General features: G+C 71.2%; 77 protein-coding genes, 5 tRNA genes and 1 pseudogene. 30 read left to right on the plus strand and 53 right to left on the minus strand.

The features are described 5' to 3' along the window. Window positions 1-185 precede the first annotated feature (185 nt). Window positions 186-1,661 carry a transcriptional repressor NsdA gene (gene nsdA, locus ACZ43N_RS28930; protein ID WP_468101643.1) on the minus strand — a complete coding sequence of 492 codons (1,476 nt, stop codon included), beginning with the start codon at window positions 1,659-1,661 and terminating at the stop codon, window positions 186-188. 427 nt (window positions 1,662-2,088) lie between these two features. On the opposite strand from nsdA, the gene ACZ43N_RS28935 reads away from it, so the two are divergent. After that, window positions 2,089-2,739, plus strand: a complete 651-nt coding sequence (locus ACZ43N_RS28935) for a bifunctional DNA primase/polymerase (protein ID WP_468101645.1) — start codon at window positions 2,089-2,091, stop codon at window positions 2,737-2,739. 109 nt (window positions 2,740-2,848) lie between these two features. Here ACZ43N_RS28935 and ftsY read toward each other — a convergent pair whose 3' ends face one another. Next, entirely contained in the window at window positions 2,849-4,057 is a 1,209-nt protein-coding gene (ftsY, locus tag ACZ43N_RS28940) for a signal recognition particle-docking protein FtsY (RefSeq protein WP_468101646.1), read from the minus strand. 136 nt (window positions 4,058-4,193) lie between these two features. On the opposite strand from ftsY, the gene ACZ43N_RS28945 reads away from it, so the two are divergent. Beyond that, window positions 4,194-5,165, plus strand: a complete 972-nt coding sequence (locus ACZ43N_RS28945; RefSeq protein WP_468101648.1) for an LLM class flavin-dependent oxidoreductase — start codon at window positions 4,194-4,196, stop codon at window positions 5,163-5,165. Window positions 5,166-5,291: 126 nt separating this feature from the next. Here ACZ43N_RS28945 and ACZ43N_RS28950 read toward each other — a convergent pair whose 3' ends face one another. The 4 genes from ACZ43N_RS28950 to ACZ43N_RS28965 all read right to left on the minus strand — a co-directional run bounded on the left by ACZ43N_RS28950 (window position 5,292) and on the right by ACZ43N_RS28965 (window position 11,658). Further along, window positions 5,292-6,710 carry a sugar porter family MFS transporter gene (locus ACZ43N_RS28950; RefSeq protein WP_468101650.1) on the minus strand — a complete coding sequence of 473 codons (1,419 nt, stop codon included), beginning with the start codon at window positions 6,708-6,710 and terminating at the stop codon, window positions 5,292-5,294. A gap of 225 nt (window positions 6,711-6,935) precedes the next feature. Continuing rightward, a complete protein-coding gene (gene smc, locus ACZ43N_RS28955) occupies window positions 6,936-10,550 on the minus strand; it encodes a chromosome segregation protein SMC (RefSeq protein WP_468101652.1) in 3,615 nt (1,204 codons plus the stop codon). A gap of 223 nt (window positions 10,551-10,773) precedes the next feature. Further along, window positions 10,774-10,977 (minus strand): hypothetical protein, encoded by a 204-nt coding sequence (locus ACZ43N_RS28960; RefSeq protein ID WP_009327638.1) that lies wholly within the window; start codon window positions 10,975-10,977, stop codon window positions 10,774-10,776. A gap of 399 nt (window positions 10,978-11,376) precedes the next feature. Then, a complete protein-coding gene (locus ACZ43N_RS28965) occupies window positions 11,377-11,658 on the minus strand; it encodes an acylphosphatase (RefSeq protein ID WP_055512588.1) in 282 nt (93 codons plus the stop codon). Between the two features lie 191 nt (window positions 11,659-11,849). Between ACZ43N_RS28965 and ACZ43N_RS28970 the strand changes: the two genes are divergently transcribed. Beyond that, window positions 11,850-12,815, plus strand: a complete 966-nt coding sequence (locus tag ACZ43N_RS28970) for a CAP domain-containing protein (RefSeq protein ID WP_468101655.1) — start codon at window positions 11,850-11,852, stop codon at window positions 12,813-12,815. Window positions 12,816-12,907: 92 nt separating this feature from the next. Then, window positions 12,908-13,378, plus strand: coding sequence for a winged helix-turn-helix transcriptional regulator (locus tag ACZ43N_RS28975; RefSeq protein WP_468101658.1), 471 nt, complete (start codon window positions 12,908-12,910; stop codon window positions 13,376-13,378). On the opposite strand, the gene mutM is transcribed toward ACZ43N_RS28975, so the two are convergent. From mutM to recG, 8 genes and pseudogenes are all read right to left on the minus strand, one after another. Beyond that, window positions 13,351-14,211 carry a bifunctional DNA-formamidopyrimidine glycosylase/DNA-(apurinic or apyrimidinic site) lyase gene (mutM, locus tag ACZ43N_RS28980; protein WP_468101660.1) on the minus strand — a complete coding sequence of 287 codons (861 nt, stop codon included), beginning with the start codon at window positions 14,209-14,211 and terminating at the stop codon, window positions 13,351-13,353. The two genes, ACZ43N_RS28975 and mutM, sit on opposite strands and share 28 nt — an antisense overlap. 250 nt (window positions 14,212-14,461) lie before the next feature. Beyond that, window positions 14,462-15,304, minus strand: coding sequence for a ribonuclease III (gene rnc / locus ACZ43N_RS28985; protein ID WP_468101662.1), 843 nt, complete (start codon window positions 15,302-15,304; stop codon window positions 14,462-14,464). Window positions 15,305-15,323: 19 nt separating this feature from the next. After that, the gene (gene rpmF / locus ACZ43N_RS28990; RefSeq protein ID WP_003951102.1) at window positions 15,324-15,497 is read right to left on the minus strand and encodes a 50S ribosomal protein L32; all 174 of its coding nucleotides are present in this window, start codon (window positions 15,495-15,497) and stop codon (window positions 15,324-15,326) included. Window positions 15,498-15,499: 2 nt separating this feature from the next. Beyond that, a complete protein-coding gene (locus ACZ43N_RS28995; protein WP_468101663.1) occupies window positions 15,500-16,153 on the minus strand; it encodes a YceD family protein in 654 nt (217 codons plus the stop codon). A gap of 148 nt (window positions 16,154-16,301) precedes the next feature. Continuing rightward, on the minus strand, window positions 16,302-17,378 hold the full coding sequence (locus ACZ43N_RS29000) for a DivIVA domain-containing protein (RefSeq protein ID WP_468101760.1): 1,077 nt from the start codon (window positions 17,376-17,378) through the stop codon (window positions 16,302-16,304). Window positions 17,379-17,813: 435 nt separating this feature from the next. Beyond that, window positions 17,814-18,281: pseudogene (gene coaD / locus ACZ43N_RS29005) on the minus strand (pantetheine-phosphate adenylyltransferase); the annotation flags it as partial. After that, complete coding sequence (gene rsmD, locus ACZ43N_RS29010; protein ID WP_468101665.1) at window positions 18,278-18,865, minus strand: 16S rRNA (guanine(966)-N(2))-methyltransferase RsmD; 588 nt, start codon at window positions 18,863-18,865, stop codon at window positions 18,278-18,280. The gene rsmD and the pseudogene coaD, both read right to left, overlap by 4 nt. A gap of 219 nt (window positions 18,866-19,084) precedes the next feature. Beyond that, window positions 19,085-21,298 (minus strand): ATP-dependent DNA helicase RecG, encoded by a 2,214-nt coding sequence (recG, locus tag ACZ43N_RS29015; RefSeq protein ID WP_468101667.1) that lies wholly within the window; start codon window positions 21,296-21,298, stop codon window positions 19,085-19,087. Window positions 21,299-21,499: 201 nt separating this feature from the next. Between recG and ACZ43N_RS29020 the strand changes: the two genes are divergently transcribed. Both ACZ43N_RS29020 and ACZ43N_RS29025 read left to right on the plus strand, forming a co-directional pair. Beyond that, window positions 21,500-23,344: an HSP90 family protein gene (locus tag ACZ43N_RS29020; protein ID WP_468101669.1), complete on the plus strand. Its 1,845-nt coding sequence runs from the start codon at window positions 21,500-21,502 to the stop codon at window positions 23,342-23,344. Window positions 23,345-23,352: 8 nt separating this feature from the next. Then, window positions 23,353-26,280, plus strand: a complete 2,928-nt coding sequence (locus ACZ43N_RS29025; protein ID WP_468101762.1) for a tetratricopeptide repeat protein — start codon at window positions 23,353-23,355, stop codon at window positions 26,278-26,280. A 347-nt stretch (window positions 26,281-26,627) separates the two neighbouring features. Here the strand turns inward: ACZ43N_RS29025 and ACZ43N_RS29030 are convergent, their stop codons facing one another. Further along, entirely contained in the window at window positions 26,628-28,376 is a 1,749-nt protein-coding gene (locus ACZ43N_RS29030; protein WP_468101764.1) for a DAK2 domain-containing protein, read from the minus strand. A 298-nt stretch (window positions 28,377-28,674) separates the two neighbouring features. On the opposite strand from ACZ43N_RS29030, the gene rpmB reads away from it, so the two are divergent. Continuing rightward, window positions 28,675-28,860, plus strand: a complete 186-nt coding sequence (gene rpmB / locus ACZ43N_RS29035; protein WP_003993230.1) for a 50S ribosomal protein L28 — start codon at window positions 28,675-28,677, stop codon at window positions 28,858-28,860. A gap of 7 nt (window positions 28,861-28,867) precedes the next feature. On the opposite strand, the gene ACZ43N_RS29040 is transcribed toward rpmB, so the two are convergent. The 3 genes from ACZ43N_RS29040 to ACZ43N_RS29050 are packed head-to-tail and all read right to left on the minus strand — an operon-like array spanning window position 28,868 to window position 31,160. Beyond that, a complete protein-coding gene (locus tag ACZ43N_RS29040; RefSeq protein WP_468101671.1) occupies window positions 28,868-29,413 on the minus strand; it encodes a hypothetical protein in 546 nt (181 codons plus the stop codon). Next, the gene (gene thiD, locus ACZ43N_RS29045) at window positions 29,380-30,198 is read right to left on the minus strand and encodes a bifunctional hydroxymethylpyrimidine kinase/phosphomethylpyrimidine kinase (RefSeq protein ID WP_468101673.1); all 819 of its coding nucleotides are present in this window, start codon (window positions 30,196-30,198) and stop codon (window positions 29,380-29,382) included. Before thiD ends, ACZ43N_RS29040 begins: the two co-directional genes overlap by 34 nt. Beyond that, on the minus strand, window positions 30,195-31,160 hold the full coding sequence (locus ACZ43N_RS29050; protein WP_055512562.1) for a thiamine-phosphate kinase: 966 nt from the start codon (window positions 31,158-31,160) through the stop codon (window positions 30,195-30,197). The genes thiD and ACZ43N_RS29050 overlap by 4 nt, the downstream gene beginning before the upstream one ends. Window positions 31,161-31,378: 218 nt before the next feature. Here ACZ43N_RS29050 and ACZ43N_RS29055 point away from each other — a divergent pair, with 218 nt between their 5' ends. Further along, the gene (locus ACZ43N_RS29055) at window positions 31,379-31,612 is read left to right on the plus strand and encodes an Lrp/AsnC family transcriptional regulator (RefSeq protein ID WP_468101675.1); all 234 of its coding nucleotides are present in this window, start codon (window positions 31,379-31,381) and stop codon (window positions 31,610-31,612) included. Between the two features lie 74 nt (window positions 31,613-31,686). Next, on the plus strand, window positions 31,687-31,977 hold the full coding sequence (locus tag ACZ43N_RS29060; protein WP_468101766.1) for a DUF3515 family protein: 291 nt from the start codon (window positions 31,687-31,689) through the stop codon (window positions 31,975-31,977). A gap of 80 nt (window positions 31,978-32,057) precedes the next feature. Here ACZ43N_RS29060 and ACZ43N_RS29065 read toward each other — a convergent pair whose 3' ends face one another. Genes ACZ43N_RS29065 through ACZ43N_RS29075 form a run of 3 tightly spaced genes read right to left on the minus strand, consistent with a single transcriptional unit; the run spans window position 32,058 to window position 35,094 of the window. Continuing rightward, the gene (locus tag ACZ43N_RS29065) at window positions 32,058-33,215 is read right to left on the minus strand and encodes a D-alanine--D-alanine ligase family protein (protein ID WP_468101677.1); all 1,158 of its coding nucleotides are present in this window, start codon (window positions 33,213-33,215) and stop codon (window positions 32,058-32,060) included. Window positions 33,216-33,274: 59 nt separating this feature from the next. Then, on the minus strand, window positions 33,275-34,285 hold the full coding sequence (locus ACZ43N_RS29070; protein ID WP_468101679.1) for an NAD(P)H-dependent glycerol-3-phosphate dehydrogenase: 1,011 nt from the start codon (window positions 34,283-34,285) through the stop codon (window positions 33,275-33,277). After that, complete coding sequence (locus ACZ43N_RS29075) at window positions 34,282-35,094, minus strand: lysophospholipid acyltransferase family protein (protein ID WP_468101682.1); 813 nt, start codon at window positions 35,092-35,094, stop codon at window positions 34,282-34,284. Before ACZ43N_RS29075 ends, ACZ43N_RS29070 begins: the two co-directional genes overlap by 4 nt. Before the next feature lie 170 nt (window positions 35,095-35,264). On the opposite strand from ACZ43N_RS29075, the gene cofC reads away from it, so the two are divergent. Further along, on the plus strand, window positions 35,265-35,915 hold the full coding sequence (gene cofC, locus ACZ43N_RS29080; RefSeq protein WP_468101683.1) for a 2-phospho-L-lactate guanylyltransferase: 651 nt from the start codon (window positions 35,265-35,267) through the stop codon (window positions 35,913-35,915). Window positions 35,916-35,924: 9 nt separating this feature from the next. Further along, window positions 35,925-36,128, plus strand: coding sequence for a hypothetical protein (locus ACZ43N_RS29085; RefSeq protein WP_468101685.1), 204 nt, complete (start codon window positions 35,925-35,927; stop codon window positions 36,126-36,128). 138 nt (window positions 36,129-36,266) lie between these two features. Here ACZ43N_RS29085 and ACZ43N_RS29090 read toward each other — a convergent pair whose 3' ends face one another. The 4 genes from ACZ43N_RS29090 to leuC all read right to left on the minus strand — a co-directional run bounded on the left by ACZ43N_RS29090 (window position 36,267) and on the right by leuC (window position 39,593). Next, window positions 36,267-36,914, minus strand: a complete 648-nt coding sequence (locus tag ACZ43N_RS29090) for an HU family DNA-binding protein (RefSeq protein ID WP_159773391.1) — start codon at window positions 36,912-36,914, stop codon at window positions 36,267-36,269. A 137-nt stretch (window positions 36,915-37,051) separates the two neighbouring features. After that, on the minus strand, window positions 37,052-37,282 hold the full coding sequence (locus ACZ43N_RS29095; RefSeq protein WP_055512544.1) for an SCO5555 family protein: 231 nt from the start codon (window positions 37,280-37,282) through the stop codon (window positions 37,052-37,054). 287 nt (window positions 37,283-37,569) lie between these two features. Next, window positions 37,570-38,163, minus strand: coding sequence for a 3-isopropylmalate dehydratase small subunit (gene leuD, locus ACZ43N_RS29100; protein ID WP_468101687.1), 594 nt, complete (start codon window positions 38,161-38,163; stop codon window positions 37,570-37,572). 5 nt (window positions 38,164-38,168) lie between these two features. Beyond that, window positions 38,169-39,593, minus strand: a complete 1,425-nt coding sequence (gene leuC / locus ACZ43N_RS29105) for a 3-isopropylmalate dehydratase large subunit (protein ID WP_468101688.1) — start codon at window positions 39,591-39,593, stop codon at window positions 38,169-38,171. Window positions 39,594-39,793: 200 nt separating this feature from the next. Between leuC and ndgR the strand changes: the two genes are divergently transcribed. Then, the gene (ndgR, locus tag ACZ43N_RS29110) at window positions 39,794-40,510 is read left to right on the plus strand and encodes an IclR family transcriptional regulator NdgR (RefSeq protein WP_009320373.1); all 717 of its coding nucleotides are present in this window, start codon (window positions 39,794-39,796) and stop codon (window positions 40,508-40,510) included. A 111-nt stretch (window positions 40,511-40,621) separates the two neighbouring features. On the opposite strand, the gene ACZ43N_RS29115 is transcribed toward ndgR, so the two are convergent. Then, the gene (locus tag ACZ43N_RS29115; protein WP_468101690.1) at window positions 40,622-41,128 is read right to left on the minus strand and encodes a DUF4188 domain-containing protein; all 507 of its coding nucleotides are present in this window, start codon (window positions 41,126-41,128) and stop codon (window positions 40,622-40,624) included. Window positions 41,129-41,209: 81 nt separating this feature from the next. Between ACZ43N_RS29115 and ACZ43N_RS29120 the strand changes: the two genes are divergently transcribed. Next, the gene (locus ACZ43N_RS29120; RefSeq protein ID WP_468101691.1) at window positions 41,210-41,854 is read left to right on the plus strand and encodes a MerR family transcriptional regulator; all 645 of its coding nucleotides are present in this window, start codon (window positions 41,210-41,212) and stop codon (window positions 41,852-41,854) included. Between the two features lie 99 nt (window positions 41,855-41,953). Here ACZ43N_RS29120 and ACZ43N_RS29125 read toward each other — a convergent pair. From ACZ43N_RS29125 to ACZ43N_RS29165, 9 genes are all read right to left on the minus strand, one after another. After that, window positions 41,954-42,026, minus strand: a tRNA-Glu gene (locus tag ACZ43N_RS29125). A 28-nt stretch (window positions 42,027-42,054) separates the two neighbouring features. Next, window positions 42,055-42,126, minus strand: a tRNA-Gln gene (locus ACZ43N_RS29130). Window positions 42,127-42,146: 20 nt separating this feature from the next. Beyond that, a tRNA-Glu gene (locus ACZ43N_RS29135) sits at window positions 42,147-42,219 on the minus strand. A gap of 62 nt (window positions 42,220-42,281) precedes the next feature. Further along, window positions 42,282-42,354, minus strand: a tRNA-Glu gene (locus tag ACZ43N_RS29140). A gap of 39 nt (window positions 42,355-42,393) precedes the next feature. Continuing rightward, window positions 42,394-42,465, minus strand: a tRNA-Gln gene (locus ACZ43N_RS29145). Between the two features lie 90 nt (window positions 42,466-42,555). Next, entirely contained in the window at window positions 42,556-43,284 is a 729-nt protein-coding gene (locus ACZ43N_RS29150; RefSeq protein ID WP_468101692.1) for an HAD family hydrolase, read from the minus strand. A gap of 93 nt (window positions 43,285-43,377) precedes the next feature. Then, window positions 43,378-44,853, minus strand: coding sequence for a glutamate--tRNA ligase (gltX, locus tag ACZ43N_RS29155; RefSeq protein WP_468101694.1), 1,476 nt, complete (start codon window positions 44,851-44,853; stop codon window positions 43,378-43,380). Beyond that, a complete protein-coding gene (locus ACZ43N_RS29160) occupies window positions 44,846-45,622 on the minus strand; it encodes a fumarylacetoacetate hydrolase family protein (RefSeq protein ID WP_468101696.1) in 777 nt (258 codons plus the stop codon). Before ACZ43N_RS29160 ends, gltX begins: the two co-directional genes overlap by 8 nt. A gap of 233 nt (window positions 45,623-45,855) precedes the next feature. Next, on the minus strand, window positions 45,856-46,035 hold the full coding sequence (locus ACZ43N_RS29165; protein WP_468101697.1) for a hypothetical protein: 180 nt from the start codon (window positions 46,033-46,035) through the stop codon (window positions 45,856-45,858). A 603-nt stretch (window positions 46,036-46,638) separates the two neighbouring features. On the opposite strand from ACZ43N_RS29165, the gene ACZ43N_RS29170 reads away from it, so the two are divergent. The 8 genes from ACZ43N_RS29170 to ACZ43N_RS29205 all read left to right on the plus strand — a co-directional run bounded on the left by ACZ43N_RS29170 (window position 46,639) and on the right by ACZ43N_RS29205 (window position 57,247). Then, the gene (locus ACZ43N_RS29170; RefSeq protein WP_468101699.1) at window positions 46,639-50,490 is read left to right on the plus strand and encodes a sensor histidine kinase; all 3,852 of its coding nucleotides are present in this window, start codon (window positions 46,639-46,641) and stop codon (window positions 50,488-50,490) included. A gap of 9 nt (window positions 50,491-50,499) precedes the next feature. Then, the gene (locus tag ACZ43N_RS29175; protein ID WP_037654657.1) at window positions 50,500-50,913 is read left to right on the plus strand and encodes a roadblock/LC7 domain-containing protein; all 414 of its coding nucleotides are present in this window, start codon (window positions 50,500-50,502) and stop codon (window positions 50,911-50,913) included. A 111-nt stretch (window positions 50,914-51,024) separates the two neighbouring features. After that, a complete protein-coding gene (locus tag ACZ43N_RS29180; protein ID WP_009314205.1) occupies window positions 51,025-51,423 on the plus strand; it encodes a DUF742 domain-containing protein in 399 nt (132 codons plus the stop codon). Continuing rightward, window positions 51,404-51,979: a GTP-binding protein gene (locus ACZ43N_RS29185; protein WP_055714096.1), complete on the plus strand. Its 576-nt coding sequence runs from the start codon at window positions 51,404-51,406 to the stop codon at window positions 51,977-51,979. Before ACZ43N_RS29180 ends, ACZ43N_RS29185 begins: the two co-directional genes overlap by 20 nt. A gap of 397 nt (window positions 51,980-52,376) precedes the next feature. After that, window positions 52,377-55,592, plus strand: a complete 3,216-nt coding sequence (locus tag ACZ43N_RS29190) for a sensor histidine kinase (RefSeq protein WP_468101701.1) — start codon at window positions 52,377-52,379, stop codon at window positions 55,590-55,592. A gap of 10 nt (window positions 55,593-55,602) precedes the next feature. Further along, window positions 55,603-56,016, plus strand: a complete 414-nt coding sequence (locus tag ACZ43N_RS29195; RefSeq protein WP_004983065.1) for a roadblock/LC7 domain-containing protein — start codon at window positions 55,603-55,605, stop codon at window positions 56,014-56,016. A 99-nt stretch (window positions 56,017-56,115) separates the two neighbouring features. Further along, on the plus strand, window positions 56,116-56,685 hold the full coding sequence (locus ACZ43N_RS29200) for a DUF742 domain-containing protein (RefSeq protein WP_141568630.1): 570 nt from the start codon (window positions 56,116-56,118) through the stop codon (window positions 56,683-56,685). Continuing rightward, window positions 56,666-57,247 (plus strand): GTP-binding protein, encoded by a 582-nt coding sequence (locus tag ACZ43N_RS29205; RefSeq protein WP_009314218.1) that lies wholly within the window; start codon window positions 56,666-56,668, stop codon window positions 57,245-57,247. The genes ACZ43N_RS29200 and ACZ43N_RS29205 overlap by 20 nt, the downstream gene beginning before the upstream one ends. Before the next feature lie 91 nt (window positions 57,248-57,338). Here the strand turns inward: ACZ43N_RS29205 and ACZ43N_RS29210 are convergent, their stop codons facing one another. The 4 genes from ACZ43N_RS29210 to ACZ43N_RS29225 all read right to left on the minus strand — a co-directional run bounded on the left by ACZ43N_RS29210 (window position 57,339) and on the right by ACZ43N_RS29225 (window position 62,421). Next, window positions 57,339-57,905 (minus strand): hypothetical protein, encoded by a 567-nt coding sequence (locus tag ACZ43N_RS29210; protein WP_468101702.1) that lies wholly within the window; start codon window positions 57,903-57,905, stop codon window positions 57,339-57,341. A 107-nt stretch (window positions 57,906-58,012) separates the two neighbouring features. After that, window positions 58,013-58,204: an acyl-CoA carboxylase epsilon subunit gene (locus ACZ43N_RS29215; RefSeq protein WP_468101703.1), complete on the minus strand. Its 192-nt coding sequence runs from the start codon at window positions 58,202-58,204 to the stop codon at window positions 58,013-58,015. 57 nt (window positions 58,205-58,261) lie between these two features. Next, window positions 58,262-59,845, minus strand: coding sequence for an acyl-CoA carboxylase subunit beta (locus tag ACZ43N_RS29220; protein WP_468101705.1), 1,584 nt, complete (start codon window positions 59,843-59,845; stop codon window positions 58,262-58,264). Window positions 59,846-60,009: 164 nt separating this feature from the next. Next, window positions 60,010-62,421, minus strand: a complete 2,412-nt coding sequence (locus tag ACZ43N_RS29225; protein WP_468101707.1) for a polysaccharide lyase 8 family protein — start codon at window positions 62,419-62,421, stop codon at window positions 60,010-60,012. A gap of 146 nt (window positions 62,422-62,567) precedes the next feature. On the opposite strand from ACZ43N_RS29225, the gene ACZ43N_RS29230 reads away from it, so the two are divergent. After that, entirely contained in the window at window positions 62,568-63,188 is a 621-nt protein-coding gene (locus ACZ43N_RS29230) for a YceI family protein (RefSeq protein WP_468101708.1), read from the plus strand. A 49-nt stretch (window positions 63,189-63,237) separates the two neighbouring features. Here ACZ43N_RS29230 and ACZ43N_RS29235 read toward each other — a convergent pair whose 3' ends face one another. After that, a complete protein-coding gene (locus ACZ43N_RS29235) occupies window positions 63,238-63,843 on the minus strand; it encodes a YdeI/OmpD-associated family protein (protein ID WP_468101710.1) in 606 nt (201 codons plus the stop codon). A 242-nt stretch (window positions 63,844-64,085) separates the two neighbouring features. Here ACZ43N_RS29235 and ACZ43N_RS29240 point away from each other — a divergent pair, with 242 nt between their 5' ends. Then, window positions 64,086-64,871 carry a S1 family peptidase gene (locus tag ACZ43N_RS29240; RefSeq protein ID WP_468101712.1) on the plus strand — a complete coding sequence of 262 codons (786 nt, stop codon included), beginning with the start codon at window positions 64,086-64,088 and terminating at the stop codon, window positions 64,869-64,871. A 97-nt stretch (window positions 64,872-64,968) separates the two neighbouring features. On the opposite strand, the gene ACZ43N_RS29245 is transcribed toward ACZ43N_RS29240, so the two are convergent. The 9 genes from ACZ43N_RS29245 to ACZ43N_RS29285 form a co-directional block, all read right to left on the minus strand. Continuing rightward, window positions 64,969-66,348 (minus strand): hypothetical protein, encoded by a 1,380-nt coding sequence (locus tag ACZ43N_RS29245; protein WP_468101714.1) that lies wholly within the window; start codon window positions 66,346-66,348, stop codon window positions 64,969-64,971. A 673-nt stretch (window positions 66,349-67,021) separates the two neighbouring features. After that, window positions 67,022-68,626 (minus strand): citramalate synthase, encoded by a 1,605-nt coding sequence (gene cimA / locus ACZ43N_RS29250; RefSeq protein WP_468101715.1) that lies wholly within the window; start codon window positions 68,624-68,626, stop codon window positions 67,022-67,024. 326 nt (window positions 68,627-68,952) lie between these two features. Continuing rightward, window positions 68,953-69,543 carry a TetR/AcrR family transcriptional regulator gene (locus tag ACZ43N_RS29255; RefSeq protein ID WP_468101717.1) on the minus strand — a complete coding sequence of 197 codons (591 nt, stop codon included), beginning with the start codon at window positions 69,541-69,543 and terminating at the stop codon, window positions 68,953-68,955. Then, window positions 69,540-70,058, minus strand: coding sequence for a hypothetical protein (locus tag ACZ43N_RS29260; protein WP_468101719.1), 519 nt, complete (start codon window positions 70,056-70,058; stop codon window positions 69,540-69,542). Before ACZ43N_RS29260 ends, ACZ43N_RS29255 begins: the two co-directional genes overlap by 4 nt. Before the next feature lie 10 nt (window positions 70,059-70,068). Further along, complete coding sequence (locus tag ACZ43N_RS29265) at window positions 70,069-71,115, minus strand: agmatine deiminase family protein (RefSeq protein ID WP_468101720.1); 1,047 nt, start codon at window positions 71,113-71,115, stop codon at window positions 70,069-70,071. Between the two features lie 11 nt (window positions 71,116-71,126). Then, window positions 71,127-72,833 (minus strand): urease subunit alpha, encoded by a 1,707-nt coding sequence (locus ACZ43N_RS29270; RefSeq protein ID WP_468101722.1) that lies wholly within the window; start codon window positions 72,831-72,833, stop codon window positions 71,127-71,129. A gap of 8 nt (window positions 72,834-72,841) precedes the next feature. Beyond that, window positions 72,842-73,522 (minus strand): urease subunit gamma, encoded by a 681-nt coding sequence (gene ureA, locus ACZ43N_RS29275; protein WP_468101724.1) that lies wholly within the window; start codon window positions 73,520-73,522, stop codon window positions 72,842-72,844. 193 nt (window positions 73,523-73,715) lie between these two features. Beyond that, a complete protein-coding gene (locus ACZ43N_RS29280) occupies window positions 73,716-74,804 on the minus strand; it encodes a branched-chain amino acid aminotransferase (RefSeq protein WP_468101725.1) in 1,089 nt (362 codons plus the stop codon). Window positions 74,805-75,121: 317 nt separating this feature from the next. Then, the gene (locus tag ACZ43N_RS29285; protein WP_468101727.1) at window positions 75,122-76,165 is read right to left on the minus strand and encodes a 3-isopropylmalate dehydrogenase; all 1,044 of its coding nucleotides are present in this window, start codon (window positions 76,163-76,165) and stop codon (window positions 75,122-75,124) included. A gap of 144 nt (window positions 76,166-76,309) precedes the next feature. Between ACZ43N_RS29285 and ACZ43N_RS29290 the strand changes: the two genes are divergently transcribed. Continuing rightward, window positions 76,310-77,911 carry a purple acid phosphatase family protein gene (locus tag ACZ43N_RS29290; protein WP_468101729.1) on the plus strand — a complete coding sequence of 534 codons (1,602 nt, stop codon included), beginning with the start codon at window positions 76,310-76,312 and terminating at the stop codon, window positions 77,909-77,911. A gap of 61 nt (window positions 77,912-77,972) precedes the next feature. On the opposite strand, the gene ACZ43N_RS29295 is transcribed toward ACZ43N_RS29290, so the two are convergent. From ACZ43N_RS29295 to ACZ43N_RS29305, 3 genes are all read right to left on the minus strand, one after another. After that, window positions 77,973-78,104 (minus strand): hypothetical protein, encoded by a 132-nt coding sequence (locus ACZ43N_RS29295; RefSeq protein ID WP_468101731.1) that lies wholly within the window; start codon window positions 78,102-78,104, stop codon window positions 77,973-77,975. 353 nt (window positions 78,105-78,457) lie between these two features. After that, window positions 78,458-80,089: an L-glutamate gamma-semialdehyde dehydrogenase gene (pruA, locus tag ACZ43N_RS29300; protein ID WP_468101733.1), complete on the minus strand. Its 1,632-nt coding sequence runs from the start codon at window positions 80,087-80,089 to the stop codon at window positions 78,458-78,460. A gap of 130 nt (window positions 80,090-80,219) precedes the next feature. Then, on the minus strand, window positions 80,220-81,146 hold the full coding sequence (locus tag ACZ43N_RS29305; RefSeq protein WP_468101735.1) for a proline dehydrogenase family protein: 927 nt from the start codon (window positions 81,144-81,146) through the stop codon (window positions 80,220-80,222). Window positions 81,147-81,274: 128 nt separating this feature from the next. Between ACZ43N_RS29305 and ACZ43N_RS29310 the strand changes: the two genes are divergently transcribed. The 5 genes from ACZ43N_RS29310 (at window position 81,275) to ACZ43N_RS29330 (ending at window position 87,808) form a co-directional block, all read left to right on the plus strand. Further along, window positions 81,275-82,477 carry a PucR family transcriptional regulator gene (locus ACZ43N_RS29310; protein ID WP_468101737.1) on the plus strand — a complete coding sequence of 401 codons (1,203 nt, stop codon included), beginning with the start codon at window positions 81,275-81,277 and terminating at the stop codon, window positions 82,475-82,477. A gap of 157 nt (window positions 82,478-82,634) precedes the next feature. Further along, the gene (locus ACZ43N_RS29315) at window positions 82,635-84,122 is read left to right on the plus strand and encodes an ABC transporter substrate-binding protein (RefSeq protein ID WP_468101738.1); all 1,488 of its coding nucleotides are present in this window, start codon (window positions 82,635-82,637) and stop codon (window positions 84,120-84,122) included. Beyond that, entirely contained in the window at window positions 84,119-85,909 is a 1,791-nt protein-coding gene (locus ACZ43N_RS29320) for an ABC transporter permease subunit (RefSeq protein WP_468101739.1), read from the plus strand. The genes ACZ43N_RS29315 and ACZ43N_RS29320 overlap by 4 nt, the downstream gene beginning before the upstream one ends. Next, window positions 85,902-86,984 (plus strand): ABC transporter ATP-binding protein, encoded by a 1,083-nt coding sequence (locus tag ACZ43N_RS29325; protein ID WP_468101741.1) that lies wholly within the window; start codon window positions 85,902-85,904, stop codon window positions 86,982-86,984. Before ACZ43N_RS29320 ends, ACZ43N_RS29325 begins: the two co-directional genes overlap by 8 nt. Before the next feature lie 110 nt (window positions 86,985-87,094). Next, window positions 87,095-87,808, plus strand: coding sequence for an ATP-binding cassette domain-containing protein (locus ACZ43N_RS29330; RefSeq protein WP_468101769.1), 714 nt, complete (start codon window positions 87,095-87,097; stop codon window positions 87,806-87,808). Window positions 87,809-87,811: 3 nt separating this feature from the next. On the opposite strand, the gene ACZ43N_RS29335 is transcribed toward ACZ43N_RS29330, so the two are convergent. Beyond that, window positions 87,812-88,396, minus strand: a complete 585-nt coding sequence (locus ACZ43N_RS29335) for a TetR/AcrR family transcriptional regulator (protein ID WP_468101744.1) — start codon at window positions 88,394-88,396, stop codon at window positions 87,812-87,814. Window positions 88,397-88,546: 150 nt separating this feature from the next. Between ACZ43N_RS29335 and ACZ43N_RS29340 the strand changes: the two genes are divergently transcribed. Further along, window positions 88,547-90,130, plus strand: coding sequence for an MFS transporter (locus ACZ43N_RS29340; RefSeq protein WP_468101746.1), 1,584 nt, complete (start codon window positions 88,547-88,549; stop codon window positions 90,128-90,130). The last annotated feature ends 103 nt before the right edge of the window (window positions 90,131-90,233 follow it).

Genomic DNA, 90,233 nt, shown 5'->3' on the forward strand with positions numbered 1-90,233 from the left:
GTTGACACGGGCACGCCACGTTACCAAGGGAGATCGAAGTCGTTACAGTGCACCGGCTTTGCAAATGTCACGCAAAGGACCGGCCGCGGCGGCCATCCGATGACCTGGCATGGGGGAGCCGAGTCGGGCAGTAGGGATGGCCGGCCGCGGCCGGAGTCGGGGGCCCTCGGGGTCGGCGGGCTGGGTCAGACCGCTTCGGCCGTCTCCGGGAGGTGGAGGGCGAGCTGGTCGGTGAGCTCGACGACCTCGGCGAGGTCACCGAAATCGCGTACGGCCGTGTCGACGGTCTTGCGGATCCGTGTGTTGAGGCGCTCCGAGCGGACCTTCTTGGCGACGGTCATCGCCTGCTGGGCCATGGCGGCGCCCTGCTCGGGCTCGCGCTGGAGAAGATGGACCGTGGCCATGCCGATCAGATTCAGCGCGTACGACCGCTGGTGATCGGTGTCCGTCGCGAAGAGCTCGACAGCGCGGCGCATCACGGGCTCGGCCAGGGAGGCGTACGTGGGGCTCCGGCCGGCCACATAGGCGAGGTCGCGGTAGGAGTGGGAGTTCTCGCCGTGCAGTTCCGCCTCGTTGAAGAAGCGGATCCAGTCGGGGTCCGGATCGTCCCATTCCTCGGCGTCGGCGAAGGTGTCCTCGGCCATCCGGACGGCCCTCTTGCACTTGGCGGGCTGTCCCATGTTGGCGTAGGCGCGGGCCTCCATCGCATACAGCATCGCCTGGGTGCGCGGGCTCGCGCAGTCACGGCTGCCGTACTGGGCGAGGTGGATCAGTTCGAGTGCGTCGTCGGGCCGGCCGAGGTGGATCATCTGGCGGCTCATGCTGGAGAGGACATAGGAGCCGAGGGGCTTGTCTCCCGCTTCCTTCGCCGCGTGGAGGGCGAGGACGAAGTACTTCTGGGCGGTGGGCTGGAGGCCGATGTCGTAGCTCATCCAGCCGGCCAGCTCCGCCAGCTCCGCGGCGACCTTGAACAGTCGCCGGTTGGTCTCTTCGGGCTGGGGCTCCTGGAGGAGGTCGGTCACCTCGTGCAGCTGGCCGACGACCGCCTTGCGGCGCAGGCCGCCGCCGCACTGGGCGTCCCACTGCCGGAACATCACCGTCGTGGACTCCAGGAGGTCCAGCTCGGGTTTGGAGAGACGGCCGCCGCGGCGCGTGGCGGCGGACGGCTCGGACTCCGAGCGTGGGGCGGGCAGCGTAGGGACGAGCCAGCGCTGCATCGGCTCGATGAGGGCCGGGCCCGCGGCCAGGGCCAGCGAGTTCCCGAGGAAGCCGCGCCGCGCCAGCATCAGGTCACTGCGCGAGAACTCACTGATCAGCGCCACGGTCTGCGGGCCCGTCCAGGGCAGATCGACACCGGACACGGACGGTGCCTGGTGCGCGGCGCGCAGTCCCAGGTCCTCGACGGCGACCACACAGCCGAACCGCTCGGAGAACAGCTCGGACAGGATCCGCGGGATCGGCTCGCGCGGGTTCTCCCCGTCGAGCCAGCGCCGTACGCGCGAGGTGTCGGTGGAGATGTGATGGGCCCCGAGCTGGCGGGCCCGGCGGTTCACCTGACGGGCGAGTTCACCCTTGGACCAGCCGCTGCGGACGAACCACGAGCCCAGCAGTTCGTTCGGGCGCTTCTCAGCGTTCGTGCCGCTTCCGCCGTTGCCGCCCACTGGAACGCCCCCATCCCTGAAACCACTTGTGCGCTGTGTGCGCCAAGCCCTACCAGGATGCCGGTTACCGCGCCGTACGTCCGCCCGCTCTCACCCGTCGAACGGAAAGACGACTTGCCTCCGGCATACCCACGAGCGCGTGCATCCCCAGGATCTTGTGCACTCAAAGTAATCCCACGATCACGCGTCCGGCCATGGCGATTCCAGAAACGCCACCATTCGCCACCCCTTCGAATGAACTAACGGTCGCCCGCACGCGATTCACTTGACACATGACGGCCGGGGGTCGGCGGAGCGATGCATTCAAGGGCGCACGCCACGACCTCACCACCCGGGGGTGCCGTAGTGCGCCGCCCCGGCGGAAACAGAGCGTCACAGCGCGCCTCCGTGACGTAACCATCGGCGTGCTGGACCCGTTGGAGGGGGCATGGGCTTCACGATCGGCGGCATTCGCGAGTTGCGATCTGGGCGGCGCGGCCGTTCTTCGGACTGCACGGCGGTGGCCGAGTTCACCGGCCTCTGGGGGTGGGACGTCGTCCCCGGCGCACGGGCGGCCTCGGGCGCGTGCTCATGCGGCAGGACGACCTGTGAGGCGCCCGGCGCGCACCCCCTCGGCTTCGCTCCCCCGCTCCGCGCCGGCGCCACGCTCGACGAGGTGACCGAGGCCTGGGCCGAACACCCCGGCGCCTCGATCATGCTGCCGGTCGGCCGCTCCTTCGACGTGATCGAGGTGGCCGAATCCGCCGGGCGGCACGCGCTCGTCCGGCTCGAACGCATGGGCCTGCCACTCGGCCCGGTGATCGCCACCCCCCAGGGTCGCGCCCACTTCCTCGTAGCCCCCGGCGCCGCCGCCGAGTTGCCGGAGCTGCTGTACCGCATGGGCTGGGACGACCCGTCCGCCCTCGACCTGCACGGCCTCGGCCCGGGCGCCCACATCACCGCCCCGCCCTCCGACCGCGGCGGCCTCGGCCCGGTCCGCTGGCTCCGCTCCCCCGCCCTCGACTCGGCGACGAGGCCCCCGGCCGCGCGACTGCTGCTGGGCACCCTGGCGTATGTGGCGCACCGCTCGCGAGCGTAGCGGCCCCGGCTCCCGGACCCCGTACACGGCGAAGCGCCCGTCCCCCTCCGCATCGCGGGGGCGGGCGCTTTCGTCATGAGCGCCTACGGACGTCCGTAAGTGCTCATGATCAGTCACCGATGAGGGCGTCGACGAACGCCTCCGGCTCGAACGGCGCCAGGTCGTCGGCACCCTCTCCCAGGCCGACGAGCTTGACGGGGACGCCCAGCTCCCGCTGGACCGCGATGACGATGCCGCCCTTCGCGGTGCCGTCCAGCTTGGTGAGGACGATGCCGGTGATGTCGACGACCTCGGCGAAGACACGTGCCTGGACCAGACCGTTCTGGCCGGTGGTGGCGTCGAGGACGAGCAGCACCTCGTCGAGCGGGGCGTGCTTCTCGACGACCCGCTTCACCTTGCCGAGCTCGTCCATGAGGCCGGTCTTGGTGTGCAGCCGGCCGGCGGTGTCGATGAGGACGACGTCGGCGCCCTCCTCGATGCCCTCCTTGACGGCGTCGAAGGCGATGGAGGCCGGGTCGCCGCCCTCCGGACCGCGCACCGTACGGGCGCCGACGCGCTCGCCCCAGGTCTGGAGCTGGTCGGCGGCGGCGGCGCGGAAGGTGTCGGCGGCGCCGAGGACGACGTTCTTGCCGTCGGCGACGAGGACCCGGGCCAGCTTGCCGGTGGTGGTGGTCTTGCCGGTGCCGTTGACGCCGACGACCATCACGATGCCCGGGGTGTCGAGCGGCGAGTCGGTGTTGACCGCGCGGTCGAACTCGGGGACGAGGATCTTGAGCAGCTCCTCGCGCAACAGGGCGCGCAGCTCGGCCGGGGTCCGGGTGCCGAGTACCCTGACGCGCTCCCGCAGGCGCTCCACGAGTTCCTGGGTGGGCTGCACGCCGACGTCGGCGGTGAGGAGGGTGTCCTCGACCTCCTCCCAGGTCTCGTCGTCGAGGTGCTCACGCGACAGCAGGGTGAGCAGCCCCTTGCCGAGCGCGTTCTGCGAGCGGGAGAGCCGGGCGCGCAGCCGTACCAGACGGCCGGCGGTCGGTTCCGGGATCTCGATCGCGGGGGCCTCGACGACCGGGGGTTCCTCGACGGCGACGGGCGCCGTCGCCGTGGCGTCCGGGAGGTCCACCTCCTCGATCGTTCGGCGCGGTTCGTCGCGCGGGGTCTCGGCCTCGTCGCCTACGTGGGGCTCGGCCGGAGGTGCGGTGATGTCGGGTGCCGTGGGGGGCGGCGGGGGCAGCGACTTCTTCCTGCGGCTGCCGACGACGAGCCCGCCCAGCACGCCGAGCACGACCACGGCGATGACTAGAGCAAGGATGAGGATTTCCATAACGGGACCAGTATGCGCGACCACCCCCCGGCACGTTCGATCGCCGTACGGGGCCACACCGGCCTTCCACACCCCTGGATACCTGACGATGCGTCAGCTAACGTCCCCCTCCACATCCGCCCGAAGGGGGTCCCCCATGCCCGTCACGGTCGTCCGATTCAACCTGGTCGAGCCCGGCGCCACGCCCGCTTCACTGGGCGCCCGCTACCGGGCGGCCGTGGAGATGGCGGCGTACGCCGACGAGCGCGGCATCAGCACCGTGCAGACGGAGGAGCACCACGGGGTCGAGAACAACTGGCTGCCGGCGCCGTTCGTGTTCGCGGGCGCGGTGTTCGGAGCGACGCGGCGGATCGCGGTGACCGTGTCGGCGGCGATCGGGCCGCTCCACGACCCTCTGCGGCTGGCGGAGGAGATCGCCGTCCTCGACCTGGTGAGCGGCGGGCGGCTGGTGACGGTGGCGGGGATCGGGTACCGGCCGGAGGAGTACGCCCAGTTCGACGTGGACTGGAAGAGCAGGGGGAGACTGCAGGACGAGGTGCTGGAGACCCTGCTGCAGGCATGGACGGGCGAGCCCTTCACCCATCGGGGCCGCAGGGTCCGTGTCACCCCGCGGCCGGCTACCGAGCCGCATCCGTTGCTGCTGGTCGGCGGCTCGTCGAAGGCGGCGGCCCGACGGGCGGCACGACTCGGGCTGCCCTTCTTCCCGAGCGCCCACCTGCCGGAGCTGGAGGCGTACTACAAGGAGCGGCTCGTGGAGTACGGCACCGAGGGCTGGACGATGATGCCCGCGGCCGAGACCCCGCTGCTGCATGTGGCGGAGGATCCGGACCGGGCGTGGGCCGAGTACGGCGGGCACTTCCTGCACGAGGCCCGGACGTACGCCTCCTGGCAGTCGGCCGGGATCAGGTCGGCCGTGCGGTCGGCGGCGACGACGGTGGACGAGCTGCGCGCGGAGGGCGTGTACCGGATCGTCACGCCGGACGAGTGCGTGGAGCTGGGCCTCGACAACTACGTCCTGCATCCGCTGGCGGGTGGGATGCCGGTGGAGGAGGGGTGGCGGGGGCTGCGGCTGTTCGCCGAAAGGGTGCTGCCCCGGCTGGACGGCTGACCGTCCCCGTCCGGAGCGGGCACACCGCCGCCCCGGTCCGCTCAGTGGTCGGACCGGGGCGGCGGCGGGGTACGAGGAGCGGGGCAGCGGGGACTTGGCCCTGCTCCTCGAGTTCGGGGGGCCGGGTCAGCCCATCTCCTCCAGGGCCTTGCCCTTCGTCTCCTGCACGAACTTCAGGACGAACGGGATGGAGAGCGCGGCGAAGACCGTGTAGATCACATAGGTCACGGAGAGGTTCCAGTCGGCCAGGGACGGGAAGCTCGCCGTGATGGCCCAGTTGGCGATCCACTGCGCGGAGGCGGCCACCCCCAGGGCGGCGGCGCGGATCTTGTTCGGGAACATCTCGCCGAGCATGACCCAGACGACCACGCCCCAGGAGAGGGCGAAGAACAGGACGAAGAAATGGGCGGCGATCAGGGCGACCCAGCCCTGGGTCGCCGGGAGCTTGCCGTCGACCAGGTCGGACGAGAAGGCCCAGGCCTCCAGGGCGAGACCGAGTGCCATGCCGACGGAGCCGATGAGGGCGAGCGGCTTGCGGCCGACGCGGTCCACGAAGATCATCGCGATGACCGTGCCGACGATGTTGATGATCGACGTCGTGAACGAGTAGAAGAACGACTCGGTCGGGTCGACTCCCACCGACTGCCACAGGGTCGCGGAGTAGTAGAAGGCGACGTTGATGCCGACGAACTGCTGGAACACCGACAGGCCGATACCGATCCAGACGATCGGCTTGAACAGCAGGCTGCCGCCGAGCAGGTCCTTGAAGGACGACTTGTGCTCGCTGCGCATCGCCGACTCGATCTCGGCGACCCGGGCGTCCAGGCCGGTGCCCTCGCCCTCGACCTCGGCGAGCACCTCACGGGCGCGCTCGTGCCTGCCCACGGAGATCAGAAAGCGGGGGGACTCGGGGATCGCGAAGGAGAGCAGGCCATAGAGGACGGCCGGGACGACCATGACGCCGAGCATGACCTGCCAGGCCTCCAGGCCCAGCAGCCGGCCGCGCTGGTCGCCGTCGGCCGCGTTGAGGATCCCCCAGTTGACCAGCTGTGACACGGCGATGCCGACGACGATCGCGGCCTGCTGGAACGAGCCTAGCCGCCCCCGGTAGGCCGCGGGGGCGACCTCGGCGATGTAGGCGGGGCCGATGACCGAGGCCATGCCGATGGCGAAGCCGCCGACGACGCGCCAGAGGGCGAGGTCCCACAGTGCGAAGGGCAGTGCGGAGCCGACGGCGCTGACCGTGAACAGGACCGCCGCGATCTGCATGCAGCGGATACGGCCGATGCGGTCGGCTATGCGGCCGGCGGTGGCCGCGCCGACGGCACACCCGATCAGCGCGATGGCGATCACCTGGGCCAGGGCTGTGGAGCCGATGTCGTAGCGGTCCCTGATGGCTTCGACGGCGCCGTTGATCACGGCGCTGTCATAGCCGAAGAGGAAACCGCCCATCGCGGCCGCCGCCGCGATGAAGATCACGTGCGAGAGATGCTCGGGATGGGCTGCCCGGGCTCCTGTCGGGGATGCCTGCGCTGTACTGGTCACGTGGGGGGACCTTCCGCTCTGAAGGTAAAAGCAACTTTGCAGAGACTATGCCTTCAAGTTTCGAAGTCAAGAGGAGGTCGACTGAAAGCGATTGCTGGCTACTGCGGGAGCGAGTGGGGGAATTGAGTTCAAGTATTGAAGAAATCGCGCCTACGGACGGCACCACAGTTAGGGGCCCGGGGCAACCACGCGCCCGGACCCCCGTCTACCCCGACCCGAAAACCGTTAACGCAGTCGCTGGCTGATGACCTTCGACACACCGTCGCCCTGCATCGACACGCCGTACAGCGCGTCGGCGACCTCCATCGTCCGCTTCTGGTGCGTGATCACGATCAGCTGGGACGCCTCCTGCAGCTCCTGCATGATCCGGATCAGCCGCTGGAGGTTGGTGTCGTCGAGCGCCGCCTCGACCTCATCCATCACATAGAACGGGCTGGGGCGCGCCTTGAAGATCGACACCAGCATCGCGACGGCGGTCAGCGAGCGCTCGCCGCCGGAGAGCAGCGACAGCCGCTTGACCTTCTTGCCCGGCGGGCGGGCCTCGACGTCGACGCCGCTGGTGAGCATGTTGTCGGGGTCGGTGAGCACCAGCCGTCCCTCACCACCCGGGAAGAGCCGGCTGAAGACCCCCTCGAACTCCCGCGCGGTGTCCCAGTAGGCCTCGGTGAAGACCTGCTCGACCCGCTCGTCGACCTCCTTCACCACCTGGAGCAGATCGGCCCGGGTCTTCTTCAGGTCGTCCAGCTGCTCGCTGAGGAACTTGTGCCGTTCCTCCAGCGCCGCGAACTCCTCCAGCGCCAGCGGATTGACCTTGCCGAGCTGCTGGTACGCCCGCTCGGCCGCCCTCAGCCGCTTCTCCTGCTCGGCGCGGTGGAACGTCCTGGGCTGGTTGCGGGGATGCTCCGGGTCCTCCGGGAGCACCTCGCCCTCGGCGGGCGGTGACGGCGGTACCAGCTGGTCGGGGCCGTACTCCGCGACCAGGCCCTCCGGTTCGACGCCCAGCTCCTCCAGCGCCTTGGTCTCCAGTTGCTCTATCCGCAGTCGCTTCTCGGCGCCGAGCACCTCGCCGCGGTGCACCGAGTCGGTCAGCTTGTCCAGCTCGGCCTTGAGATCGCGCCCCTCGGTCCGCGCCTGCGCCAGCTCCTGCTCCCTGCGTGCCTTGGCGGCGCCGGCGGCGGCCCGTTCCTCCTCGGCCCGGACCAGGGAGACCTCGACGTGGGCGAGGAGCTGCCGGGCACCGGAGGCGACGGCCTCGGCCACGGCCGCCTCGTGCCGCAGCCGCGCCCTGCGCTGCTCGGCCCTGGCCCGCGCCTCCCGCTCGGCGCGCGCGGCCCGGTCGAGCGAGTCGGCGCGCCCGGCGAGCCCCTTGACCCGCTCCTCGTGCGTGCGCACCTGGAGCCGCGCCTCCATCTCGGTCTGCCGGGCGTTGGCCCCGTCCGCCGCGAGCCGGTCCCGTACGGAGGTGTCGGGCTCCTCCTCGACGGGCATCTCCTCGGCCACGGCCAGCCGTTCGGCCAGCTCCTCGGCCTCCTCGACGGCCCTGTCGAGCGCCTCCTGGGCCCGGGCGGCCGCGGCGGTGGACCGCTCTGCCTCCCCCGCGGCACCCCGCGCCTGCCCGGCGAGCCGCCCGAGCTGCTGGGCCACCGCCGACTTCTCCCGCTCCGCCGCCCGGCGCCGCTCCCCCAGCTCCTCCACGAGCGCGGCCCGCTCCCGGCGCAGTTCGACCGCGGCCTGCTGGGCCTCGGCCAGTTCCTCGCACCGTACGGCCAGCTCCTCCAGCTCCGCCGCCGCCTCGTCCACGGAGGCCTGCACCTCCAGAAGGCTGGGCGCGCCCGCGGAGCCGCCGTGCGCGAAGTGCGCGCCGAGCAGGTCGCCCTCGGCGGTGACGGCGGTGAGGTCGGGGCGCGCGTAGACGAGGTCCTCGGCGTCCTCGAGGGTGCCGACCACGACGATGCCGTGGAGCAACCGGCGTACGGCGGGCATGAGGTCAGCGGGCCCTCGGACGAGGTCGGCGGCGAAGTGGCCGGAGGGCGGTGCCGCGAGGGCTCGGCCTCCGTCCGCGGGTTCCTGGTGGCCGGTCACGCGGTGTCCCGCGTCCCTCGGAGACCCGGAGCCTTCCGGTGCTCCCGCCAGCAGCAGGGCCGCGCGGCCCGCGTCCTGCTTGCGGAGCAGCCGGATGGCCTCGGCGGCGGAGGCGGGGCTGGTCACGGCGATCGCGTCGGCCGCCGCGCCGAACGCTGCCGCCAGCGCGACCTCATGGCCGGGAGTGACCGTCAGCAGTTCCGCGGCCGGGCCCAGCAGTCCGCCGAGCCGGTCCTTCGCGGCAAGCAGGGCGCCCGTGCCGTCCTTGCGGCGCAGGCCCAGGGCGAGGGCCTCGTGGCGGGCCTGGGTGGCGGCCCGGCGGCGCTCGGCGGTGGTGGTCGCCTCACGGGCGGCGCTGAGAGCGGACTCCGCCTCGGTGAGCGCGCGCTTGGCGGACTCGTGCTGTGCGGCGAGTTCGGTGTCGCCGGCGTCGAGGCCGTCGACCTCCGCCTTCAGCGCCTCGTACTCCTCCTGGGCGGCGACGGCACGTTCCTGCGCCTCGTCGCGGGCGGCGGCGAGACGGTCGATCTCGGCGCGGGCCGAGGCGGCGCGGGAACGGGCGGCGTTCACCTGACCGCCCAGGCGGGCGAGGCTCTCACGGCGGTCGGCGATGGACCGGGCGACGTCCTTCAGTCGCCGTTCCTCCGCGGCCAGCTCGCGCTCCAGATCGGCCCGGTGGGCAACCGTGTCCTCCAGGGCGCGCTCGGCGGCTTCGAGGGCGGCTTCGAGCTCGGCCTCCTGCTCGCGGATACGGGCGGCCTCACGCTCCATGTCCTCGGGGTCACGGCCGCGCCGCTCCTCGGGCGGCGCGGAGGTGGCGCTCTTGACGCGGGCGTCGGCGAGGGAGATCGTGCCGCGCACCCGCTCGGCGAGCTGCGACAGCTCGTACCAGGTCTCCTGGGCCCGCTGGAGGCGCGGGGCGAGCCGTCGTACCTCGTCCTCCAGGAGCGCCTCCCGCTGGAGCGCCTTCTTCAGCTCGGCCTCGGCGGCCTCCTTGCGCTGCTTGAGCGCGGCCTCGTCGGCGATCTCGTTGCTGAGCGCCTGGCGCAGCCGTACGAGGTCGTCGGCGAGGAGCCGGAGGCGGGCGTCGCGGAGGTCGGCCTGGATGACGGCGGCGCGGCGGGCGACGGCGGCCTGGCGGCCGAGGGGCTTGAGCTGGCGACGCAGCTCGTCGGTGAGGTCCTGGACGCGGGCCAGGTTGGCCTGCATGGCGTCCAGCTTCCGGAGCGCCTTCTCCTTGCGTTTGCGGTGCTTGAGGACGCCGGCGGCCTCTTCGATGAAGGCGCGGCGGCCCATGGGGTCGGCGTGCAGCACGGAGTCCAGCTGACCCTGGCCGACGATGACGTGCATCTCGCGGCCGATGCCGGAGTCGGACAGCAGTTCCTGGATGTCGAGGAGGCGGCAGGTGTCGCCGTTGATCTGGTACTCGCTGCCGCCGTTGCGGAACATGATCCGCGTGATGGTGACCTCGGAGTACTCGATGGGGAGGGCCCCGTCGGAGTTGTCGATGGTCAGGGACACCTCGGCGCGGCCGAGCGGCGGCCGCCCGGTGGTACCGGCGAAGATGACGTCCTCCATCTTGCCGCCGCGCAGCGACTTCGCGCCCTGCTCGCCCATGACCCAGCTGAGCGCGTCCACGACGTTGGACTTGCCCGAGCCGTTCGGTCCGACGACGCACGTGATGCCCGGCTCGAACCGGAGCGTGGTGGCCGAGGCGAACGATTTGAACCCTCGGAGGGTCAGGGCCTTGAGGTGCACGGCGCTGGACTTTACCTCTCGGCCTTGTCTCACTCCATGAGCGCACGGTTTCACCCATGAACGTGCAGGGCACATCAGACGTTAGGAGTGTGGGGAAACACTGAAGCGCGGGGGAAGAAAGAAGGGACGCCTCAGGAAGGCGTCCCTTGCAGATCTGACAACTTAGCGGTTGATACGGGCAGCCCAACCTCTGCTGTCGTAGTGGTGCGATGCGATGCAGCGATCAGGTGAGCGCAGGCTCCGCCTGGTGTGCGTCGATGCTCTCCATTAGCGAGTCGTGAGAAGCGGCAGCCGTCAGCGCGTCGTTCTCCGCCTGAATCCGTACGAGTTCGGATTCCAGGTCCTGGACGCGCTGCTGGAGCCGTCGCATCTCGGCGAGGAGTCGCGGGTCGGAGCCGCCGACGTAACCGAGAAGCGCCTTTGCCATGATGGATGGTCCTCCACACTGAGTGACCGACCGAAGCGGTGTGGGTCGTGAGGGAATCGCACCCGTGGTGCTTGGCACTGTTGAGTTTTTGCTGCCGTTCTCCATGCCAAACAGCTAAGGTGCGCGGGGCTTTCAGCGTCTCACCAAAAAGTTTGACGGTCAACACGATCACGCCCCGTATTGGCGGGCATCCCGGCGGCGCGCGGCCCCGAACGGGCGGCGCTGCGGCGATTCCGGGGCCCCTCCTGACCGGCGGGGCGAGGGGATGATCCTTGCCGCGGAGCTTGCCACGGCCACGCTTACTTGGCAACCACCTGCACATTTCTGTTCTGTACATGCACTTGGCATATGCCTGTGGCGCACCTCACCCCCGTCCCGCGGCGCGCTTCACGGTCGGCGTCAGCGGATGGCGAAGCCGTCGTAGCCGCCCCGGGGTGTGTCCCAGATCTCGGTGACACCGTCCACGCGCCCGGGCGTGTCGTCACTCTGAAGCCACTCCAGCAGCCCTTGACACGCCCCACGAGAGCCCTCCGCGACCACCTGCACCCGTCCGTCGGCCAAATTGAGAGCAAAACCACTCAGGCCACCGATCTCCAGGGCCCTGGCCCGGGTGAACCAGCGGAAACCCACACCTTGCACCCGTCCACGCACCCAGGCGACCAGCCGTACATCCTCGCTCATGGGTGCACGCTAACGGGCCAATGTCTCTCGGGTCTCTCCCTCCCCTGGCACCATGCTGTACCGTCCCCACCCAATGAATCTCATATGAAACTCACTCCTTCGTGTGAGATTCGTGAAGACGACGATCACAACGTTGACAGCACCCACCAACGTTGTCGCAGGGACACCGCAAGGACGAGGAAGGCCAGGACATGGGACGCCACCGACGCTCCGCCGCCGGCCGCGCCGCCAGGGGCCGCGCCACCGAGGTCACGAACACGGGTTTCGGCACCGAGGAGCCGCACTACGGTCCGGAGAACCTCTACGGGTTCGCCGCGTTCCTGGAGGCCGACGCCCAGGCCGCATCGCGCGGGGGCGGCTCGCGTCGTCGTAAGAAGAAGGCCGCGACCCCTGTGAAGACGGGCCTGCTCGGCGTCTCCGCCGCCGTCGCGATCGGCACCGCCGCGGTGGCCACCGGGGTCCTGCCGGGCGGCGACAAGTACACGGTCAGCGGCGGCAGCAGCCCCGACGCCGTGGTGCCCGCCGGCTCGCCCACGGGCGCGCCCGCCCAGCAGGGCGGTGCGGACGGCGCCGCGCAGCAGCAGCGCGAGGACCAGTCCACCAGTCGCGACGCCGAGCGCGAGGCCACACCGTCGGCGCCGTCCCCGTCCAAGACGCCGTCCGAGAAGCCCGAGAAGGAACCGGAGAAGGACTCGGGCTCGAAGAAGACCAAGGAACCGTCCGCCAAGCCCCCCAAGGACAAGGAGGAGAAGAACACTCCTCCGGGGCAGATCTCCGCGGAGGCCCAGGCCGAGGCAGCTGTCCTCCAGCTGGTCAACCAGGAGCGGGCCAAGGCGGGCTGCAACCCGGTCGCGGCGGACAGCTCGCTGGCGAAGCTGGCCGAGGTGTTCAGCGAGGACATGGCCCTGCGAAGCTTCTTCGACCACACCGACCCCGACGGCAAGGACCCCTGGGACCGTGCCGCCACCCTCGGGATCACCGGCCTCGGCGGCGAGAACATAGCCCGCGGCCAGGCAACCGCCGAGGCGGTCATGGAGGCCTGGATGAACAGCCCGGGCCACCGCGCGAACATACTGAACTGCGACTTCAAGACGCTGGGCGTGGGTGTGCACCTGGGCGACGGCGGCCCGTGGTGGACGCAGGACTTCGGATACTGAGCCGCACCGTGCGCTCTGTCGGATCCAGCGGCGCGCTAACCATGAGTTAGTGCAACCTTATGGTTAGCGCTGTTTCGGAGTATTCTCGGCGTATGGAATCAGCCGCGCAGACCGCCGTGACGCCCGCGCAGACCGCCGTGACGCCCGCGCAGGCCTCCGCGGACGCGGACGGCCGGGACGTCGAGGACTTCGACGCCCTGGCTTTCGACGTGTTCGCGAGGAACTGTCCCTCCCGGGGCACCCTGGAGCACGTCACCGGCCGCTGGGGGGCGCTCACGCTGGGCGCGCTGCACGAGGGCTCGCTGCGCTTCAACGAGCTGCGGCGACGCGTCGACGGTGTCAGCGAGAAGATGCTCTCCCAGACCCTGCACGCGCTGGAGCGTGACGGACTGGTGCACCGCGAGGCCCAGCCCACCAACCCGCCCCGCGTCGACTACACGCTCACTCCGCTCGGCCATGAGGTCTCCGAGCGGCTGCTCTCCCTCATCGTCTGTGTGGAGGAGCGCATGGAGGACGTGCTGCAGGCCCGGGCGCGCTACGACGAGGCCCGCGGGGCCCGCTGACACGTCGGGCAGAAGTAGCTGGAGCGGTTCATCCAGGGCCGCCGTCGCATCGGTGTGGCACAGCGGCGGCAGGGCAGCCCCTCACGCCCGTACGCGTCCAGGGAGCGGTCGAAGTACCCGGACTCGCCGTTGACGTTGACGTAGAGGCTGTCGAAGCTCGTGCCGCCCACCGCCAGGGCGGCGTTCATCACGTCCCGGACGTGGCCGAGGAGTTCGGTGGTGCGGGGGCGGGTGAAGCCGGCGGTAGGGCGCTCGTAGTGGATCCGCGCGCGCCAAAGCGCCTCGTCCGCGTAGATGTTGCCGACACCGCTGATCAACGACTGGTCGAGCAGGGCCCGTTTGATGGTCGTACGCTTCCGGCGCAGCGCCTGATGGAAGGCCTCGGCGTCGAACAGCGGGTCCAGTGGATCGCGGGCGATGTGTGCGATGACGTCCGGCAGACCGTCGGCGGCGGTGTCGTGCAACGACAGGCCGCCGAAGGTGCGTTGGTCCACGAAGCGGAGTTCGGTGCCCAGGTCGTCCGCGAACCGCACGCGGATCCTGAGGTGCTTCTCGTCGGCCGCGTCGTGCGGCTGCACGAGCAGTTGGCCGCTCATGCCGAGGTGGGCCAGGACGGCGGTCCCGGTGTCCGCCACGGGCAGCCACAGATACTTGCCGCGCCGGCTCGGCTCACCGATGCGGTGCCCCTTGAGGCGGTGCGCGAAGTCCTCGGGGCCGGCCAGATGCCGCCGGATCGCCCGCGGGTGCAGCACCTCGACGTCGGCCACGGTCCGGTGGGCCACCCACCGCTGCAGTCCCCGCCGGACGACCTCGACCTCGGGCAGTTCTGGCACGGGGTCCTCCGGAGGTTCGCCGAGGGGGTCGGGGGTGGTGAATGTGGTAGGGCGGCTGCGGGTGCGTTGTCGTTGCTCGCCCAGTTCCCCGCGCCCCTGAAAAACCAGGGGGCACCCGGTGCTTTCAGGGGCGCGGGGAACTGCGCGAGCAGCCCAAAGACGGGTCGCGCCCGACGACGGACGGAAGCCGCCCCCTCACCCCCGGCAGGGGTACGGGGGCGGCAGCCCCCAGGATGGGGGCACCGAACTGTCAGGCCGACGCGGCGTCCGACGGCGCGCCCTCGGTCTCGGCGGCCCGCGCGGCGGCCTCCGCGGCCTCCGCGGCCTCGGTGGCTTCCGCCGCCGCCTTCGCCCGCTCGTCCGCCGCGGCGCGGATCGCACGCCAGGCGGACTCGGCCGCCTGCTGCTCCGCTTCCTTCTTGCTGCGGCCGGTGCCGGTGCCGTACGAGACGCCTCCGACGCGGGCGGCAGCGGTGAAGGTCTTCTCGTGGTCGGGGCCGGTCTCCGTGACCAGGTACTCGGGTACGCCGAGCCCCTCGGTCGCGGTGAGCTCCTGGAGACTGGTCTTCCAGTCCAGGCCGGCACCGAGGTTCGAGGATTTCTCGATCAGCGGGTCGAACAGGCGGTGCACCAGCTCCGCCGCCGAGTCCAGGCCCTGGTCGAGATAGACCGCACCGATCACCGCTTCGAGGGTGTCGGCGAGGATGGACGCCTTGTCCCGGCCGCCTGTGCCCTCTTCACCGCGGCCGAGCCGGATGAAGGAGCCGAGGTCGAGCCCACGGCCCACCTCCGCCAGCGCACGAGAGTTGACCACCGCGGCCCGCAGCTTGGCCAGCTGGCCTTCGGGCAGGTCGGGGTGGGTGCGGTACAGCGTGTCCGTGACCACGAGTCCGAGGACGGAGTCACCGAGGAACTCCAGGCGCTCGTTGGTGGGCAGACCGCCGTTCTCGTACGCGTACGAACGGTGGGTGAGTGCGCGCACCAGAAGGGCGGACTCGAGCTTGTAGCCGAGCCGCCCTTCCAGAAGCGTGTGGGACGAGGCTGTGGTGTCCGCCTTTTTCTTGGCGGTGGTCTCCGCCTTGGCGTCAGACATGGAGCCTCTCACCAGCCGCTCAGACCTCGAGGACCTGGCGCTTGTTGTAGGTGCCACAAGACGGGCACGCGATGTGCTGCTGCTTGGGCTCGTGGCAGCGCTCGCACGCAACCAGGGTGGGGACCGCAGCCTTCCACTGCGACCGGCGGTGGCGCGTGTTGCTGCGCGACATCTTCCGCTTCGGAACAGCCACGGCTACTTCTCCTGCTTCTCGTCGGCGCGTGCTGACTGAGGCGCGCCGCCGCTCATCTCGTCCTTCTCGCCATCTTCGAGTGAACCGGCGAGTCCCTGCAGTGCCGCCCAACGGATGTCGACGGCGTCGTGGTGGTGGTCCGGGTCGTCCGCGAGCCGGGCTCCGCATTCGGAGCACAGGCCGGGGCAGTCGTCCTGGCACACCGGCTGCATCGGCAGTGCGAGCACCACCGCGTCACGCAGCACGGGCTCGAGGTCGAACAGGCCGTCCTCGAGGAAGAGCCTGTCCTCGTCGTCCTCGGCGTCGGTGTCGGGCTCCGCGATCACGCGGCCCCGCTCGTCGGCGTCGGGGTACGAGAACATCTCCTGGAAGTCCGCTTCGAGCTCCAGCTCCAGCGGCTCCAGACACCTTACGCACTCCCCCTCGGCCTTGGCACGGGCGGTGCCTGTGACGAGCACACCTTCCATGACCGACTCCAGGCGGAGTTCGAGTTCCACCGGGGCGCCTTCCGGCACTCCGATGACGCTCTTGATCCCCAGGTCCTTGGGAGCGTCGACCGAACGCGTCAGGCGCTGCATCGCACCCGGCCGCCGGCCCAGCTCGTGCGTGTCGAACACGAGGGGGTTGCGGTGGTCGAGACGGGCGTTCAGAGCCATGTCAACTTTCGATCTTCGGATCCGGGGAGGGCGCCGCCCCGGTGTTCCGGGCAGCGAACGATCGCGGGCGTCTTCCGCGGACAGCATGAACGCACGCGCGACCGAAGAGCCAGGATACTGGACCTTTCGCTATCGGCCCAATCCGCTGTCAGCGGCCCTGCTCGTAGCGGCGCAACTGCTCCGCGGTGATCATCGTGGTGTCGAAGAGACTGGTCTCGTCGAGGGCGTTCGCCGGGGGCTGCGCGTACCCCTGGTGACTCTGCTGGTCCTGGTGCTGCTGGTTCGGCTCGTACGACGGCTGCTGCGGGTAGCCCACCGCGTACGGGTCGGCCTGCTGGTACCCGTAGGGGTCCGCCGCCTGCTGGGGCTGGGCGTAGTGCTGCTGGTAGCCACCGTACTGGTCCTGCTGGTAGGCCGTCGCCCCGTAGGAGTCCTGCTGCGGGGCGTAGGGCGACTGCTCCGGGACCGCGCCGGACCGGTCGGCGGGGCTCTGGGACAGGTCGGCCAGCTCGGCCAGGTAGTCGGCGTCGCTGGTGGGCCTCGGGGAGGTGCCGTCGTCGTTCAGGGCGAGGGCGCCGAGGTCATCGGTGGCGATCCTGCCGTGGAGCTTCTGGCGGCCGCGGCCGACGGCCTCCAGGGTCTTGGCGAGGACGGCCTCGAAGGCGCCGAGTTTGGCGTCCACGTAGGCGTCCGCGTCACGGCGGAGGGTCTCGGGGTCGTGGCTGCGCTCCGGGGCGTCGTCTTCTTCCGGGTCCGCGTAGCCCTGCTCGTCGAGGCCGGGACCGGTGCCGAGGAGCTTCTCGCGGCCACGGCCCACCGAACCCAGGGTCTTGGTGAGCACGACCTCGAAGTTGGCGAGCTTGGAGTCCACGTAGTCGTCGGCCTCCGCGCGGATCTCCTCGGCCTCCTGGCGGGCCTCGGCGAGGATGCGGTCGGCCTCGTTCCGGGAGCGGCGGGCGACCTCGGTGTCGGAGATCAGGGAGCCGCGCTCGGCGTGGGCCGACTCGATGATCCGCTCGGCCTCCTGGCGGGCCCGCTCGACCATGTGATCGCGGTCCCCGATCAACTCCTGCGCCTGGGCGAGGGAGTCGGGCAGGGCCGTGCGCAGCTCTTCGAGCAGCGAGAGCAGTTCGGCGCGGTTGACCACGCACGAGGCCGACATGGGCATGGCCCGGGCGCCGGAGACCACCGAGACGATCTCGTCGAGCTTCTTCTGCACGTCCACCGTGTGCTCGCCACTCTCTACAGCTGTGTTGGAGACGGTCGGATCGACTGTACGGCCAGTGGAGGACCACCGGACACCAGGTGGCGTGACCGGGCCCGTTCGGCCCTCGTGAGTGGCCCCAGGGTTTTTCCGATGGATCTCCGTGGGAGAAGGAGCGGCGTCCGGTGCGTGCTCCGGGGGGACCCCCTGCTCGAAGAGCGTGGGGGAGCGCCGCGTGGAAGTCCTCGTAGCGGCGCTACGCGGGCTTTCGCGCGGCGCCGGCGGGAGGGCGTGCCGGACGCCGCGACGCCGCGGAGATCCATCGGAGGGGCCCCTGGAAAACTGATGAAGATCTTGGGTTCTGGCCCTGCCGCCCCCGCGGCAGGGGCAAAAACCAAAACCCTCCCGCGGCCTCCCGCCCCGCCGCAGGCGTTTGGCCCACGGCTCGAGGACAAAGGGGGGTACCAAGTGGGAGACGTCGCCGCCCCAGGTGGCGACCTCCTTGACCAGGGAGGACGACAGGAAGCTGTAGGTGGGGTTGGTGGGGACGAAGAGGGTCTCCACGCCCGACAGGCCGATGTTCATCTGTGCCATCTGCAGCTCGTAGTCGAAGTCGCTGACGGCGCGCAGGCCCTTGACGATGGCGGGGATGTCGCGCTGCTTGCAGAAGTCCACGAGGAGGCCGTGGAAGGCCTCGACCCGTACGTTCGCGTACTCGGCGGTGACCTCGCGGATGAGGTCGATCCGCTCCTCCACCTCGAACAGGCCCTTCTTGGACTTGTTGATCATCACCGCGACATAGACCTCGTCGTACAGCTTGGAGGCGCGGCCAATGATGTCGAGGTGTCCATTGGTGATGGGGTCGAACGACCCGGGACAGACGGCGCGGCGCACTTGGGATCCCTCGCTCTCCGGTCCGGTCATCGTGCGTCTTCGCACGTAGAGGCGGCGCGACCGTACCAAAACGTTCCCTCGCCGTAGCGACGGGCCCGGAGCGCTTCGAAACCGGTCGGCCAGGCGAATTCACCGCCTCTGGTGCTGCGCTCCACGGTGACGAGGGCTTCGTCGGCGAGCCAGCCTCCGGTGCGGAGTGTGAGCAGAATCTCCCGAAGATCGTCGTCCGGGACGGCGTACGGGGGGTCGAGGAAGACGATGTCGTACGGCTCCTGGGGGGCCGGGCCCTGGATGATCTGTTCCGCTTTGCCGGACCTCACCTCCGCTCCGGGGAGGCCGAGCGTTCTGACGTTGTCGCGGATCGTCCGGGCGGCGCGGGCATCGGCCTCGACGAGGAGGGTGTGGGCGGCGCCGCGGGAGAGGGCCTCCAGGCCCACGGCTCCGGAGCCTGCGTAGAGGTCGAGGACGCGTTCGCCTTCCAGGGGGCCGCCGAGGAGGGCCTGCCAGGTGGAGAAGAGGCCCTCGCGTGCGCGATCGGAGGTGGGGCGGGTGCCGTTCCCCGGCGGGACGGCCAGGCGGCGTCCGCCGGCTGCGCCGGCGATCACGCGGGTCATCTTGGGTCCTTCTTCATGGGCGGCTTTACGGTTCAGTCTGGCAGGCGCGGGTGGAGGGTGCCTTGTGTCGTTCGGCCGCTTGTCCGGCCGCTGCGGCTCGCGGGGTGGTCGCGCGGTTCGGCGCGCACCGCCGGGGCAGGCCCGTCGCCCTCAGCGGCAGGTGCCAGGGGGCGGGGCATGTGTCGGCGCAGGACGTGGTGTCCGGCCTTGAACGCCCGCTCAGCCCTTCTCCAGGTACTGCTCCCTCTCCTCGTCCAGCAGGGCGTCCAGGGCCGTTCTCAGGCCCGGGAAGGATTCCAGCTCCGGGTCCTCGGCCACCACCGACGCCGCTTCCTCCCTCGCCTCCGCGATGATCTCCTCGTCGTCGATCACGGTGAGCACGCGGAGGCTGGTGCGGGCGCCGGACTGTGCCTGGCCGAGGACGTCGCCCTCGCGACGCTGTTCGAGGTCGATGCGGGAGAGTTCGAAGCCGTCGAGGGTGGAGGCGACGGCGCCCAGACGCTGGCGGGCGGCGCTGGCCTCGGGCATCTCCGTGACGAGGAGGCAGAGGCCGGGGGCGGAGCCCCGGCCGACGCGGCCGCGGAGCTGGTGGAGCTGGGAGACGCCGAAGCGGTCGGCGTCCATGATGACCATCGCCGTGGCGTTCGGGACGTTGACGCCGACCTCGATGACCGTGGTCGCCACCAGGACCTTGGTCTCGCCGGCGGCGAAGCGGCGCATGACCGCGTCCTTGTCGTCCGGGTGCATACGGCCGTGCAGGACCTCGACCCGGAGGCCCTGGAGGGGGCCCTGGGTGAGCTGGTCGGCGATGTCGAGGACGGCGAGGGGCGGGCGCTTCTCGGCCTCGTCCTCGGGGGACTTCCCGGTCTTTCCGGGGCCGGCCTGTTCGTCGATGTCGTCGCCGATGCGGGGGCAGACGACATACGCCTGGTGGCCGTTCTCCACCTCCTCGCGCACCCGCTCCCAGGTGCGGGCGAGGAAGTGGGGTTTGTCGGCGGCGGGGACGACATGGCTGGCGATCGGCGAGCGGCCCGCGGGGAGTTGGTCGAGGACCGAGGTCTCCAGGTCGCCGAAGACGGTCATCGCGACCGTGCGGGGGATCGGGGTGGCCGTCATGACGAGGAGGTGGGGCGGTTGTTTGCCCTTGCCCCGCAGGGCGTCGCGCTGCTCCACACCGAAGCGGTGCTGTTCGTCGACGACGACCAGGCCCAGGTCGTGGAACTGCACCTTGTCCTCGATCAGCGCGTGGGTACCGATGACGATGCCGGCCTCGCCGGTGACCAGGTCGAGCAGCGCCTGCCGGCGGGCCGCCGCGCCCATCGAACCGGTGAGCAGCACCACCTTGGTGGCGTGCTCGGCGCCGCCCAGCATGCCGCCCTCGGCGAGCTCGCCCATCATTTCCGTGACCGACCGGTGGTGCTGCTGGGCGAGCACCTCGGTCGGCGCGAGCATGGCCGCCTGGCCACCGGAGTCGACCACGGCCAGCATGGCGCGCAGGGCCACCAGCGTCTTTCCCGAGCCCACTTCACCCTGGAGCAGCCGGTGCATCGGGTGCTCGGTGGCGAGGTCGTCGAAGATCTCCTTCGAGACCTTCTTCTGGCCGTCGGTGAGGGTGAACGGGAGGCGGGCGTCGAAGGCGGTGAGAAGGCCGTCCGGGGTGGGGCGGCGGGCGACGGCGGGGAGTTGGGCGTCGGTGTGCCGGCGGCGGGCGAGGGCGACCTGCAGGACGAAGGCCTCGTCCCACTTGAGGCGGTCCCGGGCGTCCTCGACATCCGCCTTGGTGTGGGGGCGGTGGATCTTCAGGAGGGCCTCGGGCAGCGAGACCAGGCCCCGGCCCGCGCGCAGGGCGTCGGGGAGGGGGTCGAGGGCCTCGTGGGCGCTCGGCAGGACCGTCTGGACCGCCTTGGCGATCTTCCAGGACTCCAGCTTGGCGGTGGCCGGGTAGATCGGGATGAGGGCGCCGGCCCAGCTGTCGACCGTCTCCGCCACGTCTTCGCCGCGCAGCAGTTCGTATGCGGGATGGGCCAGCTGGAGGCGACGGTTGAAGACGGAGACCTTGCCGGCGAAGAGGGCGCGGGTGCCGGGGAGGAGCTCCTTGTGGGGCTTGTGCACGCCGTTGCCGAAGAAGACCAGCTGGAGGCGGCCGCTGCCGTCGGTGATGGTGACTTCGAGACGCTGGCCCTTGCCCCGGGGCGCCTTGGCGGAGGCGAACGTGTGCAGGCGGGCGTCGGCGACCTGGGCGACCACCGTGACGTGCTCGTCCATCGGGAGGTCGGCGAGGTGGGTGAGCTGCCCGCGCTCCTCGTACCTGCGGGGATAGTGGTGCAGCAGGTCTCCGACGGTGTGCAGGCCGAGGTGCTCGGCCATCACCTTCGCGGTGGCGGCGCCGAGCGTGTTCTTGAGCGGTTCTTCGAGCGCGGGCACGGGATCCATTGCACACCACGGCACTGACAATCCCGTATACGTCCTGGAAATCCGCTGGTCAGGCGGGTCGTTCCCGCCTAGGATGACGCACTCCCGGGTCTGTAACGATGGCCCGTGCCGCCTCCCGTCCGCGGTCACCGTCTCGCGGGACCGCCCTACCCCGCGCCGTCGCCCGACCCCCACCCCCCCGGCGCTGCGACGATGGACTCAATGACCTCACAGTCATCCCAGGCATCCCAGACTCCACAGTCACCTCACACGTTCCAGGTCGATCTGCGTGGCCTGGTGGATCTGCTCTCGCACCACCTCTACTCCAGTCCGAAGGTCTACCTGCGCGAGCTGTTGCAGAACGCGGTGGACGCGATCACCGCGCGGCGGGCCGAGGAGCCCGACGCGCCCGCCCGGGTGCGGCTGTTCGCCGAGGGCGGCGCACTGCGGGTGGAGGACTCCGGCGTGGGGCTCACGGAGTCCGACGTGCACAGCCTCCTCGCCACGATCGGCCGCAGCTCCAAGCGGGCCGACGGGCTCCAGGAGGTCCGCTCGGACTTCCTCGGGCAGTTCGGCATAGGGCTGCTGGCGTGCTTCGTGGTGGCCGAGCGGATACGGGTCGTCAGCCGCAGCGCCCGTACGCCCGACGCGCCGCCCGTGGAGTGGACGGCCACCGACGACGGCTCGTACACCGTGCGGACGCTGCCGGACGAGGCTCGTCCCGAGCCGGGTACGACCGTGCATCTGGTCGCGCGGCCGGGCGCGGCGGACTGGCTCTCGCACGCGCGCGTGCTGTCGCTGGCGCGGGACTTCGGGTCGCTGCTGCCGTACGACGTCCGGGTGGGCGAGGAGGCGGTGACGGATCTGCCGGCGCCCTGGAACCGCCCCTATCCCTCCCCCGCCACCCGGAGGGTGGCCCTCGCGCGGCACTGCCACGACCTGTTCGGGTTCGCCCCGCTGGACGCGATCGAGCTGGACGTGCCGCTGGCCGGGGTCCGGGGCGTTGCGTATGTGCTGCCGTCCGCGGTCAGTCCGGCGCAGCGGGCGGGCCACCGGGTGCACCTGAAGGGCATGCTGCTCACCGAGCGGGCCGAACAGCTGCTGCCGGAGTGGGCGTTCTTCGTGCGCTGCGTGATCGACACGGACAGTCTGCGGCCCACGGCGTCGCGCGAGTCGCTGTACGAGGACGAGACCCTCGCGGCCGTCCGGGAGGCGCTGGGCGACCGGATCCGCGGTTGGCTGACCGGTCTCGCCGCGGGTGATCCGGAGCGGCTCGCGGCCTTCCTGTCGGTGCACCACCTGGGGGTGAAGTCCCTGGCGCGGCACGACAGGGAGATGCTGCGCACGATGCTGCCGTGGCTGCCCTTCGAGACGACGGACGGGCGGCTGTCCCTGGAGGAGTTCGCGCAGCGGCACCCGGTGGTCCACTTCACGCGGACGGTCGAGGAGTACCGCCAGGTCGCGCCGATCGCCTCCGCGCAGGGCGTCGGGGTGATCAACGGCGGTTACACGTACGACAGCGAGCTGGTCGAGGCACTGCCGTCGGTGCGCCCGGGCACGATGGTCGCCGAGCTGGACGCCGACACGGTGACCGCGCATCTGGACGCGCCCGACCCGGACGAGGAGCTGGCGCTGGCGGGCTTCCTGTCGGCCGCGCGGGCGAAGCTCGACCCCCTGGGCTGTGATGTCGTGCTGCGGGCGTTCCATCCGCTGTCGGTGCCAGCGCTGCACCTGGACGACCGTTCCTCCCGGCACGAGCAGGCCCGCGCGGAGGCCGAGGAGCAGGCCGACGACCTGTGGGCGGGAATCCTCGGCTCCCTGCGCGGCAGCGCCCCGCGCGCGCGGCTGGTGTTGAACCACCTCAACCCGCTCGTCCGGCGGATCGGTTCCCTGGGCGATCCCGAGCTGATCGGGACGGCCACCGAGTCCTTGTACGGGCAGGCCCTGCTGATGGCGCAGCGCCCGCTCAGGCCGGCGGACTCGGCGCTGCTGAACCGCGCGTTCATCGGCCTCCTGGAGTGGGCCACGCACAGCGAGACCGGGTCCGGGGAGGGCGGCCGACCGTGAGGGACGTCATGGACTTCGACGAACTGCGCCGGGCCATGGCGGAGAACTACGAGCAGCCGGAGGGCCCCGCCCGCAACGCGCGCGCGGAGCGGCTGCTCGCCGAGGCCGAGAAGCTGAACATCCCGCTCGCCGTGATCGAGGCGCTCGGCCACCAGCTGAAGGTCTACAACTACAGCTCCGAGAAGGACAAGATGTTCGTCCCCTTCGCGCGTCTGCTGCGCATGTGGGACGAGCGCCCCGAGGACTTCGACGAGTACGAGGTCCACTCGCTGCACTGGGTGTTCAAGTGGATGTCGGCCGGCATGCTCAACCAGCCGCACGTGCCGCTCGCCTCCATCGAGAAGTGGCTCGGCGAGATGGAGCACCGCTACCGGCTCGCCGGGCACTCGGAACGGGCCGTGCGCAGCGCCGAGTTCAGTGTGGCCGCACACATCGGTGACCTGGCGCGGGCCGAGCGGGCCTACGACGCCTGGCTGGCCGCCGACCGGGACAGCATGGCCGACTGCCACGCGTGCGAGCTGCACGGCCAGGGCTGGTGGCAGGCACGGCAGCGGCACGACGCGGAGGCGCTGCGGCTGTGGGCGCCGGTCCTGGAGGGCGAGTACACCTGCGCCCACGAGCCGCACACCGTCCTGGCGTCCTCCCTGCTGCCGCTGCTGCGGCTGGGCCGCCTGGACGAGGCGCGCGCCCACCATCTGCGCGGCTTCCGGCTGGTGCGGCCCATGGAGAGCATGCGGGGCGCGTACGCGGACCACGTGGAGTTCTGCGCTCTGACCGGCAACGAGGCGCGCGGCCTGGAGCTGCTGGCCGAGCGTCCGGCGTACTTCACGGACTCCGGGGACCCGCGCAGCCGACTGGACTTCACGGCCGTGGTGGCCCTCCTCATGGCCCGCCTGGTCACCCGAGGGTTCGCCGATCAGACGGTCCCGGGGCCCGCCGGACGTACCTGGACCGCCGGCGAACTGGCCTCCCACGCGCGCGTGGAGGCCCTGTCCCTGGCCGCCCGGTTCGACGAGCGCAATGGCACGGCGTACGTCAGCACGCACGTCCGGGAGCGCATGGACCGGCTGCCGCTGGTGGACCGGCTGCCGCTGGGCGTGCGCGCGACGGGCACGGTGCCGGTCCCGGCGCCTCGAAAGCCCCTGGCCGTGGAGCGCGCGGAGGCGGCTCCGGCACCGGACGACCTGCCCGCGCTCCTGGCCGAGGCGCGGCGGCTCTCCGAGTCCCTGCACCCGGCCTCCGTGGGCGCGTGGGCCGCGGTGGCGCGTGCCGCCGAGGCGGACGGCGCGGAGCTGGACGCCCATGACCGGGCGGAGATCGTGGACCACCGGGCGATCGGCCTCGGTCCCGAGGGGCGCACTCTGTTCGACCACGCGGCGGAGCTGTACGAGGAGGCCGGTGACCCGGGCGAGGCGCTGGCGGCACGCGCGCGTGGCGCGACCGTCCACGCTCTGAACGGCCATGCCGAGGAAGCCCTGGAGCTGCTCTCCGAGCCGTACGAGAAGGTTCTCGCCCTCTACGCGAGCGGCGGCACGGGCCTCCGGCAGGCGGCGTCCGTACTGGTGGGGCGGGCCCGGATACTCATGCGGCAGCTGGAGGACACGGACCCGGACGAGAGCCTGCTGACCGCCGCCGAGGCGGCCGTGCGGGAACTGGCGGAATGCGTCGAACCGCACCGCGCGCAGGACGTGCGGCTGGCCTCGCGGGCCGCGGAGGCGCGGGCCATGCTCGGTGAGCTGGCGGAGCGGAGCGGGGACGCGGAGGGAGCCGCCGAGCTGTTCGAGGAGGCCGCGGAGCGGTATGTCGGGGCCGGGGTGCCGTGGTTCGCGGTGCAGTACGAGGCCCGGCTCGCGGGGATCGCGCAGCAGCTCGGGGACCTGGAGCGGGCCGAGCGGGCCGCCCGCACGGCACTGGAGCACGGCGGTACGGATCTGGAGCCGGTGGGGCACGCCCAGCTCCACGTCCAGCTGGCCGAACTCCTCGGTGCCTCCGACCGGATCGAAGCGGGCGCGGAGCACGCGCTGGAGGCGGCGCACTGGGCCGACGAGGCCGGTGAGAGCCGGACGCTCGGCTCCTGGGCCCGGCATCTGCTCGGCGGGTTCCTGCTGCGGCAGGGGCGTTGGGCGGAGGCCGCGGAGGTATTGGAGTCGGCCCTGGTGGATCTGACGGCCGAGATCCACGGGGACGGGGCCATCGCCCAGACCCTGTGGTGGCTCGGCGACTGCCACACCGAGATGGGCGAGCACCGCGAGGCGGCCGACCGGTGGCTGCGAGCCGCCGACATCACCCGGCACTGGCCCGAGCAGCGTGACCATGCCGTGCTCGCCCACCTCGCCGCCGAGGCCCTCGCCCGCGCGGGGCTGCCCGCCGAGGCGGACCGGGCGTACGAGCGCGCGGGCGACCTCTGGGGAGAGCTGGGGAACGTCCACGGGTATGTGCGGGCGCTGCGGGCGCGGGCCTGGTACGCGGCGCAGGAGGGGGCGGGGCTCGACGCCGCCCGGGAGCTGATGGGCGACGCGGTGCGCGGGTGCGAGGCGGCCCTGACGGATGTGACCGGCGAGGAGCACCGGCTGCGGATCCACGCCGAACTAGGCGAGACGTACCGGCAGTTCGGTGACCTGCTCGCCCGGTCCGTCGCGGAGGACGCCGAGCTCGCCTCGTACCGTGCGGTCTTCGAGGAGGCGCTGACGCTCGTCGAGCGGGCCGTGGCGGTGTACGGCTCCCTGGGGGCCGACTTCCTGGACGCGCGGACCGGCGCGGAACTCGCGGCCGGGTGGCTGGAGGCGGACCTCCAGCGGGCGGCGGACGCGGCGGGGCGGGCACGGAGTGTGCTGGCCGCGTACGGCGACGGCGGCCGGGAGGACGAGACGGTGGTGGCTCGTCGGGCGGAGGCGGAGCGGATGTTGGGGCTGGTGGGGGGCGTGGGGGACGGCTAGGGCTCAGGGGGCGTGGGGCGGGCTCGGGTTCTCGCCCCCGCCGCCCCTGCCGTCCCTGCCGTCCCGTCCCCAGGGGGGTGCCGCCCCTTCGGCCCCGCTCGGGCGCCCAGGAGGTCGGGGACGCGTGTGGTGACGGCGGGTGCGGGTGGGGCGTGGTTTCTCTCGCAGTTCCCCGCGCCCCCAAGAACGGGCGGTGCCCAGCGTCCTGAGCCACTCACGGCTTTTGCGCGCCTCCGAAGAACGAACGCATCCCCCGCGCCTGCGGAAAACGTCCAGGCCCAGGCCCCGGCCCCCGGCCGTCGAAAAGCCCCGCACGCCCCCGCCCCCACACAGGCGCCCCGGCGGAGCTATTCGACGCCGATCAGCAGGAGCGCTCCCTGGCGGCCGCCCCGGTAGACCACAGTGTCCACTCCCAGGTGGGACTCGCGCAGCCTGGTCTCCACGTGGTCGGCGATGCCTTCGGGGGCGTCGTCCCCGAGGACCAGGGTGACCATTTCGCCGCCGGCGGCGAGCATGCGGTCGACGACGGAGGCGGCGGTCGCGGTGACGTCGTCGCCGATGACGGCGACATCGCCCTCGATGAGTCCGAGGACGTCACCTGCCTGGCAGATGCCGGCCATGGTCCAGGACTGGCGCTCGGCGATGACGACCTCGGCGTAGCGGGTGGCGCCGGCCGCGGACGTCATGGAGACGACGTCCTCGTCGAAGCGGCGGCCGGGCTCGTGCACGGCGAGTGCGGCGATGCCCTGGACGGCCGAGCGGGTGGGGATCAGGGCCACCCGTACGCCCTCGGCGCGGGCCTGTTCGGCCGCCGCGGCCGCCGTGTGGCGCAGCTCCGCATCGTTGGGCAGGAGCACCACCTCGCGCGCGTGGGCACGCCGTACGGCCTCGACGAGCTCCCCGCTGGCGGGCGGCTCCCCGGCGCGGGCCAGCACCGTGGTCGCGCCGGCCTCGGTGTACAGCCCGGCCAGGCCCTCCCCCGGTACGACGGCGACGACGGCGCGCTGGGCACGCTCACGCGGCTGCCGCCCTGCCTCGCCGGCCAGATGCGCGTCCTCGGCCCCGAAATGCGTGATGCGGATCCGGTACGGCCGCCCGGCCTCGACCCCCGCCTCCACGGCGGCACCGGCGTCGTCGACGTGCACATGGATGTTCCACAGGCCGTCCCCGCCGACGACGACGAGCGAGTCGCCCAGTTCGTCCAGCCGGCGGCGCAACCGGGCCACAGCGGCGTCGTCCGCCTCCAGGAGGTAGATCACCTCGAAGGCCGGCCCGCCGGTCCCGGGCCGGTCGTCGACGCACACCTCGGGACCGACGCCCTCCGCGCCTCGCACGGCTTCGGCTCCGGTACCGGCCACGCGCGCGTGTGTGGCCGCGAGGTCGGACGAACCGGCGGGCACGGTGAAGGCATGCGTCCTCGGCGCCTCCCCCGTGAACGTCTCCACCAGCGCCGCCAGCACCGCCACCAGGCCGCGTCCCCCCGCGTCCACGACGCCCGCGCGAGCCAGCTGCGCCAGTTGCCCGGGGGTCGCCAGCAGGGCCGTGCCGGCACCCTCGTAGGCGGCGCGTGCCACCACGCCGCAGTCGCCCTCGGCGGCGACCACCGCGTCGGCGGCCGCGGAGGCAACCGTGAGGACGGTGCCCTCCACCGGGTGCGCGACGGCCTCGCGTGCGGAGTCGGCGGCGTGCCGGAGGGCGAGGCGGAGCCCCTGGCCGTCGGTGTGGGCGGCCTCGCTGTCGTCCGCGAGCACCTTGGCCATACCGCGCAGGAGCTGCGCGAGGATCGTCCCGGAGTTCCCCCGGGCGCCTATGAGTGCGCCGTGCGCCATGGCGCGTGCGGCCTCGGCGAGGGTGGGCTGCCCGGCGGCGGGCGAGCCGGGCGCCGACCCGCTCTCGTGGCCCGCGAACACCGCCTCCACGGCGGCCGCCGCCGACTCCATGGTCAGATAGAGGTTCGTCCCGGTGTCGCCGTCGGCGACCGGATAGACGTTGATCGCGTCGATCTCCTCACGGGCCCGCCCCAGGGCGGCCAACGCGAGGCCGCACCAGGTGCGCACCGCCAGAGCATCGAAGAATGTCTGCGGCACCTGCGGCACCTGCGCCTCCTTGAGCTGCTTGGCTGCTGGACGTGTGGTGGGGGAACGCCGCACGCCGCACGCAGCGTAGACCCGCAGCCGTGACCGCCGGTAAGAGGGCCGGGACGAGGCCCGGACCAGCCATGGTAGTTTCGTTGTACGGACGCAGTCGTTGTATGCTGCTCCGGTTGCCCGATCCGGATCACCGATCCAGACCGGGCCTTCCCCCTGGCAACGCCACTCAGATCCCGGTCTCGGGATCGTGATCCCGGCATGCCGGGATCAACCGTAAGTGCATCTGAAGTCTTTGGAGTGACCCGTGGCTGCCAACTGCGACGTCTGCGGCAAGGGGCCGGGCTTCGGCAACAACATCTCGCACTCGCACCGCCGTACGTCCCGCCGCTGGAACCCGAACATCCAGCGTGTGCGTACCGTGGTGGGCGGGACGCCGAAGCGCGTGAACGCTTGCACCTCGTGCATCAAGGCCGGCAAGGTCTCGCGCTGACGCTCAGCTAGCGCGCGGCCACTGCTGGTTCGCTGCACAGAGCCGGTCCACCGATGGTGGGCCGGCTTTTTGCCGTGCCTTCCCGGATGCCGACGCTGCTGCTCCTCGACGGGGCCGTACGGTCTCCCTCCAGCGCCTGACCGACGGTCCGTGTGCCGGACAACTGCGAGCACCTGGTCGAGGAGACGCCGCCCGTGTCCTCGGGCTCCTCCTCGGCGGCTGCCCGGGCCTGCGGGTCCTCGCCACCAGCCGGGAGGCCCTCGGCGTCACCGGCGAGATCCTCGTACCGGTGTCGCCCCCGCTTCCGGAACCCGCGGACCGCCCCTTCCTGGACCGGACACGAGCCGTACGCCCCGACCTCGCCGTCCCCGACGCCATCGGCCGGAAACCCCCGGCGGCCGCTCTTCGCCCCGCCCACCGAGCGGCGGATCCGCGGCCGGGACCGGATGTACCGGCGGCTCGCGTCCCGGCCCATGGCTGCCTGCTTCCAGCGGCTCACCGGGAGGCCGGCGACGAACATCACGTTGCCGGCGTACGCCGGGTGAGCGCCCACCCGTGGTCCACGGGCCCGATGCCGCCGCCGAGCGCGAACCCGGCGGCGATCGCCCCGGTCACGTACTCCTTCGCCGCCGCCACGGCCTCCGGCACGGCCAGGCCCCGCGCGAGCCGCGCCGCGATCGCGGAGGCGAGAGTGCAGCCCGTGCCGTGCGTGTGCCGGTTGTCGTACCTCGGTGCCCGCAGCCAGTGCTCCTGCGAGCCGTCGGTGAGCAGGTCGACGGCGTCTCCACAGAGATGCCCGCCCTTGATCACCACCCAGCGGGGCCCGTACGCCAGCACGGCCTCGGCCGCCTCGCGCATCCCGGCCTCCGACTCGACGCGCACACCGGTGAGTTGGGCGACCTCGTCGAGGTTGGGGGTGGCGACGGTCGCCGTGGGCAGCAGACGCTCGCGGACGGCGTCCAGGGCGGACGCGGCGAGCAGCGGATCGCCGTGCTTGGAGACGCCGACCGGGTCGACGACCACGGGCGCGTCCGTGGCGGCGAGCAACTCGGCGACCGTCTCGACGAGTTCGGCGGAGGCGAGCATGCCGGTCTTGACGGCCTCGACACCGATGTCGTCGACGACGCTGCGGTACTGGGCGCGCACGGCCTCCACCGGAAGCTCCCAAGCGCCCTGCACCCCGAGGGAGTTCTGCGCGGTGACAGCGGTGACGACGCTCATGCCGTGCACGCCGAGCGCCAGCATGGTCTTGAGGTCGGCCTGGATGCCGGCCCCGCCCCCGGAGTCCGAGCCCGCGACGGTGAGCACCCGGGGCGGTGCGCTCGGTGCCCCGGTCACGACTCTATGTCCGCGAAGTGGTCCCAGCCGCCCTTGCTGGTCCAGGGCGCCCCGTCGACGGTGACCTGCGGCAGCGCCGACGGGTTGAGGACCTCGCCGATCACCTTCCAGCGGGCGGGCAGCTTCACGTCCGGCGGGAAGGTGGCCACGATGGCGTGGTCCTCGCCGCCGGTGAGCACCCACTGGATGGGGTCGACGCCGACGGCCTGCCCGATGTCGTTCATCTGGGACGGGATGTCGATCGCGCCGGACCGGATGTCGATCCGGCAGTTGCTGGCCTCGGCGATGTGCCCGAGGTCCGCGATCAGCCCGTCGCTCACGTCGCACATGGCGGTGGCGCCCAGGTCGGCCGCGGCGGGGCCCGCGTGATACGGAGGCTCGGGGCGCCGGTGGGCCTCCACGAAGGCGCGCGGCGAACGGAAGCCGCGGGAGAGGACCGCGTGCCCGGCGGCGGACCAGCCGAGCCAGCCGGTGACGGCCACGACGTCCCCCGGCTGGGCCCCGCCCCTGGTCACAGGCTCGTGGTTGCGCAGATCGCCGAGCGCGGTGATCGAGATCATGATGGTGTCGCCGCGGACCACGTCACCGCCCACGACGGCCGCCCCGGCGACCTGGCACTCGTCGCGCAGGCCGTCCATCAGCTCGGTCGCCCAGGTCACCGGGAGATCGACGGGCGCGACCAGGCCGAGGAGCAGCGCGGTGGGCACGGCGCCCATGGCGGCGATGTCCGCGAGGTTCTGGGCGGCCGCCTTACGGCCGACGTCGTACGCCGTGGACCAGTCGCGGCGAAAGTGCCGCCCCTCCAGCAGGAGGTCGGTGCTCGCCACGACCCGGCGGTCCGGCGCGGCCACCACAGCGGCGTCGTCGCCGGGGCCGACCCGGACCGCCGGGGTGGTGGTGAGCCGGGAGGTGAGCTCCCTGATGAGCCCGAACTCCCCCAGCTCTCCCACGGTGCCCTTCATCGTCGTATCGCCCCTTCTTGTGCCGCTTCCAGTGTCACCCGCGCCCGGTCGCGAGCGGTCCTCGCCCTCGGTACGGTCGAGTTGACCGTCGACTTGCGCACTCCCGGCGCCCCGGTGTGCGCGGCGCGGCCTGTGCGGGTCTCCCCGCGGCGCGCCACTACGCGATACCGTGGCGTTCCTTTTCCCCACATGATCCTCGTGGCCGCCCTGGAGGTTCCGTGGTACAGGCGTACATCCTGATCCAGACGGAGGTCGGCAAGGCGTCGACCGTCGCCGACATGATCAGCAAGATCCCTGGGGTCATCCAGGCCGAGGACGTGACGGGTCCCTACGACGTCATCGTCCGCGCCCAGGCCGACACCGTGGACGATCTCGGCCGGCTGGTGGTCGCCAAGGTCCAGCAAGTGGACGGCATCACCCGCACGCTGACCTGCCCGGTCGTGCACCTGTAGCCCCCGTCTACCCCTGGCCGGTGTGCTTCCCGCATCACCGGCACCCCGCTCGTTTCGGGCTGCCCGTTCTGGTCGTGTCGTTGATCGCCGTCGCGGGCTGCTCCTCAGCAGACGACGGCGGATCAGCGGCGGTTCCCAGCCCGGACGCGACCGTCACGAAGCTGTGCCGGAACCCGGGCGGGGCGTTGCCACCGAAAGTGGACGGTCTCGGCCGCCGGGACCCCGAGCCCGCCTCGCCGCTGACAGCGGGCTGGGGCAGCCCGGCGATCATACTGCGCTGCGGTGTTCCCCGGCCGCCCAGGAGGACGGACCCGGTGGTGGCCGAAGAGCGTGACGCCGACGGTGGACGGTGCGGTGGACGGTGAGCGACCGGCTGCCGGCGAGGCGCCCGCGATCAAGGAGGCGATCCCCGAGGGGGATCGCCTCCTGAGGGGTGCCGCGTGCCTCAGCGAAGACCCGTCGGCCTGCGCAGCGCCGCCTGGATCAGGCGGTCCACCAGCTCCGGGTACGCGATGCCGGTCGCCTGCCACATCGCCGGGTACATCGAGATCGGCGTGAAACCGGGGAGCGTGTTGATCTCGTTGATGACGAAGTGGCCGTCCTCCGTGAGGAAGAAGTCCGCGCGGACCAGACCCTCGCAGGAGGCCGCCTCGAAGGCGTCGACGGCGAGGCGCTGGACCTCTGCGGTCTCCTCCTCGGTCAGCGGCGCCGGGACGATGCCCGGGGTCGAGTCGATGTACTTGGCCTCGAAGTCGTAGTACGCGTGGGCCTCGGGCGGCGGGATCTCGGCCGGGACGGAGGCGCGGGGGCCGTCCTCGAACTCCAGGACGCCGCACTCGATCTCGCGGCCCCGCAGGGCGGCCTCGACGAGGATCTTCGGGTCGTGGCTCTGGGCCTCGGCGATGGCCTCGTCCAGACCGGCCAGGTCGTCGACCTTGGTGATGCCGATGGAGGAGCCCGCGCGGGCGGGCTTCACGAAGAGCGGCCAGCCGTGCTCACCGGCGAAGTCGATGATCTTCTTACGGGCGGCGGACTCGTCGAGCTGCCATTCGCGCGGCCGGATCACCACGTACGGGCCGACCCGCAGCCCGAAGGAGGTGAACACCCGCTTCATGTACTCCTTGTCCTGGCCGACGGCCGAGGCGAGGACGCCCGAGCCGACGTACGGGACGCCGGAGAGCTCCAGCAGACCCTGGAGGGTGCCGTCCTCGCCGTACGGGCCGTGCAGGACGGGGAAGACGACGTCGACCTCGCCGAGCGCCTTGGGCACCGAGCCGGGCTCGCTGTAGACGACCTCGCGGTTGGCCGGGTCGACGGGGAGCACCACGCCGCCCTCCTGCGACTCGGCGAGCTCCTCGACGCTGGGCGTACGGCGGTCGGTGATCGCCATGCGCTCCGGCTCGTCGGCGGTGAGCGCCCAACGGCCGTCCCGGGTGATGCCGATCGGCAGGACGTCGTACTTCGTCCGGTCGATGGCACGCAGGACGGCGCCGGCCGTGACCACGGAGATCCCGTGTTCCGAGCTGCGGCCGCCGAAGACGACGGCCACGCGCGGCTTGCGGGACGGCTGCTCAGGGCTCTGGGGGAGGTTCTCGGTGCTCATATCGCGATGAGAGTACCCGTTGGTAGTGCGGCCGTCAGCGCCCGCACGGCCGGTATCGCTCAGCGTCGCTCCGACTTGGCGGAGCGCGACATCAGCTCCTTGAGGGCGACCACGGGCGGCTTGCCCTCGTGCACGATGTCGACGACCGTCTCGGTGATGGGCATGTCGACGCCGTGCCGGCGCGCCAAGTCCGCCACGGACTCACAGGACTTGACACCCTCGGCGGTCTGCTTGGTGACCGCGATGGTCTCCTGGAGGGTCATGCCCTTGCCCAGGTTGGTGCCGAAGGTGTGGTTGCGGGAGAGCGGCGAGGAGCAGGTCGCGACCAGGTCGCCGAGGCCCGCGAGCCCGGAGAAGGTCAGCGGATCGGCGCCCATGGCCAGGCCCAGTCGAGTGGTCTCGGCGAGGCCCCGGGTGATGAGCGACCCCTTGGCGTTGTCGCCGAGGCCCATGCCGTCCGCGATGCCGACGGCGAGGCCGATGACGTTCTTGACGGCGCCGCCCAGTTCGCAGCCGACGACGTCGGTATTGGTGTACGGGCGGAAGTACGGGGTGTGGCAGGCGGCCTGGAGCCGCTGGGCGACGGCCTCGTCGGTGCAGGCGACCACGGAGGCGGCCGGCATGCGGGAAGCGATCTCGCGTGCCAGATTGGGGCCGGTGACGACGGCGACACGGTCCTGTCCGACCTTGGCGACGTCCTCGATGACCTCGCTCATCCGCATGGCGGAACCGAGTTCGACGCCCTTCATGAGCGAGACGAGGACGGTGTCGGGGGCGAGCAGCGGCACCCATTCGGCGAGGTTGGCGCGCAGGGTCTGGGAGGGGACGGACAGCACGGTGAAGTCGGCGCCGGCGGCGGCCTCGGCCGGGTCCGTGGTGGCGCGCACGTTCCGCGGGAGTTCCAGGCCCGGCAGGTAGTCCACGTTGGTCCGGGTGGAGTTGATGGCGTCCGCGACCTCCGCGCGGCGCGCCCACAGCGTGACCTCGCACCCCGCGTCGGCGAGCACCATGCCGAAGGCCGTGCCCCACGAACCGGCGCTGAACACGGCCGCCTTGACCGGCTTGCTCACTTGCCCTGCCCCTCTTCCTGATGTGCCTGTTCCCGCAGGGCTCCATTGTGCTGACCGGACCGCTGGTGCTCGACCGTCGCCGCGGTCCGGCGCCGCTGCTCGATGCGCTCCCGCCTCGGGTCGTAGGGCGTCTCGGGCGCCTTCTCGCCGCGGATCTCCTCCAGCTGGCGGGTGATGGCCGCCATGATGACCTCCGTGGCGTCCTTCAGCAGCTCGGGGGTCATCTCCTTGCCGTAGAAGCTCGAGAGGTCGACGGGCGGGCCCGCGAGCACGTGGTGCGTCTTGCGCGGCAGGAGGTGGGGCCTCTTGGCGTACGGCGGCAGCAGTTCGTTGGCACCCCACTGGGCCACGGGGATCACCGGGCACCTGGTCTGGAGGGCGACCCTCGCGGCCCCGGTCTTGCCGGTCATGGGCCACTGGTCCGGGTCCCGGGTGATGGTGCCCTCCGGATAGAAGGCGACGCACTCACCGCGCTCCACGGCGTCGATCGCGGCACGGAAGGCGCTCAGCGCGTCCGTGGTCTCGCGGTAGACGGGGATCTGTCCGGTGCCGCGCATCGCGGCACCCACGAATCCCTTCTTGAAAAGACCGCTCTTGGCGAGGAATCGCGGAACGCGGCCGCTGTTGTACTGAAAGTGCGCGTACGCGAAGGGGTCGAGGTGCGAATTGTGGTTCACCGCGGTGATAAATCCACCGTCGGCCGGAATGTTCTCCATTCCGCGCCAGTCCCGCTTGATCAGAATCACCAGCGGCGGTTTGCACAGGACCGCGGCAAAGCGGTACCAGAAGCCGATTCTGCGGCGGGACACTCGGACACCTTCCTCTAGGGGGCCAGGGGGGCCAGGGGGCTCCTCGCCCGGGGAGCCGCACAAGTGTCGCCCCGGACCGCCGGTCTGTCGAGAACACCGTACGCCCCACCCTGCGGACTTCCGTTGCCCCCAGGTGACAATGACGGCGACAAGAGAGGGACGGAACACCCGTGCAGTGGACCCTGGTCGTACCCCTGAAACCCTTGGCACGGGCCAAGAGCAGGCTGTCGGACACCGCCGACGACGGCGTGCGCCCCGGTCTGGCCCTCGCCTTCGCCCAGGACACGGTGGCCGCTGCCCTGGCCTGTGCGGTGGTGCACGATGTGGTGGTCGTCACGGACGACCCGCTCGCCGGGAGTGAGCTGGCGGCGCTCGGTGCCCGGATCGTCCCCGACGACCCGGCGGCCGATCCTGCGGACGGCCTGAACGCCGCGCTGCGGCACGCGGCGGCCCTGGCACGCGCCGCCCGGCCGTACGCTCCGGTGGCCACCCTGAACGCCGATCTGCCGGCCCTGCGCCCGGCGGAACTCGCCCGCGTGCTGGACGCCGCCGCGGCGTTCCCGCGGGCGTTCCTCGCGGACGCCGCCGGCACCGGCACCACCCTGCTCGCCGCCGCTCCGGGCCGAGCGCTCCGCCCGGCGTTCGGCCCCGGTTCCCGGCTGGGCCACCGCCGCTCCGGCGCCGTGGAACTCGCACTCGACGCCGTCGACTCCGTGCGCCAGGACGTCGACACCGGCGACGACCTGCGCACCGCCCTCCTGCTCGGTGTGGGACCCCGGACGGCCGCCGCGGCCGCGCGCCTGCTGATACCTGGCCAGTAGGCTGCGTGCATGCAGGCCACCGCATACTCCTACGACCCGGCCACCCGCTCGGGCCAGGTCCTCCTCGACGACGGCACGCCCGTCCCCTTCGACGCCCCGGCCTTCGACGCGGGCGACCTGCGCCTGCTCCGCCCCGGCCAGCGCGTCCGTATCGAGACGGAGGGCACGGACGAAGCCCTCCGCATCACTTTGATCACTTTGCAGACCTTCTGAGACAGGGCCGGGCCGAGGCCATGCCAAAGGGGTGCGGAGAAGGGACATTCTCAACCAACCCTTACCCCGGAATACGCCGCGGGCCGGGCTCCGACGAGGAGCCCGGCCCGGCGCGTGTGAGTACCCAGCGCCTCCCTGTTAACGGGCGGCAGTCTTCTTGGCCGTGGTCTTTCGAGCCGACGACTTCTTGGCCGGAGCCTTCTTCGCGGTGGCCTTCTTGGCCGGAGCCTTCGCCGCGGTGGTCTTCTTCGCCGCGGTCGACTTCGCCGCCGTGGTCTTCTTCGCCGCGGTCGACTTCGCCGCCGTGGTCTTCTTCGCGGTGGTCTTCTTCGCCGTCGTCTTCTTCGCCGCGGCGGTGGTCTTCTTCGCGGGCGCGGCCTTGCGGGCCGTGGTCGCCTTCTTCGCGGTGGTCTTCTTCGCGGCGGCCTTCTTCACCGTCGCCGAAGCGCCACCGCTCAGGCTGCCCTTGGGCGCCTTCTTGACGGCGACCTCGCCGCCGCGGGGCAGCTTCTTGGAGCCGCTCACCAGGTCCTTGAAGCCCTGACCTGCGCGGAAGCGGGGCACGGAGGTCTTCTTCACCCGAACCCGCTCACCCGTCTGCGGGTTGCGGGCGTAACGGGCGGGACGCTCGACCTTCTCGAACGAACCGAAGCCGGTGACCGAGACCCTCTCACCCGCGACCGTCGCCCGGACGATGGCGTCCAGGACGGCGTCCACCGCGTCGGCGGCCTGCTGACGGCCACCGAGCTTGTCCGCAATCGCTTCTACGAGCTGCGCCTTGTTCACGTCTTCCCCTTCGGAGACATCGCCAGAACGAAAGTGTTCAAGCTTTTCGCACGTTAGGCAGATATATACCGCAAATCAAACACGAAACGGGCTTATCACCCTTGTGCCGCAACGAACTCGGCTGTCACGGAGTGGCTTCAGCGTTCCCCGGTGGGCATTCGCCCCTCGTCGAGGTCCACGGTGAAGCTCTCCAGACGCCTTGCCGCGTCGGCGAGATCGTGCTTGGCCACGGCCGTAATGACCAGCAGCTTCCGGGTCAGCGCCATCCGTACGCCCTCCGGGACTTGCAGTGCGCGCACCCTTGCGTGCGCTTCCTTGAGTTGGCCCGCGACCGCCGCATAGAGCTCGAGTTGGCCGTCGTGTTCCATGCACAGATTGTGCCATCTGGGGCGAGTTGTCGCCTGCCCAGGGGGTAACTGCCGTCTCCCGGGGGCCTGTCGAGCACCCCCTTCCAATGCCGCACGATGATGCGCGTACCCCGGCAAACGCCTTTGTAACTGGGGGAGTTGAAACCTTTCTGCACCCCACTTCCAAGGTGCGTTACTCCAAACATGGCTGTACCCCCAACCGTGCACGATTGGGGGTACAGGGGGGTGTGGCGGTGGCTGGAATCCGTCGTGCCCGGGCCGTCCCGAGGGGCGGCCCGCGAGGCGGATCAGACTGGCAGCGTCCGCGGCTTGTACGACGGCCGCTTGGCCTCGTACGCGGCGATGTCGGCCTCGTTCTGGAGGGTGATGGAGATGTCGTCCAGCCCGTTCAGCAGCCGCCAGCGGGAGTTCTCGTCCAGCTCGAAGGAGGCGGTGATGCCCTCGGCACGCACCTGTCGGGTCTCCAGGTCGACCGTCACCTCGGCCTGGGGGTCCTTCTCGGTGAGCTCCCACAGCGAGTCCACGATCTTCTGCTCCAGCACGACCGTGAGCAGGCCGTTCTTGAGCGAGTTGCCGCGGAAGATATCGGCGAACCGGGACGAGATCACGGCCTTGAAGCCGTAGTTCTGCAGCGCCCACACGGCGTGCTCACGGGACGAGCCGGTGCCGAAGTCGGGGCCGGCCACCAGGACCGTGGCGCCCTTGCGCTCCGGCTGGTTGAGGATGAAGGTCTCGTCCTTGCGCCAGGCCTCGAACAGCCCGTCCTCGAAGCCGTCCCTGGTCACCTTCTTGAGCCAGTGGGCGGGGATGATCTGGTCGGTGTCGACGTTGCTGCGGCGCAGCGGGACGGCCCGGCCGGTGTGCTTGGTGAATGCTTCCATGACTCTCAGACTCCAGCGGGCGCGGGGGCGTCGGACAGGTCGGCGGGCGAGGCCAGGTGGCCCAGCACGGCGGTCGCGGCGGCGACCTGCGGCGAGACCAGGTGCGTACGGCCGCCCTTGCCCTGCCGGCCCTCGAAGTTGCGGTTGGAGGTGGACGCGGAGCGCTCACCGGGGGCCAGCTGGTCCGGGTTCATGCCCAGGCACATGGAGCAGCCAGCGTGCCGCCACTCGGCGCCGGCCTCCTTGAAGACGACGTCCAGGCCCTCGGAGACGGCCTGGAGACCGACCCGCGCGGAGCCGGGGACGACCAGCATCCGTACGCCGTCGGCGACTTTGCGGCCCTTGAGCAGGTCGGCGGCGGCACGCAGGTCCTCGATGCGGCCGTTGGTGCAGGAACCTACGAAGACGGTGTCCACCTTGATGGAGCGCAGCGGCTGTCCGGCCTCCAACCCCATGTACTCCAGGGCCTTTTCGGCGGCCAGGCGCTCCGAAGCGTCTTCGTACGAAGCCGGATCGGGGACGTCCGCGGAAAGCGGCGCGCCCTGGCCGGGGTTGGTGCCCCAGGTGACGAACGGCGACAGCTCGGCGGCCTCGATCACGACCTCGGCGTCGAACTCGGCGTCGTCGTCCGTCCTGAGGGTCTTCCAGTACGCGACGGCCGCGTCCCAGTCCTCGCCCTTGGGGGCGTGCGGGCGGCCTTCGAGGTAGTCGAAGGTGGTCTGGTCGGGGGCGATCATGCCCGCGCGGGCGCCGGCCTCGATCGACATGTTGCAGATGGTCATGCGGGCCTCCATCGAGAGCTTCTCGATGGCGGAGCCGCGGTATTCGAGGACGTAGCCCTGGCCGCCGCCCGTGCCGATCCTGGCGATGATCGCGAGGATCAGGTCCTTGGCGGTGACCCCGTCGGGCAGCTCGCCGTTGACCGTGATGGCCATGGTCTTCGGGCGGGCCATGGGCAGCGTCTGGGTGGCCAGCACATGCTCCACCTGGGAGGTGCCGATGCCGAACGCCAGACCGCCGAAGGCGCCGTGCGTGGAGGTGTGGGAGTCGCCGCAGACGACCGTCATACCGGGCTGGGTCAGACCCAGCTGCGGACCCACGACGTGGACGACGCCCTGCTCGACGTCGCCCAGCGGGTGCAGCCGCACACCGAACTCTGCGGCGTTCTTCCGCAGAGTCTCCAGCTGGACGCGGGAGACGGGGTCCGCGATGGGCTTGTCGATGTCGAGGGTGGGGGTGTTGTGGTCCTCGGTCGCGATGGTCAGGTCGAGCCGGCGGACCTTCCGCCCGCTCTTGCGGAGACCGTCGAAGGCCTGGGGGCTGGTCACCTCGTGCAGCAGGTGCAAGTCGATGAAGAGGAGGTCGGGCTCGCCCTCGGCGCGCCGGACGACGTGGTCGTCCCAGACCTTCTCCGCGAGTGTCCTACCCATCGCTTTCCCTCCGGCCGACGCGTCAACGCGTCGACCCAACTAGAGATCTCGGAGGTGGCGAGCGCGTGCGCATCCCCTCGTCGCGCGCGCCGGCCGCCGGGCTCGTCGGTCCGCGAGCCGCTGTTGTTCTGCTTCCAGAGTGGCAAGGTCCACGTGAAATTGAACTTGCGTTTCACAGAGTGAGACGCGAGTATCGTTTCATGGACAACAGTAGCGGCGTCGGCGTTCTGGACAAGGCGGCCCTGGTCCTGAGCGCTCTGGAGTCCGGTCCGGCCACCCTCGCGGGTCTGGTCGGGGCCACCGGACTCGCACGGCCCACGGCCCACCGCCTTGCCGTGGCTCTGGAACACCACCGCATGGTGGCACGCGACATGCAGGGCCGGTTCATCCTCGGCCCGAGGCTGGCCGAGCTGGCCGCGGCCGCCGGCGAGGACCGCCTCCTCGCCACGGCGGGCCCGGTGCTCACGCACCTCAGGGATGTGACGGGCGAGAGCGCCCAGCTCTATCGCCGCCAGGGCGACATGCGCATCTGCGTCGCCGCGGCGGAGCGGCTGTCCGGCCTACGGGACACCGTCCCGGTCGGTTCGACGCTCACGATGAAGGCCGGCTCCTCCGCCCAGATCCTCATGGCCTGGGAGGAGCCCGAGCGCCTCCACCGCGGTCTGCAGGGCGCCCGCTTCACCGCGACCGCCCTCTCCGGGGTGCGCCGCCGCGGCTGGGCCCAGTCGATCGGCGAACGCGAGCCGGGCGTCGCCTCGGTCTCGGCCCCGGTTCGCGGCCCCTCCAACCGCGTGGTCGCCGCGGTCTCGGTCTCCGGCCCCATCGAGCGCCTCACCCGCCATCCCGGCCGCATGCACGCCCAAGCGGTGATCGACGCCGCGGCCCGTCTCTCCGAAGCCCTGCGCCGCTCGGGCTGACCCTCTCCCAGCCGTACGACCATGAAAAGGCCTGCCTCAACGCCGCGGCAGGCCTTTTCTCGTGCTGTGGGCCGACCTTCGTCGGATGGCCGGCCGATCGTGTGCCCCTCGTCAGGCATTCGCCCGGCGATGGGCGAACCGCTCCTTCGCCGACCTCCCCCGCTTCTCGATCGGCAGCACCCCCGTGGCCGCCGCGAGGCCGAAGGCCGGCATGTCCGCGTAGATCGACTCGTACGACCCCTCCGGCACCACATACGTCTCATGCCAGAGGCCCACGTGGCCGCGGCCCTTCCCCTTGCGCTCCTTGCGGTTCATCGCCGCCCACGCCACGCGATGGAACGCGTCGGGCGCGTGCGCGTACCCGTAGAGCTTCTCCTTGGACTCCCAGTACTGGACGACGTAGTACGTCCGCGGCGAGGCCGTGAGCAGGACGGCGTTGAGCAGCCCACGGCCCGGGTCCTTGCGCAGCTCCCGCAGCATCCTGGGCATGGCCGCCAGTACCGGCATCCAGTGATGGACGGCCCAGAAGTGGTTGATGCGCACACCGATGAGCAGAACCACCACATCGCCCTCGGCGGCAGCGGTGGTCCGTCCGGCGACGACCGTCTTTCCCGACATGACTCCCCCTTATTGGTGAGCGGCACTATCCGACCTCTCATGCTTGGATAGTGTCACTTCCCAAGGAGGGGCGCAAGAGAAATGCGGCTGTCGGAGTTGAGCGCACGCAGCGGGGTGTCCACCGCGACGATCAAGTACTACCTGCGCGAAGGCCTGTTGGCGCCGGGCCGGCAGGTCAACGCGACGACCGCGGAGTACGACGAGGGGCATCTGCGCCGGCTGCGGCTGGTGCGGGCGTTGATCCAGGTGGGACGGGTGCCGGTGGCGAGCGCCAGGGAGGTGCTCAAGCACGTGGACGACGAGTCGCTGGGCCGCACCATCCGCCTCGGCGCGGCGTTGTGGGCGCTCCCCCAGGCCCCCGACCCGGACGAGGAGGATCCGGCCACGGCCGCCGCGACGGCGGAGGTGGACCGGCTGCTGGAGACGCTGGGCTGGGAGGCGGCGAGGGAGATCGGCGCGCTCTCGCCCGTGCACCGTTCCCTGGTGGCGCTGGTGGCCACGCAGATCCGGCTCGGTTATCCGTGCGACGCCGAAACCATGGCTCCGTACGCCGAGTTGATGCACCAGGCGGCGGCGCGGGATCTGGACCGCATGGAGACATACGAGTCCGACACGGAGATGGTGGAGTCGGCGGTCTCGTCGGCGGTGCTGTTCGAGCCGGTGCTGCGGGCACTGCACCGGCTGGCACAGGAGGAGGAGTCGGCACGGCGGTACGGGTTCGAGTGAGCGGGGCGCTCCGGGCGCATGGCGCGCCCCTGGACGCCCGCCGCCCGCCGCCCGCGCACGACGAAGGCCCTCCGCCGAAGCGAAGGGCCTTCTGTGAGGTACCCCCGACCGGATTCGAACCGGCGCTACCGCCTTGAGAGGGCGGCGTGCTAGGCCGCTACACAACGGGGGCGTGGAGCCTGCGTTTCCGCAGGTCCGAGCTGGTCTACCTGGACTCGAACCAAGACTAACTGAACCAGAATCAGTCGTGCTGCCAATTACACCATAGACCAATGTGGTTTAGACCAGTCAGTACCCCCGACCGGATTCGAACCGGCGCTACCGCCTTGAGAGGGCGGCGTGCTAGGCCGCTACACAACGGGGGCCCTAGCGATCCTGCATCGACGGTGGAGGGAGCTACCCTGACCACCTTCGCGGGAAGGATCTGTACCCCCGACCGGATTCGAACCGGCGCTACTGCCTTGAGAGGGCAGCGTGCTAGGCCGCTACACAACGGGGGCTTGCGGATATGATCCGCGGGCGCAGATAAGCTCTGCGAGCTGGCCTACCTGGACTCGAACCAAGACTAACTGAACCAGAATCAGTCGTGCTGCCAATTACACCATAGGCCACTGGAACGCAAGCCCCTGGGGGGATTTTGTTCTAGTTTGCGCTTCCGGTTCCGGCCTTTCGGCCCGCTCCCCGGCGGCGCAGAAAGAACATTACCCGAAGGTGGACGGCGCTCCAAAACGAGTATCCGAGCCGAGGATCGCGGGGAGTTCGGCGAGGGTGGCGATGCGGTGCGGTCCGACCGGCGGGTCCACGGTCGCGTAGAGGCCGCCGCGATCGATCCACACCGACAGCAGACCCGCCTCCGCGGCGCCCTGTCCGTCGATCTCCGGGTGGTCGCCGACGTACGCGACCTCGCTCGGGGGGAGGTCCAGGGACTCGCACGCGGCGTGGAACGCCTCGGCGGCCGGTTTGTGGACGCCCAGCTGCTCGGCGCACAGGACCGTCTCGAAGCGGTCCCACACACCGAGGGTACGCAGTTTGCGCTCCTGCACGGGGAGGCTGGAGTTGGACAGCACCGCGTGCCGGTGGGTCGCGGCGAGCGCGTCCAGGACGGGCAGGACGTCGGGGAAGAGCGCCCAGGCCCGCTCGTAGTGGACGATGTAGCGCTCGAACCAGGCGTCGGCCTCGGCGTCGGTCAGGGGTTCGCCGTGGAAGTCCCGCACCCGGTCGCGCCGGGTGGCCTCCCAGTCGCCGTGTCCCGCCGCGTACCGGCGCCAGTGCAGGCTCGTGAGTTCCCGCCAGCGGTCGAGGGCCTCGTCGACGGAGCCGTACCGGCGCAGCCCCTCCGCCGACAGGTGCTGCCTCATTCCGGTGCGGTCGGCCGTGGTGTAGTCGAAGAGGGTGTCGTCGACGTCCCAGACCACGGCCTTGATGTTCATGGTCCGACGGTAGCCCGAGGCCGGCCGTTCTGTCCGGCGGATGACGAAGGGGCGGCACCCGGAGTCCCGGGCGCCGCCCCTCACGCATGGGCGTTACGCGGCCAGCCTGGCCAGGGTCGCGTCGATGCGGGCCAGGGTCTTCTCCTTGCCCAGGATCTCCAGGGACTCGAAGAGGGGCAGGCCGACCGTGCGGCCGGTGACGGCCACGCGGACCGGGGCCTGGGCCTTGCCGAGCTTGAGGCTATGGGCCTCGCCGGCGGCCAGGACGGCCTCCTTGAGGGACTCGGCCGAGGTCCAGTCGGCGGACTGCAGCTTCTCCTTCGCGGTGCGCAGCAGCGCGTCGGAGCCTTCCTTCATCGCCTTCGTCCAGGACGCCTCGTCCTCGACCGGCTCCGGCAGGAACAGGAAGTCGACGTTCTCGGTGATCTCCGAAAGGACCTTCAGACGAGTCTGCGCGTGCGGGGCGATGGCCTGCCACTTGGCCTCGTCGAAGTCCTCCGGGGCCCAGGGGGCGAAGGGGGCCTTCAGCCAGGGGGCGCAGCGCTCGGTGAACTCCGTCACACTCAGCATGCGGATGTGGTCCGCGTTGATCGCCTCGGCCTTCTTCAGGTCGAAGCGGGCCGGGTTGGGGTTCACGTCGGCGACGTCGAAGGCGGCGACCATCTCCTCGATCGTGAAGATGTCCTTGTCCGCGGAGAGCGACCAGCCGAGGAGCGAGAGGTAGTTGAGCAGGCCCTCGGGGAGGAAGCCGCGCTCCCGGTAGAGGTTCAGGCTCGACTGCGGGTCCCGCTTGGAGAGCTTCTTGTTGCCCTCGCCCATCACGTACGGCAGGTGGCCGAAGGCCGGGATGTCCTTGGCGACGCCCAGGTCGATCAGTGCCTTGTAGAGGGCGATCTGACGGGGCGTGGAGGAGAGCAGGTCCTCGCCGCGCAGAACGTGGGTGATCTCCATCAGGGCGTCGTCGACCGGGTTGACCAGCGTGTAGAGCGGGGCGCCGTTGGCGCGGACGATGCCGTAGTCCGGCACGTTCTCCGGGGTGAAGGTCAGCTCGCCGCGGACCAGGTCGGTGAAGGTGATCGTCTCGTCGGGCATCCGGAAGCGGACGATCGGCTCACGGCCCTCGGCCTCGTACCGGGCCTTCTGCTCGGGCGTGACCTCGCGGCACTTGCCGTCGTAGCCGGAGGGCCGGCCGGCGGCGCGGGCCGCCTCGCGGCGCTCCTCCAGCTCGGACGCGGTGCAGTAGCAGTAGTACGCGTGACCGGCGTCCTGGAGCTTCCTGGCGATCTCCTTGTACGTCTCCATGCGCTGCGACTGCCGGTACGGCGCGTGCGGGCCGCCGACCTCGGGGCCCTCGTCCCAGGTGAAGCCCAGCCAGCGCAGCGAGTCCAGGAGCTGCTCGTAGGACTCCTCGGAGTCGCGGGCCGCGTCGGTGTCCTCGATGCGGAAGACGAACGTGCCGCCGGTGTGGCGGGCGAACGCCCAGTTGAACAGGGCCGTGCGGACCAGGCCCACATGGGGGTTGCCGGTCGGGGACGGACAGAAACGTACGCGGACGGAGCCGTTAGCCACGCTTGATCACCTTGTTGGTGAGAGTGCCGATGCCTTCGATGGTGACGGCGACCTCGTCGCCGACGTTGAGGGGGCCGACCCCTGCCGGGGTGCCCGTGAGGATGACGTCGCCCGGGAGCAGCGTCATGGCCTCGGTGATGTTGACGATCAGGTCCTCGATGGAGTGGACCATCTCGCTCGTGCGGCCGAGCTGGCGCTGACCGCCGTTGACCGTGAGCTGGATGGTCAGGTCCGAGGGGTCCAGTTCGGTCTCGACCCAGGGGCCGAGCGGGCAGGACGTGTCGAAGCCCTTGGCCCGCGCCCACTGCTTCTCGCGCCGCTGGACGTCACGGGCGGTGATGTCGTTGGCACAGGTGTAGCCGAAGATCACGTCCTTTACGCGTTCGCGCGGGACCTCTCGGCACATGCGGCCGATGACCACGGCGAGCTCGGCCTCGTGGTGGAGCTCCTGCGAGAAGGACGGGTACTGGATCTCGTCGCCGGGGCCGATCACCGAGGTGGCCGGCTTGAAGAAGGCGAACGGGGCGTCGGGGACCTCGTTGCCCAGTTCGCGAGCGTGCTCGGCGTAGTTGCGGCCGAAGGCCACGACCTTGTTGGGGAGCACCGGCGGCAGCAGCCTGACCTTGCTCAGCGGGACCTTCGTACCGGAGAGCTCGAAGTCCGTGAACGGAATGCCCTTGATGATGTCGAGGACGAGCTCGTCCGGCTTGTCGCCCTCGACCGCTCCGAAGGCTACGTTCCCGTCGATGGAGAACCTGGCGATGCGCACGGGATCCTCGTGCCCCTTAACTGAGCTGGCTGGAGTCTGACGCTCCAGGCTAACGCGGCAAGGGGGGCCGGCCTCGCGTATTTGAGGGGGGCGCGGCCGACCGCGGCACGGGAAAGGGCGCCCTGGTCGTGATGCCGGGCGCCCCTTGTCCGTGTAGCTGACGGAGCCGTTCTGCTCATTCAACGGATCCGTCGTGAGCACAGGACGGATTCTGTCCGTACTTGAGTCTGCAACTACTCAGCGGCCTGGACGGGGACCTTCATCAGGACCGTCCGGCGGGGGTTGGCGGTCTGGGAGGGGAGGTCGGCGGAGTGCTCCTGCTCCGGCGTGCGCAGGTCCTCGGCGTCGGCGAGGTGGGCCAGCGTCGTGCGCCGGGGGTTGGCTATCGTGCGGAACATCATCGTCGTCTTCACTGTTGTCCAGGACCTCGTCGTGAGCGGGCGCCGGGCCGGACCGCAAGGGCCGCCCCACAAGCGCGGGTTGTCGGATTCGGCATCCATGTAAAGCGTCAGGCTAAACATCCGATTCCCGGCCCAGGGCGCCGAGAAGGCATGATCACCGTGTGAGTTTGCTCACCTACTCATGGGCAAATAGGGCAATCCGGATTCTCGCCCCACCCTGACAAAACGGATATCAGCCAACTGAATCAGGCATTCCGCTCCTGATCATGGCGACTGGGACACCCCCTCCCCACCCCTATATCGCGGGGGTTTGCCCGCTTTACGGCGAATCGGCTTCGACGTCCGGTGACAACTCCCTCACGTGCTGTCACTGTGAACAGACCGTTATCCGTTGGCCTTGTTGCAGATCCGGCACTGTGCTGGAATTCCACGGACCGCCGCAGGATCGTGCCGGCGCGCAGGGGCGCAAAGCAGCGCCTGGCGGCGGCGGAAGGGGGAGCCAGCGCCGGTCACTCACGACCACAAACAGGGGACGTAATTCAGGGCGCCCCCAAGACGCCGACACCGTCCCGCCGTTCATTCGGTGGGGCGCCTGGTCCAGAGGTTGCGACGCTAGTGCAGGGACGTTTCAAGAGGGATGGCAGCGCTTCGGCGGAGCCGGAGCCACACATCGGAACCGGGAACGGTTCCTCCCCCCAGCACGCCCAGAACCCGGGTCCGGCGGAGATCGGCGACGGCGGTGAGCGCTCCGGGCGCACCGGCGCGTCAGCTCCTCCCGTGCAGCCCGGCAAGCCCAAGGGCGACACGGCCGGCGTGACCGGTCCCGGATCACGAGTAGCCCTGCGCAACTGGCGCATCTCCACTCGTCTCGTCTCGCTGCTCGCCCTCCCCGTGGTCGCGGCGACCTCGCTGGGCGCACTGCGCATCGGCGACAACGTGGACGACATCCAGCAGCTCGACAACATGCGGCTGCTGACCGACATGACCAAGCAGGCGACCGAGCTCGCCGACGCGCTGCAGAACGAGCGTGACCTCTCCGCCGGTCCCCTCGCCCAGGGGCTCGACGCCAGCGACTTCACGGTCAAGGGCGCCCGCGAGAAGACCGACCAGGCCCGCGTCCAGTTCGCCGACTCGACCCAGGAAGCCGACAGCTCGAGCACCGCCCAGAACCTTCCCGGCGTCCGCGACAGCCTCGTCCGTGTCGTGCGTGAGCTGAACAACCTCAACAGCATCCGCAACAAGGCCTACGCCGACCCGAAGAACTCCACGCAGACGGTCGAGGCCTATCACCGTCTGATCGTCCAGTTGCTGGAACTCTCCCAGGACATGGCGGAGGCCACCAGCAACCCGGACATGATCAAGCGCACCCGCGCCCTGGCCGCGTTCTCGTCGGCCAAGGAATACGCGTCCGTGCAGCGCGCGGTCATCGCGGCGGCCCTGCCGGAGAACAAGGACACGTTCGGCACCCTCTCCGAGAACGACCGGCTCTACGCGAGCTCGGCACTGGCGAACGAGGAGTCCGACCGCACCGCCTTCTCGGACATCTACGGCGACGGCGCAGAGGAGCTCACCAAGCCCATCGACGACGCCAGCCCGACCATCGAGGCCGCCGACCTCTACGCGGACCGGGTGCTCGCCAGCGCCGGCGGTCTGCGTGGCCAGGACAAGCGCTCGTACAAGGACTGGACCGACGTCTCCGGGACCAAGATCGAGCGGATGGAGAAGATCGAGGGATCGCTCCTGGAGGAGATGGAGCAGACCGCCCGTAACCTCCGCGCCGACGCCGAGCAAGAGGCGATCATCTCCGGTGCGCTGATCCTGCTCGTCCTCGGTGTCTCCCTGGTCGGCGCGTTCGTCGTGGCGCGCTCCATGATCCGCTCGCTGCGCCGGCTGCAGGACACGGCGACCAAGGTCGCCCAGGACCGGCTGCCCGAGCTGGTCAAGCAGCTGTCGGAGTCGGACCCGCAGGACGTCGACACCTCCGTCGAGTCCGTCGGTGTGCACTCCCGGGACGAGATCGGCCAGGTGGCCGCGGCCTTCGACGACGTGCACCGCGAGGCGGTCCGCCTCGCCGCCGAGCAGGCCCTCCTCCGGGGCAACGTCAACGCGATGTTCACCAACCTCTCGCGCCGCTCCCAGGGCCTCATCCAGCGTCAGCTCTCGCTCATCTCCGAACTGGAGTCCCGCGAGGCCGACCCGGACCAGCTGTCCTCGCTGTTCAAGCTCGACCACCTCGCCACCCGCATGCGCCGTAACGGTGAGAACCTCCTCGTTCTCGCCGGTGAAGAGCCCGGCCGTCGTTGGACCCGCCCCGTCCCGCTGGTCGACGTGCTCCGCGCCGCCGCCTCCGAGGTGGAGCAGTACGAGCGCATCGAGCTGGCCGCCGTGCCGACCACCGAAGTGGCCGGCCGCGTGGTCAACGACCTCGTGCACCTCCTCGCCGAGCTGCTCGAGAACGCGACCTCCTTCTCCTCGCCGCAGACGAAGGTCAAGGTCACCGGTCACGCGCTGCCCGACGGGCGGGTGCTGATCGAGATCCACGACACCGGTATCGGCCTCTCCCCCGAGGACCTCGCGGCGATCAACGAGCGGCTCGCCTCGCCGCCCACCGTGGACGTGTCCGTCTCCCGCCGCATGGGTCTGTTCGTGGTCGGTCGTCTGTCGCAGCGCCACGGCATCCGCATCCAGCTGCGTCCGTCGGACTCGGGCGGTACGACCGCGCTGGTCATGCTTCCCGTGGACGTGGCGCAGGGCAACAGGAAGCCCGCCTCGGGCAAGCCCGGCCAGGGTGCTCCCTCCACCGGTGGTCCCGCTGCCGCGCAGGCCGCGGCCGGTGCCGCCGCCGCGCGTCGCCAGACCGGCCAGTCGGGTCCGCAGCTCGGCGGAGGCCCCTCCGGTGGCGGTCTGCTCGGTGGCGCCCCGCAGCGCGGGCAGGTCGGTGCCGGTCAGGGTCCGCGCGCCGCGCTGCCCGGCAACCCGAGCGGTCCGGGCAACCCCGGTGGTCAGCGTGGTCCGCAGGGCGGTCCGCCGATGCCTCCGCAGGGCGGTCGGCCGGCTCCGGCCGGTGCCGGTGCCGGTGCGTTCGGCGGCGGTCAGGCCCCGGGCGCCCCGCAGGGCCTCCAGGCCGCCGGGACCAGTGGCCCCGACACCAGGAACTTCGAGAACTTCAACGACTCCGGACGCCAGGGCGGCTTCGCCGGCGGCGGCTCGGGCCTGCGTCCGGGCGGCAGCTTCGGTGACGGCGGTGCGCCGCGTCAGGGCGGCTCCGGTGACAGCGGTCCCGGTGCTGTACCCCCGAAGCAGGGCAAGGAACGTCCCGGCAGGCGCCGTCCGCAGCTCCCCGGCCGCGGTGGCCCGCGCGCCGAGCTGCCCGGCGGCAACGCCCCGCGCACACCGAGCTGGAGCGACGAGAACGCTCAGCCGCCGGTGCCGCGCGCCTCGCTGGACACCCCGCGCGGCCACGACGAGCGTCCTGATGTCACGGCACCGATGCCGAGGGTCGACCCGAACCAGGGTCCGGCCTCGACCTCGCAGTTCCCCCGCCCCGACTACGACGCCCCGGGCGCCGGACAGGGCGGCACCGGATCCTTCACGCGCACCGACGTGTACGGCGGGTCCGGTGCACCGCCGGCGCCTGGTGGCCCGTCCCGTGGCTCCGAGGACCCCGCGTCCACCGGCCGGTTCGCCACGGCGGGCTACGACGGCTCCGGCACGGGGCAGTTCCCCGTCCCGAGCCGGCAGAACCCGCAGAACACCAGCCAGCACAACGCCCCGGACACCGGTCAGTTCGGCGTCCTCGGACGGCAGAACGGCCAGGGCGGCGGGCAGTACGACCCGTCCGGCCGGCAGAACCCGCAGGACACCGGTCAGTTCGAGCGTCCGCCGGTCAACGGCGAGAACTTCGGCGGGCCCCGCCAGCCGCAGCGACCCCCGATGCCCCCGCAGCGCCCCGCGCGCCCGCAGGAGCCGGAGGCACTGCCGCCGGCCGCGGGCCCCGGCGACGGCCGTACCCCGCTGTACGACACGCTGGAGACCAACTGGTTCCACGGTCAGGGCGGCCAGGGTGGTCAGCAGCGGCAGCCGGGCAACGGCGTCGCTCCGCAGCGGCCTGTCCAGGCCCCCGAGACCCCGCCCGCTCCCCAGCGGTCGGCGGCCTCCGCCGCGCCGGCCTCCAGCGCCTGGCGCAGCACCCCCAATGACGACCTGGTCCGCCAGGCCGAACGCGTCCGTCAGCCGTCGGCGGGCGGGGTCACCACCTCCGGCCTGCCCCGTCGGGTCCCGCGCGCGAACCTCGTGCCGGGCACGGCTCAGCAGCAACAGCACCAAAGCGGTCCGCAGGTCTCCCGTGCGCCTGATGACGTACGCGGCCGGCTGACCAATCTCCGTCGGGGTATCGCACAAGGTCGTCAGGTCGGCAACGGCCAGACCGGCAGCTTCCCGAACCCCACTCACCAGCAGGAGCGTTAGTTGAGCCAGATGAGCCAGGCGGCACAGAATCTCAACTGGTTGATCACCAACTTCGTGGACAACACCCCCGGGGTGTCCCACACCGTCGTCGTGTCCGCCGACGGTCTCCTCCTGGCGATGTCGGAAGGGTTCCCGCGCGACCGAGCCGACCAGCTCGCCGCCGTCGCCTCCGGGCTCACCTCGCTCACGGCCGGGGCGTCCCGGATCTTCGAGGGCGGGACCGTGGCCCAGACGGTGGTGGAGATGGAGCGCGGCTTCCTCTTCCTCATGTCCATCTCGGACGGCTCGTCCCTGGCCGTCCTGGCCCACCCCGAGTGCGACATCGGCCTTGTCGGCTACGAGATGGCGCTGCTCGTCGACCGTGCGGGCGCCGTGCTCACACCCGACCTGCGCGCCGAACTCCAAGGCAGTCTGCTCCACTGACGCCTGCGGATCCACAGAACTCACCAAATCACCGTCCGGCCGACACAGTCCCCCCACCGGCCCCCGTCAGACGGCACGACTGACCGACTTGCTGTCCCGCTCGGAGGATCAATGACCCCGCCCACCGCTCCTCACGATCCGTACGCAGAGCCGTACGGAGACGAGGGCGACCAGCCGCTGGTTCGGCCGTACGCCATGACCGGTGGCCGGACGCGGCCGCGATACCAGCTCGCCCTCGAGGCGCTGATCAGCACGACGGCAGACCCCGCCCACCTGATGGGGCTGCTTCCCGAGCACCAGCGGATCTGTCACCTGTGCCACGAGGTGAAGTCGGTGGCCGAGGTGTCGGCCCTGCTGTCCATGCCGCTCGGTGTGGCACGGATCCTCGTCGCGGACCTCGCGGAGGCCGGACTCGTCGCGATCCACCAGCCCGGTGGCGACGAGAACGCCGGTGGCGCGCCGGACGTGACTCTGCTGGAAAGGGTGCTCAGTGGACTTCGCAAGCTCTGAACAGGGTCGGGCCACCACCTCCGCGAAGATCGTGGTGGCCGGTGGCTTCGGCGTCGGCAAGACCACGTTCGTGGGTGCCGTCTCCGAGATCAACCCGCTGCGCACCGAGGCCGTCATGACCTCCGCGTCCGCGGGTATCGACGATCTGACCCACACCGGGGACAAGACCACCACCACGGTGGCCATGGACTTCGGCCGTATCACGCTCGACCAGGACCTGATCCTGTATCTGTTCGGCACGCCCGGCCAGGACCGGTTCTGGTTCATGTGGGACGACCTGGTCCGCGGCGCCATCGGCGCCGTCGTCCTGGTGGACACCCGCCGTCTCGCCGACTGCTTCCCCGCGGTCGACTACTTCGAGAACAGCGGGCTGCCCTTCGTCATCGCGCTCAACGGCTTCGACGGGCAGCAGCCGTACACCCCGGACGAGGTCCGGGAGGCCCTGCAGATCGGGCCCGACACCCCGATCATCACGACGGACGCCCGCCATCGCGCGGACGCCAAGAGCGCGCTGATCACGCTTGTCGAGCACGCGCTCATGGCCCGACTGCGATAGGACACGGCGCGGAAGCACCGCACCTGGGCCCAAAATACGACCCAAGTCCACAACTTCATACGGCAGTTGTCGTAGATACACCGATGCCGACTGTGTCGTTTGACACGGTCGGCGTCGGTGTTCATAACGTTTCGACAGAGAAATAGGGTGGTACGACCACGCGTCGCGGTCGATCAGTACCGCTGCGCTCACAATGTCCCCGCTTTTTGCCGGGGCTCGCTCTGTTTGACCGTTTTATCTGGGACTTACATCACGCGGAATCGTTGCCTCCCAGTGTTTGGAACTGCGCAACGTGACGTGCTGGAATGCCTGAACTGCCCAATAGTCAAAGACGTACTAGGGCGTGGAGTCACCCGCGGCACGACGTAGGTGCCGGCGCCGAGAGGTTGTTGGTCGAGTGAGGCGAAGCAAGAAAGGTCCCGAGCCGTCGGCGCGGGGCAACTTCACCCCGCCGCCGCGCGGAGCGGCACCCGCACAAGTGACCGGACCGGAGCCGACGGCAGCTCCCGCGCCGAGCGGAAGTCGTCTCTCCCCTCGCAACTGGCGGGTGCCCACCCGTCTGAACGCGATCCTGCTCATACCCGTGCTGGTCGGCCTCGTCATGGGCGGCTTCCAGGTGAAGAGCTCGATCAACACCTGGCAGGAGGCCCGCGACGCGGAGAAGGTGGCCAAGATCGTGGCCGCCGCCGGCGCGTACGCCGAGGCCCTGCTCAATGAGCGCGACCTCTCCGCCGAGCCGCTGCTCCAGGGCAAGCGGGACAGCGACATCGTCAAGGACGCCCGCGCCTTCACCGACGAGAAGGCCGACGCCTTCCACACCGAGGTCGTGGGGATGCCCGACGGCCAGGGCCTGGAGCGCCGCCTCCGCCTGGTCGAGGAGGCCGAGCCGCAGCTCGACAGGATCCGGCAGACCGCGTTCACCCGCGCCGCCGACCCCGTGCAGACCGAAGAGGGCTACGTCGCCGTCGAGCACCTGCTGATGGAGTTCTCCAACGAGCTCGGCCTCGGCACCGGCAACGTCACCGCCTACGGCCGTTCCGTCTACGCGATCGCCCTCGCCAAGGGCGCCGCCTCCCTCCAGCGCGCCATCGGCATGCACCTGCTGATCCGCCCCAGCGAGGACGAGGCGACCTTCCGCCGCCAGGTCACCGCGTTCACCTCGTACGCCTATCTCGAGAACGTCGCCATCCAGGAGTACGTCTCCGGTGGTACCGAGGCGGACGCCGCCCGGCTCCAGCAGGTCCTCGAGCAGAAGGAGGCGGAGGGGAAGAAGCAGGTCACCGACGCCGCGGCCGCCGCCAAGGCCAAGGGGCAGGACTTCACCCCGCCGCCCTCCTCGATGCTGAAGATGATCGAGGCGATAGGCAGCGGGCGGACGCCCGACGAACTGAAGACCCAGGGCATCACCCCGGCCACCTGGATGGCCGCCTCCACCCTCAAGTTCGAGGGGTACAGCGAGGTCGAGACCGAGCTGATCAACCGCGCGGTGGACGAGGCCGGCACGATCGCCTCCGACGCCCAGCGCGACGCCTACGTCAACGGCGCGATCGTCGTGGTCGCCCTGCTCGCCGCGTTCATCATCGCCGGGATCATGGCCCGCCAGATGAGCCGCTCGATGCGCCAGCTGCGCAACGCCGCCTTCGGCATCGCCGAGCAGCGCCTGCCGATGTTGGTCGACCAGCTCTCGCGCACCGACCCCGGCCGGGTCGACACACGGGTGGCGCCGATCCCGATCAGCACCACGGACGAGATCGGCGAGGTCGCCCGCGCCTTCGACCAGGTCCACCGCGAGGCCGTCCGGCTCGCCGCCGAGCAGGCCCTGCTGCGGGGCAACATCAACGCGATCTTCACCAACCTGTCGCGCCGCAACCAGTCGCTGATCGAGGGCCAGCTGACCCTCATCACCGACCTGGAGAACAACGAGGCCGACCCGGACCAGCTGGAGAACCTCTTCAAGCTGGACCACCTCGCGACCCGTATGCGCCGCAACGGCGAGAACCTCCTCGTCCTCGCCGGCGAGGAGCCCGGCCGCCGCTGGGACCAGCCGGTCCCGCTGATCGACGTGCTGCGCGCCGCCTCCTCCGAGGTGGAGCAGTACGAGCGCATCGAACTGTCCGGTGTCCCCGAGGCCGAGATCCACGGCCGTGCCGTCACCGACCTCGTGCACCTGCTGGCCGAGCTGCTGGAGAACGCCACCACGTTCTCCTCCCCGCAGACCAAGGTCCGCGTCACCGCGACCCGTCTGCCCGACGGCCGCGTGATGATCGAGATCCACGACAAGGGCATCGGCCTCACCGCCGAGGACTTCGCGGACATCAACCACAAGCTGGCCAACCCGCCGACCGTGGACGCCGCGATCTCCCAGCGCATGGGCCTGTTCGTGGTCGGCCGCCTCTCCGACCGCCACGGCATCCGCGTCCAGCTCCGCCCCTCCGGCGAGCAGGCGGGCACGACCTCCCTGGTCATGCTCCCGGACGTCATCACCCACGGTGGCGGTGGCGAGCACCAGCCGGCGGACCAGTTCACGGTCTCCCAGATCATCCCGGAGCAGCACGCGTTCCAGCAGCAGCAGAGCGCACCGATGCGCACCGCCGCTGAGCTGGGCTTCGACGACAGCCGCTACGAGATACCCAACGACATCCGCGAGCTGGACCCGGTGGGCCGCTCCCTGATGCGTGAGGAGCGCCGTGCGGCCCTGGAGGCCCAGACGCACGGTCAGAGCCCGCAGGCGGCCATCGAGGCCCCGCACTACGGTGACGACTTCCAGGCACCCGAGCCGTCCTACGACAACGGCGCGACGGCCTATGCGGACCCGCAGCGGGCCTACGACCAGCAGACGGCGTACGAGGAGCCGCAGCAGCCGTCGTACGACGAGGCGTACTTCGGGCAGGGAGGCGCCGCACAGAACGGAAACGGGCATCTGCCGAGCGGGAACGACACGTTCTCCGCCACCGGTGGTTACCCGGAACCCGCCTATGCGGAGCCCGCGCAGGAGGAGCACGCTCCGACGGCCCCGGAGACCTACTCGGGCTTCGAGGAGTCGTCCTATCAGGACGACTGGCCGCAGCAGCAGGACTACCAGAGCGGCTACCGCTCCGAGTACGCTCCAGAACCGGAATCTTCGCAGGCCGCTGACGTGAAGGAGCCGGACCGCGTAGGCTTCGACCATCCGGGATCCAACCCCTCCGCCGGCCACGCGCTGACCGACGCCGGCCTGCCCCGCCGCGGCTCCACCGCGAGCGCGGGCGGCACGAGCGCGGGCGCCGTGAACGGACGTCAGGATGTGTCCCGGGACCAGCCGACGACCGGGGGGCCGAACGGCGACTGGCGCTCGGCCAACGACGAGCGCTGGCAGCAGGCGTCCCAGTTGAAGAAGCCGAAGGCGGGCGGGGTCACCTCCTCCGGCCTGCCGCGGCGGGTTCCCAAGGCCAATCTGGTCGAGGGGGCCGCCACGGCGACCCCGCAGGGAGGTCCACAGATCTCCCGCGCCCCCGAGGATGTCCGGGGCAGGCTGAGCAACCTGCGCCGGGGTGTCCAGCGAGGGCGCAACGCAGGCAGTGAAACGAACGGCCAGGGCTTCGGTCCTGACAGCACCTACAACCAGGAGCGTTAGTGTGAGCCCGATGAGCCAGGCGGCACAGAACCTGAACTGGTTGATCACCAACTTCGTGGACAACACCCCCGGGGTGTCCCACACGGTGGTGGTCTCCGCCGACGGACTCCTTCTGGCGATGTCCGAAGGGTTTCCGCGTGACCGAGCCGACCAGCTGGCGGCCGTCGCGTCGGGTCTGACCTCTCTGACCGCGGGTGCCTCCCGCATTTTCGAAGGTGGCAGCGTCAATCAGACGGTTGTGGAGATGGAGCGGGGATTCCTGTTCATCATGTCCATTTCCGACGGTTCCTCGCTCGCCGTTCTTGCCCATCCGGAAGCCGACATCGGCCTCATCGGGTACGAGATGGCCCTTCTGGTGGACCGCGCCGGCACGGTGCTGACGCCCGATCTTCGTGCGGAACTCCAGGGCAGCCTGCTCAACTAACAGTCAGACGGTGCGTTTTGGCGTCCCGGGGCCGTAAGGTTTCGGGACGCGGCTTCCAAATGAGCCATGGATGCCAGCACGGTCGGAGGAGGAGAGAACGTGGCAACACCCCCAGGCGGTTCATCGTCGGGCAACTGGTCCTACCCTGGCCAGGGGCCGGGCCAGGGTGACCAGAATCGGTACAACTTCCCCTCCGCACCGAGCCGCCAGCAGCCGTACGCACCGCAGGGCCCCGGCCCTTCGCCGTACGACCAGCCGCCGGCGCCGCGCATCCAGCCGGTACAGCCGCAGCGCCGCACCCCGGAGCCGTCTCCCGCGGGGGCGGCGAGCAACCCCCTGGTGCGCCCGTACGCCATGACGGGCGGCCGCACCAGGCCGCGCTACCAGCTCGCCATCGAGGCGCTGGTGCACACCACCGCGCAGCCGCACCAGATGCAGGGCCAGCTGCCCGAGCATCAGCGGATCTGCAACCTCTGCCGGGAAATCAAGTCGGTGGCCGAGATCTCGGCCCTGCTGACGATCCCTCTCGGCGTGGCCAGGATCCTCGTCGCCGACTTGGCGGAGGCGGGCCTGGTCGCCATCCATCAGCCCGGCGGCGACGAGAACGCCGGTGGCCAGCCAGACGTGACACTGCTCGAAAGGGTGCTCAGTGGACTTCGCAAGCTCTAGCGGCGGTCCTTCCCGCTCCACCACCTCAGCGAAGATCGTGGTGGCGGGTGGCTTCGGCGTGGGCAAGACCACGTTCGTCGGGGCCGTCTCGGAGATCAACCCGCTGCGTACCGAGGCCGTGATGACGTCCGCTTCCGCGGGCATCGACGACCTCACCCACACCGGAGACAAGACGACGACGACCGTCGCCATGGACTTCGGCCGTATCACCCTGGACCAGGACCTGATCCTGTACCTGTTCGGCACGCCCGGCCAGGACCGGTTCTGGTTCATGTGGGACGACCTGGTCCGCGGCGCCATCGGCGCGATCGTCCTCGTCGACACCCGGCGGCTGGCCGACTGCTTCCCGGCGGTCGACTACTTCGAGAACAGCGGGCTTCCGTTCGTCATCGCCCTGAACGGCTTCGACGGGCAGCAGCCGTACAACCCGGACGAGGTCCGGGAAGCCCTGCAGATCGGGCCCGACACCCCGATCATCACGACCGACGCGCGGCACCGGGCCGACGCGAAGTCGGCGCTGATCACTCTGGTCGAGCACGCGCTGATGGCGCGCCTGCGGTAGGTCTGCGACGCTCAGCCGTACGAAGGGGCCCCTCGTTGAGAGGGGCCCTTTTCGTGTTGCCGGGGTCCCGCCCGTCGCCGTGGGCGGCGGGTCAGGCCGGCGACTGCGGGCTCGTCGTGGTCGGTCGCGCAGTTCTCCGCGCCCCTGGGCGGTGCTGGGCGGCGGCTGTGAGGATCCCCTGGATCGAGCCCATGCCGTGGCGGTTCTCCATGCTGGAGAGGGCTGCCACCTCCAGCAGGAGGGGACGCAGGTCCACTCCGGCCTCGGCGGCCCGCCGGCCCAGGTCGCGGAGGGTGACCAGTTCGTCTCTCGTGTCGTGGCCGAGGTCACGGGCCGAGAGCAGGAGCAGCTCCCGGCGGAAGGACTCCGGGGTGCGGGCGGGTGGCAGGCCCGTGGCCCAGGTGAAGGAGTCGCACCGGCACAGGAGGGCGCGAACGGCGGCGCGGGTCGGCTCGTCGGTCTGTTCGTAGAGGTCGAGGAGGTCGGAGAGGGCGTTCTCGGCCTGTGCGCGGACGTCGGCCTCGTCGAGGGGGCGCGGACCCTCTCGCAGGTGGGTCTCCCGGTCCGGGTCGGCGAGGTCCACGGGGCGGCGGGCGATCGGTCTCAGCAGCGCGTCGACATGCACCACGGTCTCCTCCAGCTCGGCCGGTACGCCCATGTCCTCTCCCCCTCGCCGGTTCGTCCGGCCGCCCTACGCACGCGAAAGCCCCGGCCGCTCCCCTTCTCGGGGGCGCCGGGGCCTTCGTACGGCTGGGTGCCGCGGTGTCAGCGCCAGCTGTGCGGGGCGCGGAAGCCCGGCTCGCGCTCCAGGCGGCGCCAGCCGGCGCGGGCGCGGCCGCGGTGGGCCGGGGCCTCGGTGGGCCGGGCGGCCGCGCGGGCGAGGAGCAGCGCGGTGATCGCGGCCACTTCCTCGGGTTCGGCGTGGCCCTTTTCGACGCGGATATCGGGCAGGTTCATGGGTGTCAGTCTCCGTGGATGAGGTTTCCGCAGGGGTACCGCGAGGGAACCGGCGGGTTACTGCGGCGGGTTGCCGTGCTTGCGGGAGGGCAGGTCGGCGTGCTTGGTGTGGAGCATCGCCAGGGAGCGGATGAGCACCGCGCGGGTGTCCGCGGGGTCGATGACGTCGTCCACGAGGCCGCGCTCGGCCGCGTAGTACGGGTGCATCAGCTCGGCCTTGTACTCCTTGACCATCCGGACCCGCATCGCCTCGGGGTCCTCGGCCTCGGCGATCTGACGGCGGAAGATGACGTTGGCGGCACCCTCGGCGCCCATCACCGCGATCTCGTTGGTGGGCCACGCGTAGGTGAGGTCCGCACCGATGGACTGGCTGTCCATGACGATGTACGCACCTCCGTAGGCCTTCCGAAGGATCAGGGAGATCCTCGGCACGGTCGCGTTGCAGTACGCGTACAGCAGCTTCGCGCCGTGGCGGATGATTCCACCGTGCTCCTGGTCGACGCCCGGGAGGAAGCCGGGTACGTCCAGCAGAGTGACGATCGGGATGTTGAAGGCGTCGCACATCTGCACGAAGCGGGCGGCCTTCTCGCTGGCCTCGATGTCCAGGACACCGGCGAGCGTCTGCGGCTGGTTGGCGACGATGCCGACCACCTGGCCGTCGAGCCGGCCCAGGGCGCAGATGATGTTGCGGGCCCAGCGCTCGTGGACCTCCAGGTAGTCGCCGTCGTCGACGATCTCCTCGATGACCTTGGCCATGTCGTAGGGGCGGTTGCCGTCCGCCGGGACCAGGTCGAGGAGGACGTCGCTGCGGCGGTCCACCGGGTCGGAGGGCTCCACCCGCGGGGGGTTCTCACGGTTGTTCTGCGGGAGCATCGACAGCAGGTAGCGCACCTCGGCGATGCACGTCTCCTCGTCGTCGTACGCGAAGTGCGCGACACCGCTCGTCTCGGCGTGCACATCCGCGCCGCCGAGCCCGTTCTGGGTGATCTCCTCGCCGGTGACCGCCTTGACGACGTCCGGGCCGGTGATGAACATCTGCGAGGTCTCGCGGACCATGAACACGAAGTCCGTCAGGGCCGGGCTGTAGGCCGCGCCGCCCGCGCACGGGCCGAGCATCACGCTGATCTGCGGGATGACACCGGACGCCCTGGTGTTGCGCTGGAAGATGCCGCCGTAGCCGGCGAGGGCGGAGACCCCCTCCTGGATACGGGCGCCCGCGCCGTCGTTGAGGGAGACCAGCGGGGCACCGGCCGCGATGGCCATGTCCATGATCTTGTGGATCTTGGTGGCGTGGGCCTCACCGAGGGCGCCGCCGAAGATACGGAAGTCATGGGCGTAGACGAAGACCGTGCGGCCCTCCACCGTGCCCCAGCCGGTGACGACACCGTCGGTGTACGGCTTCTTGGCCTCCAGACCGAAGCCGGTGGCCCGGTGCCGGCGCAGCTGCTCGACCTCGTTGAAGGAGCCCGGGTCCAGCAACAGCTCGATGCGCTCCCGGGAGGTCAGCTTGCCCTTGGCGTGCTGCGCCTCGGTCGCCTTCTCACTCGGGCCGGCGATCGCCTGGGCACGGATCTCGTGCAGTTCGGCCACTCGCCCGCGCGCGTCCGTCGGCTCACCCGGTGCCTCATCCAAAACGGTCATGTAGCGACCTTACGAACTCGAACAAGAAAACCGGGCCGTTGACTCCGTACAGTCTCCGGCGCGTTTTCCTGGTACCCCTGAACAGAACCGTCCCGGCATGCAGCCGACCCGACTGTTCAGGGGGTGTGCGGCTTGTCAGGGTCCAACAAAGGCGCGTGATCGCGTCAGGCGAGAGTCACATCACAGGAGTGGGTGGCACAGGCGGTACCGGGGGTGACGCGGAGCCGTAGGCGGCGGCCCGTCGCCTCCAGCACCTCGACGGAGGCGTCGGTCCGGGCGACCGAGCGGACAGGGCCGTTCCAGGTGATCTCGATCGGCACGCCGGTGCGCGGCGGTTCGCTCACACAGAGGGTTGCGGTGCGGCCCCGGCGGCGGACCAGGACGCTCGCCCCGGCCGATGCGGTGAGCGGTCCGGCCCTGCCGGCCTGCCAGAAGTTCGCCGCCGTCAGGCCCAGTCGGGCGACGTGGACCGCCTGGCACGCGCTGTCGTTGGCGAGGACCGACAACCACCGGGGGTCGGCGGAACGGGCGGCGACGGCGCGGCGCGACGCCCCGGGCATCAGGACGTAGACGTAGGCGGCGTCGGTGGGGTCGGTGCCGTGGTCCAGCCAGAGGGTCTGCCAGCGCCGGGTGCGGCGCTCGGTGGTGCCGCCGGTGTTGATGTCGGACCAGGCGCCGGTGCGGTCCTCGCGGAGGGTGCGCAGGTCCGCTCGCCGGCTGCCGGGGAGGACCCAGCCGCCGTGGCCCGTCAGATGGGCCCAGCCCGGGCCCCGGACGAGGGTGTGGTGCCCGCTGACGTCGGGGTGCCCCAGGTTGCGGTTGTCGACGACGGTCTCGACCGGTACCCCGTCCGCGCAGCTGATCCCGGCGCCGAGGCAGATGACGGAGTCGTCGACGCAGAACCACGACTTGCGGGCCTGGAGGGTGGAGCCGAGCCCCTTGAGGTGCTGGCCGATCGCCGCGTACTCGCCGTCGGTGGTCCCGCCGACCCATCGCACGGCGGGCTTGGGGGCACCCCATTCGCCGCCCTCCCTGTCGGCGAGGGGCTTGGTGGAGACGGTCGTGCCGGGGAGCCGGTACCAGTCGACGGTCGGCCAGAACCAGTCGGTGTACTGGTCGGACCGGGCATCGCGCCCGGTGGGCCACCACAGGGTCATCCCCGCTCCGGTGTGCCAGCCGCGCGGGTTCTCGCCGTTGCCGCACTCGTAGTGGGCGATGCGGTCGGAGGCCATGGCGAGGGTGAGCACGAAGCCGGGGCGGCGGTGGACGGCACGGTCCATGGCGGCGAAGAGGCGGTGGCCGACGGGGTCGGGGGCGGGTGGCGCGGGGGACGCCGCGACGGAGTGCAGCCGGGCCAGGTCGGCGACGCCGAACTGTCCGGCGGTGAGGATCGGCGTCACCGTGTCGCGCTCGATCCACCCCTTGACCCGCCCGTGCCACCGCTCGCGCGCGGCCGCGTCGGCGCCCAGCGCGAGGAGGGCGATCGCCGCGATGAGCGCCTGTCCGTGGAAGTGGTCCCCGCGCAGGAGGCGCCGGTCGTCGCTCTTCAGATATCCGCGGCTGATGGCGCGGCCGTTGACGGTGTCCATGACGAGGCCGTCGTGGATGAGGGGCGCGTACGCCCGTTCGACGCTGTCGAGGACGATCTGCCTTCCCGGGTCGGTGACCTGCCAGGTGGACCCGGCCAGCAGGGCGAACAGCCGCCCCAGCCCGTCGAGCATCACCTGCCCGTACGTCCCCGAGTACGCGACCCAGGTGTGCTGCACGAACGAGCCGTCGGCGTAGAGCCCGTCGCCATGGGTGACGTGGGGGAAGACGGGCGACAGGGCGTCGCGGGCGAGGGCGATCTTCTCGGGGATCCGTCCGAGGATGCCGCGCAGGGCGACGGAGCGGCAGAGGTCGACCCGGTTGGCGCCGGTGGAGGTGCCGCTGTACTCGCGCAGCATCGAGTCGGGGATGAAGTGGTCGATCGCCGCGCAGGCGGCGGCCGTCCGGGCGGGTGTCAGCTCGTCATGGAGGGCCGCGACGATGTCCGTCAGGAGGCGGGGACTGCCGATCTGCCACTCCCACCAGTTGCCGTAGCGCGTGGTCGAGGGGTTGTAGACGGTCGTGGAGAGGTGGTCGAGGCCGCGGGTGATGTCCGCGAGGAGGGTGGCGTCGCCCGTCGAGCCGGTGCCAGGCTGGATGTACGCCTGAGTCATCGTCCACAGCCGGCTGTAGCTCCGGGTGATACCGGCGGGCGGGTCGAAGGGGCGGTCCGGCCAGAGGGAGTGAGGGGCGGGGGCCATGGTCGTGCGGAAGCCCCGGGCCAGTTCGCCGGTCTCCCGGAGGCGGGAGGCGTAGGGCTCGGCGGTGGGGTCGTAGCCGGTGCCGAGGGCCAGGGTGAGCCAGCGGTGACGGAGAGCGGCGAACTCGTCGGGCTCGCCCGGGTTTCCGGGCTCGTCGGAGCTGCCGGGTTCCGCGGACTCGGCCTCGTCGGTGGTGGGCTGGGTGGTGGCGCGGGCGGCGGTGGGGGTGGTCGCGGCCGCCAGGGTCGCGGCGAGGAGGAGCGTACGGCGTGAGGGGGTCATGCCCATGCCGTACCACCCCCGTGAGAACAGATCAACGCTGTGTGACTTCTCGATCACCCAGCAGACACGGTTGAAAATTGAACGGAATAGGTCTACGGTGGGCCGTGTTCACTTCGTTGAACATTGAACGACCTCATCCCTAGGAGCACGTCATGAGCATCTTCGGCCGCAAGAACGAGACCGCCGCCTCCGAGACGGCCGTGGTGACCGCCTCCCCGGTGAACCCCGAGCTGGCCGCGCTGACCGGCGACTACACGATCGACCCGTCCCACACGACCATCGGCTTCGTGGCCCGGCACGCCATGGTCACCAACGTCAAGGGCGGCTTCCTCGACTTCTCCGGTTCGCTGCACCTCGACGGCACGGACCCGTCCCGCTCGACCGCCTCCATCGACGTCAAGATGGACAGCATCGACACCGGCAACGCCGACCGGGACGGTCACCTGAAGAGCGCGGACTTCTTCCGGACGGAGGAGTTCCCGGCGATGACCTTCCGCTCCACCACCGCCGAGGCTCTCGGCGGCGACGAGTACCGCATCACCGGTGACCTCTCCATCCTCGGCACCACCAGGCCGCTCACCATCGACCTGGAGTTCAACGGTGCCGCGAAGGACCCCTTCGGCAACGAGCGCGTCGGCTTCGAGGGCAAGGCGGAGATCCTGCGCTCCGAGTGGGGCCTGACCTGGAACGCCGCGCTGGAGACGGGCGGTGTGCTGGTCTCCGACAAGATCAAGCTGCGCTTCGACATCTCGGCGATCCGCAACGCCGAGTGACCCGGGCGAGTGGAAGCGGGGCGGACCGGCCGGGGACGCCGGCCGGTCCTCACCGCGGGTGGCCCGCTTCCAGCCCGTCCAGTGCCGTGCGCAGAGGGGCGGCACGCGTGCGGGGGGTACGGGCCTTCAGCAGGCCCAGGATGACGAGGTACCGGTCCGTCCTCCCGAGCCGCTCGAACGCCTGCCGGGCGCGGGGGCTGCGGGCGAGGTCCGCCGCCAGATCCCCCGGCACGCCGGCCTCCTTCTGGGACTCGTACGCCGCCGCCCAGCGCCCGTCCGCCTTCGCCTCGTCGACCTCCGCGAGTCCGCCGGGCCGCATGCGCCCCTGGGCGGTCAGTTGCTCCACTCTGCGCACGTTCACCATCGACCAGTCGCTGCGCGGCCTGCGCGGTGTGATCCGCTGCAGGTAGTGGACCTCGTCGAACCGGCGCCGGTGCCCGGTGATCCAGCCGTGGCAGAGGGCGACGTCATTGACCTCCCCGGCACCGACGGACGGGATCCCGCTCCCCTTCTTGGCGACCTTCACCCACAGACCGGGGTGCGGTGCGGGGTGAGCGCCCAGCCACGCGTCCAGATGATCGGCGTTTTCGAAGGTCCGCGCGTCGGCGGGCACATGGGCTTCGGCGGAGGCTTCGGCGCTGTCGTGGGTGACCATGAGGCCAACCCAGGCGCCCTCTAGGACAGACTCCGTCCTAGAACCGAGCCGCTCGGTGAAGAAGCTGGCTGGTTCGTACCTCTTGTGTGAGGGGTCGCGGCGTTCCCATAATCCAGCAACCGAAATTGATTTGAGCATGCCAGCGCACGCTCGCAAGCGCTGTCTGATTTGGCATGTTCTCGTCAATCATCGGTTCGGTTGCACGAGTCCCCGCATGTCAACCCCCCACGGAAGGCATCACCTTGAAGCGACTCATCACCGCCCTGAAGAGATGCGCCGCCGTCGGCGCCGCCGCGCTCGCGATCGCCAGCCTGCAGCCGGTCTCGGCGGCCGAGGCCGCCCCGTCGCCGGTCGTCGGCGGCACGCGTGCGGCGCAGGGCGAGTTCCCGTTCATGGTCCGGTTGTCGATGGGCTGTGGCGGCGCGCTGTACACGCAGCAGATCGTCCTCACCGCCGCGCACTGTGTCGGCGCGAGCGGAAACAACACGAGCATCACCGCCACCGCAGGCGTCGTGGACCTCCAGAGCACCAGCGGCCGGGTCCAGGTCCGCTCCACCAAGGTGTACCGGGCCCCCGGCTACAACGGCACCGGCAAGGACTGGGCACTCATCAAGCTCGCCCAGCCGATCAACCTGCCGACCTTGAAGATCGCCACCAACACCCAGTACAACACCGGTGACTTCACCGTCGCCGGCTGGGGAGCGGCCCGCGAGGGCGGCGCCCAGCAGCGCTACATGCTCAAGGCGACGGTCCCGTTCATCAGTGACGCGACCTGCCGCGCCTACGGCGGCCTCTACAACGACCTCGTCGCCGGCGAAGAGATCTGCGCCGGCTTCGCCTCGGGCGGCGTCGACACCTGCCAGGGCGACTCGGGCGGCCCAATGTTCCGCCGCGACAACGCCGGCGCCTGGATCCAGGTCGGCATCGTCAGCTGGGGCGAGGGCTGCGCCCGGCCCAACGCCCCGGGTGTCTACTCCGAGGTCTCGACGTTCGCCTCCCAGATAGCGTCGGCCGCCGCCACGCTCTGAGCGGGAGCCCGGCACCACCACGTACGACGTCCACGGGCCCGGTGCCTCCCGCGCCGGGCCCGTGCCCGTGAGCCGCCAGGGGCACCGGACGCGCGGTTCAGAAACCTCCGCCGAAGTCCCCGCCGCCTCCGAAGTCGCCCCCGCCGCCGAAGTCCCCGCCCCCGAAGCCGCCGGAGAAGTCGTCGGTGTTGAAGTCGCCGCCGGAGAAGTCACCGCCGTCGTAGCCGCTGTCCGCGCCGAAGTCGCCGTAACCGGCGCCGTAGACGGCCGCGTAGGAGGGGGTGGCCATCATGCTGCCGAGCATCGTGCCGACGAGGAGGCCCGGGAGCATGCCGCCGCCGAAGTAGCCGCCCGCCCAGGGGCCGTAGGCGGGGCCGGCGTCCCAGTAGGGCCGGCGGGCGCCGGAGACCGTCTCCACCTCGCGGACCATGGGCTCCCGGCCGTCCACCAGCCGGGCCTGGTCCGCAGCGCACACCGGTACCTCGCGGGACGCGCCGCCCAGCGGCGGGGTCCACAGGACGTCGGCGACGGAGGGGCCGTGACGGGGGTCGAAGAAGCAGGGGGCACGGCGTTCGGGGAGCGGACGGCCCTCCCGCCGGGCGGCCAGCAGGGCGAGGGAGAAGCGGCCGTCCTCCAGGGTCTGGGTGACCGCGCGCACGTCCTCGGGGCGGGTGGCCGCCGTCATGAGCGACTTCGCCTTCTCGTAGGCGTCGAGGGCGCGCTCGTAGTCGGCGCGCATCGCGTCGTCCGCGCCCGCCTCGGCGGGGTGGAAGTCCAGCCGGTCGAGTTCCTCGCCGAAGGCGGTGATGTCCTCGTCGACCACCACCCGGAGCTTCTCCAGGGCCTCGCGGCGCTCCGCCTCCTCCCGGCGGCGCCGACGGCGGACCAGGGCGTACGCGCCGACACCGCCCGCCACCACCACCGCGCCGACGGCGGCCAGGGCCCCGGCATCCACGCCCTCGCCGCCTCCGCCGCCGCTCCAGCTCGACGGGGCCGTGCCGCCCGGGTTGCTGCGCAGGGCGGCGTCGACGAAATCGTTGAGCTGCGCCTTGGCGTCGCCCGCGCCCTGCGCCGCCGAGACCAGGTTCGACACCGTCCCCGCGCTCATGACGCTGCTGTCGGCCCGCGCGTCGAAACGGTCGCCGAGGCGGATGGCGTACAGGCCGGTGATGCCGGTCTCCGTGCGGAGGTTGCGGAAGAGGTTCTGGGTGGGCTGGTCGGCCGGGAGGACCGCGACGAAGATCGGCTCGTCCGCGTCCACGATCTTGTCGGCGAGCGCTTCGGCGTCCGATGCGGAGAGCAGATCGGAGGCGGCCGGGTCGACGTAGACGGGGTTCTCGCGCAGGGACGCGGCCACCGTCGAGGGATCGGTGGCCGCGTGGGCGCCGGGCGCGCCGACCGACAGCACCGCCAGGGCTGCTGCGATGAGCGGCACGATCAGGAGACGGGTCAGGGGTCGGACCAGTGCGCCCTTCATACCTACGAAACTACCTCGATCGCTACGAAAACGGACGATCGGAGCGGCGATAAACCGGACCGGGGGTTCGGCTTCCCGCCGGGGGCCGGGGGGCGGGCACGCTCGGCTGCCCCGGGAGCACCGGACTGCCGAGTCCCGCCGTCGGGCGCGGTGCGGGCCGGTGAGGGTTGCTCGCGCAGTTCCCGCACCCCTGAAGAGCACCTGAAAGCCGGGGCCGCGCCCCACGCCTTTCACCTGAGGGGTGGGCCGCAGGCCCCACGTCAGGGGCGCGGGGAACTTCGCGAGCGCCCCCCGGTGGGCGGCGAGGCTGGTCCGTAGGTCACGTGACCTCGTCCGCAAGGGGTCCTTTCACTATGAGCGTCCGATCAGGTCGCGTGGTCTGGTGCCGTGCCTCGCAAGGCGCCAGACCACGCGCCCCGGGCGGGCACAGTGAGAGGACCCCTAAGTCACGTGACCGCTTCCGGGGCCGCGCCCGTGACGGTGACCGGGACCCGGCCGGCGCCGTCGTGTGCCGGTGGACGAGGACGGCACGGCGAGCAGCGGCTGCTGCCCGGCCACCGCTACAGCCTGAGGGTCGAGCACCATGGCGACGACCCGTACGAGTCCGCCGTCCGCTTCGCCACGGCGTACATCTCCGGGCTGAAGCCCGGTCAGGTCTGGTCCCCGGCCCAGGTCACTCCGCCGGTTCGACCCCGGCCCGGAGCAGGCCGTAGGTGTAGGCGTCCTCCAGGGCCTGCCAGGAGGCGGCGATGACGTTCTCGGCGACGCCCACCGTGGACCACTCGCCGGTGCCGTCGGTGGTGGAGATCAGCACACGGGTCGTGGAGTGGGTGCCGTGCTTGCCCTCCAGGATGCGGACCTTGTAGTCGACCAGCTCCATGTTGGCGAGCTGGGGGTAGATCCGCTCCAGGGCGACGCGCAGTGCGCGGTCCAGGGCGTTGACCGGGCCGTTGCCCTCGGCGGTGGCGACGATGCGCTCGCTCTTGGCCCACAGCTTGACGGTGGCCTCGTTGGCGTGGCTGCCGTCGGGGCGGTCCTCGACGATGGCGCGCCAGGACTCGGTGCTGAAATAGCGCAGCGGCTTGCCGGCCACCTCCTCGCGGAGCAGGAGTTCGAAGGACGCGTCCGCCGCCTCGTAGGTGTAGCCCTTGAGTTCACGCTCCTTGACCCGCTCGACGACCCGGCCGATCAGCTCGCGGTCACCGCCGAGGTCGACGCCCAGCTCCTTGCCCTTGAGCTCGATGGAGGCGCGGCCCGCCATGTCGGAGACCAGCATCCGCATGGTGTTGCCGACCTGTTCGGGGTCGATGTGCTGGTACAGGTCGGGGTCGACCTTGATGGCGGAGGCGTGCAGGCCGGCCTTGTGCGCGAAGGCGGAGACGCCGACGTACGGCTGGTGCGTGGACGGGGTGAGGTTGACGACCTCGGCGATCGCGTGGGAGATGCGGGTCATCTCGCGCAGGGCGCCGTCGGGGAGGACCTTCTTGCCGTACTTGAGCTCCAGGGCCGCGACGACCGGGAAGAGGTTGGAGTTGCCGACCCGCTCGCCGTAGCCGTTGGCCGTGCACTGGACGTGCGTCGCGCCCGCGTCGACGGCGGCGAGGGTGTTGGCGACCGCGCAGCCGGTGTCGTCCTGGGCGTGGATGCCGAGCCGGGCGCCGGTGTCGGCGAGGACCGTGGAGACGACCGCCTGGACCTGGGCGGGGAGCATGCCGCCGTTGGTGTCGCAGAGGATCACGACGTCTGCGCCGGCCTCGGCTGCGGTGCGGACGACGGACTTGGCGTACTCGGGGTTGGCGCGGTACCCGTCGAAGAAGTGCTCGCAGTCGACGAAGACCCGGCGGCCCTGCTCCCGGAGGTGGGAGACGGTGTCGCGGACCATCTCCAGGTTCTCCTCCAGGGTGGTGCGCAGCGCCAGCTCCACATGCCGGTCGTGGGACTTGGCGACGAGGGTGATGACCGGGGCACCGGAGTCGAGGAGTGCCTTGACCTGGGGGTCCTCGCTCGCTCTGCCGCCGGCGCGGCGGGTGGCGCCGAAGGCGACGAGCTGGGCGTGTTTGAAGTCGATCTCCTTCTGGGCGCGCGCGAAGAACTCGGTGTCCCTGGGATTGGCGCCCGGCCAGCCGCCCTCGATGAAGCCCACTCCGAAGTCGTCCAGGTGCCGAGCGATGGCCAGCTTGTCCGCGACGGTGAGGTTGATGCCCTCGCGCTGGGCGCCGTCTCGCAAGGTGGTGTCGAAGACGTGGAACGAGTCGTCGAGTTCGCTGGTTTCCGTCATGGTGTTCGGCTCCTGATGTCGGATCTCGGTCTGTACCGGAATGACCGGCTCCACCGTCCTCCCATCATCCCGCGCGCTGCGTTCCCGGCTGGGGGTGGGCCAGAAAAGCGAAAAACCTCTCGCGGGTGCGAGAGGTCTGCGCGCGGGTCGAGGACGACGGTGTCCGCCCGTACGTGGTCGTACGTGGCGGTCACTGCGGACCGGCGCGCCTGCTGCCAATAATCATGGCGAACGAGAGCACGGGGGCAGTCTGGCACATACCGTCCCCGCGATCACCGTCCGTCTCAGGATGCGAACAGTGCGCTGTGTGTGGGCGGGCGCCGTGTTCACCCCAGTGACTCGTCCAGGAACTCTCGTACATGGGACAGGATCAGGCCACGGTCCGCCCCGCGCAGCCCGATGGCCACCTGGATGGAGAAGCCGTCGAGGAGGGCCCGCAGCCGGGCGGCGAACCGGTCGGCGTCGACCGCCCGGAACTCGCCGCGTGACATGCCCTCGGCGAGCAGCGCCACCAGGTCGCGGTGCCAGGCGCCCTCGATGGCGGCCTGGCGGTCGCGGGCGTCGTCGTCGGCGTTCTGCGAACGGTTCCAGACCTCCAGCCAGAGCGTCCAGTGGGGGTCGCGGTGGCCGTCGGGGACGTAGAGGTCGACGTACGCGTCCAGACGTTCGCGGGCCGGGGCGGTCCGGGTGAGGAGCCGGGCGCGCTCGATGCCGAGCCGGCCCTCGCTCCACTCCAGGGTCCGCAGCAGCAGCTCGTCCTTGGAGTGGAAGTAGTAGAGGAGGTGGCCGCTGCTCATACCGACCTCACGGCCGAGCGCCGCCATGGTGAGCTTCTCCAGACCCCGCTCGGCGATCATGGCCATGGCGGCGCCGAGGACCTCCTCGCGGGGCGGGGCGGTGTTGCGGCGGCGGGTCATGGGGCGGCCACGCGTACGGCGTCGGGCAGGAAGTGGGTCTCGTAGGGGCCGGTGCAGCCGGCGAACAGCGTCGCGACCACCGCGCCGCACCCTCCGCACAGCTCGTTGGGCCCCGTGCGTCCCACCTCGCAGCATCCGGACTCCTGCACGGCCGGGTTCTGGGACAGGTACCGTCGGGTGTCCTCGGGGTGCACCACCAGGGTGTCGCGCGGCCCGGCGGACATCAGGCAGCCCGGCCCGTCGGGGTCCAGGTGCACCGCGTTGCCGGGATGGGCGACGTCCATCCACTCGGGATCGGGGTGCGGAACGTACGGTGCCCCGCACGGCAGCGGATCCACCGCGTACGTCCCGCGCGGCATCGTCGACGGGGCGCCCCGCGAGCCGTCGGCGTTCTTCCGCCCGTCGTACAGCGGACGTTCGGGCACCTCGGGCAGCAGCTGCAGGGGCCCGGTGAGGGGCTGGTCGCAGGCGGCGCAACGCAGGACGCGCACGGGTGCGCTCGGTGGTGTGCTCATCCGTACGTTTCTACCGGACGCCGCCCCTGGGCTGTTGCTGGGTGATGCAGTGGATACCGCCTCCGCCGGCGAAGATCGTGCGGGCGTCGACCAGGGTGACCGTGCGGTCGGGGAACAGCCGCCGGAAGATCGCGGCGGCCGTCTCGTCGCGCGGGTCGTCGAAGCCGCACAGGACGACTCCGCCGTTGCAGAGGTAGTGGTTGATGTAGGAGTGGTCGGCCCAGCGGCCGTCCGCCTCCAGCTCGGTCGGGGCGGGGACCTCGACGACCTCCAGGCGCCGCCCGTGCGCGTCGGTCTGGGACCGCAGCAGTCCGATGATCTCCTCGGTGATCTCGTGGTCGGGGTGGGCGGGGTCCGGCTGGGAGTGGGCGACGACCACCCCCGGCCGCGCGAACGCGGCGACGATGTCGACGTGGCCCAGGGTGCCGAAACCGCCGGGCGGATAGTCGCCGGTGAGGCCGCGCGGCAGCCAGATCGCCTTGCGGGTGCCGAGCTGGGCATGGATCTCCGCCTCGACCTGCTCGCGGGTCCAGCCGGGATTGCGTTCGGGCCCGAGCTGCACCGTCTCCGTGAGCAGGACGGTGCCCTCCCCGTCGACATGGATCGCGCCGCCCTCGTTGACGAGCCGCGAGGCGTACGTCCGGGCCCCGGCGAGGTCCGCCACGGACGCAGCGATCCTCGCGTCGTGCTCCCAGCGGGCCCAGGGCTGGGCGCCCCAGCCGTTGAACCGCCAGTCGACGGCGGCCAGGCGCCCCCGGCCGTCGGTCAGGAAGGTCGGACCGATGTCGCGCATCCAGGCGTCGTCCAGCTCGCGTTCGACGGTGTCGATGCCGGGGCCGAGGAGGGCGGCGGCCTCGGCGGCCTGCCCCGGCCCGCACACCACCGTCACCGGTTCGAAGCGGCGGACGGCGCGGGCGACCGAGGCCCAGGCGGTGCGGGCGGCGGTCAGGTCGTCGGGGTCTTCGAAGGTGGGGTTGGGGCCGGGCCACGCCATCCAGGTGCGTTCGTGCGGGGCCCATTCGGCGGGCATGCGGAAGCCGTCGGCGGCAGCGGACATCGGAGGGCCTCTCAGAGGAAGTACAGCCGGTTGAGGGAGACGGAGTCGGCCGCCCGGGAGCGCAGCGGCTCCCCGTCGAGGGTGACCAGTCCGGTGCGCTGGTCGACATCGACCGATCCCGTGCGGGAGTTGTGGACGAGGTCGGCGGGGCCGATGCCCCGGGTGCCGCGCACCGCGACCCTGCGGCGGCGGGTGGGCAGCCGGTCGGCGCCCGCGTCGAGCGCGGCCCGCGCCACGAACGCGACGGAGAGGTCTGCGGCGGTGGCCCCGTGCGCCCCGAACTGCGGCCCCAGGACGAGGGGTTCGCAGGTGTCGGTGGCCGCGTTCGGATCGCCGACGACGCCGTACGCCGGGAAGCCGGACTTCAGTACCAGCTGCGGTTTGGCGCCGAAGTACTCGGGGCGCCAGAGCACGATGTCGGCGAGCTTGCCGACCTCCAGGGAGCCGATCTCGTGGGCGAGGCCGTGCGCGATGGCCGGGTTGACGGTGAGCTTGGCGATGTAGCGCAGGACGCGCTCGTTGTCGTGGTCGTCCGGGACGCCGGACTCGGCCTTCATCTTCCCGGCCATGGCGAAGGTCCGGCGCACCGTCTCCCCCGCGCGCCCCATGCCCTGCGCGTCGGAGGAGGTGATGCCGATGGCGCCCAGGTCGTGCAACACGTCCTCGGCGCCCATCGTCCCGGCACGGATGCGGTCCCGGGCCAGGGCCGCGTCGCCGGGCAGATCGGTCTTCAGGCCGTGGACGGAGACGATCATCCTGTAGTGCTCGGCGACGGCGTCCCGGCCGAAGGGGAGGGTGGGGTTGGTGGAGGAGCCGATGACGTTCGGCACCCCGGCCATCTTCAGGACGTTCGGCACGTGTCCGCCGCCGCAGCCCTCGATGTGGAAGGCGTGGATCGTACGGCCCTCCAGCACCCGCAGGGTGTCCTCGACCGACAGGCACTCGTTCAGCCCGTCGCTGTGCAGGGCCACTTGTACGTCGTGCTCCTCGGCGACGCGCAACGCCGTGTCCAGCGCCCGGGTGTGGGCGCCCATGTCCTCGTGCACCTTGAAGCCGGAGGCGCCGCCCTCGGCGAGGGCCTCGACCAGCGGGGCCTCGTGGGACGACGAACCCCGGCCGAGGAAGCCGATGTTGACCGGCCAGGCGTCGAACGCGGCGAACGCGTGCCGCAGGGCCCACGGCGAGTTGACCCCGACGCCCCACACCGGCCCGAACTCCTGGCCGATGATCGTGGTGACCCCGGAGGCCAGCGAGGCCTCCATGATCCGCGGCGACAGCAGATGGACATGTGTGTCCACGGCCCCGGCAGTGGCGATCAGCCCCTCGCCGGACACGATGGACGTGCCGGTGCCCACCACGACGTCGACCCCGTCGAGGGTGTCCGGGTTCCCGGCCCGCCCGACGGCGTGGATGCGCCCCTCCCGGATGCCGATCGACACCTTCCGGATGCCCAGCACCGCGTCGATCACGATGACGTTGCTGATGACGACGTCACAGGTCTCCCGGACCGCCGCCGCCTTGAGGTGCAGCCCGTCCCGCGCGGTCTTGCCGAAGCCCGCGAGGAACTCGTCGCCGTGGCGCTGGGCGTCGGACTCGACGCGGATCACGAGGCCCGAGTCGCCGAGCCGGAGCCGGTCACCCGCGCGGGGGCCGTGGGTCGCGGCGTACGCGTAAGGATCGATCGAGGTGTTCGCCGGGGGGTTCGTCGGCGTATGCATGGACGGCTTCATCGCGCGGCCCCCAGATATCCGCAGGCGGCGGCCCTGCGCAGGGCCTCCTCCTTCGCTCCGGGCGCGTCGAGGGGCCCGTCGACGAGTCCCGCGAAGCCGATCGCGATCCGTTCGCCCCCGATCGGCACCAGCCCCACCTCGACGCTCTCCCCCGGCCCGAACCGCACCGACGACCCCGCGGGCACGGCCAGCCGCATCCCGTACGCCTCGGCCCGGGTGAAGTCCAGTCGCGGATTGGCCTCGAAGAAGTGGAAGTGGGAGGTGACGGAGACGGGCACGGCGGCCGTGTTGGTCACCGTCAGCCGCACGACCGCCTCGGGTTCGGTGTGCGCGGGTCCCGGGAGCAGCGCCCCGGGAGCCTGCTCGCCGAGGCCGTCGCCGATCGGTTCGGCGACCACGGCGAGCCGGGAGCCGTCGTCGAAGACCGCCTCGACCTGCACCTCGGTGACGATGTCCGCCACGCCGGGCAGGACGTCGTCCGGTCCGAGCACCGCCCGTGCCCGTGCGATCGCCTCGTCGAGCCTCGCCCCGTCCCGCGCGGCCTCGCAGACGGTGTCCGCGATGAGCGCGGTCGCCTCGGGCACGTTCAGCCGCAGGCCGCGCGCCCGCCGGGCCCGGGCCAGCTCCGCGGCACCGAAGAGCAGCAGGCGGTCGCGTTCGGTGGGGGTGAGTCGCATGGGCGGCACCTCCTGGCGTCCCGGATGTTAGAGCGTCACTCTAAACTTGGCGCAAGGGCGAAGGGAAGTACCCGCGACTGCATGAGTAAGAGGATTCGAGCGTCACTCAAAGAGCGCGAGGAGCCGGAAGCCGGAAAAGGGCCGCCGCGGACGCGTGGTCCGCGGCGGCCCCGAGGTCGGGCCCGGGTGGGCGTCAGGCCAGGACGTGCATCCAGCCGTGCTTGTCCTCGACCGTGCCCCGCTGGATGTCCAGCAGCGCCTCGCGGAGCTTGAGGGTGACCGGGCCGGGCTCGCCGCCGCCCTGCTGCCAGGCGGCGCCGGTGCGCTTGACCGTGCCGACGGGGGTGATGACCGCTGCGGTGCCGCAGGCGAAGACCTCGGTGAGGGCGCCGCTCTCGGAGTCGGCCTGCCACTGGTCGATGGAGATACGGCCCTCCTCGGCGGCGTAGCCGAGGTCGGCGGCGACGGTCAGCAGGGAGTCACGGGTGACGCCCTCCAGGATCGAGCCGGTGAGGGAGGGGGTGACGATGCGGTCGCCGTACACGAAGTACAGGTTCATGCCGCCGAGTTCCTCGACCCACTTCCGCTCGACCGCGTCGAGGTAGCAGACCTGGGCGCAGCCCTCCGCGGCGGCCTCGGCCTGGGCCAGCAGGGACGCGGCGTAGTTGCCGCCGGTCTTGGCGTCGCCCATGCCGCCGGGGACGGCGCGGACATGGTCCTCGGAGACCCAGATGGAGACGGGCTTGACGCCACCGGGGAAGTAGGCGCCGGCCGGGGAGGCGATGACCAGGAAGAGGTACTCGTTGGCCGGCTTCACACCCAGGCCCACCTCGGTGGCGATCATGAAGGGGCGCAGATAGAGGGACTCCTCGCCGCCGTGCGCGGGCACCCATGCCTGGTCCTGCTGGACCAGCAGGTCGCACGCCTCGATGAAGGTCTCCACCGGCAGCTCGGGCATCGCGAGGCGCCGGGCGGACTTCTGGAAGCGCAGGGCGTTCATCTCCGGGCGGAACGTGGCCACGGAGCCGTCGGGCCGGCGGTACGCCTTGAGCCCCTCGAAGATCTCCTGCGCGTAGTGCAGGGTCATGTTCGCGGGGTCGAGGGAGAGCGGGCCGTACGGCACGAGCTGCCCGTCGTGCCAGCCACGGCCCTCGGTCCACTTGATCGTCACCATGTGGTCGGTGAAGTGGCGGCCGAAGCCGGGGTTGGCCAGGATCGCCTCGCGCTCGGCGTCGGAGAGCGGATGGGCGGACGGCTTCAGCTCGATCGTGGGCGTCGTCATGAGTGATGTCCTTCACCGGTTGTGTGTGACGGGCCGCGCTCACATCCGCACTGCCAGTGGCCAGTGTTAGGACGTCCGAGCATTCCCTCATTCCGCGGCACCTCGTTCGATTATCGCCTGGCGGGGGGCGTGGACGAAACGTGGATGACCGTGGACGAATACGGTGCGATGCGGCCCAGGGGATGATGGTGACACCCGGCGGGAGCATGCGGAAGCCGCCGGGTGCGATGCGACCCGGCGGCTTTCGAAGGAGTCCCCCGCACCGGGCCGGAGCCGTGGGGCTCGGGGTCCGGGGGAGCTTTCGAGTGCGCGGCGGGTCAGCCGGCTACTCGTACGGCGAGGGCGTCGCCGATCTCGTCCGTCGTACGGGCGGGCTTGCCCACGCGCTCCGCGAGGTCGGCGGAGACGGCCTCCTCGATGCGTGCGGCCTCGGCCTCGTAGCCGAGGTGGCGCAGGAGCAGGGCGACGGACAGGACCGTGGCGGACGGGTCGGCCTTGCCCTGGCCGGCGATGTCCGGGGCCGAGCCGTGGACGGGCTCGAACATGGACGGGAACTCGCCGGACGGGTTGATGTTGCCGGAGGCGGCGACGCCGATGCCGCCGGAGACGGCCGCGGCGAGGTCGGTGATGATGTCACCGAAGAGGTTGTCGGTGACGATCACGTCGAAGCGGCCGGGGTCGGTGACCAGGTAGATGGTCGCGGCGTCGACGTGGATGTAGTCGGTGGTGACCTCGGGGAACTCCTCGGCCACCTTGTTGAAGGTGTTCGTCCACAGGTGGCCCGCGAAGGTCAGCACGTTGTTCTTGTGGACCAGCGTGAGCTTCTTGCGGGGGCGGGCCTGGGCGCGGGCGAAGGCGTCGCGGACCACGCGCTCGACACCGAAGGCCGTGTTCACGGAGACCTCGGTGGCGACCTCCTGCGGGGTGCCCTTGCGGATGGTGCCGCCGTTACCGGTGTACGGGCCCTCGGTACCCTCGCGGACCACGACGAAGTCGATCTCCGGCTGGCCGGCGAGCGGGGTGGCGACACCCGGCAGCAGCTTCGACGGACGGAGGTTGACGTGGTGGTCGAAGGCGAAGCGGAGCTTGAGCAGGAAGCCGCGCTCCAGGACGCCGGAGGGGACGCTCGGGTCGCCGATCGCGCCCAGCAGGATCGCGTCGTGCTGCTTCAGCGCTGCCAGGTCGGCGTCGGTGAGGGTCTCACCGGTGGCGTGGTAGCGCTTGGCACCGAAGTCGTACTCCTTCGTCTCCAGCTTCACATCCTGCGGAAGGACGGCGGAGAGGATCTTGAGACCCTGGGCCACGACTTCCTGACCGATGCCGTCACCGGGGATCACTGCGAGATTGAGGCTGCGAGACATGTGCGGCACCGTACTCCTTGTCCCACGGGATGACACGGGCTGTCCGCGATATGGACGCGGCAGGGTGACGTCGGCACCGAGCCGTTGACCGGCGTTCACCCCTGCGTTTGCCGGGAGTTGGCCTCTGCTGGGAAGTTGCCCATCATGACTGCGCCATCCAGGGGGAGGCCCCCCGGACTCCCCGTCCCCGACGTCGGCATCCCCGAGCAGCTGGCCCTCCGTCTCAGCATGCCGGAACAGTACGAGTACCTGCGCACGAAGCTGACGCGGCGGCGCACGCTGGTGACCGCCGGGGCGGTGGCCGGCGGGCTGCTGACCGGCTGCTCCGGGTCCGACACGGCGACCGGACGGCGGTCCCCCTCGCCCTCCGTCACGGCCACGGAACGGGTGCCCGCCTCGGCGGTCGTCCCCTTCGGCCGCCATCTCGCCTTCGGCGCCGACCCGAAGACGCAGATGCGGATCTCCTGGCAGCTTCCGGCGGCCGTCAAGAAGCCCTTCGTGCGGGTGGGGCTGCGGCCCGAGGAGCTGAGCCGGCGCGTCGACGCCGAGATCCGCGACCTGTACACCCCGGAACTCCAGGGCGTGCGCCCGGCGTTCGAGCAGTACTACGTGCACGCGGCGCTGGACGGCCTGAAGCCCGGCACGACGTACTACTACGGCGTCGGTCACGAGGGCTTCGACCCGGCCGCGCCGGCCCACCGGAAGACGATCACGTCCTTCCGTACGGCGCCCGCGAGCCCGGAACGGTTCGTCTTCACCGCCTTCGGCGACCAGGGCGTCAGCAAGGACGCCCTCGCCAACGACCATGTGCTGCTGCGGGAGAGCCCCGCCTTCCATCTCCACGCGGGCGACATCTGCTACGCGGACACCACCGGCCACGGCGAGAAGTCGGACTCCTACGACCCCGGCTTCTGGGATCTGTTCCTCAAGCAGAACGAGCTGGTGGCGAAGTCGGTGCCGTGGATGGTGACGACCGGCAACCACGACATGGAGGCCTGGTACTCACCGGACGGCTACGGCGGCCAGGTGGCCCGCTGGTCGCTCCCGGACAGCGGTTTCGACCCGCGCGGGGCGCCGGGCGTGTACTCGTTCGTCTACGGCAACGTCGGTGTGGTCGCGCTCGACGCGAACGACGTCTCGTACGAGATCCCGGCCAACCTCGGCTACACGGGCGGCAGGCAGACCAAGTGGCTCGACAGGCGGCTGGGCGAGCTGCGGGCCGACACGTCGGTCGATTTCGTCGTCGTCTACTTCCACCACTGCGCGTACTCCACCTCGCGCCACGCGTCCGACGGGGGTGTACGCGCCGAGTGGCTGCCGCTGTTCACCAAGCACCAGGTGGACCTGGTGATCAACGGGCACAACCACGCGTACGAGCGGACCGACGCCATCAGGAACGGCGCGGTCGGCAAGCCGGTGCCGATCGGCGGGTCCACCGACCCGACACGGGACGGGATCGTGTACGTCACGGCGGGCGGGGGCGGCAAGGAGCTCTACGCCTTTCCCCCGGGCGTCGAGGACAGCCACGAGGGGAAGGTCCGCGACCGCGACGCGATCGAGTCCTTCCGGTGGACGAAGTCCAAGGACCGCAAGACGGAGGTCGTGGAGTGGTCCCGCGTCCGCTACACCGGGTTCTCGTTCCTGTCGGTGGAGGCCGAGGCGGGTTCGCGGCCCCGGCTCAAGGTGTCGGCGCTCGCCCAGAACGGCAAGCGCATCGACCACTTCGAGGTGCGGCGCGGCGCGTGAGCCGATGCCCCACGGCCGTGCCGCACCTCGAACGGGTGCGGCTCCCGGCTGGTGGGGCGGCTCAGTGCCCGGTGGAACCGCCGTTGTCCCTGCGGTCGAGGGCGCGCTGGAGGGCGGCGGCGGCGTTCTTGCGGTCGGACTCGGTGGTCCGGGAAACGTGACGGACTCGGCGGCGGATGGTCGTCTCGGCCATGGGGAATCGACTCCTTCGAGGCATTCCGGAGTGCGGAAACAGAGGGCTGTGAGACTCCCCCACTGCCTCAAGGGCGTGGGAGGTGCCCCCAGATGGGCCGGGGAGCGGGGCCGCAGGGGTTGCCTGCCTAGGGCCTCCGGCTCACGACCGCCATTCGCTGGGTCGAGCGAGACGTTCGGCTCCTACAAAGCTAAGTGAGGCCGGGGCATCTGTCTCCACAATTAATCGGACTTCCTACTATCTGAGACGGTGGATTGCGTCACACGCCGCCCACCTGCGCTTTCGGCACGCCGCACACCACCGCCCCATTCACCCTTCCGGGTGAATGGGGCGGTGTTCTCGTGCGGGGCCGGTCAGCCCATGTGCGGGTACGCGTAGTCCGTCGGCGGGACCAGCGTCTCCTTGATCGCGCGGGTCAGGGTCCAGCGCATCAGGTTCTGCGGGGCGCCCGCCTTGTCGTTCGTGCCGGAGGCGCGACCGCCGCCGAACGGCTGCTGCCCGACGACTGCGCCGGTGGACTTGTCGTTGATGTAGAAGTTGCCGGCGGCGTAACGGAGCTTGTCCATCGTGTACGCGGCGGCCGCGCGGTCACCGGCGATGACCGACCCCGTGAGGGCGTAGTCGGAGACCGACTCCATCTGGGTCAGCATCTCCTCGTACTTGTCGTCCTCGTAGACGTACACCGCGAGGAAGGGGCCGAAGTACTCGGTGGTGAACACCTCGTTCTCCGGATCGGTGCACTCGACGACGGTCGGGCGGACGAACCAGCCGACCGAGTCGTCGTAGGAGCCGCCCGCGACGATCGTGCAGGCCGGGTCGGACTTGGCGCGGTCGATCGCGGCCTTGACCTTGGCGAAGGCGCGCTCGTCGATGACGGCGCCGATGAAGTTCGACAGGTCGGTGACGTCACCCATGGTGAGGTAGTCGACCTCGGCGGCGAACTCCTCCTTGAAGCCGGAGTTCCAGATGGAGGCGGGGATGTACGCCCGGGAGGTCGCCGAGCACTTCTGGCCCTGGTACTCGAAGGCACCGCGGGTCAGCGCGGTCTTGAGGACCGCCTTGTCCGCGCTCGGGTGGGCGACGACGAAGTCCTTGCCGCCGGTCTCGCCGACCAGACGCGGGTAGGAGCGGTACTTCTCGATGTTGGCGCCGACCGTCTTCCACAGGTACTGGAAGGTCCGGGTGGAGCCGGTGAAGTGGATGCCGGCGAGGTCGCGGTGCTCCAGGGCGACCTTGGAGACCTCGATGCCGTCACCGGTGACGAGGTTGATGACGCCCTTCGGCAGCCCGGCCTCCTCCAGCAGCCGCATGAGCAGCACGGCGGCGTGGGTCTGGGTGGGGCTCGGCTTCCACACGACCACATTGCCCATGAGGGCGGGCGCGGTCGGCAGGTTGCCCGCGATCGCCGTGAAGTTGAACGGGGTGATCGCGTAGACGAAGCCCTCCAGCGGACGGTGGTCGAGGCGGTTCCAGACGCCCGGGGAGTTCGCCGGAGGCTGCTCGGCGAGCAGGTCGCGGGCGTACTTGACGTTGAAGCGCCAGAAGTCGACGAGCTCGCAGGGGGTGTCGATCTCGGCCTGCTGGGCGGTCTTGGACTGGCCGAGCATGGTGGAGGCGGCCATGGTCTCGCGCCAGGGGCCGGCGAGCAGGTCGGCGGCGCGCAGGATGATCGCGGCACGGTCGTCGAAGGACATCGCGCGCCAGGCGGGCGCGGCGGCGAGGGCCGCGTCGATGGCGTCCCGCGCGTCCTGCTGGGTGGCGTTGGCGTAGGTGCCGAGGCGGGCCTTGTGGTTGTGGGGCTGGACGACGTCGAAGCGGTCGCCGCCGCCCATCCGCTGCTCGCCGCCGATGGTGCAGGGCAGGTCGATCGGGTTCTCGGCCAGCTCCTTCAGCTTGGCCTCCAGCCGGGCCCGCTCGGGTGAGCCGGGGGCGTAGCCGTGCACCGGCTCGTTGACGGGGGTGGGGACCTGGGTCACAGCGTCCATGAGATCCGTAACTCCTTGATGTTGAGCGGGTGTTGCGGGCTCAGCCCTTGCTGATCATCGAGCGGAGGCCGTGTTCTCCCGGGGGACGACCCCCGGACCCCCGGCAGAGCTTCACGGTGACTGTCATGAATCAGCCTCGGCTCAGCATGCTGCGGACGAAGAAGCGCAGGTTCGCCGGCTTCTCGGCAAGACGGCGCATGAAGTAGCCGTACCAGTCCGTGCCGTACGCGGTGTAGACGCGCATCCGGTGGCCCTCGGCGGCGAGCCGGTGGTGCTCTTCGGTGCGGATGCCGTACAGCATCTGGAACTCGTATTCGTCGAGCTTGCGCCCGGCGCGGTGGGCGAGTTCCTGGGCGATGGAGATGAGGCGCGGGTCGTGGGACCCGATCATCGGGTACCCCTCGCCGTCCATGAGGATCTTCAGGGCGCGGACATACGCCTTGTCGATCTCGGTCTTCTGCTGATGGGCGACGGAGGCGGGCTCCTTGTAGGCGCCCTTCACCAGCCGCACCCGGCTGCCGTTCGCGGCGAGCCGGCGGGCGTCGGACTCGGTGCGGAAGAGGTAGGCCTGGATGACGCAGCCGGTCTGGGGGAAGTCCCGGCGCAGCTCCTCGTGGATGGCGAACATCGAGTCGAGGGTGGTGTGGTCCTCCGCGTCGAGCGTGACGGTCGTACCGATCGCGGCGGCGGCCTCGACGACGGGGCGGACGTTCCTGAGGGCCAGCTCGTGGCCGCCCTCCAGCGCTTGGCCGAAGAGGGACAGCTTCACCGACATCTCGGCGCGTTCGCCCAGCTCCAGTTCCGCGAGCCGGTCGATCAGCTCCAGGTAGGCGTCACGGGCGGCGGCGGCCTGCTCGGGGCGGGTGATGTCCTCGCCGACGACGTCCATCGTCACTTCGAGGCCCTCGGCGGTGAGGTCCCGGATGACGGGGACGATGTCGTCGACGCCCTCACCGGGGATGAAGCGGTCGACGACCTGCTTGGTCACGGGCGCGGCCGAGATCAGGCGTCGCATCCGGTCGCTGCGCGACGCGGCGAGAATCACGGGACCCAGCACGGGGCACCTCCACAAACCAGCAGATAGAACCACCGTGAAACCTAAGGATCCCCCCGATCGACGACCATCGACAGCTGTCACGCATCCGTGCCGCAGATCTCAGACAGATGTATGAAGGCCGCGGCGGGATGGGGGAGAATGCCCCCGTGACGCCGGACGCCGCATCGTTCCACCACGTGGGTGACTACCAGGAGCTCGTCGACGAGATCTCGGCGCTGCTCGGCGCCCCGGCGACGCTGGAGAACCGTGACTTCGAGCTGATCGCGTTCGGCGCCTACGACAGCGAGGGCGACCTCGATCCCTCGGCCCTGGACCCGGTGCGCACCCGCTCGATCCTGACCCGCCGCTCGACGGCGGCCGTGCGGGAGTGGTTCGAGGGCTTCGGCATCACCCGGGCGACCGCCCCCGTGCGCATCCCCCCGACCCCCGAGGCGGGCGTGCTCCGGGGCCGCGTCTGTCTCCCGGTACGCCATCGGGGTGTCGTCCTCGGCTATGTCTGGCTCCTGGACGGCGATCCCGGCCCCACCGACACCCAGTTGTCGGCCGCCATGGCGGTCGCCTCCCGCATCGGCGCGCTCCTCGCGGACGAGGCCCAGGCGGGTGCCGACCTCACCCGTGAGCTGCGGGCGGTGCTCACCGCCGAGCGGGGCTGGGAGCGGGACATGGCGGTGGCGGAACTGCGCGCCGCTCTGGGCCCGCGCGGCGACGGCGTCCACACGGTGGTGTGCGTGGCCCCGTGGCCGTCGGCGGACCCGGACGACGCCCCGTCCTTCCGTACGGTGCCGGGGGCGACGGCGCTGTGCACGGTGCCGGGGGGCGCGGCGGGCCAGAGCCTCGCCCTGCTGGTGCGGCTGCGCTCGGCGGACGTACCGGCGCCGGCGCTCACGGCGGCGGCCCGGTTGCTGGAGCGGGCGGGCGCGCGGGCCGCGGCCGGGGTCGCGGGCGCCCGTACGGGGCTCGGCGAGCTGGCCACCGCGTGGCGCGAGGCGTCGGCGGCGGCCCGCGCCGTGCTGGCGGAGCCCCGGCTGGGTCCGGTCGCCGAGTGGCGGTCCATCGGCCCGTACCGCCTCCTGGCCTCCCTGCCCCCGGGCACCCCTCAGGACCCCGCGGTCCGCGCCCTCCTGTCCCCCGCCCATCGCGAACTGGCCCGGACGGCCGAGACGTTCCTCGACTGCGCGGGTCAGGCGGGACGCACGGCGGCGGAGTTGGGCATCCACCGCCAGACCCTCTACTACCGCCTCTCCCGCGTCGAACAGCTGACAGGCCTCGACCTGGACGACGGCGAGGACCGGCTGCTGCTGCACATGGCCCTGAAGGGCGCCCGGCTCTGAGGGTTCGGCAGGCCCGTGCGGGCTGAGCCCGCCAGAGGACGGAAAGCGCCACCGCCGGGGCGCCGGTGGCGCGAATCAGCGCTTCTGAAAATGATTGTCATCATGCTACGGTCGTGGCGCGTTCAACCTTTGACCACGCCTTTACTCGGAGTGTCCCGTGCGCGTCCCCGTCCGTCTGTTCCCCCTGACCGCGGTCACCGCGGCGTCCGCCCTGCTCACGGGCTGCTTCTCATCGACGGGCTCCGACGAGGCGGGCGGCGGGGGCAAGCGCATCCGCGTCGCGCACATGCTGCCGCCCCGCTCGGGCCTGTCGCCCCTGTCCGACGACGCGTTCAAGCTGTCGCGCTGGTCGACCGCCGAGACCCTGGTGAAGCTGAACCCGGAGGGTGACGCGCAGCCCGCGCTCGCCACCGAGTGGAAGCAGTCGGGCAGGAGCTGGACGTTCACCGTCCGGGACGGCGTCACCTTCCACGACGGCACGAAGCTCACCGGCGACGCCGTGGTCAACTCCCTCACCAAGGCCGCCACCGCCTCCCCCAAGCCCCGCATCCTCGACGGCGTGGAGCTGACGGCGAAGGCCGACGGCAACACGGTCACCGTCACCACCGCCGTCGAGGACCCGCTGGTCCCGCAGCGCCTCAGCTCCCCCCAGCTGTCGATCCTCGCCGCGAAGGCCTACAGGGGGAAGACGGTGAACCCGGTCGGCGCGGGCACCGGCCCCTTCGAGCTGACCGAGGTCAACGGCACCTCCTCCGCCGCCCTCGACCGCTACGACGACTACTGGGGCGGCAAGGCGAAAGCACCCGGAATCGACGTGAGGTTCGTGCCCGACGGCACCGCCCGCGCGGCCGCCCTGCGCACCGGCGAGGCCGACATCGTCGAGGCGATCCCCGTGTCGCAGGCCGCCGTGCTCGACCAGGACCTGATCACCGAGGTCCCCATGCCGCGTACCAACACCCTGTATCTGAACACCGGGAAGGGCGTCTTCAAGGACGCCTCGCTGCGCGCCGCCGCCCGCGAGGCCATCGACGCCGAGGCGATCGTCAAGGGTGTGTACGAGGGGCGCGCCGACGTGGCCGAGGGGCTGTTGGGACCCGCGCTTCCCTGGGCCGCCGAGCTGCGGTCCAAGGCCAAGCGCGCCGAGGTGGCCGACCCGTCCGGCAGGTCGATCACCATCGGCACCTTCACCGACCGCGCCGAGCTGCCCGAGGTCGCCGCCACCCTCCAGCAGCAGCTGCAGAAGGCCGGGTTCAAGGTGAAGCTCGACGTGCGCGAGTACGCCAACATCGAATCCGACGCGCTTGCGGGCGAGTTCGACGGGTTCATCCTCTCCCGGGCGACCGTCCTCGACTCCGGCGACCCGGCCGCGTACCTGTACAGCGACTTCGCCTCCGACGGCTCCTTCAACCTCTCCCACCTGGCCGACAAGAAGGTCGACGCCGCCCTGAAGAAGGCCTCCGAGACCGAGGCCGGTGACGCCCGCCGCAAGGCCGTCATCGAGGCCGAGGCCGCCGTCCTCGGCACCGACGCCGCCGTGCCGATGCTCCACGAGCGTGTCATCCAGGGCGACGCGGCCGGTGTCGTGGACGCGGCCCACGACCCGCGCGAACGCGAGCTGGTCACCGCCGACACCTACGTCAAGTGACGGCGACACCCAGGAAGCGGGTCAGCCCCGCCGGGCTGACCCGCCTCGTCTGTCTGGCCGCCGTTCTGGCCGCCGTGGGGCTGCTCCCCTGGCTCTCCGGCAGGGACCCGGCGCTGACCGTGCTGCGCGCCCGGTCCGCCGAGCAGGAGGCGACACCCGAGGCGCTGACCGCGATCCGCGAGGACCTGGGGCTGGAGGCCGGCCCCCTGTCCCTGCTCGGCGGATGGGTGTCAGGCCTGCTGCGCGGCGACCTCGGCACCTCCTGGGTGTCCGGCACCGACGTGCTGCCCTCGGTGGTCTCCGGTCTCCAGGTCTCCCTCGGCCTCATGGGCGCCGCCTTCGCCGTCGCCGTGCTCCTGGCCTGCACGCTGGTCGCCCCGGTACTGGTACGGGGCCGGGGGACGACCGGAGCGTTCGCCGCGATGCTCGCCGCCGTCCCCGAGTTCCTGCTGGCCACCGTGGTGCTGCTGGTGTGCGGGGTGTGGCTGGGCTGGCTGCCGACGTCCGGCTGGGCGGGTCCCGAGTACATGGTCCTGCCCGCGCTCGCCCTCGGCGTCCCGGCCGGCGGTCTGCTCGGCCGGCTGGTCGCGGACGCGCTGCCCGCCGTGCTCGACGAGCGCTGGGTGGAGCTGTGGCGGGGTGCGGGCGTCAGCCGGGCACGGATCTCGGCGGCGGCGCTGCGGCGCGTCCTGCCGCCGCTGGTCCCGCAGTTCGGCATGGCCGCCGTCGGCCTGACCGGCGGCGCGGTCGCCGTGGAGACGGTGTTCGCGGTGCCCGGCATCGGCCGTACGGCCCTGGGCGCGGCCAAGTCCCAGGACCTCCCCCTCCTCCAGGGCTCGGTCCTCGCCCTCCTCGCGCTGGGCCTGGTCACGGGAGCCCTCGCCGCCCTCGCCCGGCGCCGGCTCCTCGGCCCCGCCCTGCGCGACGCGGGCCTCACCCTCCCCGCCGCCCGCCCGGTCCGCACCCACCCGGCGGTGCCGCTGACCCTCGCGGTGATCCTCCTGGTCACGATCGGCGGGGGCCTGCTGCGCGACCCGTACGCCGTGGACACCACCGCCCGGCTGCTGCCGCCGTCCTGGGCGCACCCGCTCGGCACGGACGGGCTCGGCCGTGACGTCCTGGCCCGCCTCGGCCACGGCGCCGCCTCCACCGTCGGCACGGCCGCGGCGGTCTGCGCCCTGAGCCTCCTCGCCGCCCTGTCGCTCGGCTTCCTGCCCCGCGTGGCCGAGGGCGCGTCGGACATCGCCAACGCGCTGCCCCCGGTGATCGCCGGCATCCTGGTCGCCGCCGCGGCGGGCCCCGGCACGGGCGGCGCGGCCCTCGCCGTGGCCCTGATCTCATGGCCCCCGCTGGCCGCGCACGCGGCGGCCCTGGTCCAGGAGGTGCGGGCGTCCACATTCCTCACCGCCCAACGGGCCATCGGCGCGAGCCCGTCCTGGATCCTCACCCGGCACGTCCTGCCCTCGGTCGCCGCCCCGGTCACCCGCCACGCGATCCTCCGCCTCCCCGGTATCGCCCTCGCCCTCGCCTCGCTCGGCTTCCTCGGCCTGGGCGCCCAGCCGCCCACCCCCGAGTGGGGCCTGCTGCTCGACGAGTCCCGCGCCTACGTCGAACGCGGCCCGTGGGCCGCCCTGGCCCCGGCGGTCGCCCTGGCCCTGCTGGCGGGCCTCGCGGTGTCGGGCGCGGCCTACACCGAAGGGCGGGCACGACGGCGGAGCGCCCGGAAGCCCGGCCGGTCCCGCACGAGCGAGAAGGACGAGACCCTGGTGGGAGCCCGACATGTCTGACGCACCCCGCGCACCCCGCACGCCCCTCTCGCCGACCACCCCCGACGCCCTGCTGTCGGTACGGGATCTGCGGGTCGCCTTCGGCGCCCTGGAGGTCGTCCGCGGGCTCTCCTTCACTCTCCGGCCCCGGGAGGTACTCGCCCTCGTCGGCGAGTCCGGCGCGGGCAAGTCCCTCACCGCGCGGGCACTGCTGGGCATGCTGCCGCGGGGCACGACGACGACCGGGAGCGTACGGCTGCGGGACGAGCCGGGGTCGTACGCCGAACTCGTGGGCGCCACCCGCCCGGCCCTCGCCGCCCTCCGCGGCCGCCGGATCGCCCTCGTCCCCCAGGACGCGCTGTCCGCCCTCTCCCCCGTGCATCCCGTCGGCGACCAACTCGCCGCCGCCCTCCGGTCGGTGGCGGGCGTCTCCCGCTCACAGGCCCGGGCCCGGGCGATCGCCGCCCTCGACCGGGTGGGCATCCCCGACGCCGCACGCAAGGCACGGGCCCACCCCCACGAGTACTCCGGCGGAATGCGCCAGCGGGCCGTGATCGCCATGGCGACGATCAACGAACCGGACGTGGTCGTCGCCGACGAACCCACCACCGCGCTCGACGCGGAGCTCCAGGAGCAGGTGCTGCGGGTCCTCGGAGAGCAGCGCGAGGCGGTCGGCGCCGCGCTCGTCCTGGTCACCCACGACCTCGGGGTGGTGCGCGACCATGCCGACCGCATCCTGGTCATGTACGCCGGACGCCAGGTCGAGCAGGGCCCGACGCGCCGGGTGCTGGACCGACCGCGGGCGCCGTACACGGCGGGGTTGCTGGCGTCGCTGCCACCGGTGGACGGCGCGGACGGCTCCGTCGGCGCCGCCGCCCGGCGCCGACGGCTGCCCGCCATCCCCGGCTCCCCGCCCGCCCCGGACGCCCTGCCGCCCGGCTGCGCCTTCGCGCCCCGCTGTCCCCTCGTCGAGGACCGCTGCCACCGCGAGGAACCCGGCCTGTGGACGGCGGACGACGGTCATGAGGTCTCCTGCCATCGCTGGGACGACGTGCCCCACCCGGCGACCGAGTTGTTCCTGGAGCAGTCCACGTGAACCAGCCCCCTGTCCCGCTCGGGGACACGGCCCCCGCCCCGCTCGGCAACGAGCCCGCCGCCCGCCTCGGTGGCGAGCCCCCCGTCCGGCTCGACGCCAAGGACCGCGCCCTGCCGGCGGACAAGAAGCGTGCCGGCCCGGCCCACGAGAGCCCCGCCCTGCTCGACGTGCGTGACCTGGTCGTCCGCTACGGCGCGGTCACCGCCGTCGACCACGTCTCCTTCTCCGTGGTCGCGGGCGAGACCCTCGCCCTGAACGGTCCGTCCGGCTGCGGCAAGTCCTCCACGGTGGCCGCCGTGCTCCAGCTGCGTCGCCCCGAGAGCGGCCGGGTCCGGTTCGAGGGCCGGGAGCTGACGACGCTCACCGAGCGCGAACTGCGTCCGCTCCGGCCCCGCATGCAGCCGGTCTTCCAGGACCCGTACGGCTCACTCAGTCCCCGGCACCGCATCCGTGACGCGGTGGCGGAGCCGCTGCGTGTCCAGGGCCGGTGGGACGCGACGGGCCCCGCGCGGGTCGCCGAACTCCTCGACCGGGTCGGCCTCGGCCCCGCCCTCGGCGACCGCTTCCCGCACGAGCTGTCCGGCGGTCAGTGCCAGCGCGCCGGAATCGCCCGCGCGCTGGCTTCCGAGCCCCGTCTCCTCGTCCTCGACGAACCGGTCTCCGCCCTCGACCCGTCCGTCCGGGCCGGCGTCCTCAACCTCCTCGCCGACCTCCAGGACGATCTGGGGCTCGCCTATCTGTTCATCTGTCACGACCGAGCAGTGGTACGGCACTTCGCGGATCGCTCGATCGAGATGCGCGCGGGACGGCTCGTGGCGGCGTAGACCTCACTCCCCCCGCGTCGCGGCGATGACCCGGCGGAGCCCCTCGGCGAGTTCGTCGGCCTCGGGGGCGCTCGGCGGGTCGAAGGTCCACTGGGCGATCAGCCCCGTCATGAGGGTCACCAGGAACTTTCCGAGGGTGTCCACGTCCTTCTCGGGGACGTCCTCCTCCCGGCCGCCCATGAGCATCGGGATCAGTCCGCGCCCCGCCTCGCGCTGTGCCAGCGCCAGGTGGTCGCGGACCTCGGGCAGCTGGTCGCCCATGACGATGATCTCCATGCTGAGCCGCCACATCGAGCCCGGCTCCCGCATGGTGTCGATGACGTTCGCCCACACCTCCCGGAAGCGCTCGATCGAACCGGGCTCGGTGCCGCTCAGCTCGTGCTCCCCCTCGTCGAAAGCCACGGAGACGTCGCCGACCAGGGACACATACGCCTGCGCGAGCAACGCGTCCTTCGAGCCGTAGTGGTAGCCGATCGACGCCAGGTTCGTCCCCGACTCCTTGACGATGTCGCGCGCCGTCGTCCGCACGAAGCCCTTCGCCAGCAGGCAGCGCTTGGCGCCTTCCAGCAGATCCTCACGGTGTCCCATGCGCCTCAGCGTATCCGCGCGGCCATACGCCCGTCCCATACGCCCGTGCCATACACCCGTGCCATACGGACGTCCCAAGCGACCGACCCATACGAGCGTTCTATACAGGCGTACTAGACGAGCGTATAAAACATCCGTACAGTCCCTCTCATGACGACGAACCCCGTGATCCCGCCACCCGCCCGGCGCGCCGGCCGCCGCGAATGGACCGCCCTGTGCGTCCTGATGCTGCCGCTGCTGCTGGTCTCGATGGATGTGTCGGTCCTGTACTTCGCGATCCCGGCGATCAGCACCGACCTGGAACCCAGCGGCACCCAACAGCTGTGGATCTTCGACATCTACGCGTTCGTGCTGGCCGGACTGCTGATGACGATGGGCTCACTGGGCGACCGCGTCGGCCGCCGCCGGCTCCTGCTGATCGGGGCGACCGCGTTCGGCGCGGCATCGCTGGTCGCCGCGTACGCGAACAGCGCCGAGACCCTGATCGCGGCCCGCGCCGTCCTCGGCATCGGCGGGGCCACCCTGATGCCGTCGACGATGGCCCTGACCCGCACGATGTTCACCGACCCCGGCCAGCGGGCGACCGCGATCGGCATCTGGTCCGGTGTGATGACGGCGGGCATCGCGCTCGGATCGGTCCTGAGCGGTGTCCTGGTCGAGTTCTTCTGGTGGGGCTCGGTCTTCCTGGTGAACCTGCCCGCGATGGCGATGCTCCTGCTGCTCGGCCCGGTGCTGCTGCCCGAGTGGAAGGACCCCGAGCCCGGCCGCTTCGACCTGCTCAGCGTGCCGCTGTCGATGGCGGCCGTCCTGCCGGTCGTCTACGGCCTCAAGGAGATCCCCACGGAGGGCTGGAACGTCCGGTACGTGGTCAGCCTGACCGTCGGCCTGCTCTTCGCGGCCCTCTTCGTCCACCGCCAGCGCACCACGCCGTCCCCGATGATCTCACCGGCCCTGTTCCGCGGCCACGGCTTCACCCCGGCGGTCGCCCTCAACCTCCTCGCGGCCTTCGGCATGATGGGCTCGGCGTACTTCACCACCCAGTACCTCCAGTCCGTGCTCGGCAAGAGCGCGCTGGAAGCCGCGCTGTGGGGACTGCTGCCCTCCGTGCTCGTCGGCGTGGCCGCCCCGGTCGCCGCCCGTCTCGTGCAGCGGGGCGTGAACCGGGCGTACGTGGTGGCGGCGGGCTTCACCACCGCCGCGTGCGGGTACGGCCTTCTGGCCACCGCCGGGCCGGACTCCCTGTGGCTGGTCCTGGCCGGGGCCGGTGTCCTGGCCGCCGGCATCGTGACGGTGATGTCCCAGATGACGGACCTGGCCCTCGGCGCCGCCCCCGTCGAACGCGCCGGCTCCGCTTCCTCCCTCCTGGAAACCGGCCAGGAGTTCGGCGGCGCCCTGGGCATGGCCGCCCTCGGCTCCATCGGTACGGCCGTCTACCACCACGAGATCCCGGCGTCGGCGCCCGCTCCGGCCCGCGAGACGCTCGGGGGTGCGCTCGCCGTCGCCGAGCAACTGCCCGGTGCCGCGGGCGAAGCCCTCGCGGCCACGGCCCGCGCCGCGTTCACCACCGGAATGCAGGCAGCGGCGGTGGCGGGGGCCGTCGTCCTGCTGGGGGCCGCGGCGCTCGCCGCGGGGGCCCTGCGCGGTGTGCGGGCGAGGGACGAGGCGACGATCCCCGCCCCGGTCGAGGGCGACGGCGCGACGGGCCACGACGTTCCCGCGACCGCCCGGACATGAGAACGGCCGTGGGGGGGGGGGGGGGGAGGGGGGGGGGGGGGGGGGGGAGGGGGGAGGGGGGGGGGGGGGGGGGGGTGAGTGTACGGCGAGGTGCGAGTGCTCG

The organism is Streptomyces sp. NPDC030814 (genome assembly GCF_055572155.1).

What these genes read in the sequence shown, in the direction of transcription:
- ndgR (WP_009320373.1), top strand. Translation starts at nt 39,794, where the DNA reads ATGGACAACAGTAGCGGCGTCGGCGTTCTGGACAAGGCGGCCCTGGTC.
- ACZ43N_RS29310 (WP_468101737.1), top strand. Translation starts at nt 81,275, where the DNA reads ATGGGGGAGAATGCCCCCGTGACGCCGGACGCCGCATCGTTCCACCAC.
- ACZ43N_RS29020 (WP_468101669.1), top strand. Translation starts at nt 21,500, where the DNA reads ATGACCTCACAGTCATCCCAGGCATCCCAGACTCCACAGTCACCTCAC.
- ACZ43N_RS29285 (WP_468101727.1), bottom strand. Translation starts at nt 76,165, where the DNA reads ATGTCTCGCAGCCTCAATCTCGCAGTGATCCCCGGTGACGGCATCGGT.
- leuC (WP_468101688.1), bottom strand. Translation starts at nt 39,593, where the DNA reads ATGGGTAGGACACTCGCGGAGAAGGTCTGGGACGACCACGTCGTCCGG.
- ACZ43N_RS29335 (WP_468101744.1), bottom strand. Translation starts at nt 88,396, where the DNA reads ATGGGACACCGTGAGGATCTGCTGGAAGGCGCCAAGCGCTGCCTGCTG.
- ACZ43N_RS29065 (WP_468101677.1), bottom strand. Translation starts at nt 33,215, where the DNA reads ATGAGCACCGAGAACCTCCCCCAGAGCCCTGAGCAGCCGTCCCGCAAG.
- ACZ43N_RS28970 (WP_468101655.1), top strand. Translation starts at nt 11,850, where the DNA reads ATGGGACGCCACCGACGCTCCGCCGCCGGCCGCGCCGCCAGGGGCCGC.
- ACZ43N_RS29025 (WP_468101762.1), top strand. Translation starts at nt 23,353, where the DNA reads ATGGACTTCGACGAACTGCGCCGGGCCATGGCGGAGAACTACGAGCAG.
- ACZ43N_RS28935 (WP_468101645.1), top strand. Translation starts at nt 2,089, where the DNA reads ATGGGCTTCACGATCGGCGGCATTCGCGAGTTGCGATCTGGGCGGCGC.
- ACZ43N_RS28995 (WP_468101663.1), bottom strand. Translation starts at nt 16,153, where the DNA reads ATGGCTCTGAACGCCCGTCTCGACCACCGCAACCCCCTCGTGTTCGAC.
- ACZ43N_RS29115 (WP_468101690.1), bottom strand. Translation starts at nt 41,128, where the DNA reads ATGTCGGGAAAGACGGTCGTCGCCGGACGGACCACCGCTGCCGCCGAG.
- ACZ43N_RS29340 (WP_468101746.1), top strand. Translation starts at nt 88,547, where the DNA reads ATGACGACGAACCCCGTGATCCCGCCACCCGCCCGGCGCGCCGGCCGC.
- ACZ43N_RS29175 (WP_037654657.1), top strand. Translation starts at nt 50,500, where the DNA reads ATGAGCCAGGCGGCACAGAATCTCAACTGGTTGATCACCAACTTCGTG.
- leuD (WP_468101687.1), bottom strand. Translation starts at nt 38,163, where the DNA reads ATGGAAGCATTCACCAAGCACACCGGCCGGGCCGTCCCGCTGCGCCGC.
- ACZ43N_RS29150 (WP_468101692.1), bottom strand. Translation starts at nt 43,284, where the DNA reads ATGAACATCAAGGCCGTGGTCTGGGACGTCGACGACACCCTCTTCGAC.
- recG (WP_468101667.1), bottom strand. Translation starts at nt 21,298, where the DNA reads ATGGATCCCGTGCCCGCGCTCGAAGAACCGCTCAAGAACACGCTCGGC.
- ACZ43N_RS29295 (WP_468101731.1), bottom strand. Translation starts at nt 78,104, where the DNA reads ATGGCCGAGACGACCATCCGCCGCCGAGTCCGTCACGTTTCCCGGACC.
- ACZ43N_RS29270 (WP_468101722.1), bottom strand. Translation starts at nt 72,833, where the DNA reads ATGCATACGCCGACGAACCCCCCGGCGAACACCTCGATCGATCCTTAC.
- ACZ43N_RS28975 (WP_468101658.1), top strand. Translation starts at nt 12,908, where the DNA reads ATGGAATCAGCCGCGCAGACCGCCGTGACGCCCGCGCAGACCGCCGTG.
- ACZ43N_RS29325 (WP_468101741.1), top strand. Translation starts at nt 85,902, where the DNA reads ATGTCTGACGCACCCCGCGCACCCCGCACGCCCCTCTCGCCGACCACC.
- ACZ43N_RS29210 (WP_468101702.1), bottom strand. Translation starts at nt 57,905, where the DNA reads ATGGGCGTACCGGCCGAGCTGGAGGAGACCGTGGTGCATGTCGACGCG.
- ACZ43N_RS29120 (WP_468101691.1), top strand. Translation starts at nt 41,210, where the DNA reads ATGCGGCTGTCGGAGTTGAGCGCACGCAGCGGGGTGTCCACCGCGACG.
- ACZ43N_RS29255 (WP_468101717.1), bottom strand. Translation starts at nt 69,543, where the DNA reads ATGACCCGCCGCCGCAACACCGCCCCGCCCCGCGAGGAGGTCCTCGGC.
- rsmD (WP_468101665.1), bottom strand. Translation starts at nt 18,865, where the DNA reads ATGACCCGCGTGATCGCCGGCGCAGCCGGCGGACGCCGCCTGGCCGTC.
- ACZ43N_RS29235 (WP_468101710.1), bottom strand. Translation starts at nt 63,843, where the DNA reads ATGGTCACCCACGACAGCGCCGAAGCCTCCGCCGAAGCCCATGTGCCC.
- ftsY (WP_468101646.1), bottom strand. Translation starts at nt 4,057, where the DNA reads ATGGAAATCCTCATCCTTGCTCTAGTCATCGCCGTGGTCGTGCTCGGC.
- ACZ43N_RS29220 (WP_468101705.1), bottom strand. Translation starts at nt 59,845, where the DNA reads ATGACCGTTTTGGATGAGGCACCGGGTGAGCCGACGGACGCGCGCGGG.
- ACZ43N_RS29245 (WP_468101714.1), bottom strand. Translation starts at nt 66,348, where the DNA reads ATGAAGGGCGCACTGGTCCGACCCCTGACCCGTCTCCTGATCGTGCCG.
- ACZ43N_RS29215 (WP_468101703.1), bottom strand. Translation starts at nt 58,204, where the DNA reads ATGAACCTGCCCGATATCCGCGTCGAAAAGGGCCACGCCGAACCCGAG.
- ACZ43N_RS29085 (WP_468101685.1), top strand. Translation starts at nt 35,925, where the DNA reads ATGCAGGCCACCGCATACTCCTACGACCCGGCCACCCGCTCGGGCCAG.
- rnc (WP_468101662.1), bottom strand. Translation starts at nt 15,304, where the DNA reads ATGTCTGACGCCAAGGCGGAGACCACCGCCAAGAAAAAGGCGGACACC.
- ACZ43N_RS29050 (WP_055512562.1), bottom strand. Translation starts at nt 31,160, where the DNA reads ATGAAGGGCACCGTGGGAGAGCTGGGGGAGTTCGGGCTCATCAGGGAG.
- ACZ43N_RS29195 (WP_004983065.1), top strand. Translation starts at nt 55,603, where the DNA reads ATGAGCCAGGCGGCACAGAACCTGAACTGGTTGATCACCAACTTCGTG.
- ACZ43N_RS29280 (WP_468101725.1), bottom strand. Translation starts at nt 74,804, where the DNA reads ATGACGACGCCCACGATCGAGCTGAAGCCGTCCGCCCATCCGCTCTCC.
- pruA (WP_468101733.1), bottom strand. Translation starts at nt 80,089, where the DNA reads ATGGACGCTGTGACCCAGGTCCCCACCCCCGTCAACGAGCCGGTGCAC.
- ACZ43N_RS29260 (WP_468101719.1), bottom strand. Translation starts at nt 70,058, where the DNA reads ATGAGCACACCACCGAGCGCACCCGTGCGCGTCCTGCGTTGCGCCGCC.
- ACZ43N_RS29290 (WP_468101729.1), top strand. Translation starts at nt 76,310, where the DNA reads ATGACTGCGCCATCCAGGGGGAGGCCCCCCGGACTCCCCGTCCCCGAC.
- ACZ43N_RS29265 (WP_468101720.1), bottom strand. Translation starts at nt 71,115, where the DNA reads ATGTCCGCTGCCGCCGACGGCTTCCGCATGCCCGCCGAATGGGCCCCG.
- ACZ43N_RS29230 (WP_468101708.1), top strand. Translation starts at nt 62,568, where the DNA reads ATGAGCATCTTCGGCCGCAAGAACGAGACCGCCGCCTCCGAGACGGCC.
- ACZ43N_RS29095 (WP_055512544.1), bottom strand. Translation starts at nt 37,282, where the DNA reads ATGGAACACGACGGCCAACTCGAGCTCTATGCGGCGGTCGCGGGCCAA.
- ACZ43N_RS28960 (WP_009327638.1), bottom strand. Translation starts at nt 10,977, where the DNA reads ATGGCAAAGGCGCTTCTCGGTTACGTCGGCGGCTCCGACCCGCGACTC.
- ACZ43N_RS28965 (WP_055512588.1), bottom strand. Translation starts at nt 11,658, where the DNA reads ATGAGCGAGGATGTACGGCTGGTCGCCTGGGTGCGTGGACGGGTGCAA.
- ureA (WP_468101724.1), bottom strand. Translation starts at nt 73,522, where the DNA reads ATGCGACTCACCCCCACCGAACGCGACCGCCTGCTGCTCTTCGGTGCC.
- ACZ43N_RS28945 (WP_468101648.1), top strand. Translation starts at nt 4,194, where the DNA reads ATGCCCGTCACGGTCGTCCGATTCAACCTGGTCGAGCCCGGCGCCACG.
- cimA (WP_468101715.1), bottom strand. Translation starts at nt 68,626, where the DNA reads ATGACGGAAACCAGCGAACTCGACGACTCGTTCCACGTCTTCGACACC.
- ACZ43N_RS29180 (WP_009314205.1), top strand. Translation starts at nt 51,025, where the DNA reads ATGACCCCGCCCACCGCTCCTCACGATCCGTACGCAGAGCCGTACGGA.
- ACZ43N_RS29225 (WP_468101707.1), bottom strand. Translation starts at nt 62,421, where the DNA reads ATGGGCATGACCCCCTCACGCCGTACGCTCCTCCTCGCCGCGACCCTG.